The following is a 113,836-nucleotide window of genomic DNA, read 5'->3' as shown; positions in this document are numbered from 1 at the left end:
ATTTTGGCGATGTATTCGCTGCCGTTTTTGAGCTCAGAAATTTTCGCCATGATTACGACAAGGCGCGCTGAGGTGGTGATTTGAGGCTGTTTCCAGCAAAGATTGTAAATTTTTTGCTTCATTTCATCATTTTGTATAACTAAAAAATCCCATTGTTCAAGCCCAGTCGAGCTTGGAGCCAAAATTCCAGCTTCTAGGATTGCTCTGAAATCCTCGTCTGATATTTTTTTGTTTTCGTCAAAAATTTTGCATGCGTGGCGAAAATTTAAAATTTCTGTATGTGTCATACTCTCTCCTTATTTTAGTTTGATTATGTAGCCATTGGCGAAATTCTCAAAGCTAGCGTTTGATTCGCCGCTGATTTCGAGGCTGTAAAACCCCTCATCTCTGGTAATATTAATGTCATAAAACCCGCCCACATTTACCATAAATCCAGCCTGACTAAGCTTCATTTCGTCCCTAAAAAGCTCGATTTTTGCAAATTTGCTTTTGTTTGTGTCGAGGGATTTGATCTCATCTTTTGTGATGATTTCAAGACTATGATTTTTGATAACGAACTGCAATTTATCGTCAAATTTAATCGTCTCTAACGGCAAATCAAGGCGTGGCGTAAAATATGGCTTAGGCATAGAAATACCGCCGTTTTGCTCTAAATTTGGGTCATTTGAAGTGACAGAAACATCTAAAATTTTAGAAAGCGCAGGTTTAGCTCGCGCACTTAGCATAAAATCATCTCGCCAATCCACAGAGCGATTTATGTCGATGATTTTTTCCTGTGTTGCGCCATTTTCGTCGCTATAACGCACTATGATTTGCTCGATTACTTTGGCGTTTGAGGGGAGCGAAAAGAGCTGCGAGGTGAAGTCATCTGGCGGGATTATGGGCTTTATGACTTGAAATTTAGGCGTGCTTAAATTTTGCTCTGCGCTTGAATTTTTGTCTTTGTTTGTGGAATTTGCGTCTAAATTCGCGCTAGAATTCGTATCGGCTAGCAGTAAAACTGCGCATAAAAAGGGTAGTAAAATTTTCATTTAACCAAATCCGGATCCAGCAAACGACGCTCCAAATATGTCTTTTGAAGCTCGGCGTTTTCGCTTTTTAGCCTCTCAATATCCGAAAACAAAAACGCCTTTTGCTTTTGCAAATCGCGCAAAACCTCCAACGAGCGCTTGCCAAAAAGCACATCGTATAAGAAAAATCCAGCGTAAGCGATAGCCACTAGCCCGCAAAGCGCAATGGCGATCTTTTTAAATGGCGATTCGATTTTTCTGAAATTTCTAGGTTTGCTAAATTTTGGCGAATTTTGAGAATTTTGAGAATTTGGGCTTTGCGGGGCGCGCGTTTTCGCGCCTGAATTTTGGCTAGAATTTGGCGTAAAATTTGCGCCCGAATTTGGCTTTTGCGCCGAATTTGCGCCAAATTCTTGCTCGTAGAAATCCCGGGCTAAATTTTCACTTTTGCCCTCTTGCTCATCGTAAAATTTAGCACCGATTTGGCTTAAAATTTCGCTATCATCGCCAAATTGTGCGCGCTGGGCGTAAGAGCCAAGCTCGCGCGCACCACTACCCTTTTTTTTAAAAAGCATTATAGTTTGTTGCCTAAAAATTCGTCGCTTTCGCACTCGATTTCAAGCAAGCGGTTGTATTTTGCGTTGCGTTCGCTTCTTGAAGTAGCGCCTGTTTTGATTTCGCCTGTATTTAGCGCGACCGCAAAATCAGCGATAAACGCGTCCTCGCTCTCGCCACTTCTGTGGCTCATAATGCAGCGATAGCCGTTGCGTTGCGCTAGGCGCACGGTTTGCATGGTTTGGCTAACAGAGCCTATTTGATTTGGTTTAATCAAAATCGCATTTGCCACGCCTTTTTTGATACCTTCTAGCAAAATTTTCTCGTTTGTTACAAACAAATCATCGCCCACGAGTTGCACTTTTTTGCCAAGGCGCTCGGTTAGCTTTTTCCAGCCGTCCCAGTCGTCTTCGCTTAGGCCATCTTCGATAGAGAAAATTGGGTATTTTTCGCACAAATTCGCGTAGTATTCAATTAGCTCTTCGCTTGTGAATTCTCTGCCTTCTAATTTGTATTTTCCGTCCTCGTAAAGCTCGCTAGAAGCGACATCTAGGGCGATTTTAATCTGCTCGCCTGGTTTGTATCCAGCTTTTTCAATCGCGCTCATAATGATTTTAATCGGCTCTTCGTTGTCTTTTAAATTTGGCGCGAAACCACCCTCATCGCCCACAGCCGTGCTATGACCTGCGTCATTTAGAATTTTCTTTAAAGTTTGATAAATCTCAGCCGCTGCGCGCAAAGCGTCGCTGAAATTATCGAAACCAAACGGCATAATCATAAATTCTTGGAAATCCACGCTGTTGTTTGCGTGTGCGCCACCATTGATGATATTAAACATCGGCACAGGCAAAATGCTGGCATTTGCGCCACCCAAATAGCGATATAGTGGCATATTTAGGCTTTTTGCAGCTGCCCTAGCTACTGCCATAGATACGCCCAAAACAGCATTTGCGCCTAAATTTGAGTAGTTTTCGGTGCCGTCAAGCTCCAACATAGTATCATCTATAAATTTTTGATTATACGCATCGGCTCCCACGATTGCCTCAGCGATTGCTTCATTTACATTAGCGACCGCTTTTAACACGCCTTTTCCGCCAAATCTCGCGTCTTTATCGCGTAACTCCAAAGCCTCTCTTTTGCCAGTGCTTGCCCCACTTGGCACTACTGCGCTCGCTACCGTGCCGTCGCTTAGCTCGACTGTGGCTTTGACCGTCGGATTACCTCTGCTATCTAAAACCTCGATTGCATACACATTTTCTACAAATACCATTATTCTTCTCCTTTATCATCATCGCTAGAATCGCTTAAATTCACGCCTTCGCTTCCCATTTGTTCTTTTATTTTGCCTAGAATTTCATCGGCCACGCTTGGGTTATTTTCTAGGTAAATTTTGGCATTTTCTCTGCCTTGACCAAGCTTCGTATCACCATAGCTAAACCACGCGCCACTTTTATCGACAATGTCGAGTTTGACGCCATAATCAATCAATTCGCCGACTTTGGAAACGCCCTTGCCAAACATAATGTCAAATTCTGCCACTTTAAACGGCGGAGCAACCTTGTTTTTGACCACTTTTACCTTCGCGCGGTTGCCGATTGGCTCTTCGTTTTGTTTAAGAGTGGCGATTTTGCGGATATCAATACGCACTGATGAGTAAAATTTCAGCGCATTTCCGCCTGTGGTGGTCTCTGGGCTTCCATATCCTGTCATACCGATTTTCATACGAATTTGGTTGATGAAAATCACGGTTGTGCCCATTTTATGCACGACGCCTGTGAGTTTGCGAAGAGCTTGGCTCATAAGGCGGGCTTGAAGTCCTACATGCTGATCGCCCATATCGCCGTCGATTTCGCTCTTTGGCGTAAGTGCTGCGACGCTATCTACAATTATCAAATCAATCGCGCCACTTTTGGCTAGGGTTTCGACGATATCAAGGGCCTGCTCGCCAAAATCTGGTTGGCTCACATATAGATTGTCTGTATCCACGCCCAAATTTGCGGCGTATTTGACATCTAGCGCGTGCTCGGCATCGACAAATGCGCAAATTCCGCCAGCCTTTTGGCACTCGGCGATGATATGAAGTGTCAAAGTAGTTTTACCAGAGCTTTCTGGTCCGTAAATTTCGATAATTCTGCCCTTTGGCACGCCGCCGATTCCAAGGGCGATATCAAGGCCGACTGAGCCTGTGGATATCGCGTCGATCGCCTCGACTTGCTTATCGCCAAGGCGAACCAAAGTGCCTTTGCCAAACGCTTTATCAATCGATTTTAGCGCGGCGTCAAGGGTTTTTTTCTTTCCTTCGTCCATAGTGTTCCTTAAAAAAAATTTACCGCTGATTTTAGCAAAATAACTTTAATAATAGGTTGTGTAATATGGCGAAATTTAACCCTTTTTTGTTATGATTGCACAAAATCAAATTTAAGGTAAGATTATGAAAAACATTAGCGTTGCTCACTCGCCCGATGCGGACGATATTTTTATGTATATGGCGATAAAATTTGGCTGGGTAAATTCTGCGTGGCTTAAATTTGAAAATCACGCAGACGATATTCAAACGCTAAATTTAGCATCTTTGGCTGGGACTTATGATGTTTGTGCTATCTCTTTTGCATTGTATCCAAAAATTTACGCTGATTATGCTTTGCTTCGCACGGCTGTGAGCTTTGGCGAAGGCTATGGTCCAAAACTGATAAAGAAAAAAGGCGTGAAGCTAAAACCGAATTTCAAAGTCGCCCTAAGTGGCAAACACACGACAAATGCGATGATTTTTCGCATTGCCTACCCGAATGCTAGGATTGTGTATAAAAATTTCTTAGAGATCGAAAACGCCGTGCTTAGCGGCGAGGTCGATGCTGGGGTGCTGATACATGAAAGCATTTTGGATTTTTCTAGCGATTTATGCGTGGAGCGCGAAATTTGGGACATTTGGAGCGAATTAAATGGCGAAAATTTACCGCTTCCGCTTGGCGGTATGGCGCTTCGTAGATCGCTGCCACTCACAGACGCGATTGAGTGCGAAAGGGTGCTGACTGACGCCGTGCGGGTCGCTCACGCAAATAAATCTTTGCTATCAAAAATGCTAATTGAGCGAGATTTGGTGCGGGTTGATGATAAAAAACTAGAAAAGTATCTAGGTCTTTATGCAAACGAAAATTCGATTACGATGAACGAAACGCAACTAAACGCAGTGCAAAAGCTCTTTGATTTAGGCTTTTCGCATGGCTTTTACAGCGAACAAATTTGCGCACGAGATATGCTGATACCGACGGAATATAGCGAGATTAGGAATTTGTAGAATTTGAATTATTAAAATTATTTATTATGGGTAATCAATATACGGTCTGTTCGAAAACGGATGGCAATCTCGAATTCTATTTATTGTTTTTACCAATGCTTTAAAAAAATTATACTTTTGAAAAGCCAAAATCGCGTAATTAGAGCAACTTGGATAGTGCAAACATTTTGGCTTTCTTTTTCCTTTATTTCTTTGATATATTCTAACCAACGCAATAGAAATTTTATTTAAAATACCCATTTAATCAGTTTTCTTTTCTTAGTTCCAATAATTCCATATACGCTTTTCTGATTTCATATGCTTTTGCTTCTGTTGGAATTGGTATTATTACTATTGTGCCAGAACTTGCAATTTTTAAATTAAATGATTGTGTGCCGCTACATCCACAACCGCCTTTTTCAATTTTACTATCAATTTCCATAAGAGAAATTTTATCAAAAGGAATTATTCCATTGCTTTCTTTGAAGCTTTTATTTTTTTCATCACTAATCTTTGATTTATATAAAATTCTTTTATTTGTAAGCGCTATCCAATGATCTTTCTTAGAGCCAGCTGTCCCACAACCACCCTTAAAAGTAATAAACGAGAAATAATAAACATTTTCATTTGTCAATAATTGGCTTGATACGCCCAAGGGTAATTGTTCAGTTTTAATTCGTTCCATATAAATTTTTCTCCTATATTATAATTTTAGCTTCGATAGCACTACCTATGCCATTATTCCAAAAATTATTTTTTTCATTTTATGTTCCTAAATTTTAATTTTTTTCAATTTATGCACATTATTTAAGTGTATAAAAACATAAATTTTTTGCTAAGTAATAATGGTTTTCGTATTATACGAAATATTTTCTAAATTTAGTTTAAATTTACGAAATAATTTGACAATTCGGAATTAAATTTAATCTTGCTAAATTTTCACTTATGAAATACACTCAACAAGACAAAGCGCGGATTTTACGCATAACTACTAGAACCTTGCAAAACTGGAAACGCACGAAGCCAGAGCTTTATGCCATTATCGAGGCTAGTTTTTTGCTGCGTGAAAGTATCGAAAAAAGCGATGAAAGCTTGGAAAAATTCAAAAATCTCCTAAAAGACGCCTTGCCGTCGCAAGAAAAATAATTCTAAAATTTCAGTATAATAACCAAAAAATTCAAGGCGTAGTTATGGCGAAAATTTATAAAGAAATTGACTTTTCAAAATATAGTTCGGTTAAAATCGGTGGTGTGGAAAAAGTTGAAATTTTAGACGAAAACAGCGAATTTAGCGGCTTTGTCATAGGTGGGGCAAATAATCTTTTAATCTCGCCTAATCCGCCAAAACTTGGAATTTTAAGCGATAAATTTGACTTTATTTCACTTGACGGCGACATTTTAAAAATCGGCGCAAAAACAAAAAGCGCTAAAATTTACAACTTCGCAAAACAGCAAAATCTCGCGAATTTCGAGTTTTTAAAAAATATCCCAGGTACTTTGGGCGGTCTAATAACCATGAACGCAGGACTTATGGGCTTTGAAATTTCGCAAAATCTCATTAGCGTTCGCACAAATCTTGGCGAATTTGGCAAAGACGAGTTAAATTTCGCCTATCGCCACAGCGAAATTAACGGCATTATTTTGGAAGCCAAATTTAAAGTTTCGCGCGGATTTGACGCAGCCCTTAGCGAAGCAATCGCGCAAAAAAGGGCAAATCAACCCAAGGGTGCTAGTTTTGGAAGCTGTTTTAAAAATCCGCAGGGCGAAAGTGCCGGTAGGCTCATCGAAGCAGTGGGTTTAAAGGGCTTTCGTGTCGGCGGGTGCGGATTTAGCGAAATCCACGCAAATTTTCTTATCAACTACGGCGGTGCGACATATTTTGAGGCAATCACCCTCATAAATTTAGCCAAAATGCGTGTGAAAGCCGAATTTGGTGTGGATTTACACGAGGAAGTGGTGATTTTGTGATTGTAGAATTTGGCGAAATTTAGCCAAATTTGGCGTAAATTTTACAATGAAAATTTCTTGCCAAAATTTGGCATGTCTAAATTTCGTGCGAAATTTAGACAGATATCATCAAACGGAGTGGCTTTGGCGATATCTTTTACTCACTGGCCGTCAGAGACCCATTTTCCGCTGATACCCTTCACGGCGTCTGCTACTTTGATTTCCACATCGCCGTTATCTATATCTATCAGGTGATAGCGGTCGTTGCCCATATCCATTTCCTTCATATACGAAAGCTGTCTAAGACCATGGCGAGTTTCTATGCGCTCGACGAGATCGTGCTTTGATGACTCTGGCAAGGCATAGACGAGATCAACCGATGCCTGATCTGCTGCTAGGATATCAAGCGAGGCGACAATGCCGATATCAGGAGTTACAACAGGGGCTGCGGCAGTTCCTTCGCAATCGCAAGAAACACTCATATTGCGCAATACATTTATAAAGGCGATTTTGTGAGCGAAATATGTCGTTATTGCTTTGGTAGATTCGCTCATACGCTCCATAAGCTCTTCTTCGCTGATACTCCACTGACCTTTACCCTCTGCGGAGTGGATCCATTTTTTGCCTATTCGTCCATCAGCGCAACCGATACCGATATTTTTATTCGAACCGCCAAATCCGCCCATCATGTGTCCCTTGAAGTGAGTAAGGGCAAGAAATGAATCATAATCAAGGATATTTTTTCCCATAGACATTTCGCTAAACCATTTGCCATGTGGCACCGGTAGCAACGCTGTCCCAGCTTCGTCTATTATATCCACACCAGCAAAAGTCCAGCCATTTGTTTCGAGAGTTTTGCGGTGATCTTCTGTGTTATACCTCGCGCCTGCGTAATATGTGTTTGTCTCTACAATAGAGGCATTAGCAAGACGAGAGCTCATAAGCTCCTTTACCCATGGGCGTGGAATAATATTTGGTCCATGAGGCTCTCCGGTGTGGAGTTTGACCGCAACTTTTCCGACCAATACGCTTTTGATTTTATCAAATATTTTGACTAGTCCTGCGGGAGAGAGATCCCTTGTAAAATACACATAAGACTCAGGCCCTTTGCGCTGATCATACGGGATATAGCGTTCTCCGCCGACACCAGGGACTGGGTTTTTAGCGGCGTTTGTTTCGTCTTTTTTCTCCGCTGCGCTAGCATAGTTTGAGAGAGCGCCGAGTGCCGCTGCGGCTCCTGCCATTTTCACAAACTTGCGCCTTACAATATCTTGCATAGTCTATACCTCTCTTTCATAAATATTATATAGCTCTTACTATTATAAAATAATTCAGTTAATAAAATATTTTTGCGCTTCGGCCTTATCCTCAAACGGCGTGGCTATAAATTTTTCGTTTTCGATGATGACTTCGTAGCTTGTGCCTGGTTGAAATTTCATATAAGTTAGCGCGAATTTCGCCGCTAACTCCATGTCATCGCGACTAGCACCGCGCGAAATGAGCGAGTATGCACCTACGAGTGGCTCGGTAAATTTAATGTGAGTAAATTTAGGATTTTGGATATTTCTTAGGCGCGCATTATCATCTTCGTTGCGTCCGATTATCATTTTTGCGCCACCGTTTAGGCGCAAATGACGGCCGAATTTTAAAATTTCAGCGTCCTGCGTGGTCTGTAATTTTTCAAATTTCATCATATCTTTAATTTTATCAGCGTAGCTTTGGATCGTAAGCAAACACCCACCAGCCGGCGTTTCATAATCATCAAAGCCAAATTCCCCCGCTAACTCCATTTGGCGCGTTCGCCCCCTGCCACTGATATCTAGCAGTTTTTCGCGATCGACCCAGCCGTTGATTTCAGGCGCGCTTGGTGCCATTAGTTTCGCGCTTAGCGGGCGCAAGATTAGGTTATTTTCATCGCTACTTAGTTTGCGCACCTGCGCCATTGCAGCGGCCCTTTGGCTCATTGGGCGCTGTCCTAGCACCTCGCCAGAAATCACAAAACTAGCTCCATGCGCCCCTAACATAGAAAGCGCGGTTTTAAACATATACCCATGGCAGTCTATGCAGGGGTTAAACTGCTTGCCATAGCCGTATTTTGGGCTAAAAAGCACATTTTGCAAATACTCATCTCTGATATCCACGCGCAAAAACTCAGCCCCAGCCATGCGCGCTCGCTCGCTCATAATCTCGCTTTTATCATCTTTACCACCAAAGCCAATATCCATATAAAGTGCCGTAACGCCGATATTTTGCATAGTTATTAATTTTATGGCTAGCATCGAATCTAGCCCGCCGCTAAAAAGTGCGAGTGCCTTCATTTTTTTCCTTTTAATTCGTTTATTTTTTTTTGATATTCGAGGATTTTATCGAGCCTGTCAGGGTCGTTTGAAACAAGCAATTTTTGCATTTGCTCCTCTAAAACCCTGCGACGAAGAAGCATGCAGGCCTTGATAAAATTTGTCTCATTTGTAATGGCTAAAATTTTATTATCCAAGGCAAGCGCGCGCAGACTTTGCTCGTCATCTTCGCTTTTTTGCGCTGATATTAGGGCTTCATACACCCTGCCATGCATACGGAAATCCTGCACGCTAAGGCAGTTTAGGCCGTTTGCCATGAAATTTTCGTTTAAAAGCATGGATTTTATGACTTGAAGCTCGGTTATGTCTTTTAAATTTGAGCTTTCTGGTTTTGGCGCGTTTTCTTGCGGTTTTAAATTTTGCTTTGGCGCGAAATTTGCGCTCGCACCAGAATTTGAACTTAGCGAAAACGCACTAGGTGAAACATCTAAAATTTGCGCTACCAAACTCGTATATGACTGCGCTACCACGGGATTTAGCGCGTTAGTAAATTCTTTGATTTCATTTAGAGCCTGCTCTTTTTGCACAGGGCGGGTTAGGTCGTATTTTTTGGCGATTTGCCTGATCAAAAATTCTCCGCCCTCCATGCCATTAGCGTAAATTTGGGCTAGCTCGCGCACTTTGCCAGCTTGCACCATATCGGCTGGATCTGCGCCACCGCCTATGATAACCACGCTATTATCAATGCCGTTTGCGCATAATAGTCTTGCGCTTTTTATCGCAGCGTTGATTCCTGCGTTATCTCCGTCGAAGCTTAAAATCACGCGCAAATCCCCGCGTTTAATCAGTGGCAAATGTAGTGGCGTCAAAGCTGTGCCGAGCACGGCTACTGCGTTGTCGATACCTGCTTGATGAAGCATTATGACATCCATATAGCCCTCTGTGATGATGAGGGTTTTTTTATCATACGCACTTTTTTTGGCTAGATTGTAAGCGTAAAAAATCCGTGATTTATCAAAAACCGCGCACTGGGGCGAATTGACATATTTGGCTGGATTGCCACTAATCGTGCGCCCGCCAAAGCCCACGATTTTGCCCGTGTGGTTGTGAATCGGAAATGTAATGCGCTCGATAAAGCTAGCGTAGCTTCCGCGCTCGTTTTGCTTAATCGCGCCCACATTAAAGGCGTCGCGCGCTTCGATTTGCTCGTTTTGCAAAACACGGATTGTCTGCGCGCTAGATCCAGCCCAGCCAAGGCCAAATTTCTGTATCGTCTCATCGCTAAGACCGCGCGAGTGCAGATACTCTACTGCGCTAGGATTGTTATAAAGCTGACTTTGGTAAAAAGCATTTAGAATTTCTAAAATTTTTTTATCTTCGCGCTGAAAATTGCGCTCATTTGTGTATTCGAGCTCGAAACCATACATCGAGGCTAGCTTTTCTACGGCTTCTTTGAAATTTAGCTTTTCGTAGTCTTGGACGAATTTTATAGCATTTCCGCCAGCCTTGCACGAAAAGCAGTGGAAAATCCCAAGCCGTGAGCTCACGCTCATGCTAGGGTGCGAATCATCGTGAAATGGGCAAATTCCGACAAAATTTGAGCCAGAGCGTTTGAGTGGGACATATCTTTCTACGACATCTACGATATCAGCGACGGCTAAAAGCCTTTCAATACTTTCATTTTTAATCATTTGCAAATTATACCCACACTTTGCTATAATCGCCCTTTATTTTATACCACGAGGCAAAATTTGGACAATTTTTTTCTTGATGATCGCGATCCGATTTTTGGGCTAATTGTTTTAATCAGCATTATTTTGTTAGTTAGCGTTTTAAGCTATGTTTGGGGGATTTTTCACAAAAAAAACGAAAGGACAAATTTAGAGAATTTTATCAAAAAATTTGACACCCTAGACGCGCTTAGCGACGCTCACCGCGAGCTTTTATCAAGCCCGCAAATCGATCAGCCTACCCTTGGGGTGTTAGCGAATTCTTTTGTCAAAAGCGGGGATTATGAGCGGGCGATTGAAATTTATCTAATCGCGCTAAATAAAACCACAAACGGCGCACAAAGGGAGTTTGTGCTGACAAATTTAGGAATTGTATATTTTAAGGCTGGATTTATGGGTAGGGCTGAGGAGGTGTTTTTGGAGGCTTTGCGTCTGCGCCCACGCAATCAAACCGCGCTAAATCACCTAACCGTGATTTATGAGAGGCTTCGCAGGTTTGACGAGGCGTTGCAGGTCTTAGACGCACTGCAAGAACAAGGCGTAGATGTCTGGCAAAGCGCGTGCTATATCAGGGCTCAAATCATAGCAAATGACGCAAACACGCCATTTAGCGAGAAAATAAGGCAAATTTTAGCCCTAAATTTCAAGGGTGCAAAGAGATTTTGCATAGAGCTTTTTATCAAAAACAAAGAGCCATTTGGCGAATTTAGCGAATTTCCAAATTTAGGCGAAGTGATTGATTTAATCTATCCGCTAAAAACAGCCGTAAATTTGGGCGATAGCGACTACAACGCGCTTTTTTACGCGCTTGGTAGAAGCGAGAAAAAGCCAGAAAAACCTAGCCAAAATTTCGAAATAAACGCCCTTGTAGCGATGAAGGAAGCGGGATTTGCGGGGGCTAGTTTAGCGTTTTCGTATTCGTGCGCGAAATGCAAAAGCCAGGTAGGGATATTTTCTCATCGTTGCCCTGTGTGCTACGAAATGGCTAGCGTAGGCGTGAGTGCGAAAATCTCGGAAGCAAACAATGAAATCGGTCAGACTTTTTAGCGACGGTAGCAGTCTTGGAAACCCAGGAGCTGGGGGCTGGGCGTATATTTTAGAATACAAGGGCGCTAAAAAATGCGAGTGCGGCGGCAGTGCGTGCGCTACAAACAACCAAATGGAGCTAACTGCGGCAATTATGGGCTTAAAGGCGCTTAAAGAACCATGCGAAGTGGAGCTTATCACAGATAGTCAGTATGTGGTAAATGCGATAAATTCGTGGCTTCATAAATGGATAAAAACGGATTTTAAAAACAAAAAAAACGAGGATTTGTGGAGGGAGTATATCAGAGTGGCAAACGGCCATAAAATCACGGCCGTATGGATCAAAGGACATGCTGGACACCCGCAAAATGAGGCTTGCGACAGCCTAGCTAGGGGCGAGGCGCAAAAGTACAAAAAGGCTTAAATTTTGCAATGAGCGTTGCTAAATTTAAGAATTTTTGCAAATTTAATAAAGGAAAAAAATGCAAAATTTATCAAATTTAGAAGAAAAACTTGGTTATAAATTTAAGGATAAAGCAAGGCTTGCGGTCGCGCTAACGCACAGAAGCGCTAAAAATGGCGCAAACAACGAGAGATTGGAGTTTCTGGGCGACGCGGTTATGGATTTGATAGTGGGGGAGTATTTGTTTGTGAAATTTAACTCAAACGAGGGCGATCTCAGCAAACTGCGCGCGGCACTTGTCAATGAGACGAGTTTTTCAAAATTTGCTAGGTTTTTGGGGATTGGGGCGTGTCTGAATATGTCGGCTTCCGAGGAAAAAAACGGCGGCAGGGAGAAAAACTCGCTACTTTCAGACGCTTTCGAGGCGACGATTGGCGCGCTGTATTTGGAGGTGGGGCTAGAAAAAACGGCCAAAATCGTAACCACTCTGCTAGAAAAAATTTATCCAAAGATCGAATTTAACGAGCTTGTAAAGGATTATAAAACCTCGCTTCAAGAAATCACGCAGGCAAAATTCGGCGTTACACCAGAGTATCGCTTACTAGGCTCAACCGGCCCAGATCATAAAAAAAGCTTTGAAATGGCGGTTTTCGTGGGTGGCAAGGAGTTTGCTAGGGACATCGGAAACAGCAAAAAAGAGGCCGAACAAAAGGCAGCAAAGATTGCGATTGAGATTTTAGAAAAAAATTAGGATAAAAAATGAACACACTAGGTATAAAACTCAGGCTTACGACTTTTGGGGAGAGCCACGGCGTGGCGATTGGTGGCGTTTTGGACGGCTTTCCTGCGGGCGTGAAAATCGATACTAAATTTTTACAAGCCGAACTAGACAAACGCAAACCGGGCGGTAAATTTGCCACTTCTAGGAAGGAAGCTGATGAGGTGCAGATTTTAAGCGGCGTTTTTGATGGGCTTAGCACTGGCGCGCCGATAGGATTTGTGATTTACAACGCAAATCAGCACTCAAAAGACTATGAAAATTTAAAAGATCTTTTTCGCCCAGGACATGCTGATTTTGGCTATTTTGCTAAATACGGCATTAGGGATCACAGAGGCGGTGGCAGAAGCAGCGCAAGAGAAAGTGCTGTGAGGGTCGCAGGCGGGGCGTTTTCGCAAATGTTTTTAGATGAATTTGGCATAAGTGTGAAAAGTGGAGTTTTAAGCGTGGGCGAAATAAAGGCTGAGAATTTAGACTTCGCAAATGCCGATAATAGCGAGATTTTCGCGCTTGATAAGGGTGTGGAGAATTCGCAAAAAGAGCTTATCGCAAATTTAAAGAAAAAGGGCGAAAGCGTGGGGGCAAGTGTGCTGACAATCGCAAATGGCGTGCCAAAGGGGCTTGGAGAGCCACTTTATGCTAAGGCTGACGCGTTAATCGGTGGGGCGTTCATGGGGCTAAACGGCGTAAAAGCCGTAGAGATCGGCGACGGCGTGGAAGTCTCACAAAAATTTGGCTCACAAAATAATGATTTTATGGATAAAAATGGCTTTAAATCAAACCACGCAGGGGGCATTCTAGGCGGTATCACAACGGGAGAGCAAATCATCATAAAAACGCATTTCAAGCCGACCCCTAGCATTTTTGCCGACCAGCCGACTATTGATAAAAACGGCGATGAAACGATTTGTTCGCTTCGTGGTCGCCACGACCCTTGTATCGGAGTGCGTGGCAGTGTCGTCTGCACGGCACTTTTACGGCTAATCTTGGCTGATTTACTTTTGCTAAATGCAAGTGCAAATTTGGGGAATTTAAAGAAAATTTATGGGTAAATTTAATGCAAAATAGTATTTTAAACCAAAATGAAATTTACCCATTAGAATTAAAAAGTTCAAAAGTGATTAAAAATTTGTCAATTTTGCAAATTTTTGTTTCATTATTTTTTGCTATGGGATTTATCCCATTTTTTCTTTCGTTTTCTAGCAAATTTGAATTTTATTTTGCCTTGTCCTATTTTGTGATTTATTTGATAAGGGCTTTTAAATTTAAAATATTTTTAAAAAACAGCAACAAAGCAAATCTTTTTAAAATACTTATCGTAGGAATTACACTAATTTCATTATATTGGATTTCGTTTGGTTATTTGGATTATATTAAAGAGTATGCGAAATTTATAGCTATTTTGCCAATTTTAGGTTTTTTGCTGATTGTAAAAGCGTATTTGATGACAGATTATATTGATTTCAAACTTTCGGCATTATTGCATTTTTTTTATCTTTTGTCTATTTTATTGGGACTATTTGCTTTGCTTGATAGTGAGCCAATTGAACACGCTATTATGGCGGCTGGGTCGGCTGGTATTATAATTATTATTCCAATGTTTTTTCTATTTGTATTCTTTATTGAGACTATTGCTGAGTTTATATTTTGGAAAAAAATTTTAAAAAACAAAAGGGTCAGTTTAAAGGAAAAAAATGAGTAATAATTTTCCAAATCCAAACGAAATTTTCCCCTTAAAATCAGGGCTAAAAAGCGTAACTTACATAAAGCCGACGATAAAAAACCCAAATATAATCGTGGGTGAGTTTAGCTACTATGCAGGGCAGGATTTCGAGAGCCGTGTTACGCACCATTATGATTTCATCGGCGACAGGCTAATCATCGGCAAATTTTGTCAAATCGGGCTTGGGGTGGAGTTTATGATGAACGGCGCAAACCACGCTATGGGCGGTGTTAGCACATTTCCGTTTTATATTTTTAAGGGCTTTTCGCAAGACGCTCCGAGCCTTGATAAATTGCCGATTAAGGGCGACACGGTGGTCGGAAACGATGTGTGGATAGGGCAACGCTCGCTCATCTTACCGGGAGCTAAAATCGGCGATGGCGTGATAATCGGCGCCAGTAGCGTAGTGGGTGGTGAAATACCGCCGTATAGCATAGTCGCCGGAAACCCTGCACGGCTAATTCGCAAACGCTTCGATGATGAGATGATAAATTTGCTTTTAACTCTTAAATGGTGGGATAAAAGCGTGGCTGAAATCGAAAATTTAAGCAAAATTCTTGCAAGCGATGATTTAGTAAGCGTAAAAGAAAAAATCAAAGAAATGCTTGGAAAAACCGAATAAATTTAATGAAATTTGATTGAAATTTAGCGGTGCAAATTTCAATCAAAACCAAATTTTAAATCTCGCCTTTTAAAATTTTAACTATTGTGCGAGGCAGTATTTCATGCTCGATTTCGTGGATTTTGGCTTCCCACTCATCGCGCGTTTTGCCCTCTCTGGCAAAAGCCTCTTGGGCTATGATTTTGCCCCCGTCAAGCTCCGCGCTGACTAGGTGCACGCTCACACCGCCCACTTGCATATCGCTTGCAAAGCTCTCGTCGATTGCGTGCGCGCCCTTGAAAAGCGGCAGAAGCGACGGGTGCAGGTTGATTGCCCTGATTTGCTCGCAAAATACCGGCGTAAGAACTCTCATAAAGCCCGCTAGCACAGTTAGCTCGGCGCCACTTTTTTTGATAACTTCTACTACTTTTGCGTCAAATTCTTCTCTACTAACAAACGCTTTATGATCAATAACAACGCTTGTTAGTCCGTATTTTTCGGCTTTTTGGATACCTAACGCGTTAGCTTTGTTAGTTAGTGTTAGCACAACCTCGATTTTAATATCGCCAAAAATTTTGCCATGAAGCTTTTCTAAAATCGCCTCTAAATTACTTCCGCTGCCGCTAAAAAGCACGGCTATTTTTTTCGTAACCATTTTATCTCCTCGATGATGTCAAATGGATTTAGTGAATATGAGTTTTTCCTAAAATTTCGCCCTGCTAAGGCATGGGCTAAAACGCCATTTATCGCGCTATTTAGTGGGGTATAACCCTGCGCTAAAAGCCCAGTAATGAGCCCAGCTAGCACATCTCCACTGCCACCTTTGGCTAGTGCGCTAACTCCCCTCTCGCACACAAAAAGCTCGCCACGGTGCGCTATAATGGTGTTTGCGCCTTTTAGCACGAGCACGGATTTGGTAGCAAGCGAAAATTTGCGCGCTAAGGCAAAGCGATCTTTTTGCACTTCACTCACGCTTAAATTTGCGATTTTTGCCAAGCTTAGCAAGGCGGCAAATTCCTTCGGGTGTGGCGTGATAACGGCGTTTTCGTTGGTTTGCAAAATTTCAATGATTGCTTCATTGTAGCACAAATCCGCGTCGATGACGCAAGGCGTGTTAGCTAGGATTTGCGTGTCAAATTTCGCCCCTCCTAGCCCCATACCAGCCCCGATTGCGCTAGCGCCCAAAAACTCGTTTTTGCGCATTAAAATCGGATTTAGATTTTTTACCTTGCCTACGACGCTGACTAACCCTGCGCCGATTGCGTGCGCGCTAAGGGCGGCGATTTGGGCTGCGCCACTCATTTCGCCAGAGGCGATAAAGGCGTGGCCAAATTCGCCTTTATTTGTGTTTTTTTTCTTTCGAAATGGCAGGCGTAAATCGGATTTTTCTAGCAAAAACGCATCAGGCGAAGTGGCAAATTTATCCTCGCAAATGCCTAAATTTGCCAGTTTTATCTTGCCGGTAAAATCTTTTGCCAAATCGCTAAAAAGCGAGATTTTCAACGCCCCCATGCACACTGTGTAATCCGCCTCAAACGCCATAGGTCTTGGCACGCCAGCCAAATCAATTCCGCTTGGGATATCGATAGCGATTTTTAGGGCTTTGGCATGGTTTGCTCGCCCTAGTATCTCGCATACTTTCTCGTCCATATCGCGCGATAAACCGCTTCCAAAAACGCCGTCGATTATGCAGTCAAATTTGAAATTTTCCAAATTTTGGCTAAATTTCACGCCGACTTTTTTGGCGATTTCGCTTTGGAGTTTAAACGCTTCGTTTTTTGGCTCGCCAAAGATTAAAAACGCTTCGCACAAATAATCCCCGCTTAGCCTGCGAAGCACGCAAATAGCGTCGTTTGCGTTATTTCCTGCCCCACATAGGGCTAAAATTTTTGCCCCTTTTTTCAGCTTTTTGCGGATTAGAATTTCTGCGCCACTAGCGGCGTTTTCCATTAAAATTTTCTCATCAATGCCTAAATTTTGGCTTGCGTTTTTGTCAAATTTGGCTGTGCTAAAATACAAATTTTTCATATCTCGCTCCTAGTTCGAAAGCTCAGAGCTTCGAGTAAATGGGCCTTTGCGATGACCTCGCTATCGCTTAGATCAGCGATACTGCGCGCTACTTTTTTGGTTTTTATAATCCCTCTTTGGCTTAGATTATACCTGCTAATCGCGCTTTCTAGGATATTTTGCGCGCTTGATTCCAAAACACAAAACTTCTCCACATCCTTATCGCTTAATTTCGCGTTTAGCTCGCTTTGCTGCCTTAGTTTTTGCGCACGAAAGGCGCACACTACCCTCTCATACATCTCCTCGCTAGATATACTAGATCTATCGTCCTTGCTGACCTCGTCCATAGCCACATACAGATCAATCCTATCAAGCAGTGGCCCAGAAATCACGCTTTTGTATTTTTTGATTTCGTTTGCCGAGCACGAGCATGAGGTCGATTGCGAAAATAAATGTCCGCACGGGCAGGGGTTTTGCGCTGCGACAAAGATAAATTTCGTCTCATACTCGGTTTTGGAATTTACTCGCGAGATTAAAATTTTATTATCTTCAAGTGGTTCTCGCAGACTTTCTAAAATTTGCTTTCCAAAGTGCGGAAGCTCGTCGAAAAACAGCTCGCCGCCGTTTGCCAAAGCCACTTCGCCGATACGCGCTCCAAGCGAACCACCGCCGAAAATCGAGCTTCTAGTGCTTGTGTGATGAGGCGAGCGAAAGGCTCTAAGTGCGCTAAAATCGACATTTTTATTATTTAATGACTCGTAAGCGCACGAAAGCAAAATCTCACTCACGCTTTGAGGTGGCAAAATTTGGGCTATGCGTTTAGCGCACATTGATTTGCCACACCCTGGGCTTCCCTCAAAGAGTATATTATGCATACCGCTAGCGGCGATCAGGCTCGCTCTTTTGGCTCTTTCTTGACCTTTTATGTCTTTGAAATTTAGGGTGAAATTTCGGTTTGGGACATAAATTTCATCGCCGATTTTAATGACATCTTTAAAAATCGGGTGAGTTTCGCTCATAAGGCAGGTTGCGGCAAATTCATCATCGCTAAAAAATCTAATCGCTTCTGCTAAATTTTCGACCGCATAAACCTCATAATTTGGGATTGTGCAGGCTCTAAGCGCGATTTCTTTTGGGACTAAAATTTTAGCATTTTTTACATGCGTGCTTAAAAACAGCAGTGTCGAAAACAAAGAGGCTGTGGATTTGAGCGCCCCGTTAAGTCCAAGCTCACCAAATACGAAAAAATCGTCCCCAAAGCTCTCTTTTTGCAAAGCGATTAAAAGCGCGATTGCAAGGTCGAAGTGCGAGCCGTTTTTGGGCACATCAGAGGGGGAGAGATTTATAATGATTTTAGAGGCTGGGAATTTGAAATTTAGGCTTAGCAAAGCAGCTTTTACCCTGCTTTCGCTCTCTTTAATCGTTGTTCCGGCAAGTCCTACGATATTAAAGCCAGGAAGGCCTCTTACAAATGTGCTTTCTACACTGACACTGATTAAAGTATCGGTAAAAACAGCGCATTTTAGAGATTTCATTTTGATTTTTCTTTTTTGTTTTTGCGGTATTCTTTGTCAAATTTTTTGCGGTTTGTGTAGCCTATGCGCTCGATAAAAAGGTGCCCGTCTAGGTGGTCTAGCTCGTGCTGGATACACACAGCCAAAAGCTCATCGGCGCTTAGCTCGTGTTTTTCGCCATTTCTATCTTGGTAATTTAGCGTGATTTTGCGCGCTCTTTTGACCTCTTCGTAGTATCCGGGCACACTAAGGCAACCTTCTTGGTAGATGATTTCATCTTCTTTTTGTGTAATTACGGGATTTATGAGTTCGAGCAAATCGGCTTTGTCTTGCACGCCCTCTTCGTTGGCTAAATTTATCACAACGGCTCTGATTGGATTAGCCACTTGGATAGCAGCTAGTCCAATGCCGTTTTTGCTTATCATGGTTTCATACATATCGTCTAAAAATTTCGCCAGCTCATCGTCAAATTTGACGACCTCTTTGGAGCGAACATGGAGTTTTTTGTTCGGATATGTAAGAATTTCTAAAACCATTATTTAAAGCTCTTTTCCAATACCTTGTCGATTAGTCCATACTCGCTGGCCTCTTTCGCGCTCATGAAAAAATCTCTCTCGCAGTCTTTTTCGATATCGCTTAAATTTTTGCCTGTGTTTTGGGCTAAAATTTGATTTAGTTGCGATTTCATACGCAAAATTTCTTTTGCTTGGATTTCGATATCAGTGGCTTGGCCTTGCGCTCCGCCAAGTGGTTGGTGAATCATAATGCGCGCATTTGGTAGGGCATATCGTTTGCCCTTAGTGCCACAACTAAGCAAAAATGCGCCCATTGAAGCAGCCTGACCTATGCAGATCGTGCTGACATCTGGTTTGATGTAATTCATAGTATCATAAATGCTAAATCCGCTCGTAACCACGCCACCAGGGCTGTTGATATACATATAGATATCTTTATCTGGATCTTCTGCCTCTAAAAATAGCAGTTGGGCTACGATTGCGCTGGCTACATCGTCGTTGATTTCGCCACTTAGCATTACAATGCGATCTTTAAGCAAGCGAGAGTAGATATCATAGCTCCTCTCGCCTCTGCTTGTTTGCTCGATTACATAAGGTAAAAACATTATTCGCCTTCTTTGTCGTCTTTGTTTTTGCTAAAAATATTGTTGAAAAGTTTTTCCTCGATTAGCGCCATTTTAACAGCTGGCAAAACGCCTCTTTTGCGATATTCTTCAAGGTGAGCTTTCGGATCTAGGCCGTTTGAGTAGGCTTCGAAGTAAATGGCTTGGATTAGCTCTTGATCGCTGACATCGATACCGCGTTTTTTAGCCAAAGCGTCGATTAAAAATGTGATTTTTACGCTTTTTTCTGCGCCGGCTCTAAATTCGTCGCGTTTTTTCTCGATTGCTTTTTGATCTTTTTTAAATTCTTCGATTGTAGCCTCGTCAAATGAACGCCAAGCGTTGTTGAATTGTAAATTTATCTCTTGCTCGACGATTGATTTTGGCAAATCAAAGTTAAATTTCTCAGCCAAAGCATCAGCCATTTTTGGTTTTAACTCTTCTTCGATTTTTTTGCGAAGTTTGTCGTTTTTAAGCTGTTCTTTAATCGTGCTTTCAACCTTTTCTTTTGTAGGTTTTTCCTCGCCTGGAAGTATGCGTTTTAGCATATCCTCATCAAGCTCAGTGGCTGGTTTTTTGCACTGAATTTCATGTAATTTTACTTTAAAAATCGCGTCTTTTCCCGCAAGGTGTTTCGCGCCGTATTCAGCTGGGAATTTCACGCTTACATCGCGCTCTTCGCCGACTTTTAGACCAATCATACCATCCTCGAAACCCGGGATAAATTGATTTGAGCCGATTTCAAGCACATAATCTTTCGCCTCGCCACCCTCGAAAGCCTCGTTATCAACGAAACCTTTGAAGTCAAATTTGGCAAAATCGCCCTTTTCAAGCTCTGTTTTATCTGATTTTTCTAGTGGAGCGACCATTAGTAAAATTTTATTTATCTCGTCCTCAATCTCTTTTTTGGTTACGCGAGGTGTCGAAAACTCAGGGATTAGCTCTTCGTATCCGTCGATATTGACCTCTGGGCGGAAAGAAATTTCCATCTCTACATCGATATTTCCGTCTTTTTCATCGTATTTAGAAAAAATTGGCTCGCCGATTACTTCATCAGCTTTTTTATTTACGCTTTTGATTGATTCGTCGATGATATTTTTAAAAATCTCTTGTTTTGCGTCTTGTTCTAACTGCGCGCCGTATCGTTTCATCACGACTGCTACTGGGACTTTGCCCTTTCTAAAACCGTCGATTTTAAGGTTTTTGGCGGCTTTTTTAGCAAGATCATCTACTTTTTTAGCGATAGTGTCTGCATCGATTTTTGTGCTTGCTACTGCGTTAGCAGAGTTTGTTAGCTTTGCATTGATTTCCATAAATTTCCTTTTAAAAAATTTTAAAATTAAAGCGCAGAATATACCAAAATTTTGCTTAATAATTTTAAAATTTGGCAAATTTTATTGTTTGGGGCTAAATTTTGCTTTTAAATTTTAGCGTTATAAAAGGGGAGTTTAAGTAATATGCGCGAAAAATTTTAAAGGAAAAATATGGACGAAAAAAGCAGGGAAGAATTCGCTTCTTGTGTCGCTAAAATGCTAACTTTGCTTGGCGAAAATCCTGAGCGCGAAGGGTTAATAAAAACGCCAATGCGTGTGGCAAAAGCGTATGAATTTCTTACTAGCGGATACGAGCAAGACCCCAAAGATGTGCTAAATGACGCGCTTTTTGAGAGCTCAAATAATGAAATGGTGCTTATTAAGGATATTGAATTTTACAGCCTTTGCGAACACCACCTTTTGCCTATTATCGGGCGTGCGCATGTGGCGTATATACCTAATAAAAAGGTCGTTGGACTATCCAAAATTCCGCGTATGGTAAATATTTTCGCACGAAGATTACAAATACAAGAACAACTCACAGAACAAATCGCAAATGCGCTCCAAGAGGTCATCAAGCCCCTTGGCGTGGGCGTCGTAATCCAAGCCCGCCACATGTGTATGGAAATGCGTGGCGTGCAAAAAATCAACTCCACCACGACAACTTCGGCTTTGCGTGGGCTATTTATCAGCCGAAACGACACCAGAAAAGAGTTTTTTGATTTGATAAATTCGCCAAAAACATTTGGATTTTAGCGTCGGTAAGTTAAGGTGAAATTTAGTCTAATGATTATATTATCAAACTAGCTTTCAAAAGATTAAATATATCTCATTAATAAAAATTTAAGAAAGGAAATTTATGGAGCGTGTTTATTTAGACAATAACGCTACAACTATGGTCGATCCCGAAGTTTTCGAGGCAATGAAGCCATATTTTTGTGACAAATTTGGAAACCCAAATTCACTGCATAGCTTCGGTAGCGAAACCCACCCAGCTCTAAGGCGGGCTATGGACGAGCTATACGAGGGGATTGGCGCAGCAGACGCGGACGATATCGTCATCACAAGCTGTGCGACAGAGAGCAACAACTGGGTTTTAAAAGGGATTTATTACGACAAAATTTTATCAGGCGAAAAGGACAATATCATAATCAGCTCTGTCGAGCACCCAGCTATCAGCGCGACCTGTGAGTTTTTGGAGCGAGTGTGCGGGGTAAAAATCATCAGGCTAGGCGTGGATAGCAACGGCTTAATCAGCCTAGATGAACTAAGAGAGAAAATCAACGACAAAACAGCTCTTGTTAGCGTAATGTGGGCAAACAACGAAACAGGCACGATTTTCCCTGTAAAGCAAATCGCAGATATCGCGCATGAATTTGGCGCACTTTATCACACAGACGCTGTGCAAGCAATGGGAAAAATCCCTGTAAATGTGCGCGCAGCAGGCGTGGATTTTTTAAGCCTTTCTGGACATAAATTTCACGCTCCAAAGGGCGTGGGCGCGCTATATATCAAAGATAGCAAACCGCTTACTAGCCTACTTCACGGTGGCGAACACATGGGTGGGCGCAGATCTGGCACGCTAAATGTTCCTAGTATCGTGGGACTTGGAAAAGCAATGGAGTTAGCGAATAAATTTATGGCTTTTGAAAATTCGCATGTCAAAAGGCTACGCGACAAATTAGAGGACGCTTTGCTTGCAATTCCGCATGTCTATGTCGTGGGAGAGCGCGAAATTCGCGTGCCAAATACGATTTTAGCCTCGATTCAAGGCGTAGAGGGCGAGGCTATGCTTTGGGATTTGAACAAAGCTGGAATCGCCGCTAGCACGGGCTCAGCATGCGCTAGCGAAGCACTAGAAAATAACCCAATCATGGAAGCAATCGGCGCAGATAAAGAGCTAGCTCACACAGCGCTTCGTTTATCGCTTTCTCGCTTTAATACAGAGGCCGAGATCGATTATGCCATAGAGCATATCAGCAAGGCAATCACCAGACTTCGCGGGATTTCTAGCACATTTGCTTACGCCCCACAAGGTTATCAAAAATAAGGATTTAAAATGGCAAAAAACGATTTAATAAATGGTTCGATTTGGGAGCAATACTCAAACAAGGTTCAAGATCGCATGAACAACCCTAAATTTATGGGCGAAATCACAGAGGAGGAGGCCGCTGCGCGTGGTGCAAAGCTAATCGTGGCTGATTTTGGCGCAGAGAGCTGCGGGGACGCTGTGAGATTATACTGGCTCATCGACCCTGCCACCGACATTATCATCGACGCTAAATTTAAAAGCTTTGGCTGTGGCACGGCGATTGCTAGTAGCGACACTATGGCAGCGCTTTGTATCGGCAAAACCGTCGATCAAGCTGTAAAGATTACAAATTTAGATGTCGAGCGCGATATGCGCGACACCCCTGACGAGCCGGCTGTTCCGCCGCAAAAAATGCACTGCTCAGTAATGGCGTATGATGTCATCAAAGCAGCTGCGGCAAAATACAAAGGCATAGATCCTGAGCATTTCGAAGATGAGATTATCGTGTGCGAGTGCGCTAGGGTGAGCCTTGGCACGATAAAAGAGGTAATTAAGCTAAATGATTTAAAAACCGTCGAGCAAATCACACAATACACAAAGGCTGGCGCGTTTTGTAAATCTTGCATTAAGCCCGGCGGACACGAGGCTAGGGAGTATTATTTAGAGGATATTTTAAAGCAAACAAGAGAGGAAATGGAGCTAGAAAAACTCCAAGCCCAAGCTGGTGCGTGTGCGAGTTCTGGCACGGCGCCAGAGGCGAAACTAAGCTTTGAAGAGCTAAATTTAATCGGCAAATTTAAAGCGGTCGAGGCGATACTCGATAGCGATATCCGTCCAATGCTTCAAATGGACGGCGGAAATCTCGATGTCATCGACATCAAACCAAGCGATGACGGCAAAACTGACATTTATATTCGCTATTTGGGTGCGTGCTCAGGGTGCGCTAGTGGCGCAGGTGCGACGCTATATGCGATCGAGGCGGTTTTAAAGGATAATCTAAGCGAAAATATCCGCGTAATGCCGATTTGATGATACGCAGGCTAAATTTGAGCTTTTGCTTCAAATTTAGCCAAATTTTAAATTTCATAAATTTTAAATTTTCTAAAACACACGCTTTGAATTTTAAATTCACAGATTGTTTTGGCGATAAATCGCCTTGCAATGAATTTAAAATTTAAACGCTAAATTCGCAAATTTCGCGCCATAATAAATTTTATTCTAATCCTAAATTTAGTATAATCGCGGGATATTTTTTATTTAAGGACAAATCATGAGACCAGTTATACTCGATAGCGTAAAACATGCAGACCTAAAATATCACGCAGACGCGATTCCAAACGAGCCGTTTGTGCCTGTAATCGCGCCTGAGGTTCCAGCGTGTTCTGATAAATTAGTCATCGTTTTTACAAACGAGCCTGAGCCAAAAATGGTAGCACTTCTAGGCCGTTCAAAAAACCTTTTAATCGACAAAAGCTACAAAGGCATGGTGCCATCAGCTATCCAAAACTACCCATTTTTCCTAGCCAAAATCGAAGATCGCATGGTGATTTGCTTCGATGAGGACGCCAAACAAATCAAAGGCGAGGGCGAGGCGCTGTTTGAAGACGGCAAACCAACGCAGTTTTTAGAAAATTTGAAAAGCGTGATGAAAAACTACTGGGAGCTAAACGCCATTACTAGCGAGGCTGCAAAAGAGCTAAAAGAGGCTGGCGTTTTGGAAGCAAAAGAGCTAAATATCCAAAAAGACGGCGAGACGATTACGCTATTAAACGGCTTTTTGATACTAAACCGCGAGAAACTTTTGAGCCTAGATGATAAAAAACTAGCCGAATTTGCGCGCAAAGGCTATTTAGAGCTAGCGTTTTTCCACCTAAAAAGCCTAAGCAATCTACAAACCCTAGGCGATAAAATCATGGCAAAAGACGCGCCAAAAAGCAATTAAAGAGCAAATTTAAAGGAAATTTAATGATACCATTTAGCGATGAAGAGCTTTTAGGCCCTGTCAAGGCTAGCCTCGATACTATCCGCCCAATGCTACAAAATGACGGCGGTGATATGGAGCTTCGTGGCATTAAAAACGGCGTTGTGTATGTCACGCTAACAGGACATTGTCATGGTTGCGCTGCTAGCGGACAGACGCTGAAATTTGGCGTAGAAAGACAGCTTCGTATGGATATCCACCCAGAACTTAGCGTCGTAAATATCCCACAAGGCGAGAATTTTGAGCTATAAATCAAAAGGGCTAAACGCCCTAAAATCTGGCAAATTTGAGTTTGCTAAAACATTTTTTGCCCTAGCGCAAGAGCAAAAACCAAGCGACGAGCTTTTGTTTTTAATCGAGCTTTGCGATTTGGGGCTTAGCGAGCCAGAAGAGGCCTTGATGCTGTATGAATTTTACACCCTAAAACCTAAGCCAAAACCTAGCGTTTTGTTTCGAATTTTAAACTCAATTAACGAAAAAATCGCTAAAAAAAATGCTGAAATTTCAAAGAAATTTTCAGATGAGGCTGAGGGGATAGACGCGATTTTATACAAAGATTTCATGCGCGCTGTAAAGGAGAGCGGAAGCTTCAAAAATGTCTTTGAGAGCGTGATTTTTTCATCAAAAATCGCGGTTGAGAACAAAGACGAGATGATTGAGTTTTTGCAAAATTTGCTTGCAAATGGATTTGATGAAATTTGCATTAATTATATCGAGGCGAGTTCGGAGCATTTCGCTGGGGATTTGCGCCTAGATGAGATTATAAAAAAGATAAAAAATGAAAATAGGGATTAAAAATAGCTTTATCACCGATAATTCGGGTGAGTGCGAGAGTGGGTGCTATTTTGTGCAAACTAGCGCAAATTCCAAATTTAGCGCACAAGCCGAGCAAAACGGCGCACAAATCATTTCTATTAGCGAAGCAAAGGCGCTTTTAGGGATTGATGAGAGTATCAAAATCGTAGGTATTACCGGCACCAACGGCAAAACCACGACCGCTGCGCTGATTTATTCTATGCTTTTGGATTTGGGGTATTCTGTGGGGCTGTGTGGCACCAGAGGGGCTTTCATAAACGATAAAAGAATCGATGAAAAGGGGCTTACTACTAGCTCTGTATTTAAAACAATGAGTTATTTGCTAGAAGCGACTAAGCAAAAGTGCGAATTTTTCGTTATGGAGGTTAGCTCTCACGCAATCGCGCAAAACCGCATTGAAGGGCTAAATTTCGCGCTTAAAATTTTTACAAATTTAAGCCAAGACCATTTGGATTATCATAAAACTATGAGCGAATACGCCGCAGTAAAAAGCTCGTTTTTCGCCGATGAGAGCGCAAAGCTTATAAACAAAGACGACGGCCATATCGAATTTAACCTAAAAAATGCCCTAACTTATGGCGTGAAAAATCCAGCCACTTTTAGCGTGCTAGCTTACAGCGTAAAAGGCGCAATCGACGCTATGATAAAAACTCCAAATGGCGAGTTTGAAATTTCTAGCGAATTAATCGGCGAATTTAACCTTTACAACGCCCTAGCAGCCTTTGGCGCAGTTAAAATGCTAACTAATAAAAACGAAAAAGATATCGCAAAAGCAATGTCGAATTTCGCAGGGGTTGAGGGCAGGGTGCAAGTAGTAGCCAAAAACCCCCTTGTCATCGTGGATTTCGCACACACGCCAGATGGGATCGAAAAGGTGCTAAATGCACTCAAAGATAATGAGCTAATCGTGGTTTTTGGCGCAGGTGGCGACAGAGATCCTCTAAAACGCCCATTAATGGGGGCTATGGTGGAGCATTTTGCTAAATTTGCAATCATCACTAGCGATAATCCACGAAGCGAAGACCCCGAAAAAATCATCGCGCAAATCGAAGAGGGTATGCGAAATAAAGAAAAAATCATAAAAATCGCAGATCGCAAAGAGGCGATTAAAAAGGCGATAAATTTGGCGCAAAATGGCGAAGTGGTCGTGATTTTGGGCAAGGGCGATGAAACATACCAAGAGATAAAGGGTGTAAAATATCCATTTAGCGATAAAGATGTCGTTTTAGAGATTTTAAAGGAGCAAAAATGAAAATAACAATGCTTCAAAGCAAAATTCACAGAGCCCGTGTAACGGACGCAAATCTAAATTATGTCGGCTCGATTACGATTGATAGGGAGCTTTTAAAAGCTAGCGGTATGATTGAGTTCCAAAAGGTTGAAATTTTAAATATCAACAACGGCGAGCGATTTAGCACATATATCATCGAGGGTGAGAAAAAGGGCGAGATTTGCCTAAATGGCGCGGCTGCGCGCAAAGTTTGCGTAGGCGATGTCATCATCATCGTAAGTTATGCGCAAATGAAGCCAGACGAGGCGAAAAAATTCAGGCCAAAAATCGTGCATGTAAATGAAAAAAATGAGATTGTGGAGTAAGAGATGTTTGAGGGAATGGATTTTTCTAAAATGGGCGAAATGATCGAGCAAATGCAAGAAAAAGCAAAGCAGATCCAAGAAGAAAACGCCAAAAAAGAATTTAGCGTCAAAGTCGGCGCTGGTATGGTCGCTATCAAAATCAACGGCGCTGGCGAGGTTTTGGATGTGGAGATTGACGATAGCCTTTTAGAGGATAAAGACAGCTTGCAAATTTTGCTAATCTCAGCGATAAATGACGCTGTAAAACTCATAGAAAACGAAAAGAAAAACGCTGCAACTGCCATGCTAGGCGGTCTTGGCGGACTAGGCGGATTTGGCGCGAATTAGGAATAAAAATGGAAATTTTAAAGGAATTTAAAGAGTATTTGCGCGAAAATCCACTCCATGCGCCTAGCTTTCACCCATATTTCGAAGAGGCGTTAAATTATATGTTGGGTGCTGGCGGGAAGCATTTTCGCGCTCAACTGCTTCTTGGCGTGGTCGCTGCTATAAATAAAGAAAAATTTGCAGACGCTCTGCCTGTCGCAAAAGCCCTAGAAATGGTGCATACATACTCGCTAATCCACGATGATTTACCCGCTATGGATAATGCTGATTTTAGGCGCTCTCATCAAACCATACACAAAAAATACGATGAGGTTACAGCGATACTCGTGGGCGACGCGTTAAATACTGACGCGTTTTTGGTGATTTCTAAGTCAAATTTAAGCGCAGAGATTAAGGTAAAATGCGTTGAAATTTTAGCCAAAAATGCTGGTTCAGCGGGCATGGTTTTGGGTCAAGCGATTGATTGTTATTTTGAGAAAAAACACTTAGAAATATCAGATTTAAAATTTTTGCACCTTCACAAAACAGGCGCCCTAATAGCCGCTTCGTTTGAATTAGGCGCTGTTATTGCGGGTTTGGGCGATGAAAAGGCAAGGAAATTTTATGGCGTCGGGCTAAATTTGGGACTAGCTTTTCAGATACAAGATGACATCATCGACGCCACGCAAAGCTCCCAAACCGCAGGAAAGCCTACTATGCACGATGGGGATAAAAATTCTTTTACAAATTTACTCGGCGTCGAACGCGCCAAAGAGTATAAAAACTCACTCATTTCGCAAATCGAAGAAAGTATGATCGATGAGAGTGAAAATTTGCAAAATTTAGTATCAAATTTGATAAACAAATATCTGAAAGGATAAAAATGAGAAGTAAAATTTCAAACACCATTAAATTTTTGAGTGCGGATATGATCCAAAAGGCTAATTCTGGCCACCCAGGCACTCCTATGGGGCTAAGCGATGTGATGAGCGTGCTTATGGAAAAGCTAGTGCATAATCCAAAAAACCCAAACTGGCTAAACCGCGATCGCCTCGTATTTTCCGGCGGTCATGCAAGTGCTTTGGTGTATAGCTATCTATATCTTAGTGGCTATGATATCGCGCTGGAAGATTTGAAAAATTTCCGTCAGCTCCACTCCAAAACCCCAGGTCACCCAGAAATCACAACCCCAGGCGTAGAAATCGCCACAGGTCCGCTAGGACAAGGCGTAGCAAACGCTGTGGGCTTCGCAATGGCGGCAAAATACGCTGCAAATTTGCTAAATGACGAAAATACAAAGGTAATCGATCATAAAATTTACTGCCTTTGCGGGGACGGCGATTTAGAGGAAGGTATCAGCTACGAAGCATGCGCGCTAGCAGGTTGCCACAGCCTAGATAATCTCGTCATTATCTACGATAGCAACAAAATCACGATTGACGGCTCAACTTCGATTGCGTGGGACGAGGATATCAAGGTTCGCTTCGAAGCCCAAGGCTTCGAGGTAGCTCGCATAGACGGACACAATTTCGACCAAATCGAATTTGCCCTAGATGAGGCCAAAAACAAAACCAAACCATACCTAATCATCGCAAATACCGCTATCGGCAAGGGCGCATTAGAGCTAGAAGGTAGCCACAAAACTCACGGCGCACCTTTGGGCGAGGATCTCATAAAAAGAGCCAAAGAGGCGCTGGGCTTTAACCCTGATGAGAGTTTTAGCGTGAGCGAAGATGTGCTTTTCGCTACTCGCGCAGCCGTAGAAAAGGGCGATTTGGCTGAGAAACTATGGAGCGAAAAAATCGCAAATTTAAGCGCAGAGAAGAAAAATTTATTAAACTCACTTCAAAATCCAAATTTTGACGCTATACAATTCCCTGATTTTAGCGGTCAAAAGGTCGCTACACGCGATAGCAATGGCAAAATTTTAAACGCAATCGCGGCCGCGCTTCCAAGCTTCATAGGCGGAAGTGCAGACCTTGCGGCGTCGAATAAAACAGAGCTTAAAGGCTTTGGCGACTTTCCGTATGGCAAAAATTTTCACTTCGGGATCCGCGAGCACTCAATGGCTGCGATAAACAACGCAATCGCTAGATACGGGCTATTTATCCCATTTTCTGCGACATTTTTTATTTTTAGCGACTATCTTAAAAATAGTGCTAGAATGGCGGCACTTATGAGCCTAAGGCACTATTTCGTTTTCACTCACGATAGTATCGGCGTAGGCGAAGACGGCCCGACTCACGAGCCAATCGAGCAACTCTCAACCTTCCGCGCAATGCCGAATTTCTACACCTTCCGTCCGGCTGATGGTAACGAAAATGTAGAGTGCTGGCGCGCAGCACTTGCCACAAACGCCCCTGCTGCCTTTGTTTGCTCACGCCAAGGCTTAGAGGCTTTGCCAAAGGCTGTATTTGGCGAGGCAAAAAACGGCGCGTATTTGATCAAAGAGTGCGAAAACGCCGATATCACGCTAGTAGCTAGCGGTAGCGAAGTAGGAATCTGCCTAAAAGCCGCAGCCTTGCTTCAAAGCGAAAATATCAGAGCAAATGTCGTTAGTGCGCCTTGTTTCGAGCTTTTGTGCGAACAAAGCGATGAATACAAGGCTAGAATTTTCAAAGGCAAAGTCCTAGCCGTCGAGGCTGCAAGCGCGCTAGAATGGTATAAATTCGCTGATGAAATTTTAGGCATGAAGAGCTTTGGCGAGAGCGCACCAGCTGGCGAGCTATTCAAACTTTTCGGTTTTAGCGATCTAAATGTCGCAAACGAAGCGAAAAAACTTCTAAATAGATAATCCAAAATTTAGCCAAATTTCAAAATTTGGCTAAATCCCTTTTAAATTTCACTAAATTTTACTTGCAATCGCTCGGCGAAATTACGATAGAAGCTAGGTTAGCATCAATCCCAGGCATGGTGTAGCGCCACTCCATGGCGATTTCGTTATCTCTGTATTCGGCTAGCTCCTCGGCCTTGCAGTAAAGCTCCAAAAGCTCACCACTTTTCAAAACCAAATTCGAGCGCAATTTATCCTCGATTTGGCTGATTTTTTTCATTGCCTCTGGTGGAAGGTCGAATTCATAGTAGTGCGTTAAAAGATTGTTTTGGCAGGTTATGTCGTTATAAATCACAACGCCGTTTTTGTATGGCAAATCCTTTTTGCTGGCCTTGATTAGCGCGATAGTTTTGGCGTTTTGGCATTTATCGGCGTTTTCTTGTGTGCTTTTATTTTGGCTTGGAGCCGATAAAATTATCGTTTGCGTGGAAGTGGCTGGCGCCTCTGCCATCTCAGGCTCACTTGGCGCGAGATTTTTTGTATTTGGCGTGTTTGAAACACTCAGCGCGCTTTTTTCTTGTGCGAAATTTGACGCTTCTAGCGTCTTTGGCGCGCTTGCAATTTCACCCAAGCCATCTTTGCTCGCATTAAAAACAGCTGGCGTATCGGGCATGGCTAGCGTGGTAGAATTTATAGATTTTGTCGGTGTTGCGGAGTTTGCGGCAGCGATTTTGTCAAATTCGCGCGAAATTTCTAGCTCTATGGAATCATTTTTTTTCGTGTTAGCTAAGCGCTGTTTTCCTCTTTTTTTCTCCTCTCCGCACCCCGCTAAAAGCACCAAAAGACTAGCCAAAACTAGAAATTTTCTCATAAATTTCCTTTTTTTAAATTTTGCAAGAATTATAACGATTTAGGCTTAAATTTGTAATAGCAAAATTTAGCCAAATTTAATATATGATTAAAATAAATTTACCACGGAAGTGTATAATCCTCGCATTTTATCTCATTTTAAAGGAGTTTTAATGAAAAAATCTCTACTTAGCCTTAGCGTAGTTGCGATGATTGCGCTTAGTGGTTGCTCTAACAAATCGGAAACTTTGGGACCTGATGTCTATGACGAGCATGGATTAAACCAAGAACAAAACGCCAAAACTATCCAAATTCTCTCAATCGTTCCAGCCAAGGTCAGGGTCGACAATACCGAAAACAAACGCTTAGCCCAAGCCGCAGGTGGCGTAGTAGGCGCTGTGGGCGGAGCTGTGCTAGGTCATAAAATGGGCGGTCGCCATGAAACAGGCGGAGCTGTGGCTGGTGGCGCGATAGGTGGCGTGCTAGGAGCAGGAGCAGGATCGATGGTAAGCGATACCAAGGTAATCGACGCCGTGACAATCACATACAAAGAGGGCAAATCGCTTAAAAGCTCGACACAAGCAGGTCGCGTGTGCCAGTATGCTAATGGCGAAGCGTTGATGATTTCATCATACTCTGGCGAGACGAGAATCCAGCCAAACGCGGTGTGCGCTGATTAAATTTAGCCGAATTTACCCGTGAAATTTACGGGTAAATTCCACTTTGCAAAAAATCTAAAATTTACAAATTTTTATTAAAATATAGAATAAATTTCAAAATTTAGGATTACAATGAAACTTCAAATGTCCCTAATCTCGGCTGCTTGCGTGGTGATAATCATAGCAGGACTTAAAGCTGCTGGCTCGATTATCGTGCCGTTTTTGTTAGCGATTTTTATCACGGTTTTGATTTCGCCACTAATGCTATCTATCCAAAAACTGCGCGTAGGGCGATTGTTTAGCTTTTTGATTGTGGTTTTGGGATTTCTTGGCGTTATGGGATTTATGGGCGATATCGTATTTAAGGCGGTCAGAGAGTTTTCGGCGCAGTTACCAGAGCTGGGGGCGAAATTTAACCAAGTCCTAGGTGGCGCGCAAGAGCGGCTGAATAATTACGGCATTGATTTTGATCTAGCTAGTCTTGGTGCTGAGCCCTCTGAAATGGTATCTCGCGCGACAGCTGTGGCAAAAAAAACAGGCGGAATTGTCAGCACCGGGTTTTTTGTCTTTATTTTGGTCTCGTTTATGGTCTTTGAAAGCTCGGTAATTGATGCGAAAATCAAATATTTTTCCGCTCGCAACCGCGGTATGCATAAATTTATGAAAAAATTTGCCCCAAGCCTGAAAAAATATCTACTTATCAAAACGATTTCAAGCGCCACGACAGGCGCGCTAATCGGGCTTTGTCTGTGGCTGCTTGGCGTGCCGTATGCAGCACTTTGGGGGATAGTAGCGTTTATGCTAAATTATATCCCTACGATCGGCTCCATAATCGCCGTTTTTCCGACGCTTTTCGTGACCTTGGCGACAATGGATTTAAGCGTGAGTATTTGGGTCGTGGCGATCTATCTCATCGTAAATGTCGTCATCGGAAATATCATCGAACCACGCTTCATGGGCGAGGGACTGGGGCTTTCGACACTAAGCGTGCTTGGAGGTCTTCTTCTTTGGGGATTTGTCTTTGGTGTGGGTGGTATGTTTTTGGCTGTGCCACTTACTATGAGCATACAAATCGCGCTAAATTCGAACGAACGCACGAAATCTATCGCTACGCTTTTAAGTAATAAAATCGAGCATTAAATTTTAGAATTTCAAATTTCGCTAGGGAAATCCTAGCGAAATTTAGCTATTAAACATAGCCTTGATCTATCATCGCATCGGCTACTTTGCGGAAGCCTGCGATATTTGAGCCAAGCACAAGGTTGCCCTCATCGCCAAATTCTTTCGAAGTCTCGTAACTGGTGCGGAAGATATGCCTCATAATCTCGTGTAACCTGCCATCGACCTCCTCGAAACTCCATGATTCAAGTTGCGCGTTTTGCATCATTTCTAAGCCACTTGTCGCCACGCCACCAGCATTTGCTGCCTTTGCAGGGCCAAATAAAAAGTCTTTTTGGCTTAGCATAAAATCAATCGCAGCTAGCGTGCTAGGCATGTTTGCCCCCTCGCATACAAGGCGACATCCGTTTGCGTATAGTGTTTTGGCGTCCTCTAAGCTTAGCTCGTTTTGCGTAGCGCTTGGGAAGGCTGCGTCGCATTTGACGCTCCATACGCCGTTTCTGCCCTCTGGATACTCGCTAACTGGGGTAAATTTAGCGTTTTTGCGCTCTTTGGCGTATTCGGCAAGACCCACTCTAAGCTCCTCTTTTAGCTTTTTAAGTAGAGCTAAATCAATGCCCTCAGGATCGTAGATAAAGCCAGTAGAATCGCTAACGGTAACTGGTTTGGCTTCTAGTTGATATAGTTTTTCGACTGTGTAGATTGCGACATTTCCTGCACCTGAGATTGCGCAGATTTTGCCACGAAGTGCTTCGCCTTTTTTAGCTAGCATTTCTTGTGCGAAATACACTGAGCCGTATCCTGTGGCTTGCGTGCGAGCTAGGCTTCCGCCCCATGCTAGGCCTTTGCCAGTAAGTGCGCCATCAAATCTACGAGTGATTTTTTTGTATGCGCCATACATATAGCCGATCTCTCTACCGCCCACGCCGATATCGCCGGCTGGGACATCTGTATTTTCGCTGATAAGCCTGTGAAGCTCTAACATAAATGCTTGGCAAAATCTCATAATCTCGCCGTCGCTTTTGCCTTTTGGATCGAAATTTGCGCCACCTTTGCCACCGCCGATATTAACGCCTGTGAGTGAATTTTTGAAAATTTGCTCGAAACCTAAAAATTTCAAAACACCCATATTTACGCTAGGGTGAAATCTAAGACCGCCTTTGTATGGGCCAAGTGCTGAGTTAAACTCGACGCGGTATCCCGTATGCACGCAAGGCTCGCCACGATCGTTTGTATAGACTACGCGAAAGCTTAGGCTTCTTTCTGGCACGGTGATTCGCTCTAAAATTCTGTGTTTTGTGTATTTTTCTTCGCGCTCGATTAGGGGAGCAAGAGAGTTAAAAATTTCAGTCGCTGCTTGTATAAAAACTTCTTCGCCCGGATTTTGCTCTTTTAGGTTGTTTAACAACCCTGCCACATAACTGTTCATATCTCCTCCTTAAATTGGTTTATAATTAAATTTGCTTGCTTTTTTTAGGAAAATTTTAAGTGCGCGCCTCTCGCGCGCGCCGACTTTGTAGCTTATGAGTTGGAGGTATTCTAAGATGTCTTTTTCAGCAATTCCTCTGCTTCTAGCGTATTTGATGAGGATATATTGTGGGATTTTGACCTTAGTGCGTAAAAACGCCTCGGTAAGTTTGGCGTAAATTTCGTGATTTTTAACCGAGCATAAAATTCCAAAAACAAATGGCAAATTTGTGTTTTTGTGCCAAATTTCGCCCAAATCGTAAAATTTCTCTTCCCCTTGCGATAAAATCGCGCGCAGAGCGTTATCGCCGATGATGACCTCGCCACTAATGCCTAAAATTCGCGAGAGCATATTTGAGCTCATCGAGGCTGGATCTAGGCGCGGGGTGGTGTTTTTACGCACGAGCACGCTTTTTACCTTTTTTTGGGCGACTATGCCAAGAGGGTGGGTGGAGTATTTTTTGTGGCGGGATTCTATGCTAGAAATCACGGCCGCATCGACACGCATTGCGCGCAAATCGCGACAGAGCTTGCTAGGGACACCTTTTTTGAGTTCTATGAATTTCTTGGTATGCGCTGGCAAAGGTAGAGATTTTAAATACACATGAAAAGGGAGTAAATTTAAATAATCTATCTTGCCAAATCGCATCCATATTCCTATTTTAAAATTCGTAAATTATATTACTATTTTTGTAAGAAAAAGTTAAAATTTTAAAATTAATAAAACTAATAAATTTTGCCACCAAAGAAGTGGCAAAATTTGGATTAATCGACTTGTGAGATTGAGAGTGAGTTGTATTTGCTAAACTCGACTATGCCCTCGCCACCCTCTTTGAAGTGGATACTCACGCCTTTGTCATTTTCCATGTAAATTCCGCTAGCTGAGCGTTGGCGAGTTAGGTTGTGAGTTTTGCCCTCGCTATCAGTTAAAACCGCTGTGTCAAACAAATCGTTTGAAGCTAGGCTTAGTTTTTTGCCATTTTCGGTTTTGAAATTTAGCACTTCCATTTTGGCAGTCGCAGCGGTGTGGTTTTGCTCGTTAATCGCGTCCTCTGGGGATTGGCGAAGCTGCTTTGAGGCGCAACCTGCCAAAAGTAAAAGTGCAACCGCGCATGAGAGAATTTTGCTCATTTTCTATCCTTTTAAAATGAAATTTTACGCAAGAAAATCTTGCAAACGCGCAATTATAGTCAAAATTTTTATTTCAAAAGTAAATAAAAATTTACTATTTTCTACGATTTGCCTAAATTTGCATTGATTTCATCAATCAGCGATTTTCGCATCTCCCAAAGCTTAGCCGATAAATCTACTTTGTAGGTTTGCGGGTGGATATTTCGCAGGTATTCGCACCAAAATTTCGCCTTAGCCTTGCGCGAAAATTCGGCGATTTGCATGACGGATTTTTTCTCGCCGACAAATTTACCATGGACAAACACAGGCTTTAACATAGCCTTTGCGCTGAAATTTTCGAGTTTTTTGCGTTTGTAAGTGTAGAGTGGGTGGAAAATTTCAAGCGGTGCGCTCTCGTCGATACTTTCATTTTCAAGCGTGATTAAATCCGCTAGCGCCATGCCACTATCTTTGTCATAGAGCCTGAAAAACTGCTTGTAGCCGGGGTTGTTTATTTTGCGCGGGTCGTTTGAAATTTTAATCTTTGGCAAAATTTCGCCATCTTTTTCGATACCGCTTAGCTTATAAACACCGCCAAGGCTTGAACTATCGCCACCTGTGATTAATCTCGTGCCAATGCCCCAGCTATCGATTTTAGCGTCGAAAAGTTTGAGTTGATCAATCGCGTATTCGTCCAAATCGTTGCTGGCTGTGATTTTGGCGTCCTTAAATCCAGCGTTATCAAGCATTTTGCGAGATTGTTTGGTCAGATACTCCAAATCACCAGAATCAATGCGGATTCCAAGCGGTTTGTGGCCTTGCTCGCGAAGTTCTTCAAAAACCTTAATCGCATTTGGCACGCCAGAATTTAGCGTATCGTAGGTATCGACGAGCAAAAGCGCGGAGTCTGGGTAGATTTTGGCGTAAGCGCGAAAGGCCTCGATTTCGCTAGGAAAGCTTCCGATCCACGCATGAGAGTGCGTGCCGATAGCTGGTATGTCAAAAATTTTGGCAGCCAAAACATTTGAAGTAGCCACGCAACCGCCGATTATAGCGGCTTTTGCACCAAAAATCGCAGCACTTTTATCCTGCGCTCTGCGAAGCCCAAACTCCATTACGCTACCCTCTCCTGCGCTGAAATTTATGCGCGAGCTTTTGGTGGCGATTAGGGTTTGGAAATTTATGGTGTTTAAAATCGCAGTTTCGATTAACTGTGCCTCGATGATATTTGCTTTGACGCGGATTAGCGGCTCGTGCGGAAATACGACCTCGCCCTCATCGACAGCGTAAATTTCGCCACTAAATTTAAAATTTTCAAGGTAGGTTAGAAATTCGTCCTTAAAACTCCCAAGCGAGCGCAAATACGCTATATCATCACTGCTAAAATGCAAATTCTCTATATAATCCACCACTTCGCTCATACCGCAAAATATCGCATAACCGCCGCCACATGGGTTTTTGCGGTAATACATATCAAAAACTGCGACTTCACGCGGTTTTAAGAAAAAATATCCTTGCATCATTGTGAGTTGATAAAAGTCAGTAAGCAGGGCTAAATTTGATGAATTTTCGAAATTTTGCATTTTTTTGATACCTTAAATTTTGAAATTTCCCGAAAACGGGAAATTTCGATTATTTTGATTGTAAAGATTTTTTGTAAGCCTCGAAATCGAAATTGCTTACTCTCGCGACGCCATCATCGATCGCAGCCTTTGCCACAGCGGCTGAAATGATAGCAAACACGCGCGGATCAAATGGATTTGGTATGACATAATCTCGTCCAAATTTCAAATCAGGCTTGCCTAGCATTTTTAGCACATCTGGGTGGATTGGCTCACGGGCTAGCTCCGCCATAGCGCGAGAAGCGGCTAGTTTCATATTTTCGGTGATTTTTTTAGCTCTTACATCTAGCGCACCACGGAAAATGTAAGGGAAACCCAAAACATTGTTGATTTGATTAGCAAAGTCGCTTCTACCAGTGCCTACGATTGCATCGTCCCTCACGGCATGTACCTCATCTGGGTAGATTTCAGGCACAGGGTTAGCCAGAGCGAAGATTATCGGCGTTGGCGCCATTGATTTTACCATTTCGGCTGTTACGACGCCCGGTTTGCTAAGGCCAAGAAACATATCCGCACCCCTCATCGCATCTGCTAGGCTTCTATCGTTTGTGTCGATAGCAAATTCCATTTTTTGCGGGTTCAAATCGCTTCTGCCAGTATGAATTACGCCCTTTGAATCAAGCATAATTACATTTTTTGCGCCAAGGCTTTTATAGAGTTTCGCGCATGCAATACCTGCTGCGCCAGCACCAGATACTACGATTTTCATATCTTCGATTTTTTTGCCACTGATGTAGGCTGCGTTGATTAATCCAGCACCTGTAATCATCGCTGTGCCGTGCTGATCGTCGTGCATGACAGGGATATCGACGGCATTTTGTAGCTCTTTTTCGATCTCAAAGCACTCAGGAGCTTTAATGTCCTCTAAATTTATTCCACCAAATGTCGGCGAGATAGCCTTGCAAATTTCGACTATTTTTTTAGGATCTGTTTCGTTGATCTCGATATCAAAAGCATCTACGCCAGCAAATTTTTTAAACAAAACCGCTTTTCCCTCCATTACTGGCTTTCCTGCGATTGCACCTATATCTCCTAGCCCCAAAACGGCCGTTCCGTTTGTGATAACTGCGACAAGATTTGATTTGTTGGTGTATTTGTATGCTAGCTCATTATCGGCCTCAATCACCTTGCAAGGCTCGGCCACACCCGGTGTGTATGCTAGGGTCAAATCCTCTGGTTTCGCGCATGGGGTTTTGACATTTATGCCGATTTTTCCACCGATATGATACTCTAATGCCCTTTCTTTCAAATCATTTTGTGCCATTTAAATTCCTTTCTGTAATAAGCTAGAAATTCTAGCTTTAACCTCGTCGCTACCTAAAATTTCAATCATCTCAAATATCGACGGACTTACGCTTGTTCCTGTTATGGCGACTCGCAAAGGTTGGGCTAAATCTTTTAGCTTCACTTCGTTTGCCTCCAAAAATTCCATTGTCTTCGCCTCGATTTCGCTTGCAACGAAATTTGAGGTTAAAATTTCTTGGAATTTTGCGAGTAAGGCTATCGAATTTTCGTTGATAAACTTTTTATACGCTTTTTCATCATAAATTTTTAAAGGATTGATTAAGGTTGCGATTCCGTTCGCCATTTCGGCTAGGGTTTTTGCGCGCTCTTTGTATTGATTAATGATAAGCTCTTTTTTAGGGTGATTTACTATATCTACGCCAAATTCTAGCAGGTGGGCGCAGGCTTCGGTGGTGCTTAAATTTTTAATGTAATGCGCATTTAGCCAATCAAGTTTGGTTTGGTTAAATGTGCTTGCACTTTTGCCGATATTATTAGGATTAAAGAGTTTTTTCATATCGTCCATGCTAAAAATTTCATCGTCCCCATGCGACCAGCCAAGGCGGACTAAGAAATTTAGCAGAGCTTGTGGCAAATAGCCCATTTTTTTGTATTCCATGACATCTGTCGCGCCGTGGCGTTTAGAGAGTTTTGAGCCGTCAGAGCCATTTATCATAGCGACATGGTAAAATTTCGGAACCTTAAATCCAAGTGCGTTATAAAGCACGATTTGTTTTGGGGTATTTGATAGGTGATCATCGCCTCTGATGATGTCTGTAACGCCCATTAGCGCATCATCTATAACGACCGTGAAATTATAAGTCGGCGTGCCGTCGCTTCTAGCGATGATAAAATCGTCTAAAATGTCTTTGGCTTCGAATTTCATATCGCCTTTAATTCCGTCGCTAAACTCAATCGTGCCGTCAAGTGGCGATTTTATGCGGATTACTGGCTCGATACCAACTGGCGGTGTGCCTGTGAAATCGCGATAGCGATTATCGTATTTTGGGCGCTCTTTTCTGGCTTCTTGCTCGGCTCTTAGCGCATCTAGCTCAGCCTTGCTCATATAGCATTTGTATGCTTTGCCCTCATCAAGGAGCTTTTGGACATATTCTTTGTATAAATCAAATCGTGAGCTTTGATAGACGATTTCGCCGTCGTAGTCTAGATTACACCATTTAAACGCCTCTTCGATAGCCTTTGCAGCCTCTACCGAATTTCTTTTTAAATCCGTATCTTCAATGCGAAGCAAAAATTTGCCGTTATTTGCTCTTGCGTATAGGTATGAAAACAGCGCGGTTCTTAATCCGCCGATGTGCAAATACCCTGTCGGGCTTGGTGCGAAACGAGTTACAATCATAAATTTCCTTTTTAAAATTTTACTTTTTAATGTTATAATCGTGGGATTATAAAGCAAAAAGACTAAATAAAGGTTGAAAATGATAAAAAAACTAGCCGTTGTTGCACTTTTAGGTTTTGGCGCGTTAAACGCAAATGTCGTAAATAGCGTCGTGGCTGTCGTAGAAAACGAGCCGATTACGAATTACGAATTAGCCAGAGTCCAAAAGGCCACAGGTGCCAGCCCGCAAGCTGCAATGGAAATTTTAATCAAGCAAAAATTGCAAGATTCTGAGATTAAGCGCAGAGGAATCACCGTAAGCCCAGCTGAAATCGATAATCGCATAAAAATGATTGCCGAGCAGAACAAGCTTAGTCTAGAACAGCTACAAAAGGCGCTAAAACAGCAAAAAATGTCAGAAGAGGCGTTTAGAGAAAATGTGCGTCGCGGAATTTTAGAAGAAAAGCTCTATGGGCCGCTTTTTGCCGATGTGCAACGCACCGTAACACCACAAAATGTGCGTAGATTTTACGAGCAAAATCCGTCTTTATTCACGACTTTTGATAGCATTACGCTAACTCGCTATATCGCTAAAAGCGAGAGCGCTCTTAATCCTATCAAACGCAATCCAAATGCCCGCCCTGGCAATGTATATGTCATGCGTGGCACGCTAAAAGCCAATCAAATGGACGCAGGGCTAAAATACATTGTAACTAGCGTGGATAAGGGCAAATTCTCGCCAGTTATCCCTACGGCAAACGGATATGAGATGTTTTATGTCAATGATAAAAAGGGCGTGCAAACGGCTGATTTCGAAAGCGTGCAAGAAAAGGCAATCGAAGCTTATGTTACTAACAAACGCAAAAAAATGGTCGAGGAATTTAACGATAGAATTCGTTCAAATGCTAATGTTCGTATAATCGATCGAAATTTAAACCCTACAAAATCTACAAAAAAATCTAAATAACTTACCCAAAATTTTGGAAATTTTAAAATTTCCAAAATTTTTGTTTTAATGAAATTTCGAAATTTACCCCACGCTAAATTCGTAAATTTAGCGTGGAATTTAAAGCGTAGTTTTGAAATTTATTTTAATTTTGAAGTTTCAATGATAAATGGCACTGAATTCATGCCGGCTGAGAAGTATTTATCGGCGATAGCTTTTGCGCTTTTTAGTTCCTCAGGGCTTACGCTTGAAGCGTTTGCTTTGTTATCTTCGGCATAGTATTTGCGCAAAACAGCGATTTTTTCGGCGTCAGTTTTGGCTGATTTGACCTCTTTGTAAATCAGCGCTGATTTGGCATGACCGCTATCTCCATGCACTGATGTCATTACGATTTCGACATTGTTGCTTTTAAGCGTTCGCTCGATTTCGGCTAGCTCTCTACGACAAAACGGACACTCAGCGTCAGTTAGCATTAGCAAAGTTGGCTTTTTAGGGTCATTTCCAAGGGTAATGATATTGTCTTTACTTTCGCTTTTATAGACGCTTGCTACACCTTTTGAAAGTCTAGATTGTTTGATTTGATCTTTGTAAAGAATCTGTTTTTTAGGGTCGATTACATCCATCAAAACCAAATCTCCACTAGTGAAAATCACCTCTTCTTGTGAAATTTCGCCATTTGAAATTTTCAAAATCACAGCTTGGATATCTTTTAGCCCCTCTACTGGCATACGCTCAGCCACGCTGATTTTTAAATTTGCTGGCAAACCGCCATACATAGATAAAATTTCGCTATCGCTAAGCGCGGCATTTAGGCTTAGCGCGCCCGCAAGCGAGAAAAGTAAAACTTTTTTCATTTTCTTCCTTTTTTAAAAAATCCAACGATTTTAGCCAAAATTGGTAAATAACTTATTTTTTTAGGTAGCGTTTATTATCGATTGTGATGATATCGCCTAGATTATCGAGGTATTCTAGGTAAGAAATCGCAAATTTCCTGCTTAAATTTAGCCTCTCTTTGACATTTGCTACATCGGCAAAACCAGCTTCTTTTATCAAATCATAAAGCTTTTTGATAATCTGGCTTAAATTTCCAGCCTCCACAAACAGATTGTGCGCTAGGCGAACTACCTTTTTAGAATATGTTAGTTTTTTCAGAGCGTCATCGCCACTGACGCGGTCGATATCGAGCATTTCGTAGATATTATATGGCGCAAGCGGGGCAATTCCGCCTTTTTTGATGATGTCAAAAATTTTGCCCTCCAAGCTCTGTTTTAAATCCTGTAAATTCGCCCCTTTTTTGATATACACACCACCGGTTTTTTCTATCACACCGGCTGTTTCTAGCTCGCTAAGCACGAGGGAGGCTAAGCTTTCGCTAGCCCAAGAGAGTTTTAGGGCGATTGAGGTTGGGGAAAATACAGCGTGAGGGTTTTTGGCTATGATAAATTTAATCAGCTCTTTGATATCGCCAATCGCGCTATTATCATACACACACAGCGTCGCTTCGTCAAAATATGTATTTGGTATCGTCTTAGCGATCGCCTTTGCGCTATCATAATCCATATCAAATCTCTGATACGCCGAAAACAGCCCAAATCCGTGGCGGTGAAATTTGCTTAAAATTTCAAAGGCTTTTTTGAAATTTTTATGCAAAAGTGCTGTTAAAAACTCTGCCTTATTTGCCTTTTTTAGTGGCTCGATGACCGCATTTAGCACCCTTCCGCCCCCACACACGCGAGAGTTTGCCAAGCATACAAATGGCTCGTCAAATTTCAAAAACATAGTTTTTTCAAATTTAAAATTTATCAAAAATTCGCCACTTCCAAGCTCTTTAATAATGCGCGCTTTTGCCGGCGTTTGCTTTGAGCCCACACAAAAGCTCACATCTTCCCCATGCGCTATTTTGCCACGAAAGAGCGTATCGGCTTCGTTAAATCCCCTAAAAAAGCCCTTTTTGGTAAGGATATAGCCTCGCTCTAACTCGCTAGTTTTAGCATCAAGTGCGATTGCTACGCGGTTTGGCGCATACGCAACCTGCGTGTCGGTGTCGTGGATTTGCAGGCTTTTGGCGGTTAAAATTTTGCCACAATCTGCGCAAAGAAGTTTTTCGCCACGCGAAATCGCCCCGCTAATAAGCGAGCCAGTTACCACTGTGCCAATGCCTTTTAAAGTGAAAATTCTATCTATATAATAATGCAAAATTCCCCCATTTTTGCGCGGTTTTGGCTTTATGTTAAATAGATAAGATTTAAGCTCATCAACGCCTAAATTTGTCTTTGCGCTTAGGAAAAATGTATTTAAAATTTGCAAATTTGAAAATTTACTTATAAATTCCTCGCACTCTTTTTTAACTTCGCTTTGGCGCGCCCTGCTTGTGAGATCGCACTTTGTGATACACAAAACCACGCTTTTTACATCTAAAAGCGATAAAATTTCGATATGTTCCCTGCTTTGGGGCATTAGCCCGTCATCGCTAGCGACGATTAAAAGCGCGCAATCAAACGCATACGCCCCACTAATCATAGTCTTAACTAAATTTTCATGCCCCGGAACATCGATAAATGCGATATTTGCGTTTTTTGATTTTAAATTTGAAAAGCTTAAATCAATCGTGATTCCGCGCTCAATCTCGCTTGCTAGCCTGTCGCCATCGACGCCATTTAGCGCCTTTATGAGTGCGGTTTTGCCATGATCGATATGCCCTGCTGTGCCGATTATGACGCTATTCATACATTTCCTTTAAAATTTTTATTAGTTTTTGCAAATCGTGCTTTAAAATGGCGCGAAAATCAAGCAAAAATTTATCGTTTTCAATGCGCCCGATAATCCCGCGCGCCCTAAATTTCGCTGAAATTTCCTCTGGGCTAGCGTTTTGGCTAAGCACCAAAGCGACGCTATCGTAGTTTTTGCAAGGCAGACTCCCGCCACCCACAAAGGTTTTTGTGCGAATAAGGCTTGCTTGAAATTTAGTATTTTTTAGCGCGTCCAAAACACCCTGCGCGCGCCTTTCAAGCTCGCTAAGGGGCAAGTGAATTTGATCAATCGTAGGAATTAGCGAAAATTCTTTGTTAATGTAAGCCTTAATCGTTTCGTTTAAAATCGCAAGTGTGATTTTATCAGCGCGAAGCATGCGCAAAAGCTGATTTTTACGCAATTTTTCGATTAAGGATTTCTCGCCCAGGATTATTCCGCACTGCACGCTTCCAAAAAGTTTATCCCCGCTAAAACTAATCAGCCTAGCCCCGGAGGCTAAAATTTCGCCAATTTTTGGCTCGTTTTTAGCTAAATTCGCGCCTAAATCATTTACGCTCCCGCTTCCAAGATCGTAATAATCAATGATTTCGCTAAATTTTTCCTCTTCGCAAATTTTAAATTCCAGCTCTTTTTTCTCGTAAAATTCAGCCTTTTTCTCGCTCGCAAATTTTGCTAAACGCGAAATTTCGCCTATTTCCACACTTTGCGTGAAACCTGAAATTTCAAAATTTGAACGATGAATTTTCATCAAAACTGCCGTATTTTCGTTTATGGCGTTTTGATAATCCGAAATTTTAGTCTTATTCGTGGTGCCAATCTCACGCAAAATCGCCCCAGAGTTCGCCATGACCTCGCTTACCCTAAAACTCCCGCCGATTTCGACTAACTCGCCACGACTTACTACGACTTCGCGCCCCCTAGCAAAGGTATTTAGCACCAAAAACACAGCCGCTGCGTTGTTATTTACCACAAGTGCGCTCTCACAGCCAAAAAGCTCAGCCAAAAGCGCGCTAGTATAATCGTAGCGATTGGCGCGCGTTCCGCTATCTAGGTCGAATTCGAGGTTAGAGTAGGCGCAAATCGCCCCCTGCGCACGAGATAAAATTTCAGGCGAAATCACACTACGACCGAGATTGGTGTGAAGCACGACACCGGTTGCGTTGATAAGCGGGCGAAGTGCGAGATTTGCGAATTTTTCATAGCGAGATTTGATTTGCGCGATGATTTGCTCTTCGCTAGCGCACGAATTTTCGCCATTTACTAGGCTGGTTCGAAATTCGTTTATGACCTCTTTTGCAATCCGCAAAACCACAGGCTTCAAAAGTCCGTGAAATTCTACGCTATTTGCGATTTTATCGACTTTGGGAAGTTTGATTTGCATTTAAAAAATCCTATAAATTTTGTTTTTACGGACCATTTTTATCACTATTTTTATTAAAATTTAACATGCCAAAAAAATTACAAATTTAACTTATGTTTAGTTTAAATTTACATTTAACGATTGTTTAGAAAATGAGTGTAAAAAATGCGAATTTTGTTTTTAGGATAGAAAATGAGCGAATACGGATTTAGCCCAGTGGGGGTAAAAGAGGCCATTTTAGGCGATAGCATAGAGATTTGCGCTGATAGCGACAGACACTTTGTCGTGGCAAATTCGCCTAGCTTAAAGGCTGAAATTTACGCGCCAGAGATAAATTTTTATATAAATTCCACAAACGATGAAATGCTTCAAATCGCTAGAAATGTCGAAATTTTATACGAAGCAAAGGCGGTGATGTTTGATTATGGCGCGGATAATGCCTATCAAAAACCAGTGGGAAAAAATATAATTTTCGTAAGCGATAATGAGCGCAAAAGCAGTGTAAATGCGCTCAAAAACGCTGGATTTAAGGTGATTTGCCTAACTCACGCTGAGGTGAAATTCGTCTATGGTGGGATTGGGGATTTGAGTGTAAGCGTGCTAAGTAACACCGATGAATACGAGGTTGAAGCCGATTTTTTCCTAGTAGAAAATGCAAAAAGCTATCAACTTCGCCAAAGTGGTTGCTATGAAATCGCAGGGTTAAATGATGATGAAATTTTAGCTCTCGTATCCGAAAAATCGCCGATTTACACTTACAAAAACAACATTTCATTTAACGCAAACCTCTGTCAATACGAGGGCAGGAGAGTGGAACTGTGTGCTAAATGCGTGGAGGTTTGCCCTAGCGTGGCACTTTTGAAAGATGAACAAAATCGCAAGCTTGAAATTTCGCATATTGATTGTATAGCCTGTGGTAGGTGCGTGAGCGTCTGTCCCACAGGCGCGATTAGCTCGGCAAAACAGCCACCAATCGCAATTAGTCAAATGGCAAAACTCTACGCTGGCAAAATTCCGCTTCTTGCCCATGAGGCGAGCTTTGGCGAGATTTCGGGCGTGAGTTTGCCCTGCGGCGTGCTTCCATTTGGAGTTTTTGCTAAATTTCAGCTTGATGAGGTTTTTTTGCTTAGCATAATGCAAGAAACAGGCTCGCAGGTTGTGCTTTTTGAGGGCGAGATTTGCGAAGCCACAAAAGATGCGATAAATCTCATAAATAGCGTTACAATGGCGATTTATGGCGTGCAGGGAGTGTTTGTGGCTAGCGATAAAAAGGGGCTTGAAACTGCGCTAAATTTGGCTAAAAGCGGGCAAAAATGGAAATTTAGCCTAAATGAGACAAATTTGAGCAAAATCGAGATTTTTTCAGCTCGCATGGCATTTATGGTGGGCGAGGGCGATTACGGCGTGGTCGCAAACGGCGCGTCGCAAAGCCACGCTAAAATTAGCATAAACGAGCAAACCTGCACGCTGTGCCTATCGTGCGCGGGCGCGTGCAACACAGGCGCACTTTTTGCCGATAAAAGCGATAATTCGCTCAAATTTAACGCTTCGCTTTGCGTGGGGTGCGATTACTGCGTGCGAAGTTGCGCCGAAAAAGATACTATGGCGCTTGATCTATGTGGCGTAGAGCTTAAAAAAGAGTTTTTCGAGTATCAAATTTTAGCTCGCGACGAGCTGTTTGAGTGTATCGAGTGCGGCAAAAAATTTGCCACAAAAAAGGCGATTATGAAAATCGCAAATTTGATGAGCGCGCACTTCGCAGACGACGCGGATAAGGCAAAAACGCTGTTTTGTTGCGCTGATTGTAAGGCGAAAATTATGATTTTAAAGCAAATGCAAGAGGAGATTTGAAAATGGATTTAAATTTGATTAAGGCTAGGTCGTATTATTATGAATTTTTCGCAATTCCGTTTTTTTTCTACGAAAACGGGGCTAAATTTAGCCTATGGAAAGAGCAACTCGAATTTCTAAAATCATCGCCGATTAGCGAAAGCGACACTGGGAATTTTGAAATTTTGCAAAATTTTAGTTTTGAGGAGTTTAGGCGCGAGCAAAACGATGTTTTGTTTGATTTTTCCTTTGTCAATGTCCCGACGACGGCTAGTTTTTACGATGAGGGCAGGGACGAGGGCAGAATGAAAATCCTCATCACAAACACGCTTAAAAAGAGTAAATTTCGCCGTAACAGCGAGCTTTGCAAGGATAGCGAGGATTTCGTGGGATTTATTTTTTATCTGCAATCTTCGCTTTTGCGCGATGAGGCGGAGTCGCAAAATGGAAATATTTTCCTTTCAACCGAGCTTTTTGTAAGCGTGATAAATGAGTTTTGCGACCATTTTATGGGGCTTTTAAAAGAGCATAAGAGTTCGAAATTTTTTAGGGCGTTGGCTGGGATTATGGAGAGTTTTTTTGCTTTGGAGCGTTCGCTTTTGGCCCTGCCAAAACCGCAAAAAGATAAAAATATCGCCAAAGAATCAATTAATGCCAAGCTTTACCGCGGAAATTTCAAAAACGCGAAGCACAATTTCGAATTTGACGAGTAAATTCGCTAAAATTTTGGCGAAATTTGGCTAAATTCGCCGAATTTTAGCCTTTCTTAAAATAAAATTAATCTTAAATTATAATTTTATTTTTAACCGCTTTATTATTAACTTTTCGTTAATATCAGCTATTTTAAATTATGTAGCAGGCGTTACGACAAAGATTAAAATAAAATTTCCTTTTAAAGGAGAGATTATGCAAAGCAAACGCAGAGATTTTCTCAAAAAATCTCTAAAAGTCGGCGCCGTCGGTGCCGTAGGTATAGCTGCTAGCGTAGCTAGTGCAAACGGTGATAAAGACACTCCCCAACCAAACACAGTTCGCGGAAAATCACCAAAAAAAGAGGTGCTTTACTTTGAAAGTGAAGCGTGGCAAAAATACTACAAAGTAGCGTATTAGGAGTAGATTATGAGTGAAAATACGATCGGCAGAAGGTCGTTTTTAAAACTCGCTGCTTTGGGCGGTGCTAGCGTAAGTGCGTTTGGAGCTAACGACACACTTCGCGAGGCGACGGAGCAAGAGATTAAAAACCCTTTTCCAAATTCGGTTTATAAAAAGACGGTTTGCTCGATTTGTTCGGCAGGGTGCGGTATCATCGCACAGGTCGATGAGAGCACAAACACTTGGATTCGCCAAGACATGGCGGTAGATCACCCGATTTCGCAGGGAAGCCATTGCTGTAAGGGAATCGATCAAATCGATTTAACCAAGTCAAAAATGCGTTTAAAATACCCACTTAAAAAAGTTGGTGGCAAATGGGAACGCATAAGCTGGGAGCAAGCAGTTGATGAAATTTCAGCAAAAATGCTAGAAGTGCGAAAAGAAGATGGTCCAGATAGCGTAGAATTTCTAGGTTCAGCTAAATTTTGCAACGAACAGGCATTTTATTTTAGAAAATTTGCAGCATTTTGGGGTTCTAATAATATAGACCATGTTGCTAGAATTTGACATAGCGCAACAGTCGCCGGTGTGGCGAATACATGGGGTTATGGCGCTATGACAAATCACTTCGGTGATATGGCAGCAAACTCAAAAATGATACTTTTCATCGGTGCAAATTCAGCCGTGGCAAACCCAGTTGGTGGTATGAAACATGCTCTGCAAGCCAAAGATAGAAATGGTGCAAAAATCGTCGTTGTAGATCCCGCATTTACTAGAACTGCGGCTAAGGCTGATATGTATATCAGAATCCGCCCTGGCACAGATATTGCATTTGTCTATGGTATGCTTCATCTGATTTTCAAAAATGGCTGGGAAGATAAAGATGTCATCGCAAATCAATCTTACGCAATTGATGAAATTCGCGCAGAGGCTGAAAAATGGACACCAGAAGAGACAGTAAATGTTACAGGCTGTAAGGTCGAAGAGTTGCTTGAATTTACAAAAATGTTTGCTACGACCAAGCCAGCTACGCTGATTTGGGCTCTTGGTATCACTCAGCACTCTGTGGGTAGCTCAAATACTAGAATTCTTTCGATTTTGCAATTAGTTTTAGGAAATATGGGCAAACCGGGCGGTGGAACGAATATTATTCGCGGTCACGATAATGTTCAAGGTTCAACCGATATGGGTTGTTTGGCTGATACCTTATCTATGTATTATGGATTAGGTGATGCGGCGTGGAAACACTACTGCAAGGGCTGGGGCGTGGATTTTGATACATTTGTCAAACGCTTCGCTACGACCATTAAAGAGCCAAAACAAGGCGGAAAAGTTGCTGGAACAAATTTTGATGAGTATTTCCATGTCGATCCAAACGCCGAGAAAGAGATAACTTGGCGCAATGAAAAAGGCTATTCGCTCTCTAAATGGTGGCAAGGCGTCTTAAAAGAAGAAAAAACATATTCAAGCGGAAATTTACGCGTGCTTTGGGTTCAGGGCACAGGAATCACCTCTATGGCGCATTTGACTAAAATTCAACAAGCTGTTGATAAGCTAGATATGCTCGTCGTAGCTGAGCCTTTCTTAAACGAAGTTGCGATTTTAAGCGATAGAAAGGACGGCATTTATGTCCTTCCAACTTGCACGCAGTTTGAGACAGAGGGGCATTTGCAGGCTACAAACAGAACTGGTCAGTGGCGCACTCAGGTCATCAAACCAATCTATGAGAGCAAGGAAGACCACGAAGTAATGTTTATGTTCGCTAAAAAATTTGGCTTTTATGATGAATACACTCGCGGTATGAAAATGGAAGTCGTAAATGGCGAAATCAAGCAGGTAAAAGCCGATAATGAGCCTTTTGTCTGGCCAGATGACGCTACAAACGAGATCGCAAGGTGCGGTCATAGTATCGGCGCACAAGGTAGAACCGCAGAGAGATTAAGACGCCACCAAAGAAACTGGGAATTTTTCGATCCTGATACGCTAATGGGAATTGGTGGCGAAGTCGAGGGCGAATACTTCGGACTTCCGTGGCCTTGCTGGGACATTAAGCACCCAGGCACGCCTATTTTGTATGATTTAAGCAAACCTTATGAAAAGGGCGGCATGGGATTTAGAAATCGCTTTGGTTTAGAGCACGACGGCGTTTCACAGCTAGCGGGCGAGGGCATAACTCTGCCGGGAGCGAAGATTTCTGGCGGACATGCGCATTTGCTAAAAGATAATATCGAAGAAATGCTAGGAATCACGCTTAGCGAGGAAGAAAAGGCAAAAATGGGGCCTAGTTGGAGCGATGATTATAGTGGAATCATCAACCAAAAAGCGCGCGAATTTGGAATTTGTCCTTGTGGAAACGCAAGGGCTAGGGCGAAAGTTTGGGAGTTTGCCGATCCAATCCCTAAACACAGAGAGCCGTTGCACTCTCCGCGCTGGGATTTGGTAGAAAAATACCCTACATTTGACGATCAGGCTAAAAATTTCCGTGTCGAGGTTAAATTTATCAGCGAACAGAAAAAGCAGGATTGGAGCAAGGATTTCCCTACGATTATGAGCTCAATGAGACTTGTAAATTTAAGTGGCGCTGGTATGTTGGAGCGCACTAGCAAATACCTTGCAGCAATCACGCCAGAGATGTTTGCCCATGTCAATCCAAAACTAGCAGCAGATTATGGTATAGCTGACGGGGCGATGATGTGGATACACTCGCCACAAGGCACGAAAATCAAGGTCAAATGTATATATTCGCACTCTGTTACGCCAGATCGCATAGTGCTTCCGTATAACTTCGCTGGAATTATGCAGGGTGTGGATCTAAGCTCGCGCTATCCAGAGGGGGCGAAACCTTATGTCATCGGTGAGAGTTCGAACACTATCACGAATTACGGCTTTGATATAAATACGCAAATTTCGGAATTTAACGCCGGACTTTGCCGTTTGGAAAAAGCGTAAGGAGTAGATAATGGGAAGAATGAAATTTTATGTAGATGTCCAAAGATGTATCGCATGCTACGGCTGTCAAGTAGCCTGCTCTAATGCGCACGAAGTCCCTGTGGGCATTAATAGACGCAAGGTTTTAATCCTAAATGAGGGTGTTCCTGGCAAAGAGGTGGCTAGCTCGATCGCATGTCAGCACTGCACAGACGCGCCATGTGCGCAGGTTTGTCCGGTGCAGTGCTTTTATATCAGGGCTGATGGGATTGTCTTGCATGATAAAGATAAATGTATCGGTTGCGGATACTGCTTGTATGCGTGTCCGTTTGGTGCGCCGCAGTTCCCACGAGACGGAGCTTTTGGTATAAAAGGCGCAATGGATAAATGCACAATGTGTGCAGGAGGTCCTGAGGAGACATTTTCTAGTGCCGAGCTTCACAAATACGGCCAAAACCGCATAGCTGAGGGCAAGGTGCCAATGTGCGCGGCGATTTGTTGCACAAATGCGCTTTTAGTCGGCGATAGCACGAAAGTTTCGGAAGTTTATCGCAAACGCGTGCTTACTCGGGGCACAAATTTATAAAATTTTGGGAGAGAAATCTCCCAAAATTTCTCAATTCTATAAATTCTTAATCCTAAATTTGCTACAATCTTTGAAATTTTTTCGGAGAAATTTGATGAAAATTAAAATTTTAAGCGTTTTTATGATTTGTATTTTTGCGTTTTTTACAGGTTGCGCAAAAGCGCCGGTAAATAGCGGGATCGTGCGCACGAGCGAGCCGATTTTTGTCACCAAAATGCCAGAGAAAAAATTCATCAGCGTGAGTTTTACAAATACTAGCACGAGTGATTTAAATCTAACCTCGGCTGTGAGCGAGTATCTGGTAAAAGACGGATTTACGGTAGTAAAAAACGAAAAAGACGCCACGATTAAGGTGGGTGGAAATATAAATTATTTTCGCTTGCTAAGCGTTGGTGGGGATTATTACGCAAGACCTAGGTTTAGTTTTGGCTTTGGTTTTGGTGGTGGCAGAGGTCATAGACACAGCCACTGGGGTGTAGGTATGGGATTTCCGATGTTTTATGATCCGTGGTATGATGATGTCCCAGAGAGGCTTTATGATGCGCAGGTTGGCTTGCTAATCAGTGTGAAAAATGGCAAGGCTTGGCAGGATTATACTACGAATTTGACCTATCAAAACAGTAGCTCAAATTTGTCAAAATCGCGCGCAATCGACGCATTTAATTATAAAATTTACGAACATATAAAACAAATTTTAAGTAGGTAAAAATGATAATAAACGAAAATAAAAAACCAGTTAGAGCAACCTTGGTCGCTGCCCTTATTTTGGCAGTTTGTGGCGGATATTTGTATCATATCGGATATGGCGGGATCGCGCTTTTTATGTCGGCGACTTGTGCTGTGAGCGCGCTGTTTTGTCTGAAAAAAATGTTTAGCAAAAAACATATCGAAATCACCGATGACGCCCTAAAAATCGTTATAAACGAGCGCGAGTGCGAGTTTAAATTCGCCGATATTAAAAATATCAATGTCAAAACTTTCACCGCTGGCAAAAAGCAGGTTAAGCTTTTAAATTTCGAATTCAAGCGCGCTCTCGATTTAGACGATACTTATAATTTTTTGCATTTTTATACTGATAAAGAGGCTACGATGCCCGATATCTACGAAACCTCAATCTATGAAATAAATAAAATTTTGCGCGCTAAAATGGGCTTTGAAAACGAACCCGAAGAGCCTAGCGCAAATTCTAAAAAACACGGCAAACGCAAATGATAGACCCAGCCATCACCAGCGCATTTTTGCGCGGGGCTGGGCTCATGCTATCGATGATTGTGGCGATTGGCGCACAAAATATCTTTGTCATCTCGCAAGGCCTAGCCAAAAGCTATATTTTCGTCGTTTGTGCGCTTTGCACCCTGCTTGATATCGTTTTTACTGGATTTGGCGTCTTTGTCGTAGGCGAAACATTTGCCAAAAATGAGCTTTTGACACTGATTTTGGGCGTGAGTGGAATTTTGTTTTTGCTAAGTTACGCGCTAGCCTCATTTCGTAGCGCATACAAAGGCTCGCACTTTGCCAAAATCAAAAACGCTAAAAACGCCTCGCTGCTTCCGGTGGTTTTAAAAACCCTAGCCGTAACCGTGCTAAATCCGCATGTTTATCTAGATACTATCGTCGTTATCGGCTCGACATCAGCACCCGTGCCAAGCGAGCTAAAAATTTGGTTTTTTTGCGGGGCGGTTTTGGTATCCTTCGCGTGGTTTTTTAGCCTAGGATACGCTGCGAGGGCGCTTGCTGGGCTGTTTGCGAACGAAAAAGCATGGCGGATCATAGATAGCGTGGTGGGCGTGATAATGGTCTATATGGCGTATTTGATAGCGGAATTTTTGTTTAAAATTTAGCTTTTAAGTGCGTTTTTGATAAAATTTGCAAATTTTGTTTAAAGGAAGAAAAATGAGCCATATTTTGATTATCGGAGCAGGTGGAGTAAGCCGCGTAGCAACCGTGAAATGTGCGATGAATTCGCAGGTTTTCACCAAAATAACTCTTGCTAGTAGAACCAAAAGTAAATGCGATGAAATCGCTAAATTTATAAAAGAGCGCCTTGGCGTAGAGATCGCAACGGCTAAAATCGATGCTGATGACACGGAAGCTGTGGCAAAATTCGCCAAAGAAATCGGAGCAGATTTGCTTTTAAATGTGGCTTTGCCGTATCAGGATCTCACACTAATGGACGCTTGTTTGAAAGCTGGTATCCCATATATCGATACCGCAAACTACGAGCACCCAGACACCGCGCACTTTGAATACAAACTTCAATGGGCGAAAAATGATGATTTTAAAAACGCAGGAATTCCCGCACTTCTAGGAAGCGGATTTGATCCGGGCGTTACAAATGTATTTTGCGCTTATGCACAGCAAAATTTATTCGATGAAATAAATGAGATTGATATACTTGATTGCAACGCAGGAGACCACGGATACGCGTTTGCGACAAATTTTAACCCAGAAATTAATTTGCGTGAAGTCTCAGCTAACGGTCGCTACTGGGAAAATGGCTCGTGGATCACCACAAAACCGCTTGAAATAATGATGAAATGGGACTATCCCAAAGTCGGCGTAAAAGATAGCTATTTGCTTTACCACGAAGAAATGGAAAGTTTGGTTAAAAATATCAAGGGCTTAAAGCGAATTCGCTTTTTTATGACCTTTGGGCAAAGTTATCTTACGCACATGCGTTGCCTAGAAAATGTCGGCATGCTTCGCATTGACGAAGTCGAGCATAACGGCATGAAAATCGTGCCAATTCAGTTTTTAAAGACTTTACTTCCTGACCCAGCAAGTTTAGGACCACGCACCAAAGGCAAAACAAATATCGGCTGCGTGATAAAAGGTTTTAAAGACGGAAAACCGCGAAAAGTTTATATCTACAATGTCTGCGACCACGAAGAATGCTACGCTGAAACTGGCGCACAGGCTGTTAGCTACACCACAGGTGTGCCAGCTATGATAGGCTCGATGATGATAGCAACTGGCAAATGGAGCGGAAAAGGCGTATTTAATATGGAAGAATTTGATGCCAAACCATTTATGGACGAGCTAAATCGCCAAGGCTTACCATGGGAAATCATCGAAATGGATCCAAACGAAACTAGGGTGGCAGAGTAAAATTTGCCCGTAAATTCGCTAAATTTTGGCTCAAATTTGAGCCAAAATTTTAAATTTAAAGCAAAACCTTACCCATACTACTACTTATAAAATCCACAAGAAACGGCATTATAGCGCACAAAACCGCACATAAAGCCACGGCGAAATTTATCGGTGCGCTACTTTGGCGCAGTGCGGCGCGAAATTTGGCCGAGCGAAAGTCCGCCTCGCACAAAAACATACACACGATTAAACGCAGATAATAATACAGCGCAACCGCGCTATTTACCGCCATTATCACAGCCAAGCCGTAAAATTCACCCCTAATAGCAGAGCCAAGCAAGTAAAATTTGCCCCAAAACAGCCCAAACGGCGGAATCCCAGCAAGGCTAAGCATAAAAATAGCCAGAGCAATCGCGCGCAGTGGAAATGTGTGGATAAGGCCGTTAAATTTCTCATACGGGTATTCGAAACGCGCCCAAATTTCGCTACCGATGCCGTGCAAATCCCTTTTTTCCCTTGCGCTCCAAAGCACGGCAAACGCGCCTAAATTCGCCATTGCGTATAAAACCCAATAAACAAAAAGGCTTAAATTTGCTTCCGTCGTGCCGATAACTATGGCGCAAAGCCCAAATCCAGCGTGGCTAATCGCGCTGTAAGAGAGCATGCGTTTGACATCGTGCTGGACTAGTGCCATGACATTTGCCACGCTCATTGTAAGCACGGCGATTGCGTATAAAACCGAGTTAAGCCACGCTACGCCTATGTTTTGTAGTGCTTCAAAAAGCCTAATAGCTACGATGAAGGCTGCGATTTTGGGCGCGACGGACATAAAGCCACTAAGGGCTGAGCTAGCGCCCTCGTAAGCGTCCATAATCCATGCGTGAAATGGGATAAACGATAGCTTAAAGCCGATAGAAGCTATCATAAATGCACTTGCGCCAAACAGAGCCGCACTCGTGCTAAGGCCTGAATTTTGCGCAATCATAGCGATTTGCGAAATTTCAAACGAGCCTGTGATTAAGAAAAATAGCGCCGCACCAAATGCGTAAAACGCTGAACCCAGTGCGCCCATTACGAAATATTTAAGCGAGGCTTCGATAGAGCGCGCGCGGTTGTGCATGGCAATGAGTGTATAAAGTGCCAGCGATGAGGTCTCTAATCCAACGAAAATCATCATTAAATTTTCGCTTGATACCATAAATTCATACCCTAAAATCATAAAAAGAAAAATGGCGAAAAACTCCGCCACGCTGTATTCGTGCGCGCTTTTAGCCCCAAGGCTTAGCCAGATATAAAACACGCTACAACCCAAAATTATGAGTGTTGCAAGAATTGCTAGATTATCAACTAGCATAATATCGAAAAAGCCTCTTGCGCCGCCGCTGTATCCAAAAACGAAGCCAAAGTCCAAAATAAGGGCTAAAAGTGTGATTATGGCGTAGAAGTTTTGGGGTAATTTGCGCCCAAAAAGGCAAATGGCTAAAATCAGTAGTGCAAACACGCACAAAATCGCCATTGGCACGATTACGGCTAAATTTAAAAGACTATTTTGCATTTATCACCGCCTTGAAATTTGCTTTTTCTATGTAGTTTTTGGTGGCTAAATTTTGGGCGTTGTGCGCCATTGCAGCGATATTTTCGCTCACACTTGGCGAAATGCGACTAAGCATAAAATTTGGCGCGACACCTAGGAAAATGCACAAAACACAAATCGGAACAATGCTTGAAATTTCGCTAAATTTCAAATCTTTTAAGCTTCTGTTTTGTTCGACGCAAATTTTGCCAAAAAATGTTTTTTTGTATAAATTCAAGCTATAAATCGCCCCCATAACTATACCAAACCCGCCAAAAAGCGCATAGCAAAAGCTGATTTTATAAATGCCAAGCAGGCTTAAAAACTCGCCCACAAATCCAATCGTAAGCGGAAGTCCAATCCCGCTAAATAAAACCACGCCAAAGCAAAACGCATAAACTGGCATAATTTTGGCAAGTCCGCCAAATTCGCTTAGCAGCTTTGTGTGGCGTCTATCATAAATAAATCCCACAAGCATAAAAAGCCCGCCAGAGGTGATTCCGTGGCTAATCATTAAAAATATCGCCCCGCTAACACCCTCGCTTCCAAGCGAGAAAATGCCTAGTATTATCACGCCCATGTGAGCGATAGAGCTGTAAGCGACGACTTGTTTTATGTCTTTTTGCGCAAATGCGATGAAGCTGGTATAAATCACCATAATTACTGCCAAAACGCACATTAAAGGGGCGAAATGCACGCACGCATCAGGGAAAAGTGGCAACGAAAATCGCACGAAGCCGTAAGTTCCCATTTTTAGCAAGACAGCCGCTAGCAAAACAGAGCCGATTGTAGGGGCCTGTCCGTGCGCGTAAGGTAGCCAAGTGTGAAATGGAAACATCGGCGTTTTTATCGCAAAAGCAATCCCGAAAGCCAAAAATAGCAAATTTTGCGCATTTATTGGCAAATTTAGCCCCTGCCACGCGATGAGATTAAAGCTAAACTCGCCAGTGGATTTGTAGTATAAATACGCCATTGCGATTAGCCCCACGAGCAAAAACATAGAGCCAAAAAATGTGTAGATAAAAAATTTCACCCCAGCATAAATCCTGCGCCCGCTTCCCCATGCGCCGATGATATAGAGCATTGGGATAAGTGAAAGCTCCCAAAATATATAAAATAATATCGCATCAAGCGCGACAAATACCCCAATCATCGTCATTTCTAAAAACAAAACCGAGATGATTAAATTTTTAACCCTCTCCCTTATGCTTAGGCTAATTAGGGCTAAAAATGTCATTAGCGTGCTTAAAATCACCAAAAATAGGCTAATCCCATCTACGCCGATAAAATAGCTTATCCCATACGCGCTAATTATGCTAGCTGAGGTGCTAAACGAAGTCCCGCCCTCATAAAAAGCCAGCAAAAAGAGCGAAAGCGCAAATTCTATCAGGCTCATCATCACGGCATAAGTTTTTATGCTCCGCTCATCGATAAAAACCCCAAGCGCCCCAGCGACGGCTGGGAAAAATATAATTAAACTTAAAAAATGCTCCATAATCTACCTTAAATCAAAAATACTAAAACCAAAAGCGCAAAAAAGCCAAAAATCATCAATCTCAAATTTGTGCCCAAATTTGTCCCGTCATTTGCGCCTTGGAGTGCAAAGCCCATTTTTAGTAGCGCTTTGGCGATTAGATCTACAATGCTATCAATGATTGCGCTATCTATTTTGGCGCAAATTTGGCTTATGATTTTATAGCTTCCCACTATGAAAATGTCGTAAAATTGCGGTATAAAATACTGCGCGCTTAAAATTTTGTAAATTTTAGAATTTTTCAAATTTGGGCTAAATTTTGCGTTTTTATATGCAAAAATTGTAGCGATTGCCACAACGCTAATAGCACCTAGCGTTAAAGCGATTAGCAAAATTTCGGTGTTGTGCGAAATTTCATTATGAAAGCTTGGCAAAACATAGCCCACAAAGCCGTAAAACTCAGCCGCGAAAAAGCCGCAAATCATCGCCAAAACCGCCAAAACGCTCATTGCAAGCAGAGCATAAGACTTCGCCTCGTGCGGGTCGTGGTCGTATTTTTTCTCGCCAAAAAAGACAAGCATTAAAAGCCTAAAACTATAAAATGTAGTCAAAAGCGCGCCAAAAAACAAAACCGCCCAGATAAAGTGCGCCCCACTAGCAAAGGCAGTTTCTAAAATTTTATCCTTTGAGAAAAATCCAGAAAATGGATAAAACCCGCAAAGTGCTAGCGAACCGATACTCATAAGCGCAAGGCTAGGCTTCATAAATTTAGCCAGCGCGCCCATTTTTTGGATATTTAGTTTGCCTGCCATAGCGTGCATTACATTTCCAGCCCCAAGGAAAAGAAGCGATTTAAAAAACGCGTGAGTTACAAGGTGAAAAAGCGCGATAGCATACGCCCCAAGCCCTGCTGCTACGAACATATAGCCAAGTTGGGATAGCGTAGAGTAGGCTATGATTTTTTTAAGATCATTATGCACGCACGCCATTGACGCGGCAAAAATCGCTACAAACGCCCCAAGATAGGTGATAGCTTGCGCCACATCAGGGGCGAGCGCAAAGATAGAATTTGCCCTAATCACCAAATAAACGCCAGCCGTAACCATAGTCGCAGCGTGGATTAGCGCAGAAACTGGCGTAGGTCCCGCCATAGCGTCAGCTAGCCATGTATGAAATGGAAACTGTGCGCTTTTGCCCATAGCACCGATGAAAAGCAAGGTGGCAATGAGCGCAAGTGCGCCCCTGTCGGCACTGCTAGCGTTTGCTAGGACATCATCATAGGCAAACGAGCCGAAATTTAGATAAATCGCAAAAATTCCAAGTAGCATGGCAAGGTCGGCTATGCGGTTCATGATAAAGGCTTCGTTCGCGCACCAGGCGTTATTATCCCTATCGTGCCAAAAGCCGATTAGTAGCCACGAGCAAAGCCCCACGCCCTCCCAGCCGATAAAAAGCCCGATAAAATTATCGCTTAGCACTAAAACTAGCATTGAAAAGACAAAAAGCCCAAGGTAAGCGAAAAATTTGGCGAAGCCCGGATCTTTTTGCATATAATAAATCGAATAAATATGCACCACGGAGCTTACGATCCCCACGGTAATCGCCATAATCGTGCTAAGAGAGTCGATCATCACGCCGTATTTTATATTTAGTTCGCCCACACTTATGAAATTTGCTAGCGCAATGTCCATACCGCCGTTTTGCAGGACAAATTCCACTAGCCACAGCGAAGCGATTGTGCCAAGCACTATTAGGCACGAGCAGATGACACCCACGAATAATTTATCCCTAAATTTGATAAAAATCCCAGCGAAAATCGCCGAAACTAGCGGGGCAAAAAGTGCGATTAATAGCCAAAAAAACATAGTATCAAGCATTTTTTTCTCCGCGTGGAATTTTAAAATTTACAAAACTATCTATTTCGATACTGCCTGTTTTTTTATACCACAAAATCAAAAGCGCTAGTCCCACGGCAATCTCGCTAGCAGCGATTGCTATGATAAAAAGGGCGAAAATTTCGCCATTTAAATTTTGGTGAAATTTAGCGATTGCCACAAGGGCTAAATTTGCAGAATTTAGCAAAATTTCGGTTGAGAAAAATAGCATTATTAAATTTTGTCTTTTCATAACCCCCACAAGCCCCAAAACAAACATAAGACTTGCCACGATTAAATAGTGATTTAGGCTCATGCCTCCTCCTTTATCGCGCTTTCTTCGTAGCTTTGGCAAATATCCATTTGTTTGTGAGTTAGCACGATAGCGCAAATCATCGCCACAAGTAGCATTATGGCGACCACCTCGAAAATCAGCAAATATTTCGTAAAAAGCAGAGTTCCGATAGCTTGGATATTGTCGCTATTTGGGATTTTAAGGCTTGGCGCGTCATTTGCGATGAGCGCACCTGAGATGATTAGCACTAGCAAAAGCGAGATAAAAATGGCTAAGGTGTAGAAGATTTTGGCATGTTTTGCGCTCTCTTTAACATTTTTGCTAGCGTCAAAAAACATAAGCGAAAACCCATACAGCACCATTACTGCGCCCGTATAGACTATGATTTGCACTACGCCTAGAAATTCAGCCCCGAGCAAAAAGAAAAATCCGCTCAAAAATATCATGCCGCCAGCCAGTGCGCTCATAGCATAAAGCAAATTTCGCGAAAACACACTCACGCTAAAAAGCCCCAAGGTAAGGATTGCGAAAAAATAAAACGCAAAAGCCTCTATCATAAGCTCTCCTTTTCATCGCTAAAATACGCAGTAGGCGTGCGCTTCACGCGCGCTCCTGCGTTCGCGTCCAAGCTTCCATAGCCCTCAAATTCTTTATTTGCATCTACCAAGCACAAATCCTCGCCCCTGCTTAAAAAATCCTCTTTAAATCCATAATACGCCCGCTGTTCGCTTGCTAGCTCGTATTCGCTACCATGCACGATTGCGATTTCTGGGCAGACATCGGCGCACAGCCCACAATACACGCACCTGCCTAAATTTATGGAGTAGTTTTCGACCTTTTTGCGCCCGTCGCTTCCAAGGCTAGTTTGCATGGCAATGCAGTTTGAGACGCAGATTTTTTCGCATAGCCCACAGCCTATGCAGCGCTCATTTCCGCTTTCTAGCAATCTCATTAGCCTATGCACGCCACGATACCTTAATCCCAAATCAAATTTTTCTTGCGGATAGATTAGAGTGTGGGTATTGCCACGGGCAAGCATTTGGCGAAGCACGACCCAAAGCCCCACAAAAAGCTCGCCCCTAAATGTGCGAATTAAAAATTCTCTAAATTTGTCTTTGTTATTTAAAAGCGGTTTTCGTTTGTCGATTTCTTTGTAAATTCCCATAATCTTTCCTATAAAATCACAATGCCAGTGATCAAAATACTAAGTAGCGCTAGTGGCATGCAAACCTTCCAACAAAGCGCCATTAGCTGGTCTGGGCGCAGGTGCGGAAATGCCGCTCTGCTCCATAAAAACAAAAAGAAGAAAAAGCCCGCTTTAAGGGCTATCATCACCCAGCCAGGAATAAACCAAAAGCTATTGTATCCGCCAAAAAATATGAGCGAGATTACGATAGAGTAGGTTATCATATTGGCGTATTCGCCGATGAAAAACATACCGCCCCTTAGCCCAGAATACGCCGTGCTAGCCCCTGCTAAAAGCTCGGTTTCGTTCTCGGTAAGACAAAGTGGTGTGCGGTTACACTCTACAAACGAAGCGATTAAAAATAGCGCGAAACATACTGGCTCTTTCCACACGAACCACTTCTCAATACCGCCACTTTGGGTATTTACGATATCAATTAGCGAGAGTGAGCCCACAATCATAATAATAGGAATTAAGCTTAAAGCATTAATAACCTCAAAGCTAATTAGCTGCAAAAACGCACGAAACGAGCCGATTAGGCCGTATTTATTATAGCTTGCCAAACCTCCGATTACTAGCCCATAAACGCCGGCAGCACTAGCTCCAAGCAAAAACAAAAGCGCGACATTTATATCAGCGATAATTGGGCGAATAGTATGGCCAAAAAGGCTAAATTCAGGCAAAAGTGGCACCACGCTAATAGCCACAAGCGCAGCGGCAGCTGAGATAATCGGCGAAATTTTATAAAGAAACTTATTCGCATGCGTTGGGATTGTATCTTCTTTGGTGATTAGTTTAATCATATCGGCTACGACTTGAAGCACGCCAGCAGGCCCCACGATAGCAGGACCGAGGCGGCGTTGCATATAGGCAATGACCTTGCGCTCGATATATGTCGCAAAGCCCGCCATTGTGGCGATTAGAGCGATGATGATTAGACATTTGGCAAAGGTAAATGCGAAATTTAGGGCAAACTCACTCATTATTGCCTCCGATTTTTTCGATTTTTACGGCTTTGTAGCGCGAATTTACAAAAATATTTTGCGTAGGGATTTTTGCGTCAAAATACGGCAAATAAATTCCGCAAAATTCATTGTCAAATTTGACTTTGACTACGATTTTTTCGCCCTCGCACTCGATTTTTACTATATCGTTATTAGCTAAATTTAGCTCTTGCGCGATTTGCGGGTGCATAAATATCGCGCCACTTTCGCCAAGACCTGCGCTAATGCCGGTAAATGCGTTAAATTGGTGAAGTGGGTTTGCTTCATATATTAAAATTTCGCCATTTTTAGCGCAAATCTCATCTGAAATAAAGATGTCAAATTTATCAGAATTTGGCGAAATTTGGCGGTTTTGCAGAGGGTATCCGCGGTGATTTTCCCCGCAGTTGTCATAAAAATTCTCTAAATCATCAAATTTGATTTTTTCGAAATACTCGCCCAAATTTGGCGTGTATGAAATCGCGAAAGGGGCATTAATGCCAAGGGCGTTTGCGATATCGTTTAGCTCGTATCCGCCGTATGCCAAGGCCGCATTTGTCGGCACTACGCGCTTGTCGTAGTTAGTGAAGGTGCCCTCTTGCTGCACTAGGCTAGGCGCGTGTAAATCTGCCTCACTCACGCCAAATTTAAAATCGCCGTCCTCGTTGTATCCTAAAATCTCGCCAGCTCCCTTCTTACTAAGATTGCAGATTAGCGCCACGCCAAGGCTATTTGTGCGAGGCGGTATGATTAAGACGCTAAAATTCGTGTATCGCTCAACCATGCCAAGCAGTTTTGCAAGGGTGCCAGAGCGCGGATGTTTGATAAAATCCTCGCCGATGATTAGGGCGGGATTTTGGGCGTTTTGGCAAATTTTGCGGAGGGCGTTTTCGTCTAAATTTAGGTTTTTTGCGAAATTTGAAACTTTATTTTCGCCTGAAATTTCAAAATTTGCGCCCAGCTTTTTATCCAGCCACTCTGGCATTTGCGCGCCAAAATTTTGCAAAATCCATAGCAAAATTTGCGCTTCCAAACCCGCCTTGTGCTGGCATGAAATGAGATTTTTGCCAAATGCGTCTAGCCCGCTATCACGCACGGCGTGAAAATACAGAGCGCGCGATTTTCGCACTTTTAGGGCGTTATTTAGCGCGTAAGCCAAATTCGGCGCGTCCGAGCGCAAAAAACTGCCCGCACACACGATAAAATCGCTATTTCGCACGGCTTGTTCGCTCCCGCTGTATAATTTCATACCGCTATATTCGCTAAAATTTCGCAAAAAATCTTGATATCTTTTGGCCTCAAAGTTTATCAAATTTAGGTCAAATTTTTCGCGCAAAAGCTCTAAAATTCGCGCTTCCTCGTTTGTAATGAAGCTGTTAAATTTGATATTTTTGATAACGCCGGTTTTTATTTTTTCTGCAATTTCATTAAATTTGACTTCATTTTTAACCGCGTTTTCGTTTGAAAAATCCCAGCCAAAGCGCGCCCCAGCGTGAAGAGGGGCAAAATTTATATCGCTAGTAACTCTGTAAATTTTCTCGTCCCCGTCGCTTATGGATTTGCGTTTTACCTCGTAAAAAAGCAGTTCGCAATCGCTCGTGTGCGGGTTGGAGGCTGGTATTTTGCGAAGCTCCCAAGCATTTGAGCTGTATTTAAAGGCACTCACGCTTAGTGCGCCAGTAGGGCACGCGGCCGCGCATTCGCCGTAATTTACGCAATCATCATCATCGCTAACGCGCGCGATTAGGCTTTTTTGCATTTTATTTAGCACGGCGTAGGCGTCTTTTGGCATGCTATCTTTTAAATTTGGACTTAGTGGCTCGCTCTGGCGCGCTATTAGTTTAAAGGCGTCAAATCCTAGGCGATCTTTGGCGGTTTTTATACAGCGTTCGCACACAATGCAAAGGCTAGGATCGTAGCTCAAAAACCCCCAATCCTCGATTTTTTTCGCGCTATCAACTACGGCGAAGGATTGAGTGCTAACGCGCATTTGCTGGGTTAGGTTTTGCAATTCGCACTCGCCACTTTTATCGCATACACCGCACTCCAATGGGTGATTTATGCAATAAACCTGCATTATGGCGTTGCGCTCTTTGCTTAAATTTGGCGAGTTTGTGATCACGCTCATGCCATCTTTTGCCTTGGCGTTACAGCTATATACTACCTTTTCATCGGCTTCGACCATACACAGCCTGCACGCTAGCGTGGGCGACGCGCCGTGCAGGTAGCATAGAGTCGGGATATAAATCCCGTTTTCGCGCGCGATTTCTAAAATGCTCTGCCCTTCGCTAAATTCGCAAATTTGCCCGTCGATTGTAATTTTTGCCATTAAACCCTGCTTATTTTGGCAATTTCGAAGTCATAGCCACTGAAATTTTCTCCCCCAAAACCAAGTCTTGCGACCGTGCCTTTTAAATTTGCGTCTAACTCAAATTTGCGTTTTACGCTAAAATTTGGCGTGCTTATCTCGCACATATCGCCGTCTTTGATCTTTGCGACCATGCTAAAATACGCCCCGCCGACGAATTTATCATCGAGGCTGTGTTTGAAAACTACGGCACCATCGAAGTTTTCTAGCTCTTTTAGTTCGCTTAAATTTTGCTTTTGCGGGCAAAATTCCTCGCCATTTAGGCGCAAAATTTTAAATTTATACTCATTTTGTAAAAGCGATAAAAATGTTTGGATATTTTCTTTGTCGCTGTGAGTATCGATAAGAGCGTCATCTATAATGAGGATTTCGCAACCACTCAAAAATTCGCTCAAAACCTCGATTTCCTCGTCTCCGACATTGCTCTCTGCGCTCATAAACGCGTCGTCTAAATCCTCAAAAAACGCCTTTTGCGTGGCGCTCAAATTTGGCAAACTCATACACAAAAGCGCCAAAACATAGCCCTGTGCGCCGATTTCGCATTTGATTAAATTTTCATAGCCCTCATCTTGCAGGGCAGAAAGGGTTAAAATTTCATCATTTTTAAATTTTTCCCATAAATTTGGTGCTTGTAATCTTAGCAACGAAGCGCAATTTAGTATTTTCATTTTTTTCCTTTTCTAGCGACTATCATCCAGTCAGCTTGGTTGTATCTAAGTGAGTTTAAAAGTGTCGAATTTAGCCCTTCTACGAGGTTTGCACTGGCTTTGATTTGGTCGAATTCTCCCATTTCAAAGATAAAAATCATAGTCTCGTTTGGGGCAGAGTTTTTCAAAATTTCCCCCATGCGGTTTAGGAAATTTCCCCGTAAATGGCGCAAATCGTATCGTTTCATCGATCCACCTCGCCAAGAAGTATGTTTGAACTACCGATTATCGCGGCTGCGTCGGCTAGGTAGTGGCCTGGCAGTATTTCTTCATACAGCGCGCAGTGCCAAAAGCTAGGCGTGCGCACTTTGAGTCGATACGGGCGCGAATCCCCTGTGGAGTAAATGTAGTATCCAAGCTCGCCCTTTGGGGTCTCGGTAGCGTGATAAATCTCGCCAGCAGGGGGTTTTAGCCCTTGCGTAATTAGGACAAAATGTTGCATGAGCGAGTAGTTTTGCGTCATAATCTGCTCTTTGCTAGGGCTTACAAATTCTGGATTATCGGCTAAAATTCCAGCTGGCGAGCTTTTATACAGCCCCGCACACTGGCGCAAAATTTTAAGACTTTCCTTCATTTCGGCGATATAGCATTTATACCTAGCGTAGCAATCCCCAGCGTTCGCGTAAGGCACATCGAAGTCTAGCTCGTCGTAGATGAGATAAGGCTCCTCTTTTCTGATATCCCATTTATGCCCGCTAGCCCTTAGCATGACGCCAGAACAGCCCAAATTTAGGGCGTCTTCTTTGGAGATTACACCGACATCTTGGGTGCGCAAAAGCCAAATTCTATTATTATCTAGCAAATCTTCAAATTCTTTAATATCATTTGGGAAATCATCGCAAAAGCTAAGCATTTCCTCGCACCAAAGCTCAGGCAAATCCACAAAAACGCCACCGATTTTTATGCTATTGTGCGTTAGCCTCGCGCCGCAGTATTTTTCTATGAGATCCAATACATGCTCGCGCGAGCGAAAGCAGTATAAAAACACGCTCATAGCCCCGATATCTAGGGCATGCGTGCCCAAAAAAAGCAGGTGAGAGCTAATGCGATTTAGCTCTAATAAAATCGTGCGAATAATCTGCGCTCTGCGTGGCACCTCAATACCGCATAGCTTCTCCACAGTAGCGCAAAATCCGTAGTTATTCGCGCTTGCTGCGATATAATCCATGCGATCAGTTACTGGCACAAATTCGCTATAAATCATATTTTCTGCCATTTTTTCCACGCCTCGGTGCATGAAGCCAACCTCTGGGCGTGCGCGCACGATTAGCTCGCCGTCGAGTTCCAAGACTAATTTTAGCTGACCATGCGCGCTAGGGTGTTGGGGGCCGAAATTTAATATCATATTGCCTCCAACGCGCGTAAATTCGGCATTTTCGAAAAATGGTCTAAGTTTGGTCGGTTTTTGCATTATTTTCTCTCTGTTATGATTTTGTGTGCGCCGCGTTTGGCCTTTTTGATGAAGCGCACTCCGCCAGATTCTTGGTATTCTTGCGCGCTAGCTTTGCTCGGTCTAGCCTCGCCGTAAGGGGTCTCGTGGTTTATGCGCGAGAAATTAAATGTATCTTTGTCATCAACCATAGCCGAATCGCGGTTTTCCTCGCCGATTAATTCTCGCTTTTCGCGCCCGAAAATTTTATCCACCTCATACCATTTGGCAAATTCGTCGCCTTGGAGCGGATATGATTTTAAAAGTGGGTGGCCAAACCAGTCATTTGGCATTAAAATTCGCCCCAAATTTGGGTGGCCCGCAATCCATACGCCCATCATGTCGTATAATTCACGCTCCGCCCAGTTCGCGCTTTTAAAAATACCTGTCGCGCTTGGCAGATACTCGCCGGTTTTTACGAAACATTTGGCTCTCATACGGCGGGTTCTGTGTATGTCAAGTAGCTGATAAAAGACCTCGATTCCGCCACTTTTAGCTATGAAATCAACCCCGCTTAGCTCGCATAAAATTTCATATCCTAGCTCTTTGCATGCTTGAAGCGCAGGCAAATTTTCATCTTTTTGTATGTAAATTACAAGGGTGTCAAATTCGACATAAGCGTTTAAAATTTCAAATTTGGCTAAATTTGATAAATTTTCAAAATCATCGCTAAATTTGGAATTTTTCGGGTCAAATTTTTCACTTTTTTTGGGGACGAAAAATCTATCGTTGTAGTAGTTTTTCGCGCTTTTATCGCCCTTTGGTGTGTATTTTCTCATCAAATCAGCCTTTTTGGTTTTTGCGTTCTACATGCTCTTTCGCGGCGGATTTTTTTCTGCAAAATCATCAGCGCAAACTGCAATGTCTCTGGTCTGGGCGCACAGCCTGGCAGATAAATATCCACAGGCACCACTCTATCACAGCCCTGAACCGTGGCGTATGTGTTAAACATACCGCCTGTATTGGCGCAAGAACCCATTGAAATCACCCATTTCGGCTCAGGCATCGCGTCATATAGTCTGCGGGTGAATTCGGCGTGTTTTTTCGTAAGCGTGCCTGCGATTATCATCACATCGGCTTGTTTGGCTGAGGCGCGAAAAATCGTCCCAAACCTGTCGAAATCATACCTGCCAGCGCCTGCGGCCATCATCTCTATCGCGCAGCACGCTAGCCCATAGGTCATAGCCCACAGCGAATTTGACCTGCCCCAATTTATCAGCTTATCGGCAGTGGTAAGCACGATAGGAAGGCCATTTTCTTTGGTGTAGTCTATTTTGTGCTCTGCCATGAAAGCGCTCCTTTTTTCCACGCATAAACAAATCCCACGCCAAGCAATGCGATGAATAAAATCATCTCGGCAAACCCAAACGCGCCTAAGAGTTTGAAATTCACAGCCCACGGAAACATAAAGATAATCTCAACATCAAAAAGTATAAACAAAACCGCGACTATGTAAAAGTGTGAATTTATCGAATTTGGCTGTTTTACGGCCTCTGGGCCTGCTTCGTAAAAATCATTTTTCAATCTCTCATCATTGCGATTGGCGAGTTTTTTACTGATAATCGAGCTTAATTTCACGGTGAGTGAAAACACGCAAAACGCCAAAATAAACATAATAAAAATGCCTAAATATGACGAATCGTTTGGAAGTCTTGACATTTTTTACCTTAAATTTGAAAATTTGGCTTAATTTTATCATTTTATGATTTATAAAATCTTACTTTGCGTTTTAAATAAGCTTTTTCATAAAAATTTAAGAAAAAAGATAAAAAATGTCAATATAAATTTTGCCCCTGTTTTTTAGTTTTTTTTAAATGGATAAAGGGTAGAATTGAAAGGTTATTTTTAAATTTTTGGGGATAAATTTTGAAAACACAAAAAATCAACCTCCTTTTAATCGGCATAACTCTTGGCGCACTGATTTATTTTTTTATTTGGGGTTTTGGATTTATAGGAAATGCTAATAAACTGATCTTCGTAATCTCCGTATTTTTGGGCGTTTTCATGGCGTTTAACATCGGCGGAAACGATGTGGCAAATAGCTTTGGCACAAGCGTGGGAAGCGGGACACTGACTATCACGCAGGCTCTTTGTATCGCGGCTGTATTTGAAGCAAGTGGCGCAATCATCGCTGGTGGCGAGGTTACGGCGTCGATTAGAAGCGGGATTATTGATTTTGGTGGCTCTCACATACACCCGAGTGATTTTATTTATATTATGATGAGTGCGCTTTTTGCGGCTGGGGCGTGGCTACTTTTCGCTAGCAAGCACGGACTTCCAGTTTCGACCACACACGCGATTGTAGGCGGAATTGTGGGTTCTGGCGTAACGCTTGGATTTTTGATGAATAATCCTGAAATTTCAGCCCTAGGCTTAGTGCAATGGGGCAAAATCGGCAAAATCGCCAGCTCATGGGTGCTCTCGCCACTTCTTGGGGGGCTGATTTCGTATGGGGTGTTTTGGCTGATTAAGCACTATATTTTGGATTATAACAAATACGCGCAAATTCGCATTGACCGCATAAAACGCGAAAAAAAGGCACTTCGCAAACTACACAAAAAAACTTTTGAAACGCTCGATGATATCCAAAAAATCGCCTACGCAGAGGCTGTCAATCACGATATCTACGCTATGAAAGACCCTGATTTCGATCCGAGCGAGCTAGATAGCGATTATTATAAAAAAATTGTAAATTTGGATAGGAAAAAAGAGGGCTTAAAATCGCATAGAGCGCTAGAATTTGGAATTCCAGCCGTGGCAGGGATTGGCGCGTTTGTAATCTCATCAATGCTGATTTTTAAAGGACTTCAAAATTTAGACTTAGGATTGAGCGATATTCACAACTACCTAATTATCGGCATGGTTACGGTGGTAACTTGGCTTTTGATGTTTATTTTCGCCAAGACTTTGCGCAGGTCAGATCTGCATAAATCGACATTTTTGATGTTTAGCTGGTTGCAGGTCTTAACAGCGTGCGGATTTGCCTTTTCGCACGGTTCGAACGATATCGCAAACGCCGTAGGGCCGTTTGCTGCGATACTTGATACGCTTGCGAGTGGTTCGATTAACGGCGATAGCCCTGTGCCGCCGCAAATCATGGTAATGTTCGCCGTGGCGCTTATCGTGGGGCTTTGGTTTGTAGGAAAAGAGGTAATCGCCACCGTGGGGACGAATCTGACCGAGATACACCCTGCCTCTGGTTTTAGCGCAGAGCTAGCCAGCGCAATCGTAGTCATGGTAGCCTCCGTGCTAGGGCTTCCGATTTCATCGACGCATGTGCTAATCGGCGCGATTTTGGGAATCGGCGTGGTCAATGGCAACACAAACTGGTCTTTGATGAAACCAATAGGGCTAGCGTGGATTATCACACTTCCTGCCTCATCGCTTTTAGCCGCGGTGATGTTTATAGTTTTAAGGCATGTGATTTAAGATTTGCATTTATCGCAATGGCGCATGATTTGTCATTGCGAGGCGACGCAGTCGCCGTGACAATCTACGAGCAAAAACCACCAAAACGCTAAACTCTCTGTCATTGCGAGAATTTGCGTAGCAAATTCGAAGCAATCCAGAAAATTCAAATTAAAAATTCAACCTAAATTTAGCATTGAACGATTTTTTTTTAAAATTTAGGCAAAATTTTGCTTTTCTCGTAAGGGGGAAGGGGGCTTGAATTGCGAGGTCGCGCCCCTTCCCCCTTACAATCCCCCAACCCCCGACGACGCTTTACAAGGTGGCTAAATTTAGAAAAACGGAGTTTTTCTAAATTTAGCTGATTTTATTTTACGGAAATGCTTCGCATTTCTCGCAATGACAAATTGCGCGTAAATTTTGCCAAATTTGTCATTGCGAGAAGCGACGCGACGAAGCAATCCAGTAAAATTTCATCGAGTTTAAATTTTAAAATTTTTCAAATTTAAAATTTCGGCGCAGTATTATTGGAGTAAAATTTTAAAATTCAATGGTAATTTACTGGATTGCTTCGGCGTTATCACGCCTCGCAATGACACGGAATTTGCACACTTAAAATTTTACACTCATAGCTTGCGCCACATTTTTTACAATGACAGATTTGATGCTAAATTTAGCCGTTTTTACCCAAAAATTCTAAAATTTCTCTCTCTAAAATTTCGCTTGGGGCGTGTATTTTGCCCTCAAACTGCGATTTGTTAAATGTGCGCTGGCGTTTGGCGAGCTGGCGCGTGTGTATTGTGATGAGTTCCTCGCAACTAGCCCTTGAAATCTCGCCCCGCAAATACTCCCCACACTCCTTCAAACCCACGCAGGATAGGGATTTGCACTCATATCCATATCGCTCAAACAAAAATTTCGCCTCATCTAAAATTCCCGCTTCAAACATTTTTTTGGTTCGAAGCGCAATTCGCTCGTTGATTTCGTCCTTTTCGCGCAAAATTTCAAAAATTTTGAGATTTTTTATCACAGGCTGGGCAGTATTTTTGCGCAAAAATTCGCTTGGAATTTCCTTTGTAGCGACATAAATGCTATACCATTTGCGCAGTCTAAATGTATCAAATGCGCTAAATTTGGCGCAAAACTTACTATCAATTTTTTGCGCAAGCGCGAAAATTTCGCTATTTTGCGGGAAAATTTGAGCGTCTTGGATTTTGGGTGCAAGGCCTGAGAGCATGGATTTTAGGTAAAATCCGCTTCCGCCTGTGATGATGAGTGGAATTTGCGATTGCGTGGCGAATTCGCGCGCTTTTTCGTATTCTTTGATAAACTCGCCCACGCTAAAATATTCGTTTGGTTCTATTAAATTTATCCCAAAATACGGCACCTGCGCTAGCTCGTCTTTGCTAGGTTTTGCGCTAGCGATGTCGATTAGCTTATAGACACAAAGTGCGTCGAGGCTTAAAATCACAGCGCCTGTTTTTAGGGCGATTTTGTGCGCTAAATCCGTCTTTCCGCTGGCTGTCGTGCCGATGAGTGCAAGTTGTAAAATTTCGCTCAAATTTTGCCTTTAATTAAATTTTGGGGCTAATTTTAGCAAATTTAAGATAGAAAAATTTAATTATAAATAGATTTTTTGCCAAATTTTTGCTAAAATACCGCCCGAAATAAGGGAATTTATGGAAAAATTTAAACAAATTTTAAAAGATATCAACGAATTAATAGTTTTCAAACACTCGGTTTTTGCCCTGCCGTTTATTTTCGTGGCGATGATAACAGCCTCAAAGGCGCAAAACGGCTCAATGTGGTTTGGCTTTGGACTTTTTGTTTTGGGTATTTTGTGCGCTGTGAGTGCTAGAAGCTTCGCAATGGCCGTAAATCGCTATTTGGACGAAGAAATCGACCGAAACAACCCTCGTTGCGCTTCAAGACCTAGTGTCGATGGGCGCATAGGGCGTAAAAATATGCTAGCTTTCATCGCGCTAAATGCCGTGATTTTCGTGGTTGTAGCCTATTTTATCAATAGCCTTGCCTTTGGGCTTAGCGTGCCGATTTTGCTCGCGCTTGGCTCGTATTCGTATTTCAAGCGATTTAGCGAAACTGCGCATTTAATGCTAGGTCTTTGCCTAGGCCTTGCGCCGATTGCTGGAAATATCGCAGTAACAGGCGCGATTTCGATTTGGTCTGTGGTGCTGTGTCTGGGCGTGGTGTTTTGGGTAGGGGGATTTGATGTGCTCTACTCGCTCCAAGATATGGAGTATGACAGGCAAAATGGGCTATTTAGCATACCGTCGCGTTATGGCAAAGAGGCTTCGATGTTTATTTCGAAGCTTTTTCACGCAATTTGTGTGATTTTTTGGTTTTTATACTGTGCGCTGGCAAATTTAGGCACATTTGCCTATATCGGCGTGGCTGTGTGTGCGCTGATTTTATACAAAGAACATAAAATCGTCGAAAAAGATTTTAGCAAAATCGATAGAGCGTTTTTTACTTTAAACGGATATTTGGGTATTATATTCTTTATATTTGTTTGGATAAGTTTGTTTTAAGGAGATAAAGTGGATCTAAATATGCTTATTATTTTGGGACTTTGTGTAGTTATAGTTTTGATTTTAATCGTTATGTTTATCAAGGACAAACAGACAGATAAAAAATTCGAACGCTTCGATCAGGTCATCACCGATAGCATGCAAGAAAACTATATGTTAAAGAAAAAGCTCGAAGAGCTTCACGCTATGGTTGAAAATGGAGGCAATGGCGTAGCCAGCCTAGATATCAACGCAGTTGCTGATGTTATCGATGAGGTGATAGAGCAAAGACTAAGCGGGGTTTCAGCTTTGGTCGATACTAGGGTCGAGGCGCAAATCCGCCCGCTTTTAGAGCAGTTAAAAGAGCTACTTGTAAGCGTGAAAAAATAAACCAATCAATATAAAAATAAAATTTTGCAAAAAGAATTTTATTTATATATAATCGCTGAAATTTAGAAATTTAAGGTTTATAATGCTAATCGACAAATTTGGTAGAAATATTAATTATTTGCGAATTTCAGTTACTCAAAAGTGCAATTTCAGGTGCCGTTACTGCATGCCAAACACCCCATTTGAGTGGGTGCCTAGGGAAAATCTTCTAAGCTTTGAGGAGATGTTTAGCTTCGTTAAGGTTGCAATTGATAAAGGCATAGAAAAGATCCGTATCACAGGCGGCGAGCCACTAATCAGGCGCGATATCGCAAAATTTGTCAAAATGATAAGCGATTATGCGCCAAGTATTGATTTAGCCCTTACCACAAACGGATATTATCTCAAAAATTATGCCAAAGATTTAGCGGACGCTGGGCTAAAACGCATAAATATGTCGCTTGACTCACTTCGCCCAGAGCGCGCCAAATATATCGCTCAAAAGGGCGTTTTATACAATGTCTTAGAAGGGCTTGAAGCAGCGCTGGAAGTGGGGCTGAAAGTCAAATTAAACACCGTCGTTTTGCGCGGGATTAACGATGATGAAATTTGCCATTTAATCGAATTTGCCAGAGAAAAAGGGGTGCAAATTCGTTTCATAGAGTTTATGGAAAATACTCACGCGCAAAATTTAAAGGGTGTGAAATCAAATGAAATTTTAAAAATTATCGGTGAAAAATACCAAATTTCACCGCTTCAAAAGCAAGCCACTTCCCCAGCTTCACTTTATGCGTTAGATGACGGCTACACTTTTGGCATAATTGATCCGCACAAACACGATTTTTGCGCTAGTTGTAATAGGCTAAGACTTAGCGCAGAGGGGCATTTGATACCGTGTTTGTATTTCGAGGACGCCCTAAGCATAAAAGAGGCTGTGCGCGCCGGCGACATCGCAAAAGCTAGCGAAATTTTAGCCCAAGTCTTAGAAAACAAACCAGAAAAAAATCGCTGGGAAATCGGCGCTCAAAACGAAATTTCAAGCCGCGCATTTTACCAAACCGGTGGTTGAGATTGCGCCTAGTAGAGAGCTTTTTAAGTATCCAAGGCGAGGGCAAATACTCAGGCAGACTTGCGCTGTTTATGCGCTTTGCGGGGTGCAATCTAAAATGCGCTGGATTTGGCGTGAGCGCTCGATCCCCTAAAACTGGCGAAATTTTGGTTGGGTGCGATACGATTCGCGCGGTGCAGACGGGGCATTTTGAGAGTGAAGAAGTAGTTTCGGCACAGTATTTGATAGGAAAAATTTCTAGCGAAATTTTAAATGCAAATTCACAAAAGCCCATAATCGTCATCACCGGCGGAGAGCCACTTTTGCACCACAAAAACGAAATTTTTATCGAATTTATCCAAAATTTACAAAGGTTAAATTTCGAGGTGCATTTCGAAACAAACGGCACGATTTTAATTGATTTTGAAAAATTTGCGTTTTACAAAGATTGCGTTTTTGCTATTTCGCCAAAACTCTCAAATTCGCTTGAACTGCGCGAAAAACGGCTAAATTTCGAGGCTTTAAAAGCGATTAAAAAAAATGCAAAAGATAGCTTTTATAAATTTGTAATTTCGCCTGAATTTGACGCCAAAGCTGAAATTTGCGAAATTTTAGCAGAGTGTGATAACGAGGTTTTTTGTATGCCCCTTGGCGCAAACAAGGCGGAGTTGGAGCAAAACGCAGAATTTGTCGCTAAATTTTGCATAAAAAATGGTTATAATTACTCCGATAGAGCGCATATTAGAATTTGGAACGATAAGGAAAGTGTATGATAATCAGAAAAATGTATGAGTTCGAAAACGCCCATATAGTGCGCTTTTGCGGGTCGCAAAGGTGCAGGCAGAGTATCCATGGGCACTCGTATAAATGCGAGGTTTTGCTTAGCTCGAATTACCTTGATAATGCTGGCATGGTCTATGATTTTGGCTATATGAAGCTTGGGATTAGGGATTTAATCGATAGTTTCGACCATGCTACGACGATATTTTCTGGCGAGAGCGACGAATACAAAAACGATTTGAAAAAATACAGCGCGCGCTGGATAGAGATTCCGCAAAATGCGAGTGCGGAGCAGTTTGCGAGAATATTTTTTATCTTAATTCGCAGACTTTTAGAACTAAGCGAAATGAAAAACGGCGAGCGCGAAGTAAGGCTTCATAGCGTCATCGTGCATGAGACCTCCACGGGCTATGCGCAGTGCTTCGAAGAAGACGCTGATAACGAAAATATGGGCAAAATTGAGCTAGAAGAGATTAAATTTTCCCCAGGCGTAATGGCTGAGTGGAGAGATAAAAAAATGTTTGAAAAGCTCGTAAATGGTGTGAAATTTAGCTACGAAAAGGATTGCTAATGAGAGCGAAAATTTTGGGTATTTTTGCGGTTTTAGCACTTTTTACGGGGTGCAAAGAGGAGGAAGAAAAGGTGCTAGAAAAGCCGCCTGTATCTAGCGAGGTGCCTAGTGATGTGAGCATCGCAAACCCTGACCCGCTCCCGCAAATCAACCCGCAACTCCCGCCAGAACCAGTGGTAGAGTAATGGAGTATATGTTTGCTAGCGCGCTAGGCTTTCATAAATTTTTCGCCTTTGTCTTTGGCGCGCTTACGATTATTTATTTTGCTCTAACGCGCCTTAAAATCGATAAAAACATTAAATTTTACACTTTAAATTCAGCTGTGAAAAACGGCGTCGTGAAATTTCCTGCTTTGCGAAATTTAAGGGGGATAAAAGCGCGCAAAAAGCTTTTTAATGGGCGAAAATATTTAGCTAGAATTCGCAAATTTTTGCCCGTGTATTACGCTGTTTTGGCGGCGATTGTAACAACTGGGGCTGTAATGTTGCCAGTAATGGCTAGCGTGAGCGTGAGTGTGGGGCTAATGTGCGTGGGCGCAGTGTGCATAATGGGGCTGTGCGCGGTGGGATACAAACGCCTTAAACGCGCATTTTTGGGGCAAAAATTTGAAATTTACCGTGCGCAAATAGCTAAAATTTTGGGCGCAATTTTTGCGATAATTTTGATAGTGAGTTTTATATAATGGTATTTTTTTATGACAAAAACGCAGGAAGCGAAATTTTGGAAATTTCGGGCGAAAATTTTTCACATTTGCGCGCTAGACGCCTTAGCGTGGGCGATAGAGTGGATTTTAGAAATTTGCGCGATGAAAGCAACTATATCTATGAAATCACTGAAATTTCGCGCAAAACCGCGATAGCGAATTTGGTTTTTAAAAACTCCGTTATCTCTCCAAAGCACGAATTTTGCCTTGCTTGGGCGGTGGTCGAGCCAAGCGTGATCGAAAAAACGCTTCCTAGCCTAAATGAAATGGGCGTGGCAAAAATCATTTTTGTTTATAGCGATTTTTCGCAAAAAAATGTTAGGCTGGATTTGGAGCGCATGGGGCGAATTTTGATAAATTCGTCGTGTCAGTGCGGGCGAAATTCTATCATAGAGCTTGAAATTTTAGCTAGCTCGGACGAGCTTTTGGTTAAATATCCAAATTCGGTTTTGATTGATTTTGAGGGCAAAAGTTTGGAGATTTTTGATAAAAATGAAATTCCTTTTATAGGTCCCGAGGGTGGATTTTCCGAAAACGAACGCAAAAAATTTAGCAAATCTTACGAGCTAAATTTACCATATATTTTGCGCTCAAACACCGCGATAATGACTGCTTGCGCAAGGCTTATTTTCTAAAAAAGTCAAATTTGATTTTTTAAAAATTTTATTGTATAATCGCAACCTTTTAAAATTTGCAAGGAGTTAAAATGAAAAAAGATATTCACCCAAATTATGTTGAAACAACCGTAACTTGCGCTTGTGGCAACACTTTTAAAACACGCTCAAACAAAGAAGAAATCCGTGTAGATATCTGCTCAAACTGCCACCCATTTTTCACAGGTAGCGAAAAAATCGTAGATAGCGCGGGTCGTGTTGAGAAATTCAAACAAAAATATGGAATGAAATAATTGCTTTATTTCGTTCCTACGCCGATAGGAAATCTCGCTGACATTTCAACCCATGCCCTTGAAATACTCACCAAATGCGAGATTTTTATCTGCGAGGACACAAGATTTAGTAAAAAACTTCTAAACTTACTTAGCGAAAAATATCAGATAAATTTCACTCCAAAAGAGTTTTATTCGCTTCACACGCACAACGAAAGCGAATTTTTCGCCAAATTTGACACCTCAAATTTCACCAAAAAAAATTGTGCATTTTTAAGCGACGCTGGCATGCCTTGCATTAGCGATCCAGGGATTGCGCTTGTGAAATTTGCCCAAAATAACAGCATCGAATACGAAATTTTAAGTGGGGCAAACGCGCTTTTGCTAGCAGTCGCGGCTAGTGGGATAGTGGAAAAGGAATTTTGCTTTTTAGGCTTTTTGCCAAATACCGGCAAAGAGCGCAAAATCGCCATAGAAAACATGCTTAAAAACCCCTATCCATGCGTGATTTACGAATCGCCAAAGCGGATTTTAAGCCTTGTTTGCGGTATCGAAAATTTAGACGAAAATCGCCAAATTTTCGCCATAAAAGAGGCGAGTAAAAAGTTTGAAACCAAATTTTTTGGCAGCGCAAAAGAACTAGCCCTCACTCTAAAAACCGCGAATTTAAACGGCGAGTGGGCTGTGGTGGTAGCTGGTGCAAAAGAGGCAAATTTCGAAAAAATCAGCGAAAACGACATCAAAAGCCTTGAAATTTCGCCCAAAATCAAGGCAAAATTGCTTGCCAAAATCACCGGAAAATCTGTCAAAGAAATCTACAACGATTTGATAAAATAAGGCATCTCTTAACCATTTTTTGCTAAAATCGCAAAATGATTATTTACGGAAAACAATTATTTTTACATATTTTAGAACACCATAGCGAAAAATTTGTTCGCATTATGCTTGCCAAGGAGTGCGAGAGCGATATTTTTCGCCGGATTGCGCGCACTGGCGTCAAAGTCGAGCGCGTAGATAGCAAAAAAGCCCAAGCTTTGGCGCATGGTGGCAATCATCAAGGTTTTTTAGCCGAGGTTAGCGAGTTTGAATTCGCTGAGTTTGCGAGTGCGAAAAACGATGAATTTTTGGTCGTTTTATACGGGCTGACCGATGTAGGAAACATCGGCGCGATTATGCGCACGGCTTACGCTTTGGGCGCAAATAGCGTGATAATTGTCGCAAATAATCTAAATATCGAAGGCATTTTAAGGGCTAGTTCGGGCGCAGCCTATGAGCTAAATGTAGTTAGGCTCGCTGATGGGCTAGGTGCATTAAACGAGCTAAAACAATCTGGGTTTGAAATCTGCGCCGCTAGTGCGGACGGAGAGAATTTCAAAGAGCTTAAATTTGCCAAAAAAAGGGCGCTTGTCATGGGAAATGAGGGTTTTGGAATCCCTGCAAAAGTGCTTAAAAAATGCGATAAAAAAGTATCGATCAAAATGCGCGAGGGTTGGGATTCACTAAATGTAAGCGCTGCTTTTGCGATACTTTGTGATAGGATTTTAAATGGATGAGAAGGAAAAAAAAGATTTAGATTTAGAGCGTTTGCGAGGCATGGATTTAGGCGAGGTCGCCAATGCAACGCATATCGAAGTGGAAAATTTAAAAGCGATTTTAGATAAAGATTTTCAAAAACTTGCGAATTTTAATGTCGCTGGATATATCAAAATTTTAGAGCGCGAATTTGGGCTGGATTTGAGCGAGTGGTTGAGCGAGTTTAGGGCTGCAAAGGCTAGTTTTGAACCAAACAAAAGAGCCCATGTCGAAAAGGTCTATGCGCGTGCAAGTGGTAGCAAAAGAGAGGGTGGAGGCTGGATAATATGGCTAGTGGCGATATTTTTGATAATCGCTGCGATTTTTTATTTCGAGCTTCATAAGAAATTTAACGAATTTTTAGGCTCCATGCTAAATGAAGAAACTAACGCCACATACTCCGATAATAGCGTGGTTAGCGATACGCAAAAACAGCTAGAAAATGTAGGCATTAAGCCTTATGAATCGCCACGCGCATTGGAATTTAACGCTAGTGCTTATAGCGCCAGCGATTACAACGCAAGTGCGCCAAATGCGCTAGATCGAAGCATACAAATCATCAAAGCAGAGGCTAATGCAAGCGACGCAAACGCAAGCGATAGCAATGCTAGCGATAATAACACAAGCGCGAAATTTAGCCCAAGCGACGAGCTTAAACTCACACCGCATGTTAAAATTTGGCTAGGAATAATAAATTTAACTACTGGCAAAAAACGAGAATTTGTCACAACCGAAAGCTATACGCTAAGTGCGAGCGACGAGCTTTTGATCGCTACTGGGCACGGTATGTTTGATATAGGAAAACCGGGCGATCCAGTGAAATTTAGCGAGAAAAACACAATCAAACTTCACATCAAAAACGGCGAAATAAACAAAATTTCAAACGAAGAGTTTATTCGGCTAAATAAGGGCAAAAAGTGGTAAAAATCGTTTTCGCGCTCGCGTTTTGTTTGGGGTTGGCTTTTTGTGCGAGCCCTAGCGAAATTTTGGCGCGTTACGATATCAACGCAAGTGAAGATTTGAGCGATAAAAACGGCTTTGCTGACCTTGCAAAGATAAGCAAAATTTTAGAAAAAAACCAAATTTTAAATTTCACTCCAAGTGATAGGGCGCGTGGGATTGAGATAAAATTTCTTACAAAGCAAAATTCAAAATTTCTTTTAAAACCGCTAAATTTGGTCTTTGACAGGCTAAATTTAGAGAATTACAAAAATTTAGCTTTTCTAAATTTAGACGAGGGCGAAAAGCTAAGAAGCATACTGTTGCGCACAAACCGTATAATCGATCCAGGCGCGATTTACGCAGAGCTTAAAAAGCATAAAATTTATGTCGAGGATTTTATGATTTTAGGCGATGTAATGCTGTTTCGCCTAAATTTTGAGAGTATGAATTTACTCACAAACAAAGAACAAAACGAGCTAAAAAGTAGCTATTTTATAAATATCGCAAACACCAAAAAAGCAGTTATTAAAACCAAAGGCGCGCAGGTTTGGTATCCAAACATAGCCTTTTATGACAAAAATTTAGACGAAATTTCAAACAAAATCAGTGAGGCAAAAGTAAAAGAGTTGGAGATTAAATTCCCGCCAAATGCGCATTATATGCACCTTTGCGACGCATTTGCTGGGGAAAATATCAAACAAGGCTTAGAAATCAAACTTATAGGAGGATGAGATGTTTGACGAGATTAGATTTGGCAAAATCGAGCGATTGCCTAATTATGTTTTTGCTGAGGTCAATGCGATTAAAATGGCAGCACGCCACAAGGGCGATGATATAATCGACTTTTCTATGGGTAACCCAGACGGCCGCACGCCACAGCATATCATCGACAAGCTTTGCGAAAGCGCGCAAAAGGACAAAACTCACGGATATAGCGTAAGTCAGGGCATTTACAAGCTTCGCTTGGCATGTGCTAACTGGTATAAGCGCAAATACGGCGTCATGCTTGATCCAGATAGCGAAATCGTCGCGACAATGGGCTCGAAAGAGGGTTTTGTGCATTTAACAAGCGCGATAATCAACCCCGGCGATGTGGCCGTAGTCCCAGATCCTGCCTATCCGATCCATACACAAGCCTTCATTATCGCAGGCGGAAATGTGGTGAAAATCCCTTTGCCTTATGATACGCAAACTTTGGAATTTGACGAGAATAAATTTTTCATCGAACTTCAAAAAACATTTGATGAGAGTATTCCTAGACCAAAATATGTCGTGGTAAATTTCCCACACAATCCAACAACCGTAACCGTCGAAAAGAGCTTTTATGAGCGTCTTGTAGCAATGGCAAAAAAAGAGAGATTTTATATCATCAGCGATATCGCTTACGCTGAGATTAGCTTTGATGGATACAAAACTCCAAGTATCTTTGAAGTCGATGGTGCCAAAGATGTCGCAGTCGAGGCATACACGCTATCGAAAACTTACAATATGGCTGGTTGGCGCGTGGGTTTTGTGTGCGGAAACAAACGCCTAGTTGCCGCGCTTAAAAAGATAAAATCGTGGTTTGATTATGGTATGTTTACCCCAGTCCAAGTCGCCGCTACAATCGCGCTTGATGGGCCACAAGAGTGCATTGACGAGATAAGGGCGACTTACCAAAAACGAAGAGATGTCTTGCTAGAAGCCTTTGGCAACGCAGGCTGGGAGATCGCGACCCCACAAGCTAGCATGTTTGCATGGGCGAAACTCCCTCCACAATGCGCTGGATTAAAGAGCATGGAGTTTTCAAAACAGCTTCTAACACAGGCTTGCGTGGCTGTTAGCCCAGGAATTGGCTTTGGAAGTGCGGGAGATGATTATGTGCGAATTGCCTTTATCGAAAACGAAAATAGAATCCGCCAAGCAGCGCGAAATATCAAAAAATATCTTAAAGAGGTCAAATGAGAGTAGCGATTTTAGGCGTCGGAACCGTCGGTAACGAGGTAGCAAACATACTCATCGAAAACGAAAAGCTAATCACTGCGCGCGCTGGGGTTAAAATCGAGCCAGTTATCGGCGTGGTGCGAGATCTAAGCAAAAAACGCACTACCAAAATCCCGCTAAGCGATGATTTAAATTCAGTCATAAACCGCGATGATATCGATGTTTTTGTCGAACTCATGGGCGGGGTCGAAAAGCCTTATGAGATAGTTAGTGAAATTTTAAAACGCAAAAAGGCTGTCGTTACCGCAAATAAGGCACTTTTGGCTTATCATAGATATGAGCTTGAAAATTTAGCCGGCTCCACGCCTTTTGGTTACGAAGCTAGTGTAGCTGGTGGAATTCCGATAATCAAAGCTTTGCGCGAGGGTTTAAGTGCGAATAAAATCGAAAAAATCATCGGTATATTAAACGGCACTAGCAATTATATCCTCACAAATATGATGCAAAAAAACGAAAATTTCGAAGACGCGCTAAAAAAGGCGCAAGAGCTAGGTTACGCTGAGGCTGATCCAACCTTCGATATAGGCGGATTTGACGCAGCACACAAACTGCTAATCTTAGCTAGCATTGCTTATGGGGCGCAGGGTAGGCCTGAGGATATTTTGATTAAAGGTATTGATAGGATTAGCAAAGAAGATATATATTTTGCGCATGAATTTGAGTATGTAATCAAGCTTTTGGCGATTGCAAAGCGCATTGACGAAAGCCGTGTCGAGCTTCGTGTCCATCCAGCCCTAATCCCGCAAAACGCAATGCTTTCTAAGGTCGGTGGGGCGATGAACGGCGTGAGCGTTTTTGGGGATTGTATGAGCGAGAGTATGTTTTATGGCCCAGGAGCTGGTGGTAGGGCTACGGCAAGTGCAGTTATAAGCGATTTAATCGATATCGCTCGCGGTAACAAAAGCCCGATTTTAGGCTATAAAAAAGAGCTTGAAAATGATTTTGTGATTTCGCCTATGAGTGAAATTCGCACGAAGTATTATTTGCGAATTCGTGTCAAAGACGAAAAGGGCGTTTTGGCTAAAATCACAAATATATTAAGCGAAAATAACCTCTCAATTGATAGCTTTTTGCAAAAACCAAAGCAAAAAACCGAAGAGTGCGTGACGCTGTTTTTCACCACTCACACGAGCTTAGAGGCCGATGTCAAGCGCGCTATGGGCGAGCTAGACGCGCAGGAGTTTATCATACAGCGACCATTTATGATTAGAATCGAAGAGTAATGGGGCTAAGAAATTATCTCTTTGGATTTTCTGCCGAGGATAGGGCTGCGCAGTGGTTAGAGGATAACAAATTTAAGATAATTGCACGAAATTTTCACTCGCGATTTGGTGAGATTGATATTATCGCGAGCAAAGATGAAATTTTGCACTTTATCGAGGTTAAGGCGACTAGTGGCGATTACTGCGCTGCTAGCCGTGTAACGCCTGCAAAGATGAGCAAAATTTTAAAGGCGATTGATTATTACATTTTGACAAACGAAATTTGCGATGATTGGCAGATTGATTTAATTGAAATTTATCCGCAACGGATAAATTTTATCAATAATATTTCATTATAACCCAAATTTTTACCTTTCATTAATATTGTAAAACTATAATAGTCCGATTTTCAACCAAATTTATTTAAAGGAGAATTTATGGGAAAATATATCGAACTTACATCTGCAAATTTCAAAGATGTAGTAGGCGAGGGCGTTGCGTTAGTTGATTTCTGGGCTCCATGGTGCGGACCATGCCGTATGATTGCCCCTGTCATCGACGAGCTAGCAAACGAGTTTGAGGGCAAAGCTAAAATTTGCAAGGTAAATACCGATGAAGCGCAAGATTTGGCGGTAGAATTTGGCGTTCGCTCGATCCCAACTATGCTATTTTTCAAAAACGGCGAAGTTGCAGCTCAACTAATCGGCGCGCAATCAAAACAAGTAATCACTGATAAAATCAACTCATTACTTTAAAATTTAAGGGCGAAAGCCCTTTTTATTTTTCACTGAAATTTAGCCCTAAATTTGATTAAAAAATAAAACAAAGGAGAAAAAATGTTAGATTTAGCAATCATCGGTGGCGGTCCAGCTGGGCTAAGTGCGGGACTTTACGCCACAAGGGGCGGACTTAAAAATGTCGTAATGTATGAAATGGGTATGCCAGGAGGCCAAATCACAAGTAGCTCCGAAATGGAAAATTACCCTGGTGTAGCGACCGTGATGGACGGCATGAGTTTCATGGCGCCATGGCAGGAGCAGTGCTTTCGCTTCGGGCTCAAACACGAAATGATAAGCGTCGAGCGTATCAAAAAGGACGAAGACGGCGCATTTAGTATATTTTTAGAGGGTGGTAAAACCGCTCGTGCCAAGGCTGTAATCGTAGCCACAGGCTCGAAACCTCGCAGAGCAGGGGTCAAGGGCGAGGACGAGTTTTTCGGACGCGGGGTCAGCACATGCGCTACTTGCGACGGATTTTTTTATAAAAACAAAGAAGTAGCCGTCCTTGGCGGTGGAAATACTGCGCTCGAAGAGGCGCTGTATCTAGCAAATATCTGCTCGAAAGTCTATCTAATCCACAGAAGAGACGGCTTCCGCGCTGCTCCGACGACGGTCGAAAAGGTCAAAAATAACGAGAAAATCGAGCTTATCACAAATGCTATTGTCGATGAGATTAAAGGCGATAATAGCGGAGTAACGGGCATCGTCGTTAGCGATAAAAACACAGGCGCAAAAAGAGAATTGAGCCTGCCTGGGATTTTTACCTTCGTGGGGCTTGATGTGCGAAACAGCGCGTTAAGGGACGAAAACGGGGATTTTATCTGCAATATGAACGACGAGGGCAAGGTCGTGGTAAATCTAAAAATGCAAACAAGCCTGCCTGGTCTTTTTGCGGCAGGTGATTTGCGCATAGATGCGCCAAAACAGGTCGTTTGCGCAGCCGCAGACGGCGCGACAGCCGCCCTTGGCGTGATTTCATATCTAGAACACTCAAATTAATCAAATTCTAAATTCTTAAATCCTAAACCCCAGCCACGCTTTGTGGTTGGGGTTTATGTAAATTTAAAATTTTTCAAAAATACTAAGTTTAAATTTTAAATTCGTATAAAATTTGCAGAATTGTGAATTTTAGAAAATTTTGCGCTAAGAATTTGAAATTTTGAAATTTAAACTTTGGCGAGAGAGTGAGGGAATCGAACCCCCCAGAAAGCGGTCAACCGCCCTCTTATCGGATTTGAAGTCCGCAGACGCCACCAGGTCATCATCCTCTCCAAAACTCGCCATTATAGCAGGCTAAATTTGATTTTAGATTAAATTTTTAATCTAGCTTTGCTCATTAAGAGTGAAGGCAGGATTATGAGCGCGCCAAGCAACAAAAGTGCCATTACAAGGCAGATTAAAAGCCCAAAATAAATCGTCGGCCAAAAATTGCTTATCATCATAACGCTAAATCCCAGAATTATCGCAAACGAAGTATAATACATCGCATACCCGATACTAGCGTGGCTTGCGCGGATTGCCTCTGCGCTATCTTGCGTGCGCGCGAACTCGCGTCGGAAGCGAAATAGATAGTGTATGACATCATCTACGCCGATACCGATACTAATCGCGGCAATCGTAATACTCATAATATCTAGCGGAATGCCCAAAATCCCCATTATCCCAAAGCATACGCAAAGCGGGATTAGATTTACCACAATCGCGATAAATGCGTAGCTTAGTGAGCGGAAAATCAAGCAAAACAGCACAAACAAAACCCCGACCGTAATGCCAAGCGTGCCGATTTGCGAGCTCATTAGGGTTTGGAGCATGTTGTTATAAAGCACCATTATACCGCTTACCTGCGCGCTTACGCCGTCATTTGCGAGCAATTTATCTAAATCATTTTGCAAATTTTGCAAAAATTCATTTCTGCGCAAATTTGGATCGCTATCAATCGTGCGAACGCTAAAATGCGCCTCATTTTCTTCTATGCTAACATAGGGCGAAAGCACCATTTCTCGGTAGTTTTCAGGCAGTTCGGAGTAAATCAGGGCTAGCATTAAATCATCTAGCTCCTCGCCAGAGTTTATCTCGCGCCCGACCTGCAAAAGCGAGCTAAGAGAGCTTACTTGCCCGATAAATTTGTGATCGCTAATGTTTTGGTCTTTTAAAAATGCGTGAGTTTTGTTGATAATTCGCATTTTTTGGGAGCTAAACCAGTATTTTGGGTCGTTTTCGTTCGCGGCGTATTCTGCCTCGAATTCGTCCATTTCCTCGCTTGGTGCGCTCTGCAATTTTGGGAATTTTATTACGATATCAAGTGGAATCGTGCCGCCAAGCTTGGTGTCGATGACCTCCATACCGGCATAAATCGGGGTATTTTCCTTAAAATATCCGATGAAGCTGTTTTCCACACGCAATTTGCTAATCCCAAAAATCCCAGCCAAAACAGCTAGCGCGCAAACTGCGTAAATTTTGCCTCTGTGATTTAGGGCTAAATTCGCACAAAAATGGGTGAAGCGAAACTGCTTCTCAAAACTGCGATTATTGTGCGTGCGCCTAGATATGCTCATCACCGCGCCAAAGAGGCAAAACACCACGACTAGCGAGCACGCAATTCCCACGCTCATCATAATTCCTAGCGAAATTACAGGCTTAATATCGCAAAAGATTAGCGACATAAATCCCACAATCGTAGTAAAAATCGCAAAAAAGCATGGCCTAGCCCGCTCGCGCAAGACCGCATATACTAGCTGGCGTTGCGAAAAGCTAGGAAATCTGGCGCTGTATTCGCGGTAAGCTACGATTAGGTGGATACATACTGAAACCGTGATGATTAGCACAAGGGCGATGAAATTTGAGCTAATTACGGTGATTTCAAAGCCCAAAAGCCCGAAAAGTCCGCTACTAATCGCCACTGAATAAAGGCAAATTATAAGCGGAAGCACGATGAATTTCGCCTGCCTAAAAAACAGCCAAAAGCACGCTAGCAAGAGCACCAGCGCGCCCACACCATAAGTGCTAAGGTCATTTCTGACATAGCTTATCATATCATCGGCTATCATATTTATACCGCCCAAAAACAGCCGCTCGCTAGGGTGCGCGCTAGAAAATTCGGCGATTATGGCTCGAAGGTTTTGTAAATTTTCGTGGTCTTTGATACGAAGTTCATCTCTGTAAGCTTTGAAATTTTGCTCGGCAAGTTTTAAATTTTGCTTTAAATTTGAAATTTCGGAATTCGCCAAATTTGATTTTTTTGCCAAATTTAGGGCGTTTTTCGCACTATCTCGCGCACGAAGTAGCTCTTCATATTTTTTCTCTGGTTTTAAATTTATCAAAATTCCAGTCGTGCCAAAATCCGCGCTGACTAAATTTGAAGCGTAAAATGGGCTGGTTAGTAGCTCACGCTTAGCAGCGGCTAGGTCGATATCTGCGTCTTTTAGCGTGGGGATATGCTTTAAAAGCTCGCTTAAATCGCCCTTTTTGTTTAATAAAAGTGGCACATTTCCCAAATCCACCACGCTATCAACGAAATCTAGCGCGCTAAATTTGGCGTTAAGTTCTGCTATATTTTCAAGTGTTTGTTTGCTTAGCAAGTCTTGCGAGGGCGTGTATGCCACGACGAAAAAATTCGGCGTAGCATACCTTGCGCTAACTTCGCGCCAAATCTCTAAATCCTTGTCGTTTTCTAAAAGCAGGGTTTGGCTAGAAGCGTCGATTTGTAGGTGAGTGCAAAAATAACCAAAAAAGAGCGCAAGAGCGCTAAATATAGCTAAAACGCTCTTTGGAAATTTGACAATTAAGCGAAAAATGCGTTTCAAGCGTTATTTGCCACTTTCGATTACGGTCGCATTAAGGCGTTTTAATAACTCGTCAAAGCCTAAATTTTGCGCGACATCGCCAAATTGTGAGCGGTAGGTTTGGATTAGGCTAACGCCCACGATATCGACATCGTAAATGCGCCAATCGCTCCCGGTTGGGAAAAATTTAAAATCTATTGCGTAGTTTTTATCCTCGCCGATGATTTGTGTTTTTAGCACCCGTCTTTTTTCGCTTGGAGCTTCTTTGCTTAAAATTTTCATATCTTGGTCGGTATAAAGCGAGAGTTTATCGATAAATGAGCGTTTCAAATGCGCCTCGTAAGCTTTGTTAAACTCGGCAATTTGGGCGTCTGAAAGGTTCGCATAATGCTTGGCAAGGGATAGTTTTGCCATTTGTTTATAGTCGAAATACTCATCAAATAGAGCGAAAATTTTGGCTGGTTTAGCGTCCTTTGCGAGCGCGCCGTCCCTCATAATCGAAACTGCTGTGGCGACCTTTTGGCTCATTACTGGCTCGATATCAGCGTCGCTAATAGCGTGTGAAAAACTAAAAAGCAAAAACGCCAAAGTTAAAATTTTAAAAAATTTCATTTTTATTCCTTTATTTTTTGTTCTCTGCTTTGCTTATAAGCATCGCGTAAAAATGGGTATAAATCCACAGCCCCGCTTGTCATTTTCTCGTAAAATTCAGGATCGCGAGAGTAATCGTTAAAAATCCTAAACGCATTTACCGACATACTCACGGTGCTATCGTCGATATAATTTACCGGATTGGTGAAAAAATCGCCCACAAGCCCGAAAGTATCGCGTAGGTTGCTAGACCCTAGTATCGGCCAGACGATATGCGGTCCTGCTGGCACGCCCCAGTATCCTAGCGTCTGCCCGAAATCCTCATCGTGGCGCGGTATGTTAAAATGCAAAGTCGCTGCGTCGCTAAGCCCACCAAAACCGATTGTGGTGTTTATCAAAAATCTCTTTGTCTCGTCCCATGAGTTTTCGAATTTGCCCTGTAAAAGGTTGTTTGTCAGGCGCATTGGATACATTAGATTGTGGAAAAAGTTCGCAAACGCCCCTTGAATCGGATCTGGCATGACATAATCATAGCCTGTGGCCACAGGTGTCACCAAATAGCGGTAAAACACATCGTTAAAGCCTGTCATTACGCGGTTATAGCCACTTAGCGGATCGAAAACTTCCTTTTGACTATACTCGGCGTCAAACTCATCAATCTCAGCGCTAGTATCGGTAGCATACAGCGCACAGCTACACGCAACAGCGCATAAAAAAGCTCTATGAAATTTCAACCCTTATCCTTTTAAATTTAATCGAAAGGACGATTTTACAAAATTTAAGTAAATTTTTGTCTATGTGTGAAATTAAAATTAAAATAATGAAATAAAATCCCATAAAAAGGTATTTTTAAGCTTTTTAAATATATTATTTTATACAGATAAAATCACAAAAAGTAAATGAAATAAAAAGGAAAATTTATGAACGCTAAATTTGCGCTAGAACTTTATCTTAGCAAGGATACGACGCTGATTTCACGCCATATCGCCCTGCTAAAAGCTGTCGATGAGACTAAATCAATCACCAAAGCCGCCCAAAAAATCGGCATTAGCTACAAAAACTGCTGGGATAGCCTAAATTTGATAAACAACGCCAGCAAAAAGCCTCTGATTTCTCGTGCGCAAGGCTCGAAAAAAAATAGTGGCTCGGAGCTTACTGACTACGCTAAAAGCCTAATTCGCTCGTATGATATCATCAGTAGGGTCGGCGATAGCTTTTTGGAGCAAATTTTAAAGGCCGATGATATCAGCGATGAAAATTTAATCGGACTTGAAAGAATCGGCATAAAACTCTCAGCCAGAAATCAATTAAACGCCGCTATTAGCGAGATTAGCAGAGGCGCAGTCGATAGCATAATCACGCTCACGCTTTCAGGCGGCGAGAAGTTAGACGCGCAAATCACAATAGAAAGTGAAAAAAACCTAGAATTAAGGCCTGGCAAAGAGGTTTTGCTAATTTTCAAAGCCCCAAGTGTGAAAATTTTAAAAGGCGAAAATTTGGGCGAGTGTAACGGCGTGAAATGCAAAATCAGTGATGTCAAAATCGGCATTAAAAACGCTCAAATTTGCCTTGATACCGCAGGTCATCAAAACATAATCGCCGTAATCGCGCGCAAAAGCGCAAATGAGCTAAATTTGGGCGTGGGCGATGAGGTATGCGCTTGTATCGAGCCCGATGATATCATTATCGGCGTGTGATTTGAGCGATAAATTTTAAAATTTAAAATCCATTTTTTTTAAGGAGAATTTATGAAACACAAATTTTTACTTTGCGCTCTTGCGTTATGCGGTGCGTTAAATGCGGGCGAGGTATCTATCGCAGCGGCTGCGAATACGACTTACGCTTTTGACGAGATTAAGTCTGAGTTTGAAAAGCTAAACCCAGATACTAAGCTAAATGTGAGCCTTGGTGCAAGTGGTGCGTTTAATACGCAGATCAAAAACGGCGCGCCATTTGACATTTTTATGGCGGCTGATATGAAATTTGCCGATGATTTGTTTGAGGCTGGTTTTGCTACAGCAAAGGCGCAAACTTACGCCAAGGGTAAAGTAGCGATGTTTAGCGTGCGTGGCGTGGATCTAGGGAAAGGCCTTGACGCGCTAAAAGACGAAAAGGTAAAAACAATTTCTATCGCAAACCCAAAAACAGCCCCTTACGGCACAGCCAGCGTAAATGCTATGCAAAAAGCTGGGATTTTTGATAGCGTAAAAGGAAAAATCGTCGAGGCTAAATCAATCGGCGAAGCCCTAACTCAGGCGCTAAGTGCCGCTGATGTGGGATTTATCGCAGCTAGTGCGATGTATGCACCAAAAATGAAAGAGGGCGGTTGCGCAGGCGCGCCGTGCGAGGAGGGCAAACATTTCGTGCTGGTGCCTAGCTCGCTTTACGAGCCGATTGCACAAGGCATGGTAATACTCAAAAAAGCCGAAAATAACGCCGAAGCAAAGGCATTTTATGACTTTATTTTAAGCGATAAGGGCAAGGAAATTTTCGCCAAATACGGATATGAGTTTTGAGAGTTAGGGTAGAGCAAATTTTAGCGAGCGAGGGAATTTATAAAATTCTTTTCTCTCACAGGCTTTGTGGAGTTTTTTTAGAACTCCCAAAGCCCATTAGTGTGGGATCGGGCGTAGAAATTGGCTTTAAAGCGACGCAGGCAGTATTGGCGCGCAAAAAATGCGAAATTTCAGCAGAAAATGAAATTTGTGCCGAGATTTCAGATATTAAATTTGGCGAAATTTTATCAAATTTAAGTTTTTGTAAAAGCGGGCAAAATTTAGAATTTGACATTATCGCAACCACGCAGAGTGTGCGAAATTTAGGGCTTTGCGTGGGCGATGAAATTTACATTTACGCAAATGCAAGCGCGATTTTTATAGAGAAAATTTATGATTAAGATTGATTGTGAAAAACGGCTAAACGAAAATTTTAAAATCAGTGTGAATTTAGAGATAAAAAAGGGCGCCTTTGTCTGTCTGTATGGGGCTAGTGGATCTGGTAAAACCACGATTTTAAGGCTACTTGCTGGCTTTATGAAAATAGATAATGGGGCGATTACAAACGGCGAAATCACGCTAGATAATGGGCGAAAATTTATGCACGCTAAGCAGCGAAAAATCGGCTTTTTGTTCCAAGACTACGCGCTTTTTGAGAATATGAGCGTGATAGAAAATCTGCTTTTTGCCAAAAAAGATTTGCAAAAAGCAGGCGAAATGCTAAAATTTTTAGAGCTTGAAAAATACGCAAATTTCGCTATTTCGCAGCTCTCTGGCGGACAAAAACAGCGCGTGGCACTGGCTCGTGCGCTCATGCAAAGCCCAGAAATTTTGCTACTTGATGAGCCATTATCGGCGCTGGATTACAAAATCCGTGAAAAAATCCAAGACTATCTCAAAAAAATCCATGAGAAATTTCGCCCTACAATTATCCTTGTCAGCCATGATATCAGCGAGATTTACAGGCTGTGCGAGCGTGTGTATGAGCTAAAAAATGGAAGCCTTGTGCGCGAGGGCTCGCCAAGTGAAATTTTCTTGCAAACTAGCGGTTCGCAAAAATTTAGCTTTCGTGGCAAGGTGGTTGCTTTGCGCGAGGCAGGTGGCGTAAATATCGCTATAATCGCTGTTGGGGCGCAACTTTGCGAAGTGGTTTTAAGCGTGAGCGAGGCTAGGGATTTGCGCGTGGGCGATAGCGTGAGCGTGGGCGCAAAGGCCTTTAATATAAATTTGAAAAAAATCGAGGAAAACAGTGATTGAAGCTTTGCAAAATTTAGACCTTACGCCGTTTTTGATTTCGCTTAAACTCTCGGTGGTGACGACATTTACTCTGTTTTGGATTTGCCTGTTTTTGGCATATTTTATGGCGTATAGGGAGTTTCGCGCCAAAAGCGTGATTGAAAGCATCATTTCGCTTCCACTCGTGCTTCCCCCAAGCGTGCTGGGATTTTATCTGCTTGTGTTTTTATCGCCGTATTCGACGCTTGGCAAATTTTTCGATGAAAATTTTGGTGTGCGATTTGTCTTTAATTTCAGCGGTTTGGTGATTGCAAGCTGTATTTACTCTCTACCATTTATGTTTTCGCCCATGCTTAGCGGGTTTCGTTCGCTTCCAGCCTCGCTTCGCCACGCTTCGTGGTCGCTAGGTAAGGGGTTTTTTGCTACGCTTTTTAGGGTGCTACTACCAGCGATGAAACCGTCCTTGATAAGCGCTGTGGTGATATGCTTCGCGCACACTATGGGAGAGTTTGGCGTGGTGCTGATGATAGGAGGCTCTGTGAGCGAACAGACTAAGGTGGCTTCGATTGCGATTTATGAGGCGACTGAAATTTTAGATTTTACCAGCGCGCATTTATACTCGGCGATTATGCTGATTTTTAGCTTTTTGGTGCTTTTGGCTATGCATTTTTTGGGTGAAAGGTCAAATAAAATAAGACTTTAATTACTTTTTTGCTAAAATGGCGCGAAAAATTTAAATTTTTGGCATAAAAATGGAAGATAAAAGAGTAATAACCAAACGATTTTTTATAGCTTTGATTCTTGGAATTTTGGCTATTTTCGCGCTTGTTTTTTGCATTTTTGGCTTTGTGGGCTCAAATATCCAAGCCGAGCTTTCTACTAAATTAAGCGTAGCAAAAAACGCTGTGAAAGACCGCAACGCCGAGCTTTTTAGCGAACTTCAAATTTTATCTGAAAACCTCAAAACCTATCAAGGTTTAAAAACCGAAAACGAGTATGCAAGAAGAACCTTGTATTTCCGTCTCATCGAGCATACAGCCTTACAAAAGCAAAATTTCGACGCGATTTTTTATGTCAGGGCTGTGGGTAATCAAGACGAGGTTATAGCTTCGTATTTTAATGATTCGGCTATGTCAAATTTGGGCGAACTCAGGCTTGATAATTTTATCTCAAAAATCAAAGACAACCGCTATATATCGCGCTTCATGCAGATTAATGGCGCAAATAGATATTTTTTGATCCAAAGGGTCGAGGAAAATACATTTTTGATAGCCTTTGCAAACACAACCTCGCTAAATGACAAATTTACCGGCCTTGGCGAAATTTTGATTTTTAACAAAGATGGCGAAATTTTTAATATCACAAACGATATTTTCGTGCTTTATACAAATAGATTTGATTTTGAAGGCGAGAAAAAACTCAAAATTTTAAAAAGCCTTGGCGAGCGCAAATTTGTCTATTTTGAGAAATTTGACGATTCTAACAATTTCATAATGATAAGCAAAAATTTAAAAGAATATCTAAGCCTAAAAAACCTTTTGGTTTTGCTAGCGCTTGGGTTTTTGTTTTTGTATTTGCTAATCACTTTGACAAATTACAAATTTTTAAAACGCCGAATTTTCGATCCTTTGCACCTGCTTCACAGCTCGGTTTCAGGTGGCGTGTATAAATCCACAGCGACTAAAATCGAAACCATGGGCGCGCTAGATCAAATTTTAGAAATAGCGCAAAAACTCGATGAAAGTGTGCAGTATTCGGGTAGGGCTAGCAAGGTGGATTTCACATTTATCGACGCGCTGAAAAAAAGCTCGCTAATGATTTTTAGCGTCGAAAACACAAATGGTATGATAAACAACGCTAGCCTTAGAGCCAAGGAGCTTTACGGCGATGATATCGTGGGCAAAAATATCTTTACGCTAGAAGCGACTTCGCTGTATGAAAACGCCCGCCAAAGCCAAATTTCACTTTACACCAAAGAAAATTATGTTATCCACACGCACGATACCCCAAACGGCAAAAAGGATATGTATATCAAAAAGACCTTTGTGCGCAATGGCGAGGATATTTTGGTGCTTTATGTCTTGTTAGACGCTTCAAAATACCGCAAATTTTACACCGATACCAAAGAGAAGTATAAATATCTAAATGACGCCCCAATCGTAACCGTAGTCATCAAAGGTGGCGAAATAATTGATGTCAGCGCTAGTTCGCGTGAAATTTGGGGATATGAAAATACTCAAATTTTAGAGGGCAAAACATATTTTTGGAGCCTATTTCAAAAAAGCGACGCCGATTCTTTGCAAAACGAGCTAAGAAACCTTATGAGCGATACTAGGCAAAATAATGAAGTTACTAAGCGGGTTTATCCGATTTTGCATAGAAATTCGATTAGGGCGTTTTATGAGATTACGATTTGTCTGTATAAAAAAGAGCGCAAAGCCGTTATGTATTTTACCAACATACACGATAAGCTCATGGAAATCAACAAACTCAAATCAGATATGAAAAGCAACGAAGAGCTTTTAAAAACCAGATCGTATAGCCCATGCACGATTGATTTGCTAGCCAAAAAAATCATGCTTAGCAAAGAGTATATGGAGATTTTAGGTAGTAAGGAAGCCAGCGTCGATACAGAGATGAGTATAGGCGATTTCGTAGCGAAAATTTACTATGTGGATTTGAAGAAATTTAACGACGAACTCAACAAATGCAAGCTAGGCATAAGCGATGAGATTTCATGCGAAATCAGAATCAAGCTAAACGACGAACTAAGCGATAACGACGAGCTAAAATACGCGTGGATTAGCCTGCAAGGATATGCTAGCAAAAAAGAAAAAAGAAGTGGCGGTGCCGAAGAAATCGTCGCTACTATCGAGGATATCACTGCTAAAAAAGACATTGAAGCTGAGCTAAATCTAAATTCAAATGTATTTTTAAGGTCGTTAGAAGCGATTGTCATCACAGATGATATCGGTAGGATTATCCGCGCAAATAGGGCATTTTATACGATTATGCAATTTAGCGAAACCGATGTCGTGGGCGAGGTGCCAGAGTATTTCAGAGTAGATCACGACGGCGGTATAATGGGCGAAATCAAGGAAAAATTAGACAAAGAGAGCCTAAGCTATACAGATGAAATTTACTGCGTCAAGAAAAACGGCGATGATTTCCCTGCGCTGTTTTCGGCTATCGCGATAAAAGATGAATTTGGCGTGGTAAGCAACTATATTTTAATGTTTAACGAAATTTCTGAGATTAAGAAAAAAGAGAGCGAGCTTGTCAAAATCGCTCACCACGACGCGCTCACAGGCTTGCCAAATAGAATCTACATTATGAACGCAGCGGGCGAGTATCTAAGCGCGGCAAAGGAACAAAACAAGCTTGCGGCTGTGCTATTTATAGATTTTGACGGATTTAAGGCGATTAATGATAATTTCGGCCACGATGTGGGGGATTTGTTTTTGCAAGAGGTCAGCAAGACTATGAATAACCTACTTCGCAAGGGCGATATTTTAGCCAGACTTGGCGGAGATGAATTTGGCGCGATTATCGGGGATTTGAAAGACGAAAAAGCAGCGCACGCGCTATTAGAGCGACTTTTAGGAATTGCGAATAAAAAATTTAATCTCGATGGCAACGAGGTAAGCGCGAGCGTGAGCGTGGGTGCGGCGTTTTACGACGGAAGCGAAGAAATCGATTTCAACGAGCTTTTAAGCAGGGCAGATCGGGCGATGTACCGCGCTAAAACGAGCGGAAAAAATAGATATTGTATCTTTGATAAAGAGAATTTTGACGATTTGCAAATCAGCGAAGAAAGGCTGAAAAAATCTATCGAAAACAACGAATTTTTCATGCTTTATCAGCCTATCATTGACGATAAAGACAAAATTTACGGCTACGAACTTTTGCTAAGATGGCGACGCGAAAATTTGGGCGTTTTGTTGCCTAGCGACTTTTTATTTGATATCAGAGAGCCGAAACTCGAAATTTTAATCTCTAAATTTTCATTTACGCAAATGTTGAAATTTAACAAAGAGACAAATTCTCTCTGCTCGATAAATATAAGCCTAGAAGTGCTAAAAAGCGATGAATTTTACCATTTCGCTTCGCGCGCGATAGAAAAATACGCGCCAAAGACTGAGCTATTTATGTTTGAAATCACCGATTTTAACGACAGAACCGCGGCTGATTTTAAACTCATTAGACAAAGATACGCTGATTTTGGCATTAAATTTGCTCTAAATAATGCAAATCACCAAAATTCAAAATACCTAAAAGGTATGCCTTTTGATATCATTAAAATCGATATGAGGCTCTGCCTAGATGTCGCTAAAAAGCGCGAAGGTATAAAAAATCTGCTAGATTTGGTGAAATACTTGCGCGGCGAATTGAAATTTGAAAAACTAGGCGCGCAGGGTATCGAAAATGCGCTCTCACGCCGTTTGCTTAAAAATTTCAAATTTAATTTTATGCAAGGAAATTTCCTCGGAAAAGCCGTCGATAGGAAGGAAATCACCGCTATCATCGCCAAGCTAAAAGAGGCCAAGGGCGCTAAGCCAATCACAAAAGATGAGTTTGAAAACTTTTTGATTGCTCTGGATTACAAAAATATCGCGCTTGAATTTTTAGAAAACGCAGAACACGGCGATATCACCGATCTTCGCTTTGAGGTTTTCCAAGAAGAAATCAAAGAGATTAAAACCAGAATCGAAAAATCCACAAGCCATAAATTTATGCTAAATACAGAAATTAATAAGCAAATTTTGGATATTCTTGCGCTTGAATTTGAAGATTTACAAAGCTTCATTACAAAATACAAAGCGCGAGTAGATAAGTTTATACTAAATTTGGAGGAATCATGATAAATAGCGTCAGTGCGGACTTTGATCACGAAATACCAAATGGTTCGCGCCTATATTTTGGCACAAGTGCAAAACTAAAAAGAGAACTCGAAAATAAAGCTAGCAAAATTTTAGAAAATCACGGATTTAGCGAAATTCTCACGCCGTATTTTTCGTATCATCAGCATTTAAGCGTGGCTGGGGCAAAGCTTTTGAAATTTTCCGATCCTAGCAACCACGAAATCGCACTTCGTGCCGATAGCACGGTCGATGTCGTGCGAATCGTGCGCCGAAGACTAAAAGATGAAAGCCTAAAAAGACTTTTTTATATCCAGCCTACATTTAAATACCCTAGCGAGGAATTTTACCAAATCGGCGCAGAGTTAATCGACGAGAGCAACCTAGCCTTGGCGATAAAAATCGCAATACAAATTTTTAGAGAATTTAGCTTAGAGCCTGTTTTGCAACTAAGCAATATCGAAATTCCAAAGCGAATTTGCGAAATACTAAATTTGCCAATTAGTGTTTTTGAAAAGGGCGAGATCGAGACGATTTTGGCTCAAAACTGCGACTGGCTAGGCAAAACAGCGCGCGCGACAAATTTGGGTGATGTGGAGAATTTGCGAAAAATCGTGCCAGAGGAGATCAAGCCTTGTTTAGATGAAATTTTAAATTTAGGCGTAGAGTATAAAAATATCAGAGTTTCGCTTTTGTATTATTCAAAAATGCGCTATTACAAGGCGTTATTTTTTAGATTTTTAGACGAAAATAGCGTGCTTTGCAATGGCGGAAATTATGAGATTGACGGATTGAAGTCGAGTGGTTTTGCACTTTTGGTTGATGCATTGATAGAAAAATTAATGATAAAGGATTAAACATGAGTAAGGTTGATGTAATCGTAGGCGCTCAATGGGGCGATGAGGGAAAAGGTAAAATCGTAGATATGATTAGTGCTAATTACGATTTTGTATGCAGAAGTTGCGGCGGACACAACGCTGGTCATACAATCATCGTAAATGGCGAAAAATACGCACTTCACCTAGTCCCAAGCGGTGTTTTGCACAAAAATATCATAAATATCATCGGAAATGGCGTGGTCATTAACCCTGATGTTTTAATCACTGAAATGGCGCAATTTGGGGATTTGAAGGGTAGATTTTTTATCAGCGAAAAGGCGTTTTTAAATTTAGAGTATCACTCGCTAATCGACCAAGCTAAGGAAAAATTAAAAGGCGATAAGGCTATTGGCACCACAGGCAAGGGTATCGGACCTGCGTATGCGGATAAAATTTCACGCACAGGACACCGCATAATCGAGCTTTTAGAGCCAGAGAAATTAACTGAGGCTTTGGTTAGGGATTTTGCGAGCAGGGCGCAACTTTTTGAGAGCTTAAATATCAAAATTCCTGATAAAATGGAAATTTACGAGGAAATCAAACGCTACAAATCTGTGCTAGAACCATATATCGCAAACACAACTAATATGATTTGGAAGGCGCTTGATTATGACAAAAAAGTCCTAGTTGAAGGGGCGCAAGGAAGCTTGCTAGATATCGATCACGGCACATATCCGTATGTAACTAGTTCTTCGACTATCGCAGCTGGGGCTTGCACGGGTCTTGGCTTAGCGCCAAAAGATGTTGGCGAGGTCATTGGAATCGTTAAAGCCTATACTACGCGCGTAGGAAATGGCGCTTTCCCAACAGAGGCCAAAGATGAGTATGGCGATAGGCTTTGTGAAATCGGACATGAGTTTGGCACTACGACAGGTAGAAGACGCAGATGTGGGTGGTTTGACGGCGTAGCAGCGAAATACACATCTAGAATCAACGGAATTGATAAATTTGCCCTTATGAAACTCGATGTTTTAGACGGATTTGAGAGTATTAAAATTTGCAAAGCATACAAGATAAATGGCGAAGTGATTGATTATTTCCCAATCGAGCTTGGCGTGGTAGAGCCTGTATATGAGGAAATGCCGGGCTGGGATAGCGTAAAAGGAATCAAAAAATTCGAAGATTTGCCACAAAATGCGCAAAATTATATTAGAAAAATCGAGGAACTAACAGGCACAAAGGTAGGATTTATCTCTACTAGCCCTGAGCGAACAGATACAATTATATTATAAGAAAGGCGGATAATGCGAATACAACTAGCACATGTTCCATACATAGCGCAAAAAATTGCGATAGATATATTAAATTCTGGCATGGTTACACTTAGCTCTGGCGTCGAGCCCATAGCCAAGGTAGCCTCAGAAATCATCAAAACTGATTTGCAAAAAGAAAAAGCCATAGACGAGCGCGCAAATGAGCTAATGGACGAGAGAATTGATGAATTTGACGAAATGAATGTAAATAAAAAAGATATGTTTTGGCTCATCAAGCGCAAACTTGCCGCACAAGAGAATTTCGAGCTGATTTTCGAGGATAGATACTCAAATATCTCGCATGAAATTTTAGAGACGATTTGGAAGAAAAATTTAGTTGATTACCAAGTGAGCGAAAACCGCATCAAAACTATCATTTACAACTCAATCGAGGGGTATTTGAAAATTTACAAAAAAATCGAAGAAGATGTCTATGAACTCATGCAAGGACATGGCAAAAAGCTAATCCCAGGCACCGAGGAATACGAGCTTGTGTTTGCGCAAACTTACGAAAAAGAGCTTAAAAAAAGAGGTATGCTGTGAAAGCGTATGTTTATTTAGAAAACGGCGTGTTTTTGGAGGCAAAGGCGTTTGGCAAGGGTGGAAGTGCCTTTGGCGAGCTTGTATTTAACACCTCTATTACAGGATATGAAGAAATCATCTCAGATCCTAGCTATGCTGGGCAGTTTATAGTATTCACTATGCCAGAAATCGGCATTGTAGGCACGAACGGCGACGATGAGGAGAGTGGCAAAATCCACGCTAGTGGAATTTTTATCCGCGAGTTTAACAACACTCCCTCAAATTTCAGATCCGAGCAAAATTTGGAAGAGTATTTCATCAAAAACGGCAAATTTGGCGTGTATGATATAGATACGAGGTATCTTACAAAAATGCTCCGCGATGAGGGAAATTTGCGGGTTTTTGTCTCGACTGAAATCAGCGACAAGGAAACCTTGAAAAAAGCTCTTCAAGACTCAGCTAGGATTGAAGAGGTCAATTATGTCAGCATTGTAAGCACCAAAACCCCATATATCCACGAAAAAGGTCATTGGGACGCAGTCAAGGGCGCTTATAGCACGCCGAAAAAAAATGGCAAAAAAATCGCTGTAATGGATTATGGTGTGAAGCGAAATATCCTAAATGAGCTTTGCGATTTGGGCCTTAGCGTGGAGGTTTTCCCGTATAATACTAAGGCAAAAACGCTGATTGATAAATTTAACTCTGGCGAAATTCACGGCGTATTTTTATCAAACGGCCCTGGCGAGCCAAAAATGCTAAAAGACGAAATCGCGCAAATCAAAGAGATAATCGAGGCTAGAATTCCGATTTTTGGCATTTGCCTTGGTCATCAGCTTCTTTCAAACGCTATGGGTTATGAGACATACAAACTCAAATTTGGCCAACACGGCGCAAATCACCCTGTGCAAAATCTCCATAGTAAATCTATCGAAATCACAGCGCAAAACCACAACTACAATGTGCCAGAATCCATAGCTGAGATTTGCGATATTACGCACAGAAATCTATTTGACGGCACAATCGAGGGTGTGAGATATAAAAACTACCCTGTTTTTTCGGTTCAGCACCACCCAGAAGCGAGCGCTGGACCAAACGAAAGCAAATACATTTTCAAAGAATTTTTAGAAATTTTATGATTAGTTTTTTTGCTATCATACCCGCCACGCTAATGCTGAGCTTGACGCACTGCATTGGCATGTGCGGGGGCTTTGTGATAGCTTATAATGCAAAACTAGCTAGCCTTAGCCCTGCTAGGGCGTTTTTTTTCTCGCTTGTTTATCAAATTTGTAGAATTTGCGCTTATATCATGCTTGGTGCGCTTGGCGGGGCGTTTGGCTCGGTCATAGTTTTTAGCGATAAAACAGCTGGTTTTATGCAGTTTTGCGTGGGAATTTTGCTAATTATTTTTGGGATTGCCCTACTAAAACGGGGCGCACTTTTAAAATTTATCGAAAATCAAAAAATTTATAATCTTTTTTTAGCCAAACCTATGAAATTCGCCCTTGGTAGGGAGGATATTTTGGGGTTTTGTCTGCTTGGGTTTTTAAACGGACTTTTGCCGTGCGGGTTAGTATATACCTACCTAGCCATGGCGATAATGAGCCACGATGCCCTCCAAGGCGCGCTTGTAATGGCGGTTTTTGGGCTGACAACCTTGCCTGCGCTATTAGCTTTTGGTGGCGTGGCGAATTTCATCAGCGCAAAATTCTCGCGCGCTATGCTTTATATTTCTTCATTTATCATAATTATTTTTGGAATTTATTGGGCTTATTGCGGATTTATTCTCACAAGATAAATTTTTTAAGTCTTATGTAAGTTAAATTTTGAAAAAATGACGAATTACATTTTAAGGGGCGTTTTATGAGTGATATTTTAAAAAATTTAAGCATATTGTTGGTCGAAGATGAGAGTAAGATGAGAAACTCTCTAAGAAATACATTTGAAGGAATTTTTAAAAATGTCTATGAGGCCAAAGACGGCGTAGAGGGACTTAAAAAATTTAAAAAATACAATCCAAATTTGGTCGTTACAGATATTTTGATGCCTATCGAAGACGGGCTTGAAATGACACGCCAAATCAAACAAATCTCCCCAGATACCCCAGTTGTCGTGCTTAGCGGATTTAGCGAGAAGGCTCAGCTTCTAGGCGCAATCGAGGCTGGCGTAGCCAAATACTTCATAAAACCAGTTGATATGGAAGAATTTAAAGAAGCGATAAAAAGCCTAATGAGCGCAAAACTTAGCGTCAGCGGCGTGGTAGAAATTTCAGGTGGATATAGTTTTGATCCGCTAAAAAGGGTCTTAACTCACGGCGAAGAGGAAATTTCGCTTACGAAAAAAGAGCTAGCCTTTATTTCGCTTTTGGTCTCGCGAATCGATACTTTGGTCTTGCACGAAGAGATTAAACGATATGTCTGGGCGAACGACAACTCAGTCTCAGATGTGGCAATCAGAACTTTTATCAAACGAATTCGAGATAAAATCGGCGCAGATGTTATCAAAAATATCCCAAGTTTGGGCTATAAAATCGAATCTAAAAAAGAGTAAAATTTTCGTTGATAAAAATGTCACAAGTTTAAAACTTTTGCAAACAAAAAGTTAATAAAAAGTCAAATTTAAGCTTTTTAAAACTTATTAACTCTTATAATCCTCCATAAAGTTTCTCGACTTTTAACCAAATTTTAAAGGAGGGTTTTATGAATCCTGAACAGGCATTACGCAGTGGCAAGATGCTAAGCTACGATTATACAGTGGCGAAATTGTTTTTGTATTCTACTCTTGCATTTGGTATCATCGGTATGCTTATAGGCACGCTTATAGCATTTCAGCTAGCATATCCAGATCTTAACTACTTGCTTGGAGAGTATGGTACATTTGGCAGACTTAGACCATTACACACAAATGGTGTCATTTATGGTTTTATGCTATCTGGAATTTGGGCTACATGGTATTATGTAGGACAGAGAGTTTTAAAAGCATCGATGAGCGAATCAAAATTTTTGATGTGCGTGGGTAAATTGCACTTTGTGATTTATATCCTAATCATCTTACTCGCTGTGGTTTCACTTTTGGCTGGTGTAACAACATCAAAAGAGTATTCTGAGTTAGAGTGGCCTATCGATATTTTGGTTGTTGTCGTGTGGGTTTTGTGGGGAATTAGCATTTTTGGTCTAATCGGTATCAGACGCGAAAAAACGCTTTATATCTCTGTTTGGTATTATATCGCTACCTTCCTTGGCGTTGCTATGCTATATTTGTTTAACAACATGGAGATCCCAACTAGATTGCTTACTGGTATGGGTAGCTGGATACACTCTGTATCAATGTATGCTGGCACAAACGACGCTATGGTTCAATGGTGGTTCGGTCACAATGCCGTTGCGTTCGTATTTACCGTAGCGATTATCGCTGAAATTTATTATTTCTTGCCAAAAGAGAGCGGTCAGCCGATTTTCTCATATAAACTATCTTTGTTCTCATTTTGGGGATTGATGTTTATCTACCTATGGGCTGGCGGTCACCACCTTATCCATGGACCAGTTCCTGATTGGGTTCAGACAATGGGTTCGGTTTTCTCTGTCGTTTTGATTTTGCCATCTTGGGGAACAGGTATTAATATGCTCCTTACAATGAGAGGCGAGTGGAATCAACTAAGAGAGAGCCCGCTAATCAAATTTATGATTTTGGCTTCTACTTTCTATCTATTCTCTACTTTGGAAGGTCCAATCCTTTCTGTCAAATCGGTAAATGCCCTAGCGCACTTTACAGATTGGATCCCAGGACATGTCCATGACGGCACACTTGGCTGGGTTGGATTTATGACAATCGCTGCTATGTATCACATGGTGCCTAGAATGTTTAAAAAAGAGCTTTATTCAAAATCTTTGATGACAGCTCAGTTTTGGATCCAAACAACAGGCGTTGTGCTATTTTTCAGCTCAATGTGGATTGCTGGTATCACACAAGGTATGATGTGGAGAGCGACTGATGATTATGGCAACTTGCTATACTCATTTATAGATACAGTTAGCGCGCTAGTTCCTTATTATTGGATTAGAGCGATTGGTGGTTTATTATACTTCATAGGTTTGTGTATGTTTGTATATAATATCTTGATGTCTATTCGCGCAGGCAGAAGCTTAGACCAAGAGCCTAGAAGCGCTTCACCTATGGCTGCGTAAGGAGAGAAAGATGTTTAGTTGGTTAGAAAAAAATCCGTTCTTTTTTGCGGTTGGTGTTTTTGTAGTCATCGCTTATGCTGGTATCGTTACGATTTTGCCAGATTTTGCTAATAGTGCTCGTCCGATTGAGGGCAAACAACCATATACTGTTTTGCAACTCGCTGGTCGCCATGTCTATATCCAAGAGAGCTGTAATGCCTGCCACTCACAACTTATCCGTCCGTTTAAATCCGAAACTGACAGATATGGTGATTATTCAAAAAGTGGCGAATTTGCTTATGATAGACCATTTTTATGGGGTTCGAAAAGAACTGGTCCAGATCTTGCTAGGGTCGGACGCAACAGAACCACAGGCTGGCATGAAACTCACATGAAAGATCCAAAAGTCTTAGTCGGCAAATCAATCATGCCTGCATACAAATCTATGTTTAAGAAAAACGCAGATATGCAAACAGCCTATGCTGAGGCTTTGACGATTAAAAAAGCCTTCAATGTCCCTTATGATACAGCTGGCGCACCAAAGCTTGAAGCTGATCCTAGTAAGGACGCTATGTCAAATTTCGAAAGCTATAAAGCTGAAATGATGGCAGAGGCTGAGGCAATCGTAAATGATATGCGCGACGAAGATGTCAAAGCGGCATTTAAAAACGGCGAAATACGCGAAATCGTTGCGTTAATAGCATATTTAAATAGCTTAAAATAGGGGGTTTGTGATGAGCATTGATTTCATAAGGCAGCTACAAGCTTATGGCTTTATCGCCTTTGTAGTGCTAGCTTGCATTGGAGTTTATGGATACTGGTTTCATTTGAAACACTCTGAAAAAACAGGGCGCAGAAACTACGAAAAGTATGCAAATTTGGCACTTGATGATGAGCTTGGCAGTGAAATCATAGAGTCTCGCACACCTACGAAAGAAGAAAAAGGAAAATGATATGAAATGGCTAAATTTAAGCGATAATGTTAATGTTGCGGCGCTGATAGCGTCGTTTATACTTGTCGCAGTTACGGCTTTTATCGTTAAAAAATATGCTGGTCAAAGTAAAAGCTTAAACGAAACTACCGAGACAACTGGCGAAGATTTTGACGGAATTGCCGAGCTAAAAAATGGCTTGCCAAAAGGCTGGGCTATATGTTTTGTTTTGATGTTTGTCTATGCGTTAGTGTATTTTTTCATCGCTTATCCGCTAAATTCTTACTCACAAATCGGCGAGTATAACGATGAGGTAAAGGCACACAACGCTAAATTTGAAAAAACCTATGCAAACGCTGATAGCACTACGCTAAAAGCTATGGGCGAGTCGGTGTATTTGGTGCAATGCTCACAATGTCATGGACTTGACGGAGATGGAATCGACGGCGAGTCTGCTGACCTTACTAAATGGGGCAAAGAAGCTGGCATAATTGACGCTATCAACAAAGGCTCAAAAGGCCTAAATTATCCACTTGGTGAAATGCCAGCAGGTATGGTTAGCCCTGATGACGCAAAAGCAGTAGCTGCATTTATGGCGAAAGAAATTTCTAGCCTAAAAGCTACAAAAAATGAAAATTTGGTTGAAAAAGGTAGAGAGCTATGGCCTACTTGCGCTGCTTGCCATGGTGATGACGGCAAAGGTATGGACGGCTCAGCGCCAGATCTTAGCAAATACGGCTCGGCTGAATTTAGCGTCGATGTGCTAAATCGTGGCAAAAAGGGCTTCATCGGCACAATGCCAGCCTTTGATGACGGGCGTTTAAACGATGTGCAAAAACGCGCCGTTGGCGAGTATATCAACTCTATCAAATAAAGGGGCGATTATGGAAAATGTAAAAAGATCGGTTTTTGCGCTAAATGGCGTAACTGGAATGCTAATCGCAACTGCGCTTTTGCTATCAATTCTTGCATGCCTTACCTGCCTTGGCATTAAGACACAGCAAGCCGTCATGGATAAGCCTTATGAGCTAAAAGACATTAGCTCTGTAAGCGAAAAAAGCTCAGTCGATACGCAAAAAAAAGTATTTGTGATAAAGGATAAGTGATGAGTGATGCATTGATTGAAAAATTGATTTTACTTGGTTGTATCGCTTTGGCTGTGGCAACTGCTGCCTCTGTTTTGACTAGAAATATCCTATTTATCGGTTAATGAGAGCAATTTTTGCGATTTTTTGCCTGTGCATTTTAGCGCAGGCAAAATTTGTTTTAAACACAGGCGAGATTATCACGCCTATGCTTGCAGAAAAAATCGAAATTCTAGGCGCTGAGACGCAGGATAAAACTGGCGTAGGCGTCTATGTCCTAGCTACGCAAAGCCTTGGTGGCGCAAGTTTAGAAAATTATGCCCTAAATTTCGCCTCAAATTTAGGCTCGCCTTATGCGCTTTTAGTGTTTGCTGAGGCCGAGCATAAGGTCGAAATTTACGGCTCGCCTGAGGCGTTGGCGCTTTTTGATAGAGAGCAAATTTTAAGCGTGGGAAGTAATGGACGCATAATCCCAATCATCGCTTCGCAAAAAAAAGATCTAAACCAAACCCAAAAAATCGGCGTTTATAACGCTGCGCTTTTAAACGGATATGCCGAGATTTGCGACCAAATCGCCGCTTCAAAGGGTGTCGGGTTGGAGAATTCTATCGGCAATACAAACAACAATTTCATAAATTTCTTGCGCTATATTTTTTACGCGACGCTGATTTTCGCGCTGGGCTCATATCTATACAAAAAAGGCAGAAAAAATGGCGCAAAATAAAAAAACTCTGTGGCCCTATGGTATCGCATTTAGCATAGTAGCAATCATCGCAGCGTGCGTAGCGACGATAATTTTCTCGCTAGATTATCCGGTGCATAGCGATAATTTTTACTTCGATAAATACCAAAAAGTCGATGAGAATTACAACGAAATTCAGCTAAAACAGCAAAATTTCGAAAAAAAATATGAGGTAAATTTTGAAATTTCAAATCCGCAAAATACAGAAAAATTTAGCCTAAATTTGCCGATAAAAGCGAAAAATAATGCCAAATTTGATAAAATCTCAGCCGAAATTTTACTTACTAGACCAGATAGCACGACTTTTGATAAAAGGCTTAATACGCAGTTTTTAGACGGTGCGTTACGAAGCGAAAATTTTAGTATCGAAAAGCTTGGCAGGTGGCAGGTAATGGCGAAAATTTCAGATTCCATAGACACAGGATTTTACAAATTTGAATTCAACGCAACCAAAACAGCTTCGGGTATTTACGACTTACAGATCCTTGAAGGAGGCCGTAAATAGGGCAGAGGGCGGAATAGTTTTCGCCGAAAGTTTAAGCGAATTTTACAAAAAGGCGGTTTTTGTAAATGGCTTTGATGAGTGCGGGCAGATCGAGCGCACACTTTTTATGCAAGAGGCCGTCAAAAATACCAAAAATGCAAACGAAAAACTCCGCTTCCCAAGCGAATTTTTCGAATTTATGCAACACAAAGATTATCTGTTTAAATTTTTCAAAGAGCTTGCTAGCGAAAAGGTAAGCCTGCAAACTCTCGATTTTAGCGATACTTACGCGCAATACAGCGAACATTTCGAAATCTTAAAAGAGCTTTTGCAAAATTACCAAAATTTTTTGCAAAACGCTAAAAGCTACGATGAAATCACGCTTCCGCAAATTTATGAATTAAACGAAAATTATCTCAAAAGATTTGATAGCATTGAGATTGATATCGACGGAAATCCGAGTAAATTTGAGTTTGAAATTTTAAAGCGAGCTTCGCAGGTTACGCAAATTTATCTAAATTTTAAGGCAAGTAAATTTAATCAAAAAACGCTCCGTAGTATTGGCGAGCTTTGCGGGCTTAGCTTTGAGAGTGGATTTAGCTACAAGCTAAATTTAAGCGAGAATAAAATTTTAGAGCCTTACACCGCGCCAATCCCGCAAAATAGCGAAATCGTGCTAAAAGGATTTGAGCTTAGGGCTTTGCAGGCTTGCTATATTTTTGAGAAAATTTCAAAATTTATTAGTCTTGGAATTAATCCGGAAAAAATCGCAGTAATCTTGCCCGATGAGAAATTTGCTAAAACCCTTAAAGCTTTGGACGAAAAAATTAACAAAAACGCTCCAATGCTGAATTTCGCTATGGGCGAAAGTGTCAGAGATAGCCTATTTGGCGTGAGTTTGGCTAAAATTTCAGAGTGTATTAAAGAAAACATAAGACCAAATTTCAACCCACAATATCTAAATTTAGGCAAAGATACGCCGCGGGATTTGCCAAATGAGTATGATTTGTTTTTTAAAGAGGCCAGGATTAGTGAAGAAATTTTTGATAAATTTAGAGAAAATTTCAACAAAAGCGTAGAATTTGAGGTTTTTGATGCTTGTATAAATGAGCTTTTGCGCGCAGTCAAAACCAAAAACGATGCCCTAGCAAACAAGCTAAAATCGCCAAAATTTTTAATCAAAATTCTAAACGAAAAATTTGGCGAAAACCTTACGCTATCAAATTTGATTGATCTTTTCCTTGGCGAGCTAAAAAATGTCAAACTCGATGATATTAACGGCGGAAAGGTTACCGTAATGGGGCTTTTGGAGAGTCGTGGCGCAAACTTTGAGGCTGTGATAATCCCTGATTTCAATGATGATTTTGTGCCAAAGCGAAGCGAGGGCGAGATGTTTTTAAACAGCACTCTTCGGGCCAAGGCTGGGCTAATTAGCCACAAAGACAGGGAGGATTTGCAGAGGTTTTATTACTCTTGTTTGATTTTTGGCGCGAAAAAAGTAGCGATTTGCTACCACGACATGGCGGAAAAATCGCCATCTAGGTTTTTGAAAAATTTTAACACACAAGAAGATATGGACGAGTTTAGCATGCAAGATTATTTGCGCATTTTTAATGGCAAAATCTATGAAAAGCCAGAATTTAGCGATTTTACGCCAAATATGAAGCATGATTTTTTTGCCGAGCCTGTTTCGCACGCTAGATTTGATACATTTAGCACATGCAAAAGAAAGTATTATTACTCATATATTTTAAATATCAAAGAGGGGCTGAAATTTGGCGAGGATAACGCTATGATGGGAAATATCTTGCATGAGGCATTTGAGGAGTATTACGCTAAATACCCTAAATTTGACTATGCAAAATTTGAGGAAATTTACCTTAAAAAGGCTATGAAAAAAAATGCCGATTTTTACAGCATTTATTATGATTTATGCAGGGTTAAATTTTTGGCTAAAACCATAGCCGAACATGAGCAAAAGTGGAATTTTGCGCAAAGTGAGGCGAATTTTGACGGCATTAAATTTAACGAATTTGCCACAATTAGCGGAAAAATCGATCGCATAGACACAAACGAAAGTGGCGATAGATTTATCATTGATTACAAAAGAGGTGATTACAATGCCAAATCAATGCAGCTAAAATTCTACAAAGCCCTTTTGGGTGATGATGAAATGGAGGCTGCGTATCTCTCACTAAGGGATAAAAAATTCGCTTTCGATGAAAACGAAAAAGATGATGCCGGAAAAAGTGCATTTGAAATTTTATCTGAAAAATTTGAAGAAATCAGAGCGCTTTGCGAAAGCGAAATCAGCTTTGAGCGCGCGAGCAAAAGCGGTGTGTGCAAATATTGCGCGCATAAAATAATCTGTAAAGGCGAAATCAATGATTAAGATGAAAACAAATGAAGGCAAGGACGCAAGATATCTAGCGCTTGAAGCTAGCGCAGGTAGCGGAAAGACATTTTCTTTGGCGGTTAGATTCGTAGGGCTCGTGCTTTTGGGCGAGAATATAAATGAAATTTTGGCCTTGACCTTTACTAAAAAAGCGGCCGCTGAGATGAAGGTGCGTATAATCGATACATTTTCGCTGCTTCACACGCCACAAAAAGAGGCTGAGCTTGACGCGCTTTGCGTGCTTTTGAGCAAGGAAAAAGAGGAAATTTTGCGCCTTAGAGATGAGCATTTGGCGAAATTTATGGATTGTGCTTTAAATATTTCGACCTTTGATGCGTTTTTTGGCAAAATACTGCGCGCGTTTGCCCTAAATGCGGGGATTAATCCAAATTTTCAAAACGACGATAATATACTAAAAGCCCAAAATGACGCCTTTATCAAAGAAGCTTTCAAAAACGATGAATTATCGGGCAAAATGTATGAATACATAAACGATGCAAATTTAAACAAACAAGCGTTTTTTGAGGGCATTAGCGAGCTGTGGAAAAATGGAATAAGCGCAGATATTAGCCAAAGCAAAGCCCCGAATTTAGATGAAATCAATGAAATTTTAGCCCGTATGCACGGAATTTTAGTGCGCAATAAAGCGAGCGATAAACAACTAAATTCTATGGTGCAAACTAACAATATTGGCGAATTAAGTGGCAGGTCGTGGTTTGATAGACCAAGTTTAGATTACAGAACTTTTGCTAAGGCTTTTTCGCCTGATTTAGATGATGAATTTGCAAATTTAAAGCGTGCAATGCTTGAATATGCGATAAAATTTGAAAATTATCAAATTTCATCTTTGGCAAAATTTCTAAATTTCTACTCACAAAACAAAAAAGAACTTAGCAAAAAAAGCGCTAAGATGACATTTTCTGATGTTAGCGTGGGCGTGCATGAGCTGTTTTGCAAAACTGGCGAGATTGGAGAGCACAATGATTTGCTCTATTTCAGGCTCGATTCGAAAATCAAGCACCTTTTAATCGATGAGTTTCAAGACACCAGCGTTTTGCAGTATGAAATCATGCTTCCTTTGATCGATGAAATCGTCGCGGGGCTCGGTCAAAGTGGGCTAGGAAGCCTTTTTTATGTGGGCGATAAAAAGCAAAGTATCTATAAATTTCGCGGGGCAAAAAAGGAGCTTTTCGATTCGCTCAAAGATAGGCATAATCAAATAGTTTTGGAAACTATGCCAAAAAATTATCGCAGTTTAAAGCTTTTGGTTCGATTTGTAAATGCGATTTTTGGGGATTTGGTGGCAAATGAAGAAACGGGCGAAAAATACGATTACAAACCGCAAGAAGCAAATAAATTTAATGAGAGCAAATTTAGCGCAGAGGTTTTGGATAAAATTTTAAAATTCCCAAAAGAAAATAAAAATTTATCGTTTTTCACGCCAGATGACGACGATTTTGGCTATATTTGCGCTAAGACATACGAAGATGTTTGCGAGGGCGCTGTAAGCGAGGCTATACGCTTGATTAAAGAGCATGGCGTAAGCCCTAGTGACATAGCGATTTTGTGCTGGATGAATAAAGATGTAGCAAAGATACAAGAGCTTTTGTCGCTAAAAAATATTCCATCATCGACCGGCGCTACGAAAAAACTAATCGCTACGCCCCAAGTTAAGGCGATTAGCGAGTATGCGAAGTATCTAATTAGCAAAGATGAAATTCATGCTTTTAATATAAAATCGCTTTTAAATTTAAGCGACAAGCCAGAATTTAGCCCAGTTTCGCTAAGTGATGAGCCTGTGAGCGTAGCTAAGACAATCGCTGAAAATTTGGGGCTAAATTTTGGTGATGAAAATTTGCTCATATTTTTTGAAATTTTGCAAAAGTATGATAGCTTCGCGCAGTATCTTTTCGCAGATGATAACAGCGACGCCTATGCCAAGGAGCTTAGCGGGGTCAAGATTATGACCGTGCATAAGTCAAAGGGGCTAGAATTTGCGCATGTGATTTTGTGCGATTTGCTTAGCAAAGGAGGCGGCGATAGGGATAAATTTATGCTAGGTTACGACGGGCAGTGGCGCATAAAATACCGCATGACAAATAGAGAAATTTACGATGCAGAGTATGCAAAATTTAAAAAAGATAGCGAAAATTTGGAACGAGCCGAGGTTTTCAACAAGCTATATGTGGGCTTTACAAGAGCCGAAAAATCGCTGATAATCGTAAAAAAAGGCGGTGTTTTAAACGGAAACAACCCTAGCTATTTTACGCCTTATACTTCAAATAAAGTGGATAAGAAATTTTTAGTTATCGAGGATTTTGAGTATGGCTACATCATACCAAGTAGCGTTACGCCAGCGCTAGTGCAAAAACCAAAAAAGATAAATCTACAACCAGTCGCGAAACAAAATATCACAGAGTATGAAAGAGCCAGCGATAGGGCTGTTGTGGCGGAATTTAGCAAGGTTTATAAGGGCGAGGCGTTGCACTACACGCTTGAAATGCTTGATGATTTTGAGATTTCTAGCTTGGAGAGTGCGCTAAATTTGGCAAAAAATCGCTATGCGAAATATTTGGATTCGAGCGATTTTGATGAGATTAGGCAAAAGGTTGCAAGCTTGTGCGCTAATGAGGAGTTTTTATCATACATATCAGGGTGCGAAATTTACAAAGAAATTTCGATAAAACGGGAAAATGGCGGAGTTTCTAGGGTGGATTTGATGTGCGTTAGAGATGATGAGGTTTTGCTTTTTGACTACAAAAGCTCTCCATATTTTTTAGAAAAAAACAAAAAACAGATTAAATCATACAAAAAAGATTTAATTCTATCAAGCAAAAATCCAAATTTGAGTGTTCGCACATTTATCGTGGTTTTAGAAAATTCTGTAAAAATCGAAGAGGTAAAAGAATAAATTTAACTCCCAAAATGGGAGTTAAATTTTAGTATAGCACTACATGGACATTTCGTGGTCCATGCACGCCAAGAACTGTGATAAGCTCGATATCTGCGGTGCGAGATGGTCCCATGATAAAGTTGATATTTGTAGGCAACTCATCTTTTGTAACCTCTGCTAAGGCTTTATCTAAGCTTTCTACAAGGGCATTTTTTCTAAGCAAAATAATGCAGTTTGTCGGAAGCAAGCTAAGAAGTCTTGGTTGTGCTTTTGAGCTAACTACGCAGCATACGCCAAAGTTTGAAACGCCAAGTTTCGCCTCTATAATCGAAGTATCCGCATCAAAAAGCGCTTCTCTTATCTCATTTACCGGTTTGTCAAACGGCAATTTTTCTGCTTGCAATTTGTCTGTTTTGATTGGCAAATCTGAACCAAACATAACTGTTTTTGCGCCGACTGTTTTGACGATCTCTTCTACTAGCGCTTGAAGTCCTTTTTCGTCTGTTTCATGAACAACGGCTTTATTGTTTGTCAAATTTGTCTTAAAGTTTTCATATTTATCGCCTTCGTTTTCGACAAATTTAGTTATATCTAGTGGTTTGATTTCTGTTCTTTTAGCTACTCTGTTTGACCTAATTTTAGCTAAAATTGTCTCTTTGCTACTCATAGATTACTCCTTCGATTTTTTGGATATCTGCGTGTAGATTTCCTTTTAAGACAGGTGCTGAGCGATGTCTTGTCCATAGTTTAACGACAGGGATTGAATCTGCCTTTTTAACTACGAAATTTGAGAATTTAGAAGCTATGGAAATTCCAGTTCTCCACATAAATCCATTTGTAGCAACTGTTCTAAATCCAGCAAATCCCATTGCTTCGATTTTGCTGTGTTCTAGCAAATCAGAGCCTTTTGCTTTTTTCTTACCTTCACCGACTTTATTGCTTCTTAGCTTTCTGATTGTCTCTGCTAACGGAATTTTAACAGGGCAAACTTCGCTACATCTACCACAAAGTGAGCAGAAATTAAGAATATCTGCATTTTTTTCCATACCAAAAATTTGTGGGCTGATTACTTCGCCGATTGGTCCTGGATATACAGCGTGGTATGTGTGACCGCCGATTTTATCATAAACAGGGCAGTAGTTCATACAAGCACCGCATCTAACGCATCTTAGAGCTTCGAAGTATTCTTCATTTGTTAGCATATCGGTTCTACCGTTATCTAGTAAGACAACATGGACTTCTTTTGGGCCGTCTAACTCGCCCTCTTTTCTAGGGCCTGTGATGATGTTGTTATAGCAAGTAATAGGCGCACCTACGGCTGATGGAGTAACAGGCGAGTGAGCGCTTACTACATCTTCAAATGTCTCTAAAACTTTTTCTATACCACAGATTACGATATGCACATCAGGGGCTGTGGTACACATTCTACCGTTACCTTCGTTTTCTAGCAACCAAATGGCTCCTGCCTTGCTAATACCAAAATTTGCGCCTGAAATTCCGATTTTCATCGTTCTAAATTCGTTTCTTAGGTGGTTTCTAGCGATTGCATTTAGTTTTTCAGGTTCGCTCTCTAATGGCGCACCTAAGCGCTCTTGGAAAATTTTACCGACTTCATTGCGGTTTTTGTGAATCGCAGGGACGACGATATGAACAGGCGGATCTTGGATTAATTGGATAATCAACTCACCAAGGTCGGTTTCTTGGGCTTTGATGCCTCTTTCTTCTAAATAGTGGTTTAGGTGAATTTCTTCACTAGCCATTGTTTTTTGTTTTAGAACTTTATCTCCGTTGTGAGATTTTATAATTCGATAAATTATCTCGTTTGCTTCCTCGCCATTTACTGCCCAATGCACTTTCATGCCGTTTTTTGTAGCATTTGCTTCAAATTCGAGTAGTCTTTCATCAAGTGTCGCAAGAGAGTTATTTTTAACGGTTCTTGCTCTGCTTCTTAACTCATCAAAATTTTTAAATTTTGTAGTGCTAAGTCTGTTTCTGTTACCTTGAAGAGTGTGCATTGCAGAGTCAAGGTTTGCTCTTAG

General features: G+C 41.8%; 117 protein-coding genes, 1 tRNA gene and 2 pseudogenes (2 of these 120 only partly in view). 73 read left to right on the top strand and 47 right to left on the bottom strand.

The genetic code is table 11. From position 1 onward, the window contains the following. The 5 genes in view from OFN98_RS05460 to recA are tightly spaced (at most 9 nt apart) and all read right to left on the bottom strand, a layout consistent with a single transcriptional unit that may run on beyond the window. Positions 1-287, bottom strand: partial view of an NAD(P)H-dependent oxidoreductase gene (locus tag OFN98_RS05460; protein WP_270874318.1) — the start only. It extends 346 nt beyond the left edge of the window; the window shows 287 of its 633 coding nt (coding positions 1-287); it begins with the start codon at positions 285-287; its stop codon lies beyond the left edge, outside the window. A 9-nt stretch (positions 288-296) separates the two neighbouring features. Continuing rightward, entirely contained in the window at positions 297-1,031 is a 735-nt protein-coding gene (locus OFN98_RS05455) for a hypothetical protein (protein ID WP_270874317.1), read from the bottom strand. Continuing rightward, complete coding sequence (locus OFN98_RS05450; RefSeq protein WP_270871139.1) at positions 1,028-1,585, bottom strand: FtsB family cell division protein; 558 nt, start codon at positions 1,583-1,585, stop codon at positions 1,028-1,030. The genes OFN98_RS05455 and OFN98_RS05450 overlap by 4 nt, the downstream gene beginning before the upstream one ends. Next, positions 1,585-2,835, bottom strand: a complete 1,251-nt coding sequence (eno, locus tag OFN98_RS05445; protein WP_270862959.1) for a phosphopyruvate hydratase — start codon at positions 2,833-2,835, stop codon at positions 1,585-1,587. The genes OFN98_RS05450 and eno overlap by 1 nt, the downstream gene beginning before the upstream one ends. After that, positions 2,835-3,872 carry a recombinase RecA gene (gene recA, locus OFN98_RS05440; RefSeq protein ID WP_270858502.1) on the bottom strand — a complete coding sequence of 346 codons (1,038 nt, stop codon included), beginning with the start codon at positions 3,870-3,872 and terminating at the stop codon, positions 2,835-2,837. The genes eno and recA overlap by 1 nt, the downstream gene beginning before the upstream one ends. Positions 3,873-3,996: 124 nt before the next feature. Here recA and OFN98_RS05435 point away from each other — a divergent pair, with 124 nt between their 5' ends. Next, positions 3,997-4,860: a menaquinone biosynthesis family protein gene (locus tag OFN98_RS05435; RefSeq protein WP_270874316.1), complete on the top strand. Its 864-nt coding sequence runs from the start codon at positions 3,997-3,999 to the stop codon at positions 4,858-4,860. Between the two features lie 24 nt (positions 4,861-4,884). Here OFN98_RS05435 and yidD read toward each other — a convergent pair whose 3' ends face one another. Together yidD and OFN98_RS05430 are read right to left on the bottom strand one after the other, a co-directional pair. After that, positions 4,885-5,100 carry a membrane protein insertion efficiency factor YidD gene (gene yidD, locus OFN98_RS08025; protein WP_442868115.1) on the bottom strand — a complete coding sequence of 72 codons (216 nt, stop codon included), beginning with the start codon at positions 5,098-5,100 and terminating at the stop codon, positions 4,885-4,887. Positions 5,101-5,104: 4 nt separating this feature from the next. Then, positions 5,105-5,524 (bottom strand): hypothetical protein, encoded by a 420-nt coding sequence (locus OFN98_RS05430; protein ID WP_270874315.1) that lies wholly within the window; start codon positions 5,522-5,524, stop codon positions 5,105-5,107. Between the two features lie 260 nt (positions 5,525-5,784). Here OFN98_RS05430 and OFN98_RS05425 point away from each other — a divergent pair, with 260 nt between their 5' ends. Next, a complete protein-coding gene (locus OFN98_RS05425; RefSeq protein ID WP_270874314.1) occupies positions 5,785-5,985 on the top strand; it encodes a hypothetical protein in 201 nt (66 codons plus the stop codon). A 44-nt stretch (positions 5,986-6,029) separates the two neighbouring features. Beyond that, a complete protein-coding gene (locus OFN98_RS05420; RefSeq protein WP_270874313.1) occupies positions 6,030-6,806 on the top strand; it encodes a UDP-N-acetylmuramate dehydrogenase in 777 nt (258 codons plus the stop codon). Positions 6,807-6,946: 140 nt separating this feature from the next. Here the strand turns inward: OFN98_RS05420 and OFN98_RS05415 are convergent, their stop codons facing one another. Genes OFN98_RS05415 through dnaG form a run of 3 tightly spaced genes read right to left on the bottom strand, consistent with a single transcriptional unit; the run spans position 6,947 to position 10,773 of the window. Further along, positions 6,947-8,062, bottom strand: coding sequence for a DUF362 domain-containing protein (locus OFN98_RS05415; protein WP_270874312.1), 1,116 nt, complete (start codon positions 8,060-8,062; stop codon positions 6,947-6,949). A 54-nt stretch (positions 8,063-8,116) separates the two neighbouring features. Next, positions 8,117-9,103, bottom strand: a complete 987-nt coding sequence (locus OFN98_RS05410; RefSeq protein ID WP_270874311.1) for an argininosuccinate synthase domain-containing protein — start codon at positions 9,101-9,103, stop codon at positions 8,117-8,119. Next, positions 9,100-10,773, bottom strand: a complete 1,674-nt coding sequence (gene dnaG / locus OFN98_RS05405; protein ID WP_270874310.1) for a DNA primase — start codon at positions 10,771-10,773, stop codon at positions 9,100-9,102. The genes OFN98_RS05410 and dnaG overlap by 4 nt, the downstream gene beginning before the upstream one ends. 60 nt (positions 10,774-10,833) lie before the next feature. On the opposite strand from dnaG, the gene OFN98_RS05400 reads away from it, so the two are divergent. From OFN98_RS05400 to OFN98_RS05375, 6 genes are read left to right on the top strand one after another with little or no spacing between them, the layout of a single operon-like run. Beyond that, positions 10,834-11,859, top strand: a complete 1,026-nt coding sequence (locus OFN98_RS05400; RefSeq protein WP_270874309.1) for a tetratricopeptide repeat protein — start codon at positions 10,834-10,836, stop codon at positions 11,857-11,859. Beyond that, the gene (gene rnhA, locus OFN98_RS05395; protein ID WP_270858494.1) at positions 11,837-12,262 is read left to right on the top strand and encodes a ribonuclease HI; all 426 of its coding nucleotides are present in this window, start codon (positions 11,837-11,839) and stop codon (positions 12,260-12,262) included. The genes OFN98_RS05400 and rnhA overlap by 23 nt, the downstream gene beginning before the upstream one ends. Positions 12,263-12,320: 58 nt before the next feature. After that, entirely contained in the window at positions 12,321-12,992 is a 672-nt protein-coding gene (rnc, locus tag OFN98_RS05390) for a ribonuclease III (protein WP_270864748.1), read from the top strand. 8 nt (positions 12,993-13,000) lie between these two features. Continuing rightward, on the top strand, positions 13,001-14,071 hold the full coding sequence (gene aroC / locus OFN98_RS05385; RefSeq protein ID WP_270874308.1) for a chorismate synthase: 1,071 nt from the start codon (positions 13,001-13,003) through the stop codon (positions 14,069-14,071). Between the two features lie 5 nt (positions 14,072-14,076). Continuing rightward, positions 14,077-14,721 carry a hypothetical protein gene (locus OFN98_RS05380; RefSeq protein WP_270874307.1) on the top strand — a complete coding sequence of 215 codons (645 nt, stop codon included), beginning with the start codon at positions 14,077-14,079 and terminating at the stop codon, positions 14,719-14,721. Beyond that, entirely contained in the window at positions 14,714-15,364 is a 651-nt protein-coding gene (locus tag OFN98_RS05375) for a CatB-related O-acetyltransferase (RefSeq protein WP_270874306.1), read from the top strand. Before OFN98_RS05380 ends, OFN98_RS05375 begins: the two co-directional genes overlap by 8 nt. A gap of 55 nt (positions 15,365-15,419) precedes the next feature. On the opposite strand, the gene purN is transcribed toward OFN98_RS05375, so the two are convergent. From purN to tig, 6 genes are read right to left on the bottom strand one after another with little or no spacing between them, the layout of a single operon-like run. Further along, positions 15,420-15,998 carry a phosphoribosylglycinamide formyltransferase gene (gene purN, locus OFN98_RS05370; protein WP_270864744.1) on the bottom strand — a complete coding sequence of 193 codons (579 nt, stop codon included), beginning with the start codon at positions 15,996-15,998 and terminating at the stop codon, positions 15,420-15,422. Beyond that, positions 15,980-17,371, bottom strand: coding sequence for an NAD(P)H-hydrate dehydratase (locus OFN98_RS05365; RefSeq protein ID WP_270874305.1), 1,392 nt, complete (start codon positions 17,369-17,371; stop codon positions 15,980-15,982). Before OFN98_RS05365 ends, purN begins: the two co-directional genes overlap by 19 nt. Then, entirely contained in the window at positions 17,368-18,885 is a 1,518-nt protein-coding gene (locus OFN98_RS05360) for a YifB family Mg chelatase-like AAA ATPase (RefSeq protein WP_270874304.1), read from the bottom strand. Before OFN98_RS05360 ends, OFN98_RS05365 begins: the two co-directional genes overlap by 4 nt. Continuing rightward, positions 18,882-19,400: a peptide deformylase gene (gene def, locus OFN98_RS05355; protein WP_270874303.1), complete on the bottom strand. Its 519-nt coding sequence runs from the start codon at positions 19,398-19,400 to the stop codon at positions 18,882-18,884. Before def ends, OFN98_RS05360 begins: the two co-directional genes overlap by 4 nt. Beyond that, on the bottom strand, positions 19,400-19,984 hold the full coding sequence (gene clpP, locus OFN98_RS05350; RefSeq protein WP_270858485.1) for an ATP-dependent Clp endopeptidase proteolytic subunit ClpP: 585 nt from the start codon (positions 19,982-19,984) through the stop codon (positions 19,400-19,402). Before clpP ends, def begins: the two co-directional genes overlap by 1 nt. Next, positions 19,984-21,294 (bottom strand): trigger factor, encoded by a 1,311-nt coding sequence (gene tig / locus OFN98_RS05345; RefSeq protein WP_270868512.1) that lies wholly within the window; start codon positions 21,292-21,294, stop codon positions 19,984-19,986. Before tig ends, clpP begins: the two co-directional genes overlap by 1 nt. Positions 21,295-21,465: 171 nt before the next feature. Here tig and folE point away from each other — a divergent pair, with 171 nt between their 5' ends. From folE to tkt, 11 genes are all read left to right on the top strand, one after another. Next, positions 21,466-22,050: a GTP cyclohydrolase I FolE gene (folE, locus tag OFN98_RS05340; RefSeq protein ID WP_270864739.1), complete on the top strand. Its 585-nt coding sequence runs from the start codon at positions 21,466-21,468 to the stop codon at positions 22,048-22,050. 103 nt (positions 22,051-22,153) lie between these two features. After that, positions 22,154-23,344: a NifS family cysteine desulfurase gene (locus OFN98_RS05335; protein ID WP_270874302.1), complete on the top strand. Its 1,191-nt coding sequence runs from the start codon at positions 22,154-22,156 to the stop codon at positions 23,342-23,344. Between the two features lie 9 nt (positions 23,345-23,353). Then, positions 23,354-24,355: an iron-sulfur cluster assembly scaffold protein gene (locus OFN98_RS05330; RefSeq protein ID WP_270874301.1), complete on the top strand. Its 1,002-nt coding sequence runs from the start codon at positions 23,354-23,356 to the stop codon at positions 24,353-24,355. 241 nt (positions 24,356-24,596) lie between these two features. Continuing rightward, complete coding sequence (locus OFN98_RS05325) at positions 24,597-25,268, top strand: SapC family protein (protein ID WP_270872080.1); 672 nt, start codon at positions 24,597-24,599, stop codon at positions 25,266-25,268. A gap of 23 nt (positions 25,269-25,291) precedes the next feature. Beyond that, positions 25,292-25,558 carry a NifU family protein gene (locus OFN98_RS05320; protein WP_270865819.1) on the top strand — a complete coding sequence of 89 codons (267 nt, stop codon included), beginning with the start codon at positions 25,292-25,294 and terminating at the stop codon, positions 25,556-25,558. After that, positions 25,548-26,102, top strand: coding sequence for a histidine kinase (locus OFN98_RS05315; RefSeq protein WP_270858478.1), 555 nt, complete (start codon positions 25,548-25,550; stop codon positions 26,100-26,102). Before OFN98_RS05320 ends, OFN98_RS05315 begins: the two co-directional genes overlap by 11 nt. Beyond that, positions 26,086-27,375, top strand: a complete 1,290-nt coding sequence (locus tag OFN98_RS05310; protein WP_270874300.1) for a UDP-N-acetylmuramoyl-L-alanyl-D-glutamate--2,6-diaminopimelate ligase — start codon at positions 26,086-26,088, stop codon at positions 27,373-27,375. Before OFN98_RS05315 ends, OFN98_RS05310 begins: the two co-directional genes overlap by 17 nt. Continuing rightward, entirely contained in the window at positions 27,372-27,719 is a 348-nt protein-coding gene (gene panD, locus OFN98_RS05305) for an aspartate 1-decarboxylase (RefSeq protein ID WP_270874299.1), read from the top strand. Before OFN98_RS05310 ends, panD begins: the two co-directional genes overlap by 4 nt. A gap of 3 nt (positions 27,720-27,722) precedes the next feature. Further along, entirely contained in the window at positions 27,723-28,046 is a 324-nt protein-coding gene (locus tag OFN98_RS05300; RefSeq protein ID WP_270858475.1) for a YbaB/EbfC family nucleoid-associated protein, read from the top strand. A gap of 8 nt (positions 28,047-28,054) precedes the next feature. Continuing rightward, entirely contained in the window at positions 28,055-28,906 is an 852-nt protein-coding gene (locus OFN98_RS05295) for a polyprenyl synthetase family protein (RefSeq protein WP_270874298.1), read from the top strand. 2 nt (positions 28,907-28,908) lie between these two features. Beyond that, entirely contained in the window at positions 28,909-30,819 is a 1,911-nt protein-coding gene (tkt, locus tag OFN98_RS05290) for a transketolase (protein WP_270876633.1), read from the top strand. Between the two features lie 58 nt (positions 30,820-30,877). Here the strand turns inward: tkt and OFN98_RS05285 are convergent, their stop codons facing one another. Then, positions 30,878-31,669, bottom strand: a complete 792-nt coding sequence (locus OFN98_RS05285) for a hypothetical protein (protein ID WP_270874296.1) — start codon at positions 31,667-31,669, stop codon at positions 30,878-30,880. 151 nt (positions 31,670-31,820) lie between these two features. Here OFN98_RS05285 and OFN98_RS05280 point away from each other — a divergent pair, with 151 nt between their 5' ends. Together OFN98_RS05280 and OFN98_RS05275 are read left to right on the top strand one after the other, a co-directional pair. Next, positions 31,821-32,327: a glycine zipper 2TM domain-containing protein gene (locus OFN98_RS05280; RefSeq protein WP_270871163.1), complete on the top strand. Its 507-nt coding sequence runs from the start codon at positions 31,821-31,823 to the stop codon at positions 32,325-32,327. A 111-nt stretch (positions 32,328-32,438) separates the two neighbouring features. Beyond that, positions 32,439-33,446, top strand: a complete 1,008-nt coding sequence (locus tag OFN98_RS05275) for an AI-2E family transporter (RefSeq protein ID WP_270858470.1) — start codon at positions 32,439-32,441, stop codon at positions 33,444-33,446. A gap of 49 nt (positions 33,447-33,495) precedes the next feature. Here the strand turns inward: OFN98_RS05275 and gdhA are convergent, their stop codons facing one another. The 6 genes from gdhA to gltX form a co-directional block, all read right to left on the bottom strand. After that, positions 33,496-34,854: an NADP-specific glutamate dehydrogenase gene (gene gdhA, locus OFN98_RS05270; RefSeq protein ID WP_270874295.1), complete on the bottom strand. Its 1,359-nt coding sequence runs from the start codon at positions 34,852-34,854 to the stop codon at positions 33,496-33,498. Between the two features lie 9 nt (positions 34,855-34,863). After that, positions 34,864-35,541, bottom strand: coding sequence for an MqnA/MqnD/SBP family protein (locus OFN98_RS05265; protein ID WP_270864777.1), 678 nt, complete (start codon positions 35,539-35,541; stop codon positions 34,864-34,866). 116 nt (positions 35,542-35,657) lie between these two features. Beyond that, a complete protein-coding gene (locus OFN98_RS05260) occupies positions 35,658-36,023 on the bottom strand; it encodes a hypothetical protein (RefSeq protein ID WP_270874294.1) in 366 nt (121 codons plus the stop codon). A 101-nt stretch (positions 36,024-36,124) separates the two neighbouring features. Continuing rightward, positions 36,125-37,585, bottom strand: a complete 1,461-nt coding sequence (locus OFN98_RS05255; RefSeq protein ID WP_270874293.1) for a nicotinate phosphoribosyltransferase — start codon at positions 37,583-37,585, stop codon at positions 36,125-36,127. Positions 37,586-37,634: 49 nt separating this feature from the next. Beyond that, positions 37,635-38,888, bottom strand: a complete 1,254-nt coding sequence (locus tag OFN98_RS05250; protein ID WP_270874292.1) for a malic enzyme-like NAD(P)-binding protein — start codon at positions 38,886-38,888, stop codon at positions 37,635-37,637. Beyond that, on the bottom strand, positions 38,889-40,268 hold the full coding sequence (gene gltX, locus OFN98_RS05245; protein WP_270874291.1) for a glutamate--tRNA ligase: 1,380 nt from the start codon (positions 40,266-40,268) through the stop codon (positions 38,889-38,891). Positions 40,269-40,347: 79 nt separating this feature from the next. Here gltX and OFN98_RS05240 point away from each other — a divergent pair, with 79 nt between their 5' ends. Continuing rightward, entirely contained in the window at positions 40,348-41,214 is an 867-nt protein-coding gene (locus OFN98_RS05240; RefSeq protein ID WP_270874290.1) for a SurA N-terminal domain-containing protein, read from the top strand. A 119-nt stretch (positions 41,215-41,333) separates the two neighbouring features. Here OFN98_RS05240 and OFN98_RS05235 read toward each other — a convergent pair whose 3' ends face one another. From OFN98_RS05235 to selA, 3 genes are read right to left on the bottom strand one after another with little or no spacing between them, the layout of a single operon-like run. Beyond that, positions 41,334-42,047 carry a histidine kinase gene (locus OFN98_RS05235; protein ID WP_270874289.1) on the bottom strand — a complete coding sequence of 238 codons (714 nt, stop codon included), beginning with the start codon at positions 42,045-42,047 and terminating at the stop codon, positions 41,334-41,336. A gap of 52 nt (positions 42,048-42,099) precedes the next feature. Further along, complete coding sequence (selB, locus tag OFN98_RS05230) at positions 42,100-43,920, bottom strand: selenocysteine-specific translation elongation factor (protein ID WP_270874288.1); 1,821 nt, start codon at positions 43,918-43,920, stop codon at positions 42,100-42,102. Beyond that, on the bottom strand, positions 43,913-45,325 hold the full coding sequence (gene selA / locus OFN98_RS05225; protein WP_270874287.1) for an L-seryl-tRNA(Sec) selenium transferase: 1,413 nt from the start codon (positions 45,323-45,325) through the stop codon (positions 43,913-43,915). Before selA ends, selB begins: the two co-directional genes overlap by 8 nt. 171 nt (positions 45,326-45,496) lie before the next feature. Between selA and OFN98_RS05220 the strand changes: the two genes are divergently transcribed. The 9 genes from OFN98_RS05220 (at position 45,497) to OFN98_RS05180 (ending at position 54,848) form a co-directional block, all read left to right on the top strand. Beyond that, complete coding sequence (locus tag OFN98_RS05220) at positions 45,497-47,155, top strand: 4Fe-4S binding protein (protein ID WP_270874286.1); 1,659 nt, start codon at positions 45,497-45,499, stop codon at positions 47,153-47,155. 2 nt (positions 47,156-47,157) lie between these two features. Then, positions 47,158-47,847 carry a hypothetical protein gene (locus OFN98_RS05215; RefSeq protein ID WP_270874285.1) on the top strand — a complete coding sequence of 230 codons (690 nt, stop codon included), beginning with the start codon at positions 47,158-47,160 and terminating at the stop codon, positions 47,845-47,847. Between the two features lie 193 nt (positions 47,848-48,040). Next, positions 48,041-48,244, top strand: coding sequence for a twin-arginine translocation signal domain-containing protein (locus tag OFN98_RS05210; protein ID WP_270864785.1), 204 nt, complete (start codon positions 48,041-48,043; stop codon positions 48,242-48,244). A gap of 9 nt (positions 48,245-48,253) precedes the next feature. After that, complete coding sequence (locus OFN98_RS05205; RefSeq protein ID WP_270864786.1) at positions 48,254-51,175, top strand: formate dehydrogenase subunit alpha; 2,922 nt, start codon at positions 48,254-48,256, stop codon at positions 51,173-51,175. Positions 51,176-51,185: 10 nt separating this feature from the next. Next, positions 51,186-51,740, top strand: a complete 555-nt coding sequence (gene fdh3B, locus OFN98_RS05200; RefSeq protein ID WP_270862929.1) for a formate dehydrogenase FDH3 subunit beta — start codon at positions 51,186-51,188, stop codon at positions 51,738-51,740. A 94-nt stretch (positions 51,741-51,834) separates the two neighbouring features. Beyond that, on the top strand, positions 51,835-52,446 hold the full coding sequence (locus OFN98_RS05195) for a hypothetical protein (RefSeq protein ID WP_270874284.1): 612 nt from the start codon (positions 51,835-51,837) through the stop codon (positions 52,444-52,446). A gap of 2 nt (positions 52,447-52,448) precedes the next feature. After that, positions 52,449-52,952, top strand: a complete 504-nt coding sequence (locus OFN98_RS05190; RefSeq protein ID WP_270858453.1) for a hypothetical protein — start codon at positions 52,449-52,451, stop codon at positions 52,950-52,952. Beyond that, the gene (locus tag OFN98_RS05185; RefSeq protein WP_270874283.1) at positions 52,949-53,581 is read left to right on the top strand and encodes a LysE/ArgO family amino acid transporter; all 633 of its coding nucleotides are present in this window, start codon (positions 52,949-52,951) and stop codon (positions 53,579-53,581) included. Before OFN98_RS05190 ends, OFN98_RS05185 begins: the two co-directional genes overlap by 4 nt. 52 nt (positions 53,582-53,633) lie before the next feature. Further along, positions 53,634-54,848 carry a saccharopine dehydrogenase family protein gene (locus OFN98_RS05180; protein WP_270874282.1) on the top strand — a complete coding sequence of 405 codons (1,215 nt, stop codon included), beginning with the start codon at positions 53,634-53,636 and terminating at the stop codon, positions 54,846-54,848. A 55-nt stretch (positions 54,849-54,903) separates the two neighbouring features. Here OFN98_RS05180 and nuoN read toward each other — a convergent pair whose 3' ends face one another. From nuoN to OFN98_RS05110, 14 genes are read right to left on the bottom strand one after another with little or no spacing between them, the layout of a single operon-like run. Continuing rightward, positions 54,904-56,385, bottom strand: coding sequence for an NADH-quinone oxidoreductase subunit NuoN (gene nuoN / locus OFN98_RS05175; RefSeq protein WP_270874281.1), 1,482 nt, complete (start codon positions 56,383-56,385; stop codon positions 54,904-54,906). Further along, on the bottom strand, positions 56,375-57,898 hold the full coding sequence (locus OFN98_RS05170) for an NADH-quinone oxidoreductase subunit M (protein ID WP_270874280.1): 1,524 nt from the start codon (positions 57,896-57,898) through the stop codon (positions 56,375-56,377). The genes nuoN and OFN98_RS05170 overlap by 11 nt, the downstream gene beginning before the upstream one ends. A gap of 8 nt (positions 57,899-57,906) precedes the next feature. Next, the gene (gene nuoL / locus OFN98_RS05165; protein ID WP_270874279.1) at positions 57,907-59,754 is read right to left on the bottom strand and encodes an NADH-quinone oxidoreductase subunit L; all 1,848 of its coding nucleotides are present in this window, start codon (positions 59,752-59,754) and stop codon (positions 57,907-57,909) included. After that, positions 59,747-60,067: an NADH-quinone oxidoreductase subunit NuoK gene (gene nuoK / locus OFN98_RS05160; RefSeq protein ID WP_270858447.1), complete on the bottom strand. Its 321-nt coding sequence runs from the start codon at positions 60,065-60,067 to the stop codon at positions 59,747-59,749. Before nuoK ends, nuoL begins: the two co-directional genes overlap by 8 nt. After that, positions 60,064-60,603 carry an NADH-quinone oxidoreductase subunit J gene (locus tag OFN98_RS05155; RefSeq protein ID WP_270864793.1) on the bottom strand — a complete coding sequence of 180 codons (540 nt, stop codon included), beginning with the start codon at positions 60,601-60,603 and terminating at the stop codon, positions 60,064-60,066. Before OFN98_RS05155 ends, nuoK begins: the two co-directional genes overlap by 4 nt. Continuing rightward, positions 60,600-61,211 carry an NADH-quinone oxidoreductase subunit NuoI gene (nuoI, locus tag OFN98_RS05150; protein ID WP_270862937.1) on the bottom strand — a complete coding sequence of 204 codons (612 nt, stop codon included), beginning with the start codon at positions 61,209-61,211 and terminating at the stop codon, positions 60,600-60,602. The genes OFN98_RS05155 and nuoI overlap by 4 nt, the downstream gene beginning before the upstream one ends. Positions 61,212-61,219: 8 nt before the next feature. Next, complete coding sequence (gene nuoH, locus OFN98_RS05145) at positions 61,220-62,215, bottom strand: NADH-quinone oxidoreductase subunit NuoH (RefSeq protein ID WP_270858444.1); 996 nt, start codon at positions 62,213-62,215, stop codon at positions 61,220-61,222. Then, a complete protein-coding gene (locus OFN98_RS05140; protein ID WP_270874278.1) occupies positions 62,208-64,544 on the bottom strand; it encodes an NADH-quinone oxidoreductase subunit G in 2,337 nt (778 codons plus the stop codon). Before OFN98_RS05140 ends, nuoH begins: the two co-directional genes overlap by 8 nt. Beyond that, positions 64,544-65,251 carry a hypothetical protein gene (locus OFN98_RS05135; protein WP_270874277.1) on the bottom strand — a complete coding sequence of 236 codons (708 nt, stop codon included), beginning with the start codon at positions 65,249-65,251 and terminating at the stop codon, positions 64,544-64,546. The genes OFN98_RS05140 and OFN98_RS05135 overlap by 1 nt, the downstream gene beginning before the upstream one ends. After that, on the bottom strand, positions 65,248-65,478 hold the full coding sequence (locus tag OFN98_RS05130) for an NADH-ubiquinone oxidoreductase subunit E family protein (RefSeq protein ID WP_270858441.1): 231 nt from the start codon (positions 65,476-65,478) through the stop codon (positions 65,248-65,250). Before OFN98_RS05130 ends, OFN98_RS05135 begins: the two co-directional genes overlap by 4 nt. Next, positions 65,475-66,701, bottom strand: coding sequence for an NADH dehydrogenase (quinone) subunit D (nuoD, locus tag OFN98_RS05125; protein WP_270862941.1), 1,227 nt, complete (start codon positions 66,699-66,701; stop codon positions 65,475-65,477). The genes OFN98_RS05130 and nuoD overlap by 4 nt, the downstream gene beginning before the upstream one ends. Next, positions 66,701-67,498 carry an NADH-quinone oxidoreductase subunit C gene (locus tag OFN98_RS05120; protein ID WP_270874276.1) on the bottom strand — a complete coding sequence of 266 codons (798 nt, stop codon included), beginning with the start codon at positions 67,496-67,498 and terminating at the stop codon, positions 66,701-66,703. Before OFN98_RS05120 ends, nuoD begins: the two co-directional genes overlap by 1 nt. Beyond that, positions 67,498-68,007, bottom strand: a complete 510-nt coding sequence (locus OFN98_RS05115) for a NuoB/complex I 20 kDa subunit family protein (RefSeq protein WP_270864800.1) — start codon at positions 68,005-68,007, stop codon at positions 67,498-67,500. Before OFN98_RS05115 ends, OFN98_RS05120 begins: the two co-directional genes overlap by 1 nt. After that, entirely contained in the window at positions 67,989-68,378 is a 390-nt protein-coding gene (locus OFN98_RS05110; protein WP_270864801.1) for an NAD(P)H-quinone oxidoreductase subunit 3, read from the bottom strand. Before OFN98_RS05110 ends, OFN98_RS05115 begins: the two co-directional genes overlap by 19 nt. A gap of 207 nt (positions 68,379-68,585) precedes the next feature. Between OFN98_RS05110 and OFN98_RS05105 the strand changes: the two genes are divergently transcribed. Next, positions 68,586-70,148, top strand: coding sequence for an inorganic phosphate transporter (locus tag OFN98_RS05105; RefSeq protein WP_270872113.1), 1,563 nt, complete (start codon positions 68,586-68,588; stop codon positions 70,146-70,148). Positions 70,149-70,800: 652 nt separating this feature from the next. Here the strand turns inward: OFN98_RS05105 and miaA are convergent. Next, positions 70,801-71,679, bottom strand: coding sequence for a tRNA (adenosine(37)-N6)-dimethylallyltransferase MiaA (gene miaA / locus OFN98_RS05100; protein WP_270874477.1), 879 nt, complete (start codon positions 71,677-71,679; stop codon positions 70,801-70,803). A gap of 127 nt (positions 71,680-71,806) precedes the next feature. Here miaA and mqnP point away from each other — a divergent pair, with 127 nt between their 5' ends. The 18 genes from mqnP to trxB all read left to right on the top strand — a co-directional run bounded on the left by mqnP (position 71,807) and on the right by trxB (position 84,489). Continuing rightward, positions 71,807-72,676, top strand: a complete 870-nt coding sequence (mqnP, locus tag OFN98_RS05095) for a menaquinone biosynthesis prenyltransferase MqnP (RefSeq protein WP_270872980.1) — start codon at positions 71,807-71,809, stop codon at positions 72,674-72,676. A 9-nt stretch (positions 72,677-72,685) separates the two neighbouring features. Beyond that, on the top strand, positions 72,686-73,045 hold the full coding sequence (locus OFN98_RS05090) for a hypothetical protein (protein ID WP_270862223.1): 360 nt from the start codon (positions 72,686-72,688) through the stop codon (positions 73,043-73,045). An 82-nt stretch (positions 73,046-73,127) separates the two neighbouring features. Then, entirely contained in the window at positions 73,128-74,093 is a 966-nt protein-coding gene (gene moaA, locus OFN98_RS05085; RefSeq protein ID WP_270865852.1) for a GTP 3',8-cyclase MoaA, read from the top strand. A gap of 2 nt (positions 74,094-74,095) precedes the next feature. After that, positions 74,096-74,845, top strand: coding sequence for a 7-carboxy-7-deazaguanine synthase QueE (locus tag OFN98_RS05080; RefSeq protein WP_270874476.1), 750 nt, complete (start codon positions 74,096-74,098; stop codon positions 74,843-74,845). After that, positions 74,842-75,423, top strand: coding sequence for a 6-pyruvoyl trahydropterin synthase family protein (locus OFN98_RS05075; RefSeq protein WP_270862221.1), 582 nt, complete (start codon positions 74,842-74,844; stop codon positions 75,421-75,423). Before OFN98_RS05080 ends, OFN98_RS05075 begins: the two co-directional genes overlap by 4 nt. Then, positions 75,423-75,608: a hypothetical protein gene (locus OFN98_RS05070; protein ID WP_270858431.1), complete on the top strand. Its 186-nt coding sequence runs from the start codon at positions 75,423-75,425 to the stop codon at positions 75,606-75,608. Before OFN98_RS05075 ends, OFN98_RS05070 begins: the two co-directional genes overlap by 1 nt. Further along, positions 75,608-76,105, top strand: coding sequence for a hypothetical protein (locus OFN98_RS05065; protein WP_270874275.1), 498 nt, complete (start codon positions 75,608-75,610; stop codon positions 76,103-76,105). Before OFN98_RS05070 ends, OFN98_RS05065 begins: the two co-directional genes overlap by 1 nt. After that, positions 76,105-76,761 (top strand): 16S rRNA (uracil(1498)-N(3))-methyltransferase, encoded by a 657-nt coding sequence (locus OFN98_RS05060; RefSeq protein WP_270874274.1) that lies wholly within the window; start codon positions 76,105-76,107, stop codon positions 76,759-76,761. Before OFN98_RS05065 ends, OFN98_RS05060 begins: the two co-directional genes overlap by 1 nt. A gap of 71 nt (positions 76,762-76,832) precedes the next feature. Further along, positions 76,833-77,033, top strand: a complete 201-nt coding sequence (gene rpmE / locus OFN98_RS05055; protein ID WP_270858428.1) for a 50S ribosomal protein L31 — start codon at positions 76,833-76,835, stop codon at positions 77,031-77,033. Continuing rightward, the gene (gene rsmI, locus OFN98_RS05050; protein WP_270874273.1) at positions 77,034-77,849 is read left to right on the top strand and encodes a 16S rRNA (cytidine(1402)-2'-O)-methyltransferase; all 816 of its coding nucleotides are present in this window, start codon (positions 77,034-77,036) and stop codon (positions 77,847-77,849) included. Positions 77,850-77,884: 35 nt separating this feature from the next. Further along, complete coding sequence (rlmB, locus tag OFN98_RS05045; protein ID WP_270874272.1) at positions 77,885-78,565, top strand: 23S rRNA (guanosine(2251)-2'-O)-methyltransferase RlmB; 681 nt, start codon at positions 77,885-77,887, stop codon at positions 78,563-78,565. After that, on the top strand, positions 78,558-79,508 hold the full coding sequence (locus OFN98_RS05040; RefSeq protein ID WP_270874271.1) for a helix-turn-helix domain-containing protein: 951 nt from the start codon (positions 78,558-78,560) through the stop codon (positions 79,506-79,508). Before rlmB ends, OFN98_RS05040 begins: the two co-directional genes overlap by 8 nt. Next, complete coding sequence (locus OFN98_RS05035) at positions 79,502-80,257, top strand: hypothetical protein (RefSeq protein ID WP_270874270.1); 756 nt, start codon at positions 79,502-79,504, stop codon at positions 80,255-80,257. Before OFN98_RS05040 ends, OFN98_RS05035 begins: the two co-directional genes overlap by 7 nt. A 1-nt stretch (position 80,258) precedes the next feature. Beyond that, a complete protein-coding gene (locus OFN98_RS05030) occupies positions 80,259-81,470 on the top strand; it encodes an LL-diaminopimelate aminotransferase (protein WP_270862213.1) in 1,212 nt (403 codons plus the stop codon). Continuing rightward, positions 81,467-82,732: a homoserine dehydrogenase gene (locus OFN98_RS05025; RefSeq protein WP_270874269.1), complete on the top strand. Its 1,266-nt coding sequence runs from the start codon at positions 81,467-81,469 to the stop codon at positions 82,730-82,732. The genes OFN98_RS05030 and OFN98_RS05025 overlap by 4 nt, the downstream gene beginning before the upstream one ends. Continuing rightward, entirely contained in the window at positions 82,732-83,070 is a 339-nt protein-coding gene (locus OFN98_RS05020) for a YraN family protein (protein WP_270874268.1), read from the top strand. The genes OFN98_RS05025 and OFN98_RS05020 overlap by 1 nt, the downstream gene beginning before the upstream one ends. Before the next feature lie 78 nt (positions 83,071-83,148). Beyond that, the gene (trxA, locus tag OFN98_RS05015; RefSeq protein ID WP_270862210.1) at positions 83,149-83,466 is read left to right on the top strand and encodes a thioredoxin; all 318 of its coding nucleotides are present in this window, start codon (positions 83,149-83,151) and stop codon (positions 83,464-83,466) included. Positions 83,467-83,547: 81 nt separating this feature from the next. Further along, on the top strand, positions 83,548-84,489 hold the full coding sequence (gene trxB, locus OFN98_RS05010; RefSeq protein WP_270874267.1) for a thioredoxin-disulfide reductase: 942 nt from the start codon (positions 83,548-83,550) through the stop codon (positions 84,487-84,489). A gap of 175 nt (positions 84,490-84,664) precedes the next feature. On the opposite strand, the gene OFN98_RS05005 is transcribed toward trxB, so the two are convergent. The 4 genes from OFN98_RS05005 to OFN98_RS04990 form a co-directional block, all read right to left on the bottom strand. After that, a tRNA-Sec gene (locus tag OFN98_RS05005) sits at positions 84,665-84,762 on the bottom strand. A 38-nt stretch (positions 84,763-84,800) separates the two neighbouring features. Continuing rightward, positions 84,801-87,293, bottom strand: coding sequence for an efflux RND transporter permease subunit (locus tag OFN98_RS05000; RefSeq protein WP_270874266.1), 2,493 nt, complete (start codon positions 87,291-87,293; stop codon positions 84,801-84,803). A gap of 3 nt (positions 87,294-87,296) precedes the next feature. After that, complete coding sequence (locus tag OFN98_RS04995) at positions 87,297-87,884, bottom strand: Tgt2/MlaC family protein (RefSeq protein WP_270872121.1); 588 nt, start codon at positions 87,882-87,884, stop codon at positions 87,297-87,299. Positions 87,885-87,886: 2 nt separating this feature from the next. Beyond that, a complete protein-coding gene (locus OFN98_RS04990) occupies positions 87,887-88,597 on the bottom strand; it encodes an MlaA family lipoprotein (RefSeq protein WP_270874265.1) in 711 nt (236 codons plus the stop codon). Positions 88,598-88,783: 186 nt separating this feature from the next. On the opposite strand from OFN98_RS04990, the gene OFN98_RS04985 reads away from it, so the two are divergent. The 22 genes and pseudogenes from OFN98_RS04985 (at position 88,784) to OFN98_RS04885 (ending at position 111,815) form a co-directional block, all read left to right on the top strand. Then, positions 88,784-89,560, top strand: a complete 777-nt coding sequence (locus OFN98_RS04985; RefSeq protein ID WP_270874264.1) for a TOBE domain-containing protein — start codon at positions 88,784-88,786, stop codon at positions 89,558-89,560. A 51-nt stretch (positions 89,561-89,611) separates the two neighbouring features. Then, positions 89,612-90,379, top strand: a complete 768-nt coding sequence (modA, locus tag OFN98_RS04980) for a molybdate ABC transporter substrate-binding protein (protein WP_270874263.1) — start codon at positions 89,612-89,614, stop codon at positions 90,377-90,379. Then, on the top strand, positions 90,376-90,759 hold the full coding sequence (locus tag OFN98_RS04975; protein WP_270874262.1) for a hypothetical protein: 384 nt from the start codon (positions 90,376-90,378) through the stop codon (positions 90,757-90,759). Before modA ends, OFN98_RS04975 begins: the two co-directional genes overlap by 4 nt. Then, a complete protein-coding gene (locus OFN98_RS04970; protein ID WP_270874261.1) occupies positions 90,752-91,615 on the top strand; it encodes an ABC transporter ATP-binding protein in 864 nt (287 codons plus the stop codon). The genes OFN98_RS04975 and OFN98_RS04970 overlap by 8 nt, the downstream gene beginning before the upstream one ends. After that, on the top strand, positions 91,611-92,297 hold the full coding sequence (gene modB, locus OFN98_RS04965) for a molybdate ABC transporter permease subunit (protein ID WP_442868116.1): 687 nt from the start codon (positions 91,611-91,613) through the stop codon (positions 92,295-92,297). The genes OFN98_RS04970 and modB overlap by 5 nt, the downstream gene beginning before the upstream one ends. A 49-nt stretch (positions 92,298-92,346) precedes the next feature. Next, complete coding sequence (locus OFN98_RS04960) at positions 92,347-96,456, top strand: sensor domain-containing diguanylate cyclase (RefSeq protein WP_270874259.1); 4,110 nt, start codon at positions 92,347-92,349, stop codon at positions 96,454-96,456. Next, positions 96,453-97,310, top strand: a complete 858-nt coding sequence (locus OFN98_RS04955; protein WP_270862199.1) for an ATP phosphoribosyltransferase regulatory subunit — start codon at positions 96,453-96,455, stop codon at positions 97,308-97,310. The genes OFN98_RS04960 and OFN98_RS04955 overlap by 4 nt, the downstream gene beginning before the upstream one ends. Before the next feature lie 2 nt (positions 97,311-97,312). Then, positions 97,313-98,563 (top strand): adenylosuccinate synthase, encoded by a 1,251-nt coding sequence (locus OFN98_RS04950; protein WP_270862198.1) that lies wholly within the window; start codon positions 97,313-97,315, stop codon positions 98,561-98,563. 12 nt (positions 98,564-98,575) lie between these two features. Next, positions 98,576-99,127 (top strand): DUF507 family protein, encoded by a 552-nt coding sequence (locus OFN98_RS04945; protein ID WP_270858407.1) that lies wholly within the window; start codon positions 98,576-98,578, stop codon positions 99,125-99,127. Further along, positions 99,124-100,242 carry a glutamine-hydrolyzing carbamoyl-phosphate synthase small subunit gene (gene carA / locus OFN98_RS04940; RefSeq protein ID WP_270874258.1) on the top strand — a complete coding sequence of 373 codons (1,119 nt, stop codon included), beginning with the start codon at positions 99,124-99,126 and terminating at the stop codon, positions 100,240-100,242. Before OFN98_RS04945 ends, carA begins: the two co-directional genes overlap by 4 nt. Then, complete coding sequence (locus OFN98_RS04935) at positions 100,239-100,901, top strand: sulfite exporter TauE/SafE family protein (RefSeq protein ID WP_270874257.1); 663 nt, start codon at positions 100,239-100,241, stop codon at positions 100,899-100,901. The genes carA and OFN98_RS04935 overlap by 4 nt, the downstream gene beginning before the upstream one ends. A gap of 65 nt (positions 100,902-100,966) precedes the next feature. After that, positions 100,967-101,314 (top strand): annotated as a pseudogene (locus OFN98_RS08020) (response regulator transcription factor); the annotation flags it as partial. Positions 101,315-101,404: 90 nt separating this feature from the next. Next, positions 101,405-101,653, top strand: a pseudogene (locus tag OFN98_RS08015) (helix-turn-helix domain-containing protein); the annotation flags it as partial. 182 nt (positions 101,654-101,835) lie between these two features. After that, positions 101,836-103,287 carry a cytochrome-c oxidase, cbb3-type subunit I gene (ccoN, locus tag OFN98_RS04925; RefSeq protein ID WP_442868045.1) on the top strand — a complete coding sequence of 484 codons (1,452 nt, stop codon included), beginning with the start codon at positions 101,836-101,838 and terminating at the stop codon, positions 103,285-103,287. Between the two features lie 10 nt (positions 103,288-103,297). Then, positions 103,298-103,990: a cytochrome-c oxidase, cbb3-type subunit II gene (ccoO, locus tag OFN98_RS04920; RefSeq protein ID WP_270858402.1), complete on the top strand. Its 693-nt coding sequence runs from the start codon at positions 103,298-103,300 to the stop codon at positions 103,988-103,990. Between the two features lie 10 nt (positions 103,991-104,000). Then, positions 104,001-104,219 (top strand): cytochrome c oxidase, cbb3-type, CcoQ subunit, encoded by a 219-nt coding sequence (locus OFN98_RS04915; protein WP_270868539.1) that lies wholly within the window; start codon positions 104,001-104,003, stop codon positions 104,217-104,219. 1 nt (position 104,220) lies between these two features. Next, positions 104,221-105,072, top strand: coding sequence for a c-type cytochrome (locus tag OFN98_RS04910; protein WP_270874255.1), 852 nt, complete (start codon positions 104,221-104,223; stop codon positions 105,070-105,072). Between the two features lie 10 nt (positions 105,073-105,082). Then, positions 105,083-105,304, top strand: a complete 222-nt coding sequence (locus tag OFN98_RS04905; protein ID WP_270862192.1) for a DUF4006 family protein — start codon at positions 105,083-105,085, stop codon at positions 105,302-105,304. Between the two features lie 103 nt (positions 105,305-105,407). Beyond that, positions 105,408-106,007 carry a TPM domain-containing protein gene (locus OFN98_RS04900; protein ID WP_270874254.1) on the top strand — a complete coding sequence of 200 codons (600 nt, stop codon included), beginning with the start codon at positions 105,408-105,410 and terminating at the stop codon, positions 106,005-106,007. Continuing rightward, entirely contained in the window at positions 105,994-106,530 is a 537-nt protein-coding gene (locus OFN98_RS04895; RefSeq protein ID WP_270874253.1) for a 4-hydroxy-3-methylbut-2-en-1-yl diphosphate synthase, read from the top strand. Before OFN98_RS04900 ends, OFN98_RS04895 begins: the two co-directional genes overlap by 14 nt. Then, entirely contained in the window at positions 106,511-108,901 is a 2,391-nt protein-coding gene (locus OFN98_RS04890) for a PD-(D/E)XK nuclease family protein (RefSeq protein WP_270874252.1), read from the top strand. Before OFN98_RS04895 ends, OFN98_RS04890 begins: the two co-directional genes overlap by 20 nt. Beyond that, positions 108,894-111,815 (top strand): RecB-like helicase, encoded by a 2,922-nt coding sequence (locus OFN98_RS04885; RefSeq protein WP_270874251.1) that lies wholly within the window; start codon positions 108,894-108,896, stop codon positions 111,813-111,815. Before OFN98_RS04890 ends, OFN98_RS04885 begins: the two co-directional genes overlap by 8 nt. A 28-nt stretch (positions 111,816-111,843) precedes the next feature. Here the strand turns inward: OFN98_RS04885 and OFN98_RS04880 are convergent, their stop codons facing one another. Beyond that, positions 111,844-112,464, bottom strand: a complete 621-nt coding sequence (locus OFN98_RS04880) for a LutC/YkgG family protein (RefSeq protein ID WP_270874250.1) — start codon at positions 112,462-112,464, stop codon at positions 111,844-111,846. Next, positions 112,457-113,836, bottom strand: partial view of a LutB/LldF family L-lactate oxidation iron-sulfur protein gene (locus tag OFN98_RS04875; protein WP_270864835.1) — the 3' portion only. It continues 48 nt past the right edge of the window; 1,380 of the gene's 1,428 nt are visible here — the last part of the coding sequence; its start codon lies beyond the right edge, outside the window; the stop codon is at positions 112,457-112,459. The genes OFN98_RS04880 and OFN98_RS04875 overlap by 8 nt, the downstream gene beginning before the upstream one ends.

The sequence above is a fragment of the Campylobacter sp. JMF_15 NE4 genome, from assembly GCF_027737645.1.
Taxonomy (GTDB): domain Bacteria; phylum Campylobacterota; class Campylobacteria; order Campylobacterales; family Campylobacteraceae; genus Campylobacter_B.
The sequence above is the reverse complement of the archived record's forward strand: the minus strand, read 5'-3'. Positions and strand labels throughout refer to the sequence as shown.

What these genes read in the sequence shown, in the direction of transcription:
- OFN98_RS05455 (WP_270874317.1), bottom strand. Translation starts at nt 1,031, where the DNA reads ATGAAAATTTTACTACCCTTTTTATGCGCAGTTTTACTGCTAGCCGAT.
- OFN98_RS05450 (WP_270871139.1), bottom strand. Translation starts at nt 1,585, where the DNA reads ATGCTTTTTAAAAAAAAGGGTAGTGGTGCGCGCGAGCTTGGCTCTTAC.
- eno (WP_270862959.1), bottom strand. Translation starts at nt 2,835, where the DNA reads ATGGTATTTGTAGAAAATGTGTATGCAATCGAGGTTTTAGATAGCAGA.
- recA (WP_270858502.1), bottom strand. Translation starts at nt 3,872, where the DNA reads ATGGACGAAGGAAAGAAAAAAACCCTTGACGCCGCGCTAAAATCGATT.
- OFN98_RS05435 (WP_270874316.1), top strand. Translation starts at nt 3,997, where the DNA reads ATGAAAAACATTAGCGTTGCTCACTCGCCCGATGCGGACGATATTTTT.
- yidD (WP_442868115.1), bottom strand. Translation starts at nt 5,100, where the DNA reads ATGGGTATTTTAAATAAAATTTCTATTGCGTTGGTTAGAATATATCAA.
- OFN98_RS05430 (WP_270874315.1), bottom strand. Translation starts at nt 5,524, where the DNA reads ATGGAACGAATTAAAACTGAACAATTACCCTTGGGCGTATCAAGCCAA.
- OFN98_RS05425 (WP_270874314.1), top strand. Translation starts at nt 5,785, where the DNA reads ATGAAATACACTCAACAAGACAAAGCGCGGATTTTACGCATAACTACT.
- OFN98_RS05420 (WP_270874313.1), top strand. Translation starts at nt 6,030, where the DNA reads ATGGCGAAAATTTATAAAGAAATTGACTTTTCAAAATATAGTTCGGTT.
- OFN98_RS05415 (WP_270874312.1), bottom strand. Translation starts at nt 8,062, where the DNA reads ATGCAAGATATTGTAAGGCGCAAGTTTGTGAAAATGGCAGGAGCCGCA.
- OFN98_RS05410 (WP_270874311.1), bottom strand. Translation starts at nt 9,103, where the DNA reads ATGAAGGCACTCGCACTTTTTAGCGGCGGGCTAGATTCGATGCTAGCC.
- dnaG (WP_270874310.1), bottom strand. Translation starts at nt 10,773, where the DNA reads ATGATTAAAAATGAAAGTATTGAAAGGCTTTTAGCCGTCGCTGATATC.
- rnhA (WP_270858494.1), top strand. Translation starts at nt 11,837, where the DNA reads ATGAAATCGGTCAGACTTTTTAGCGACGGTAGCAGTCTTGGAAACCCA.
- rnc (WP_270864748.1), top strand. Translation starts at nt 12,321, where the DNA reads ATGCAAAATTTATCAAATTTAGAAGAAAAACTTGGTTATAAATTTAAG.
- aroC (WP_270874308.1), top strand. Translation starts at nt 13,001, where the DNA reads ATGAACACACTAGGTATAAAACTCAGGCTTACGACTTTTGGGGAGAGC.
- OFN98_RS05380 (WP_270874307.1), top strand. Translation starts at nt 14,077, where the DNA reads ATGCAAAATAGTATTTTAAACCAAAATGAAATTTACCCATTAGAATTA.
- OFN98_RS05375 (WP_270874306.1), top strand. Translation starts at nt 14,714, where the DNA reads ATGAGTAATAATTTTCCAAATCCAAACGAAATTTTCCCCTTAAAATCA.
- purN (WP_270864744.1), bottom strand. Translation starts at nt 15,998, where the DNA reads ATGGTTACGAAAAAAATAGCCGTGCTTTTTAGCGGCAGCGGAAGTAAT.
- OFN98_RS05365 (WP_270874305.1), bottom strand. Translation starts at nt 17,371, where the DNA reads ATGAAAAATTTGTATTTTAGCACAGCCAAATTTGACAAAAACGCAAGC.
- OFN98_RS05360 (WP_270874304.1), bottom strand. Translation starts at nt 18,885, where the DNA reads ATGAAATCTCTAAAATGCGCTGTTTTTACCGATACTTTAATCAGTGTC.
- def (WP_270874303.1), bottom strand. Translation starts at nt 19,400, where the DNA reads ATGGTTTTAGAAATTCTTACATATCCGAACAAAAAACTCCATGTTCGC.
- clpP (WP_270858485.1), bottom strand. Translation starts at nt 19,984, where the DNA reads ATGTTTTTACCTTATGTAATCGAGCAAACAAGCAGAGGCGAGAGGAGC.
- tig (WP_270868512.1), bottom strand. Translation starts at nt 21,294, where the DNA reads ATGGAAATCAATGCAAAGCTAACAAACTCTGCTAACGCAGTAGCAAGC.
- folE (WP_270864739.1), top strand. Translation starts at nt 21,466, where the DNA reads ATGGACGAAAAAAGCAGGGAAGAATTCGCTTCTTGTGTCGCTAAAATG.
- OFN98_RS05335 (WP_270874302.1), top strand. Translation starts at nt 22,154, where the DNA reads ATGGAGCGTGTTTATTTAGACAATAACGCTACAACTATGGTCGATCCC.
- OFN98_RS05330 (WP_270874301.1), top strand. Translation starts at nt 23,354, where the DNA reads ATGGCAAAAAACGATTTAATAAATGGTTCGATTTGGGAGCAATACTCA.
- OFN98_RS05325 (WP_270872080.1), top strand. Translation starts at nt 24,597, where the DNA reads ATGAGACCAGTTATACTCGATAGCGTAAAACATGCAGACCTAAAATAT.
- OFN98_RS05320 (WP_270865819.1), top strand. Translation starts at nt 25,292, where the DNA reads ATGATACCATTTAGCGATGAAGAGCTTTTAGGCCCTGTCAAGGCTAGC.
- OFN98_RS05310 (WP_270874300.1), top strand. Translation starts at nt 26,086, where the DNA reads ATGAAAATAGGGATTAAAAATAGCTTTATCACCGATAATTCGGGTGAG.
- panD (WP_270874299.1), top strand. Translation starts at nt 27,372, where the DNA reads ATGAAAATAACAATGCTTCAAAGCAAAATTCACAGAGCCCGTGTAACG.
- OFN98_RS05300 (WP_270858475.1), top strand. Translation starts at nt 27,723, where the DNA reads ATGTTTGAGGGAATGGATTTTTCTAAAATGGGCGAAATGATCGAGCAA.
- OFN98_RS05295 (WP_270874298.1), top strand. Translation starts at nt 28,055, where the DNA reads ATGGAAATTTTAAAGGAATTTAAAGAGTATTTGCGCGAAAATCCACTC.
- tkt (WP_270876633.1), top strand. Translation starts at nt 28,909, where the DNA reads ATGAGAAGTAAAATTTCAAACACCATTAAATTTTTGAGTGCGGATATG.
- OFN98_RS05285 (WP_270874296.1), bottom strand. Translation starts at nt 31,669, where the DNA reads ATGAGAAAATTTCTAGTTTTGGCTAGTCTTTTGGTGCTTTTAGCGGGG.
- OFN98_RS05280 (WP_270871163.1), top strand. Translation starts at nt 31,821, where the DNA reads ATGAAAAAATCTCTACTTAGCCTTAGCGTAGTTGCGATGATTGCGCTT.
- OFN98_RS05275 (WP_270858470.1), top strand. Translation starts at nt 32,439, where the DNA reads ATGAAACTTCAAATGTCCCTAATCTCGGCTGCTTGCGTGGTGATAATC.
- gdhA (WP_270874295.1), bottom strand. Translation starts at nt 34,854, where the DNA reads ATGAACAGTTATGTGGCAGGGTTGTTAAACAACCTAAAAGAGCAAAAT.
- OFN98_RS05265 (WP_270864777.1), bottom strand. Translation starts at nt 35,541, where the DNA reads ATGCGATTTGGCAAGATAGATTATTTAAATTTACTCCCTTTTCATGTG.
- OFN98_RS05260 (WP_270874294.1), bottom strand. Translation starts at nt 36,023, where the DNA reads ATGAGCAAAATTCTCTCATGCGCGGTTGCACTTTTACTTTTGGCAGGT.
- OFN98_RS05255 (WP_270874293.1), bottom strand. Translation starts at nt 37,585, where the DNA reads ATGCAAAATTTCGAAAATTCATCAAATTTAGCCCTGCTTACTGACTTT.
- OFN98_RS05250 (WP_270874292.1), bottom strand. Translation starts at nt 38,888, where the DNA reads ATGGCACAAAATGATTTGAAAGAAAGGGCATTAGAGTATCATATCGGT.
- gltX (WP_270874291.1), bottom strand. Translation starts at nt 40,268, where the DNA reads ATGATTGTAACTCGTTTCGCACCAAGCCCGACAGGGTATTTGCACATC.
- OFN98_RS05240 (WP_270874290.1), top strand. Translation starts at nt 40,348, where the DNA reads ATGATAAAAAAACTAGCCGTTGTTGCACTTTTAGGTTTTGGCGCGTTA.
- OFN98_RS05235 (WP_270874289.1), bottom strand. Translation starts at nt 42,047, where the DNA reads ATGAAAAAAGTTTTACTTTTCTCGCTTGCGGGCGCGCTAAGCCTAAAT.
- selB (WP_270874288.1), bottom strand. Translation starts at nt 43,920, where the DNA reads ATGAATAGCGTCATAATCGGCACAGCAGGGCATATCGATCATGGCAAA.
- selA (WP_270874287.1), bottom strand. Translation starts at nt 45,325, where the DNA reads ATGCAAATCAAACTTCCCAAAGTCGATAAAATCGCAAATAGCGTAGAA.
- OFN98_RS05220 (WP_270874286.1), top strand. Translation starts at nt 45,497, where the DNA reads ATGAGCGAATACGGATTTAGCCCAGTGGGGGTAAAAGAGGCCATTTTA.
- OFN98_RS05215 (WP_270874285.1), top strand. Translation starts at nt 47,158, where the DNA reads ATGGATTTAAATTTGATTAAGGCTAGGTCGTATTATTATGAATTTTTC.
- OFN98_RS05210 (WP_270864785.1), top strand. Translation starts at nt 48,041, where the DNA reads ATGCAAAGCAAACGCAGAGATTTTCTCAAAAAATCTCTAAAAGTCGGC.
- fdh3B (WP_270862929.1), top strand. Translation starts at nt 51,186, where the DNA reads ATGGGAAGAATGAAATTTTATGTAGATGTCCAAAGATGTATCGCATGC.
- OFN98_RS05195 (WP_270874284.1), top strand. Translation starts at nt 51,835, where the DNA reads ATGAAAATTAAAATTTTAAGCGTTTTTATGATTTGTATTTTTGCGTTT.
- OFN98_RS05190 (WP_270858453.1), top strand. Translation starts at nt 52,449, where the DNA reads ATGATAATAAACGAAAATAAAAAACCAGTTAGAGCAACCTTGGTCGCT.
- OFN98_RS05185 (WP_270874283.1), top strand. Translation starts at nt 52,949, where the DNA reads ATGATAGACCCAGCCATCACCAGCGCATTTTTGCGCGGGGCTGGGCTC.
- OFN98_RS05180 (WP_270874282.1), top strand. Translation starts at nt 53,634, where the DNA reads ATGAGCCATATTTTGATTATCGGAGCAGGTGGAGTAAGCCGCGTAGCA.
- nuoN (WP_270874281.1), bottom strand. Translation starts at nt 56,385, where the DNA reads ATGCAAAATAGTCTTTTAAATTTAGCCGTAATCGTGCCAATGGCGATT.
- OFN98_RS05170 (WP_270874280.1), bottom strand. Translation starts at nt 57,898, where the DNA reads ATGGAGCATTTTTTAAGTTTAATTATATTTTTCCCAGCCGTCGCTGGG.
- nuoL (WP_270874279.1), bottom strand. Translation starts at nt 59,754, where the DNA reads ATGCTTGATACTATGTTTTTTTGGCTATTAATCGCACTTTTTGCCCCG.
- nuoK (WP_270858447.1), bottom strand. Translation starts at nt 60,067, where the DNA reads ATGAGCCTAAATCACTATTTAATCGTGGCAAGTCTTATGTTTGTTTTG.
- OFN98_RS05155 (WP_270864793.1), bottom strand. Translation starts at nt 60,603, where the DNA reads ATGATAGAGGCTTTTGCGTTTTATTTTTTCGCAATCCTTACCTTGGGG.
- nuoI (WP_270862937.1), bottom strand. Translation starts at nt 61,211, where the DNA reads ATGGGAATTTACAAAGAAATCGACAAACGAAAACCGCTTTTAAATAAC.
- nuoH (WP_270858444.1), bottom strand. Translation starts at nt 62,215, where the DNA reads ATGAGTGAGTTTGCCCTAAATTTCGCATTTACCTTTGCCAAATGTCTA.
- OFN98_RS05140 (WP_270874278.1), bottom strand. Translation starts at nt 64,544, where the DNA reads ATGGCAAAAATTACAATCGACGGGCAAATTTGCGAATTTAGCGAAGGG.
- OFN98_RS05135 (WP_270874277.1), bottom strand. Translation starts at nt 65,251, where the DNA reads ATGAAAATACTAAATTGCGCTTCGTTGCTAAGATTACAAGCACCAAAT.
- OFN98_RS05130 (WP_270858441.1), bottom strand. Translation starts at nt 65,478, where the DNA reads ATGAAACGATACGATTTGCGCCATTTACGGGGAAATTTCCTAAACCGC.
- nuoD (WP_270862941.1), bottom strand. Translation starts at nt 66,701, where the DNA reads ATGCAAAAACCGACCAAACTTAGACCATTTTTCGAAAATGCCGAATTT.
- OFN98_RS05120 (WP_270874276.1), bottom strand. Translation starts at nt 67,498, where the DNA reads ATGAGAAAATACACACCAAAGGGCGATAAAAGCGCGAAAAACTACTAC.
- OFN98_RS05115 (WP_270864800.1), bottom strand. Translation starts at nt 68,007, where the DNA reads ATGGCAGAGCACAAAATAGACTACACCAAAGAAAATGGCCTTCCTATC.
- OFN98_RS05110 (WP_270864801.1), bottom strand. Translation starts at nt 68,378, where the DNA reads ATGTCAAGACTTCCAAACGATTCGTCATATTTAGGCATTTTTATTATG.
- mqnP (WP_270872980.1), top strand. Translation starts at nt 71,807, where the DNA reads ATGGAAAAATTTAAACAAATTTTAAAAGATATCAACGAATTAATAGTT.
- moaA (WP_270865852.1), top strand. Translation starts at nt 73,128, where the DNA reads ATGCTAATCGACAAATTTGGTAGAAATATTAATTATTTGCGAATTTCA.
- OFN98_RS05075 (WP_270862221.1), top strand. Translation starts at nt 74,842, where the DNA reads ATGATAATCAGAAAAATGTATGAGTTCGAAAACGCCCATATAGTGCGC.
- OFN98_RS05070 (WP_270858431.1), top strand. Translation starts at nt 75,423, where the DNA reads ATGAGAGCGAAAATTTTGGGTATTTTTGCGGTTTTAGCACTTTTTACG.
- OFN98_RS05065 (WP_270874275.1), top strand. Translation starts at nt 75,608, where the DNA reads ATGGAGTATATGTTTGCTAGCGCGCTAGGCTTTCATAAATTTTTCGCC.
- OFN98_RS05060 (WP_270874274.1), top strand. Translation starts at nt 76,105, where the DNA reads ATGGTATTTTTTTATGACAAAAACGCAGGAAGCGAAATTTTGGAAATT.
- rpmE (WP_270858428.1), top strand. Translation starts at nt 76,833, where the DNA reads ATGAAAAAAGATATTCACCCAAATTATGTTGAAACAACCGTAACTTGC.
- rlmB (WP_270874272.1), top strand. Translation starts at nt 77,885, where the DNA reads ATGATTATTTACGGAAAACAATTATTTTTACATATTTTAGAACACCAT.
- OFN98_RS05040 (WP_270874271.1), top strand. Translation starts at nt 78,558, where the DNA reads ATGGATGAGAAGGAAAAAAAAGATTTAGATTTAGAGCGTTTGCGAGGC.
- OFN98_RS05030 (WP_270862213.1), top strand. Translation starts at nt 80,259, where the DNA reads ATGTTTGACGAGATTAGATTTGGCAAAATCGAGCGATTGCCTAATTAT.
- OFN98_RS05025 (WP_270874269.1), top strand. Translation starts at nt 81,467, where the DNA reads ATGAGAGTAGCGATTTTAGGCGTCGGAACCGTCGGTAACGAGGTAGCA.
- OFN98_RS05020 (WP_270874268.1), top strand. Translation starts at nt 82,732, where the DNA reads ATGGGGCTAAGAAATTATCTCTTTGGATTTTCTGCCGAGGATAGGGCT.
- trxA (WP_270862210.1), top strand. Translation starts at nt 83,149, where the DNA reads ATGGGAAAATATATCGAACTTACATCTGCAAATTTCAAAGATGTAGTA.
- trxB (WP_270874267.1), top strand. Translation starts at nt 83,548, where the DNA reads ATGTTAGATTTAGCAATCATCGGTGGCGGTCCAGCTGGGCTAAGTGCG.
- OFN98_RS04995 (WP_270872121.1), bottom strand. Translation starts at nt 87,884, where the DNA reads ATGAAATTTTTTAAAATTTTAACTTTGGCGTTTTTGCTTTTTAGTTTT.
- OFN98_RS04985 (WP_270874264.1), top strand. Translation starts at nt 88,784, where the DNA reads ATGAACGCTAAATTTGCGCTAGAACTTTATCTTAGCAAGGATACGACG.
- modA (WP_270874263.1), top strand. Translation starts at nt 89,612, where the DNA reads ATGAAACACAAATTTTTACTTTGCGCTCTTGCGTTATGCGGTGCGTTA.
- OFN98_RS04970 (WP_270874261.1), top strand. Translation starts at nt 90,752, where the DNA reads ATGATTAAGATTGATTGTGAAAAACGGCTAAACGAAAATTTTAAAATC.
- OFN98_RS04960 (WP_270874259.1), top strand. Translation starts at nt 92,347, where the DNA reads ATGGAAGATAAAAGAGTAATAACCAAACGATTTTTTATAGCTTTGATT.
- OFN98_RS04955 (WP_270862199.1), top strand. Translation starts at nt 96,453, where the DNA reads ATGATAAATAGCGTCAGTGCGGACTTTGATCACGAAATACCAAATGGT.
- OFN98_RS04950 (WP_270862198.1), top strand. Translation starts at nt 97,313, where the DNA reads ATGAGTAAGGTTGATGTAATCGTAGGCGCTCAATGGGGCGATGAGGGA.
- OFN98_RS04945 (WP_270858407.1), top strand. Translation starts at nt 98,576, where the DNA reads ATGCGAATACAACTAGCACATGTTCCATACATAGCGCAAAAAATTGCG.
- OFN98_RS04935 (WP_270874257.1), top strand. Translation starts at nt 100,239, where the DNA reads ATGATTAGTTTTTTTGCTATCATACCCGCCACGCTAATGCTGAGCTTG.
- ccoN (WP_442868045.1), top strand. Translation starts at nt 101,836, where the DNA reads ATGCTAAGCTACGATTATACAGTGGCGAAATTGTTTTTGTATTCTACT.
- ccoO (WP_270858402.1), top strand. Translation starts at nt 103,298, where the DNA reads ATGTTTAGTTGGTTAGAAAAAAATCCGTTCTTTTTTGCGGTTGGTGTT.
- OFN98_RS04915 (WP_270868539.1), top strand. Translation starts at nt 104,001, where the DNA reads ATGAGCATTGATTTCATAAGGCAGCTACAAGCTTATGGCTTTATCGCC.
- OFN98_RS04910 (WP_270874255.1), top strand. Translation starts at nt 104,221, where the DNA reads ATGAAATGGCTAAATTTAAGCGATAATGTTAATGTTGCGGCGCTGATA.
- OFN98_RS04905 (WP_270862192.1), top strand. Translation starts at nt 105,083, where the DNA reads ATGGAAAATGTAAAAAGATCGGTTTTTGCGCTAAATGGCGTAACTGGA.
- OFN98_RS04900 (WP_270874254.1), top strand. Translation starts at nt 105,408, where the DNA reads ATGAGAGCAATTTTTGCGATTTTTTGCCTGTGCATTTTAGCGCAGGCA.
- OFN98_RS04895 (WP_270874253.1), top strand. Translation starts at nt 105,994, where the DNA reads ATGGCGCAAAATAAAAAAACTCTGTGGCCCTATGGTATCGCATTTAGC.
- OFN98_RS04885 (WP_270874251.1), top strand. Translation starts at nt 108,894, where the DNA reads ATGATTAAGATGAAAACAAATGAAGGCAAGGACGCAAGATATCTAGCG.
- OFN98_RS04880 (WP_270874250.1), bottom strand. Translation starts at nt 112,464, where the DNA reads ATGAGTAGCAAAGAGACAATTTTAGCTAAAATTAGGTCAAACAGAGTA.